Here is a 104,346-nt window from a genome sequence, read left to right as displayed (position 1 = left end):
CCCGCCGAGCGTGTAGTCGACGCGTCGAGCGAGTAGGCGCCGACTACACGCTCGACGTGTCGACTGCTCGCTCGGCGCCGCGGCGCACCGCGGCGGACGCCTGACACGACGACGGGCCCGCCGCGACGCGCGGTCGCGGCGGGCCCGTCCGAGCGTGGCCCTGCCGGGCGTCAGCCCTGGCGCAGCTCCAGGTACCGCGCGATGAGCGACCGGGTCGACGGGTCCTGACCCGCCAGCGCGTCCGCGTCGCCCTCGACCGCGGGCGCGATCTCGAGCGCGAGCTTCTTGCCGAGCTCGACGCCCCACTGGTCGAACGAGTCGATGCCCCACACGACGCCCTCGACGAACGTGATGTGCTCGTACAGCGCGATGAGCTGGCCCAGCACCGACGGGGTCAGCGACGGCGCGAGGATCGACGTCGTCGGGCGGTTCCCCGGGAACACGCGAGCCGGGACGATCTCCTCGGCGGTGCCCTCGGCGCGGACCTCGTCGGCGGTCTTGCCGAACGCGAGCGCCTTGGTCTGAGCGAAGAAGTTCGCCAGGAACAGGCCGTGCACGTCGGTCCCACCGTCCTTCAGCGGGTGCGCCGGGTTGGCGACCGCGATGAAGTCCGCCGGGATCAGCCGGGTGCCCTGGTGGATCAGCTGGTAGAACGCGTGCTGGCCGTTGGTGCCGGGCTCGCCCCAGAACACCTCGCCGGTCTCCGTCGTCACCGGCGTGCCGTCCCAGCGGACCGACTTGCCGTTCGACTCCATGGTGAGCTGCTGCAGGTACGCCGGGAACCGGTGCAGGTACTGCGCGTACGGCAGGACGGCGTGCGTGTGCGCGTCGAGGAAGTTGACGTACCAGACGTTGAGCAGGCCCATGAGGACCGGGACGTTCTGGTCGAACGGCGTGGTGCGGACGTGCTCGTCGACGGCGTGGAAGCCCTCCAGGAACTCGCCGAACGCGTCCGGGCCGATCGCGATCGCGAGCGAGGTGCCGATCGCCGAGTCGACCGAGTAGCGGCCGCCGACCCAGTCCCAGAACCCGAACGCGTTCTCCGGGTCGATGCCGAACGCCGCGACCTTGTCCAGGGCCGTCGACACCGCGACGAAGTGCTTCGCGACCGCGCCGGTGCGGGCGTCCTCGGTGTCCTCGATCGCGCCGGCGGCGACGAGCTCGCGCCACAGCCAGTCGCGGGCCAGGCGGGCGTTGGTCAGCGTCTCGAGCGTGCCGAAGGTCTTGGACGCGACGACGAACAGCGTCGTCGTCGGGTCGAGGTCCTTCGTCTTCTCGGCGATGTCGGTCGGGTCGATGTTCGACACGAACCGCACCTCGAGGCCGTCCTGGACGTACGGCTTGAGCGCCTCGTACGCCATGACCGGGCCGAGGTCCGAGCCGCCGATGCCGATGTTCACGACGGTCGCGACGCGCTCGCCGGTGACGCCGGTCCACTCGCCGGAGCGGACCTTGTCGGCGAACGCGGCGATCTTGGCGAGCACCTCCTGCACGTCGGCGTCCACGTCCTGGCCGTCGACCACGAGGGTGGGCTCCGCGTCGGCCGGGCGGCGCAGTGCGGTGTGCAGCACGGCGCGGTCCTCGGTGACGTTGATGTGCTCGCCGGCGAACATCGCGTCGAGCCGGGCCTTCAGGCCGACCTGGTCCGCCAGGGCGACGAGCAGGGACAGGGTCTCGTCGGTGACGAGGTTCTTCGACAGGTCGACCGTGAGGTCGGCCAGCTGCCGGGTCAGGCGCGTCGCGCGCTCGGGGTCGGCGTCGAACCAGCCCCGCAGGTCGGGGACGAACGCCTCCTCGTGGGCGGTCAGGGCGGTCCAGGCGCCGGTGGTGGTGGCGTCGACGGGTGCAGTCACGGCGAGTCCCTCTCGGAAGCAGATCGAACGGGGTCCACCGTATCGAGGCCGGGACGGTGGGCGAGCGGGACGTGCGGCCCGCCCGGGGTCACCAGGTGCGGTAGGGCTGCACGTGCGGCGAGTACTCGTGGTCAGGGGAGGTGACCTCCCACCCGTGAGCGCGCAGGACAGCGGCGGCCTCGTCCTGGAGGTCGCGAACGGCGGTGCGGAACTGGCGAAGGCGCCAGCGTTCCCGTTCCGCCTCCAGAACCTGTTGCCACCCTGGTGCTGCGTCGATCCCGCAGTCGCGGATCAGCATCTCGATCAGGTCCTCGAGGCAAGGCCGGAAGCGTTCGCCACCGACGGGCAGGTGGACCTTCGACAGGTCGTGCGGACTGGGTACTCGGCGCGCGTCCGCTGAGTTCGCGATCGACAGGAGGTGGGAGAAGGCACCTCGCTCTGCGTGGACCTGCCAGTGGCAGACGGGGTCTTCCCGCATGTCGCTGCGGTACTCGAGCCTGAGCAACGGCGTCCGGTCGAGCGTCGAGAAGACCCCGAAGTCCGTCCGGGTGGTCTTCAGGTGCTTCCGCGAGTGATCGAGCGTCTGGTAGAGCGCGAGCGACAAGTCGGCGAGGTGCTGGCCGTTCACACAGAGCGGGATCCGCTGTTGCGGCGCGGTGTCCCCGGCCGGCCGGATCGCGTACCGGTCACCAAGGCGCACCGAGACGACCTGGACGTCGACCCCGAGCGCGCCGCGGATCAGCTCGCCGACCTCGCAGGCGAATGCCTCGGAGCGAGCAGCCAGCTCAGAAGTCATCGGCGGAGTCGTCCAGCAGGAAGCTGATCTCCTCCAGCTCGGCGATCGCGTCCCACTCCTCTGCGGAAGGAGTTCCGCTCGACGCCCGAGACCGCAGCGCCTCGATCGTGGTGCCGAGGCGGCGCAAGATCTTGGCTCGACGAGCCAGCAGGTCGTCGCGCGTCACCTCGATCGTCACGGGCGTCATCGGGTCTCCTCCCGTCGCAAGCGGATGTGACGATCCTGCCGCATCGGTCTGACACCCACCACCACCCATGTCCGAGGCCGGGTCACGCGCCCACGGCCTCGCGCACCAGCGGCGCCACCCGGGTGCCCAGGAGCTCGATCGCCCGCAGGCTCTCCCGCTGCGGCACGCCGCTCAGGTCCATCTGGAAGATCTGCCGGTCGTGCCCGAGTACGGCGTGCAGCGCGACGATGCGGTCCGCCACCTCGTGCGGCGAGCCCACGAAGTACGCCCCGCCCTTCGCGGCCTGGGACTCGAACGCGATCCGGTTCGGGATGGCGAACCCGCGCTCGGCGGCGATCCGGCGCATCGTGCTGAGCCAGTACGGGAAGAAGAACTCCCGCGCCTGCTTCGCGTCGTCGGCGACGAACCCCATGCCGGCGACCTCGACGCGCTGGGTGGCGGGGTCGTGGCCGGCCTCGGTGTGCGCGGCCCGGTACAGCCGGACCAGCGGGGCGAAGTCCGCGGGCCGGCCGCCGATGATCGCGTAGGACACGGGGAGGCCGAGCCGGCCCGCGCGGTCCGAGGACGCCGGGTTGCCGCCGGTGGCGATCGCGATCCGCAGGTGCTCGCCGAGGCCCGGCTTGTCGAGCGGGCGCGGCAGGATCTCCGCGGCGTGCAGCGGCGGCCGGAACCGGCCGGACCAGGTGACCGGGTTGCCGCGGTCGATCCGGAGCAGCAGCCGGATCTTCTCGTCGAACAGCTCGTCGTAGTCGTCGAGCGAGGCGCCGAACAGCGGGTACGACTCGATGAACGACCCGCGGCCCGCGAGCAGCTCCACGCGGCCGCCGGACAGCAGGTCCATCGTCGCGAACTGCTGGTAGAGCCGGACCGGGTCCTCGGTGGACAGCACGGTCACGGCGCTGCCGACGCTGATCCGCTCGGTCTGCGCGAGGGCGGCGGCGATCACGGTCGCGGGGGAGGAGATCGCGTAGTCGGGGCGGTGGTGCTCGCCGATGCCGACGTGGTCGAGGCCGACCTGCTCGGCGAGGCGGATCCGCTCCAGGACGTCGCGCAGCCGCTGCGCGGGGGAGGTGCGCGCGCCGGTGACCGGGTCGGGGTGGACGTCGCCGAAGGTGTACAGGCCGAGCTCCATGCCCGGTGCAGCGCGGGGGAGGGGCGGGGCATTCCCGGTCTCGCCGCGGGCGCCCGAGCCGGATGTCGACCCCGTGAACGCCCGGTCACGAAGTGGTCACGGTCACACGAACTCCTTGACGGTCGATTAGTAAGGAAGGTCTACTAACAAACATGACGACGACGACGCCGTCCGCCACCTCGGGCCACCGGGGGGTCGGGCGCACGCTCCGCCCGACGGGCAAGGTGCTTCCCGAGCACGCCCGGGCGCACAACCGGTCGCTCGTCCTGCAGCACCTGTTCCACCAGGGCCCCTCGTCCCGCGCCGACCTTGCGCGCAGCACCGGCCTGACCCGGGTGACCGTCTCCGACCTGGTGTCGGTGCTCATCTCGGAGGGCCTGGTCGGGGAGCTCGGCGTCCGCCCCGAGGGGAAGGTCGGCAAGCCCGCGACCCTCGTCGGGATGCGGACCGAGGACTTCCAGGTCGTGGCGGTCGACCTCGCGGACGACGCCAGCCTCCGCGGGGCCGTCATGACGCTCACCGGCGCGGTGGTCGCGCGACGCACCGTGTCCCTCGACGGCCGCACCGGCGACGCCGCGGTGGCCGTGCTCGAGGACCTCTGCCGCGAGCTGCTGGCCGCCGCGGACCGCCCCGTGGTGGGCGTCGGCATCGGGTCGCCCGGCGTGATCGACGCCGCCGGGGTCGTGGTCGAGGCCCCCAACCGCGGCTGGTACGACGTGCCGCTGGCTGCGCTGCTCGCCGAGCGGCTGGGCGTCCCGGTCCAGGTGGCCAACGACGCGAACACCCACGCGCTGGGGGAGTACACCTACGGCGGCGCCAGCGGCGCCGGCCTGATGGTGGTCACCGTCGGCCAGGGCCTCGGCGCCGGGATCGTGCTGGACGGCGCCCTGGTGCGCGGCCGCGCCCACGCCGCCGGGGAGATCGGGCACGTGACGGTGGTCGACGACCGCGACGTGCGGGCCGGCGACCCCGAGCCCCGGCCGTGCGCGTGCGGGCGCGCCGGCTGCCTGGAGACGCTGCTCTCCCTGCCCGCGCTGCGCCGCGCCACCGCCGGCCGCAGCCCCGAGGAGTCCGACGCGGTCCTCGCGTCGGTCGGACGGAAGCTGGGCGTGGCCCTGGCTCCCGTCGTCAGTGCGCTCAACCTCGCCGAGGTCCTGCTCTCGGGTCCCCCGGAGCTGCTGGACGGAGCCCTCAGGGTCGAGGCGCTCGCCACGCTCCGGGCCCGGACCCTGCCCCTGCTGGGGCAGGACCTCGTGCTGCGGATGGGTTCGTTGGACGAGGACGGGGCGCTGTCCGGCGCCGCGGCCCTCGTGCTGTCCGGTCAGCTCGGGGTCACGTGACGACCCCGAGCCGACCGCTTGCAGTGCCGGTACCACCACCCCCGGCGGGGCTTGCAGGCCCCGCCACGCATCAGGGAGGAACACCAACGTGAAGATCGTACGGATGGCAGCCGTCGGTGTGGCGGCGGCGCTCGTGCTGACCGCCTGCTCGTCGGGCGACGACGGCGGCTCGACCGGGTCCGACGGGACCCCCGAGGCCGCGGAGATCACGCTCTGGCTCAACGGGGCGGACACGCCCGACGAGCTGCGCGACTACCTCAAGACGACCTTCGAGGAGGAGAACCCCGGGTCGACCCTCGTCATCGAGGAGCAGGACTGGAACGACGTCGTCACCAAGCTGACGACGGCGCTGCCGGACGAGGCGAACACGCCCGACGTGGTGGAGATCGGCAACACCCAGTCGCCGACGTTCACCACCATCGGCGCGTTCCGCGACCTCACCCCGCTCTACGACGAGCTCGGGGGCGACGACCTGCTGCCCTCGTTCGTCGAGGTCGGCAAGGCGGACGGCAAGAACTACGCGCTGCCGTACTACTTCGGCTCGCGCTACATGTTCTACCGGGCCGACCTGTGGTCCGCCGCGGGCCTGGAGAAGCCGACGACGCTCGACGAGTTCGCCCAGGACGTCGCGGCGCTGAAGACCGACAGCCAGTCGGGCTTCGCGATCGGCGGCCAGGACTGGCGCAACGGCATCTCCTGGGTGTTCGCGAACGGCGGCGAGCTCGCCACCGAGGACGGCGGGGAGTGGACCTCGACGCTGTCCGACCCGAACACCATCAAGGGCCTCGAGCAGTGGCAGGCCGTCTACCAGGGCTCGTCCAACGTGCCCGCCACCGAGCGCGACGTGGCGTACTGGGACTTCCTGAACGACGGTGCCGACGGCGCCGCCCCGGCCGCCGCGACGATCATGGCCCCGGGCTGGGCCCGCTGGTCGATCGGCGACCTCACCACGAACGACGACGGTGAGGAGGTCCGCGACGGCATGGTGGACGAGTCGAAGTTCGACATCTTCGCCCTGCCGGGCGTGGACGGCGGCATCGCGCCGGTGTTCGCGGGCGGCTCGAACATCGCCATCTCCGCGAAGTCCCAGCACCCGGAGCTGTCCGAGAACCTGCTGCGGATCATCTTCTCGCCCGAGTACCAGCAGATGCTGGGCGAGAACGGCCTCGGCCCGGCGAACGCGCAGTACGTCGACTCGCTCGGCGACGACAAGTTCGCGCAGACGATGATCGAGACGGCGTCCTCCTCCAAGCTCACCCCGGCCGCGCCGGGCTGGGCGGCCGTCGAGGCGGCGTTCGTCTACGAGGAGCTGTTCCAGGCGATCGCCGAGGGCGGTGACGTGACCGAGCTCGCCGCGCAGTACGACGAGAAGATCACGCCGATGCTCAACGGCCAGTGACGTCCTCCCGGCCGCGGGGCACGCGCCCCGCGGCCGGGACCGTCCGGCCACCGCTCGTCAGGAGAGGTGCCATGTCCACCACCGCGGCCCGCCCCGGGCCGGCCACCCCGCCCGCGCCGCCGGCGGCCCCCGCGCCCGCCGCGCACCGGCCCCGCCGCCGTCGACCCGGCCTCACCGCCTACGTCCTGCTGGTCCCCGCCGTCCTCGTCCTGCTCGCCGGCATGGGCTACCCGCTGTACTGGCAGGTCGTCACGTCGATGCAGGAGTTCGGCCTGGCGCAGCAGTTCGGCCAGCCGCCGACGTTCGTCGGGCTCGACAACTACGCCCGCATCTTCACCGACGACCGGCTGTGGGCCGTCGTCGCCCGCTCCATCGTGTTCTGCCTGGTCAACGCGTTCGCCACGGTGATCCTCGGCGTGCTGTTCGCGCTGCTGATGAAGGCCGTGCACCCGGTCGTCCGGATCGTGCTGCAGGTCGCCCTGCTGCTCGCCTGGGCCATGCCGATGGTCGCCGCCGTCACCGTGTGGAAGTGGCTGTTCGACTGGCGCACCGGCGTCGTGAACTGGCTGCTCGTCCAGGTGGGCTTCGACCAGTACAGCGGGCACGCATGGCTCGCCCAGCCGCTGTCGTTCTTCTTCGTCGCCACCGTGATCATCGTGTGGATGTCGGTGCCGTTCGTGGCGCTGTCCGTCTACGCCGCGCTCACCCAGGTGTCCGACGAGGTGCTCGAGGCCGCCCGCATCGACGGCGCCGGCCCGACCCGGATCCTCTGGCACATCACGATGCCGCTGATCCGCCCCGTGCTGTCGATCGTGCTGCTGCTGCAGATCATCTGGGACCTGCGGGTGTTCGCGCAGATCCGGTTGCTGCAGGACAGCGACGCGCCGGTCAGCGAGACCAACCTGCTGGGCAACTTCATCTTCGAGCTCGGCATCGGCCGGCAGGACTTCGCCGGCGCGGCCGCCGTGTCGATCTTCGTCCTCGCCCTGACCGTGCTGCTGAGCTGGCCCTACGTCCGGAACCTGCTGAAGGAGGACGCATGAGCGCCACCACGTCCCCCGCGGGACCCGCCGGGTCGGTGGACCCGGTCGCCGCCCCTCCGGCCCGTGCCGGGACCCCCGCCGTGCCGAGCGCCTCCGGGCCGGGACCGCGCCGGGGAGCCGCCGGGGGCCGGGTCGGCCGCCGGGTCCGCCGCGCGCTGCTCGGGCTGCTGGCCGTCGTCATCGCCGTCGTGTGGGCGTTCCCCGTCTACTGGATGGTGCTGTCCTCGGTGCTGCCGGGCTCCCGGCTGCGGTCCACGACGCCGACGTTCCTGCCGACCGGCGCCACCCTGGCGAACTTCCGGTCGGTGCTCGACGGGGCCGGGTTCGGCACCGCGCTGCGGATGAGCCTCGCGATCACCGCCGTCACCGTCGTCGCCGTGCTGGTGTTCGCGTTCCTCGCGGCGCTCGCGATCAGCCGGTTCCGGTTCCGCGGGCGGCTGACGTTCGTCATCGCGGTGCTGTTCGTGCAGATGCTGCCCGCCGAGGGCCTGTTCATCGCGCAGTACAAGATGCTGTCCTCGGTCAACCTGCTGAACAGCGTCATCGGCGTCTCGATCCTCTACACCGCCGCCGTCGTGCCGTTCACGATCTGGATGCTGCGCGGGTTCGTCGCCGGCGTCCCGATCGAGCTCGAGGAGGCCGCGATGGTCGACGGGCTCAGCCGGGTCAAGGCGTTCCTGCGGATCACCTTCCCGCTGCTGGCGCCCGGCCTGGTCGCCTCCGGGGTGTACGCGTTCCTGCAGGCCTGGAACGAGTTCACCGTCGCGCTGGTCGCCCTGCCGGCCGAGTCCGCCCGCACGCTGCCGCTGTGGCTGCGGTCGTTCCTCGCGTCGTCCGCGAACCGCGGAGTCGACTGGGGCGAGGTCATGGCCGCGTCGACCCTCATCGCCGTGCCCGTGATCGTGTTCTTCCTGCTGGTGCAGGGCAGGATGACGTCGGGGCTGGTGTCCGGAGCGGTGAAGGGCTGACGTGGACGAGCTGATGACCTGGCCGCGCGGCGCGTCCGCGGGGCCGGAGGAGTCCGGTGCGCCGGTTCCGGCGAGCGTGCCCGGTCCCGCCGCGGGCGCGGACGTCGCCCCGGGGTGGTCCGTCGGGCTCGACGTCGGGGGGACCAAGACGCTCGGCGTGCTGGTCGCGCCGGACGGCGCCGTCGGCCCGTCGGTGCGGCTCGCCGCCCGGCCCGGGGCCGCGGGCGTCGCCGGGACCGCCGCGGAGGCCGTGCACGCGCTGGTCGCGCAGGCCGGGCTGACCCCGGGCGCGCTGGCGGGGGTCGGCATCGGGCTGCCCGGCATCGTCGACCCGGCGACGGGGCGCGTCGAGCACGCGGTGAACCTCGCGATCGAGACCGCGGTGCCGCTGGCCGCCGACGTGTCCGCCGCGCTCGGCGGCGTCCCGGTCCGGCTGGAGAACGACCTGAACGTGGCGGCGCTGGGCGCCGCCCACCTGCTGCCCGACCCGGCGCCCGACCTGGCGTTCCTCGCGCTCGGCACCGGGCTCGCCGCCGGGCTCGTGCTCGACGGCCGGCTGCGGCGCGGCGCCTCGGGCGTCGCCGGCGAGATCGGCCACCTCGTGCACGTCCCCGGCGGGCTGCCGTGCCCGTGCGGCCAGCGGGGCTGCCTCGAGCAGTACGCGTCCGGCGGCGCGCTGTCCGCGGCCTGGCCCGGTCCCGGCGACCGGCCCGCGCCCGTGGCCCTGTTCGAAGCGGCCGACTCCGGGGATGCTGGTGCCGGGGCGGTGCGCGACCGGTTCGCCGGGGCCGTGGCCGCCGCGGTGCGCGTGCTCCTGCTCACCACCGACGTCGCGCACGTCGTCGTCGGTGGCGGGGTCAGCGAGCTCGGCGACCCGCTGCTGCGGGTGGTGCGCGCACGGCTGGACGACGAGGCCCGGGACTCCGCGTTCCTGGCCGCGATGCACATGGCGGAGCGGGTGACCCTCGCGCCGCGCGGAGTTCCGGTGGGTGCCGTCGGCGCCGCGCTGGTCGGACGGAAGGAGTCCTGATGGAGGTCGTCATCGCCACGGGCCCGCAGCTCGCGCGGCTGGCCGCCGACGCGATCGAGCGGGTGGTGCGCGCCCGCGCGGCGGAGGGCCGGCACGCGGTCCTCGGCATCGCCACCGGGTCCAGCCCGCTGGCCGTCTACGACGAGCTGGCCCGCCGGCACGCCGAGGAGGGCCTGTCGTTCGCCGGGGTGCGCGCCTTCATGCTCGACGAGTACGTCGGACTGCCCGCCGACCACCCCGAGCGGTACCGGAACGTCATCGAGAAGGAGTTCGCGTCCCGCGTCGACATCGACCCGGCCGACGTGCACGGGCCCGACGGGCTCGCCGACGACGTCCCCGCGGCCTGCGCGGCGTACGAGGCGGCGATCGCGGACGCCGGCGGCGTGGACGTGCAGATCCTGGGCGTCGGCACGGACGGGCACATCGCGTTCAACGAGCCCGGCTCGTCGCTCGCGTCCCGCACCCGGATCAAGACGCTGACCCGGCAGACCCGCGAGGACAACGCGCGGTTCTTCGGCGGCGACGTGTCGCAGGTGCCCACGCACTGCCTCACCCAGGGGCTCGCGACGATCATGTCCGCCCGGCACGTCGTCCTGCTGGCCAGCGGGAAGCACAAGGCCGAGGCCGTGCACCACCTCGCCGAGGGCGCCGTGAGCGCCATGTGGCCCGGCACGATCCTGCAGCACCACCCGCACGCGACCGTGCTCGTCGACGAGGCCGCGGCCGGCCGGCTGCAGCTCGCGTCGTACTACCGGGAGACGTTCGACGCGAAGCCCGCCTGGCAGGGGATCTGAGCGTGGCCGGGTCGGGCGGGACCGGGGGCGGCGGGGCCGAGGGGGCGGGCGGGCACCGGATCTTCGGGACGCCGTTCGCCGCGATCTACCCGCACTACGTCACGAAGGTCGAGCGCAAGGGCCGCGACGTCGCCGAGCTCGGCGAGGTCCTGGAGTGGCTGACCGGCTACGACGAGGCGGCGCTGGCGGCGGCTGTCGCGGACGAGCGCACCCTGGCGGAGTTCTTCGACCGCGCCCCGAGGATGAACCCCGACGCGGAGCTGATCCGGGGCGTGGTCTGCGGCGTCCGCGTGGAGGAGATCGAGGACCCGCTGATGCAGCAGATCCGCTGGATGGACAAGCTGGTCGACGAGCTGGCCCGCGGCAAGCGCATGCAGAGCATCCTCCGCTCCTCGTAGGGACGTCACCCGCCGAGGTCGAGCGTTTCCGTCGAGGTCGAGGGTTTCCCGCGGTGTTCTGCGGGCGAACCCTCGACCTCGGCGTGCGCTGTCCACAGGGGGCGCGGGGCGGGGTTTCGTCACGGAGGGCTGGTCGGGTTGGGTCGGCGGCATGGCGGATGTGGGGGCTGGGCTCGGGGAGGTGGTGCTCGCGCGTCGTCATGACGCCTCCGCGCTCGCCGCGCGGCTCCGGCGCGGCGAGGTCGAGCGCGTGCGGTGGGGCGCCTACCTCCCCACCGCCCCGACGCAGGGACCGGCCCGGGATGCCCGGCGCCGGATGCTCGCGAGGGTGGAGGCGGTCCACGCGCAGCTCGTGGTGCCGCACTGGTTCAGCCACGAGTCCGCCGCGGTGCTGTGGGGCTGCGACACCGTCCGGCTGCCGGAGGCCGTGCACCTGATCCAGGACGGCCGCCCGGCCCGACGCGGACGCGACGCCGTCATCCGGCACCACGGCGGCGTGCCCGGGCCCGAGCGGGCGGAGGTGCACGGGCTGCCGGTGACGAGCCCGGAGCGCACCGTGCTCGACTGCGCCTCGTCGCTCACACCCGACCGGGCGCTCGTCATCGCGGACTCGGCGCTGCGCCGCGGGGCCGACGCCGACGCGATCGACCGGATGCTCGGCGCGAGAGCGGGGCGCCGCGGGGTGGCCCGGGCGCGGGCGGTGCTCGCGCTCGCCGACGGCCGCGCCGAGTCGCCGGGGGAGTCGCTCGTGCGGCTGGCCGTGCACGACCACGGCTTGCCTGCCCCGGGCCTCCAGGTCCCGGTCCGCACGCGCCGCGGGCGGTTCCTGCTGGACCTCGGCTGGGTCGTGCCGCGGGTGGGAGTCGAGTTCGACGGGTTCGTGAAGTACACGGGTGCGTTCGGGAGCACGGCGGCGGAGGCGGTGTTCGCCGAGAAGCAGCGCCAGGACGCCCTGGAGGACGAGGGCTGGCGCATCCTCCGCGCCACGTGGGACGACCTGCCCACCCCGGTGACGCTCGCCACCCGGATCGCTCGCGCCCTGCGGCAGGCATCCGCCGAGGACGAGGGTTTTCGCCGAGGTCGAGCGGTTGAGAGCGGCCTTCGCCGGTGAACGCTCGACCTCGGCGAAGGCCCGGGGGCGTCGGAGGGGCCGCGTACAGTTGTCGGCATGAGTGAGCCCCTGCCGCCGAGCACCGAGCCGGACCGACTCTCGGACCCCAGCACCGGCGCCGGGACCGGGCTGCTCGAGCGGCCCGCCGAGCAGACCGCCGAGCCCGGGGACCACGAGCGCTTCGCGCACTACGTGCGCAAGGAGAAGATCATGGAGTCGGCGATGTCCGGCAAGCCCGTGGTCGCGCTCTGCGGGAAGGTGTGGGTGCCGGGCCGGGACCCGAACAAGTTCCCCGTGTGCCCGGTGTGCAAGGAGATCTACGAGGGTCTCCGCGAGCCGCAGGACGGCGGCGACGGGGACTCGGGCACGGGCTCGGGCGGCGGACGCCGCTGGGGCTTCGGCCGCGGCAAGGGGTCCGGCGACTCCTCCGGCGGACAGTGAGCGCCGCGGACCGCCCCGCCTCCGCACCCAGCACGCACGCCTCGCCGTCGGCAGCATCGCAGCTGCCCCCGGCGTTCCCTGCGCGTGCGCCCTGGGGGACGGCGGGCAAGCTGCGTGCCTGGCAGGCCGAGGCCCTCGAGCAGTACCTGACGACCGAGCCGCGGGACTTCCTCGCGGTCGCGACGCCGGGCGCGGGCAAGACGACCTTCGCGCTGCGCATCGCGACCGAGCTGCTGCAGGCCGGCATCGTGCGCCGCGTGACCGTCGTCGCGCCCACCGAGCACCTCAAGCACCAGTGGGCCGACGCCGCCGCGCGGGTCGGCATCAAGCTGGACCCGAACTTCAAGAACTCCCAGGGCCGGCACGGGCACGGCTTCGACGGCGTGGCGCTGACCTACGCCGGCGTCGCCTCGAAGCCCGCGCTGCACGCCGCCCGCACGACCGCGGCGCGGACCCTGGTGATCCTCGACGAGGTGCACCACGGCGGCGACGCGCTGTCCTGGGGCGACGCGGTGCACGAGGCGTTCGAGGGCGCGACCCGCCGGCTCTCCCTGACGGGCACCCCGTTCCGGTCCGACACCGCGCAGATCCCGTTCGTCGAGTACGAGCGCGGCGTCGACGGCATCCGCCGCAGCAAGGCCGACTACACCTACGGCTACTCCGAGGCGCTGCGGGACCACGTCGTCCGCCCCGTGCTCTTCCTCACGTACTCCGGGTCGATGCGGTGGCGCACCAAGGCCGGCGACGAGGTCAGCGCCCGCCTGGGCGAGCCGCTGACCAAGGACATGACCGCGCAGGCGTGGCGCACGGCGCTCAACCCGGACGGCGAGTGGATCCCGTCCGTGATCGCCGCGGCCGACCGCCGGCTGACCGAGGTCCGCCGCACCGTCCCGGACGCCGGCGCCATGATCATCGCGACCGACCAGACCGACGCCCGTGCCTATGCCGGGCACATCGCCCGGCTGACCGGGAAGTCGCCGACGGTGGTGCTGTCCGACGACGACGGCGCGAGCGCCCGCATCGACGAGTTCTCCGCCTCCGACGACCGCTGGCTGGTCGCGGTCCGCATGGTGTCCGAGGGCGTGGACGTCCCGCGGCTCGCGGTCGGCGTGTACGCCACCAGCACGTCGACGCCGCTGTTCTTCGCCCAGGCCATCGGCCGGTTCGTGCGCGCCCGCAAGCGTGGCGAGACCGCGTCGGTGTTCCTGCCGAGCGTGGCCCCGCTGCTCGCCCTGGCCAACTCGATGGAGGTCGAGCGCGACCACGCCCTGGACCGGCCGCTGACCGCGGAGGAGCAGGGCGAGGGCTACAACCCCGAGGACGCGCTGGTCGCGCAGGCGAACCGCGCCGAGAAGGGGTCGGACGCGCTGCAGGGCACGTTCGAGGCGCTGGAGGCGCAGGCGTCCTTCGACCGCGTGCTGTTCGACGGCGGCGAGTTCGGCACGGGCGCGGACGTGGGCTCCGACGAGGAGCTCGACTTCCTCGGGCTGCCCGGGTTGCTCGACCCCGATCAGGTGACGACGCTGCTGCGACAGCGCCAGGCGAGCCAGCAGAGCGCCAAGCGGTCGAAGGCCCAGCCCGCCGAGGACCGCGCGGAGATGGACCACCGCAAGCAGGCCGAGCTGCGCAAGGAGCTCGCCCAGCTGGTCGGGGCCTGGTCGCGCAAGAGCGGCCAGCCGCACGGCGCGGTGCACACGGAGCTGCGGCGCCGGTGCGGCGGGCCGGAGGTCGCCCTGGCGGACCCGAAGCAGCTCGAGGCGCGCGTCGCGATGCTGCGCGGCTGGTTCGTCGGCAAGCGCTGACCGACGTCACACCCGGCGCAGATCCCCAGGTCAGCGCGTCGGTCGTACCACCGGTCGCGCGTTCCGCAACCCGGGCGTTCGACGTGCCGAACCTCGGGATCGATGCCATCGTCATCCCCGTGAACAGCGCGTTCACCGGGAGAACCCGGTGGCGCGGTGACGCAGAACGAAAGGGAGCCGTCAGATGCCCACGTGGCTGATCCTCATCATCATCGGTGCAGTGCTGCTCATCATCGGCGTGGCCGTCGAGGCCGCCAAGATCCTCATCTGGATCGGTATCGCCGTGCTCGTCGTGAGCCTGATTCTCGGCCTGCTGCGCCGCGGGAAGGCTCGCGTGTAGCGACCCGCACCGCACGCACGACGAGGCCCGCGCACCCCCCTGGAGCGCGGGCCTCGTCGTGTCCGGACGGCCGGTCCGGCGCGCGGGGCTCGGGGCTCAGAGGGTGAGCGTCACCGTCGGGATCGCGGCCTCGTCGGCCGACAGCCGCCGGGCGCCGCGCGGCAGCTCGTCCCGGGACGCCGCGTGCCGGGCCGCGGCGGCGGCCACGCCCTCGGGGCCGGTCCAGCCGGGGCAGACCTCGCCGTCGGTCACGAGCGGCACCACCAGCGGGCGCAGGTCGGGCTCGGCCGGGACCCACGCCGCCACAGCCGCATCCGGTCCGTCGACCACGACCTCCTCGACCGCCCGCCCGTCGCCGTCGAGGCGACGGGCCGCCGACTTCCGGCCCCCGACCGACTCCTTGGCCTTCGACGCCTTCGCCACCGGCGCGAGCCGGCCGTCGGACCCCTCGCGCGCGACGAGCTTGTAGACCATCCCGCACGTCGGGGCCCCGGAGCCGGTGACCAGCGAGGTGCCGACGCCGTAGGAGTCGACCGGCGCCACCGCCAGCGCGGCGATCGCGTACTCGTCCAGGTCCGAGGTCACGACGATCTTGGTGTCGCGCGCGCCGAGGCCGTCGAGCTGGGCCCGGACCTCCTGCGCCAGCACGCCGAGGTCACCGGAGTCGAGCCGCACGGCGCCCAGGCCGGTGCCGGCCGCCTTCACCGCCCGCTCGACGCCGCGCTTCACGTCGTAGGTGTCGACCAGCAGCGTCGTGCCGGCGCCCGCGGAGGCGACCTGCGCGGCGAACGCGGCCTCCTCGTCGTCGTGCAGCAGCGTGAACGCGTGCGCCGCGGTGCCGATCGTGGGCAGGCCGTACCGGCGGCCGGCCTCCAGGTTCGACGTCCCGGCGAACCCGGCCACGGCGGCGGCCCGCGCGGCGGCGACCGCGGCCTGCTCGTGCGCCCGGCGCGCGCCCATCTCGAGGACCGGCCGGCCGATCGCGGCCGAGGTCATCCGGGACGCGGCGGACGCGATCGCCGAGTCGTAGTTGAGGACCGACAGCACCACGGTCTCCAGCAGCACGGCCTCGGCGAACGTGCCCTCGACGGTGAGCACGGGGGAGTGCGGGAAGAACATCTCGCCCTCGGCGTAGCCGCGCACCGAGCCGGTGAACCGGTAGTCCGCCAGGTACGCCAGGGTGGCGTCGTCCACGACCCGCTCCCGGGCCAGCCAGTCCAGCTCCTCGGGGCCGAACCGGAAGTCGGCGAGCGCCTCCAGCACCCGCCCGGTCCCGGCGAGCACGCCGTACCGGCGGCCGTGCGGCAGGCGCCGGGTGAACACCTCGAACACGCACCGGCGCCCGGCGGTGCCGTCCGCGAGGGCGGCCTGGAGCATGGTCAGCTCGTAGCGGTCGGTCAGCAGGGCCGTGCTCGGCGTGCTCGGTGCGGTCATGTGCCCACGGTAGGCGCCGACCTGCGGGTGCGCGCCGCCACGGCACCTAGAGTGGTCGGGTGTCCGTGGAGACCGCACCCGAGGAGACCGTCCGCGCGGACGGTGAGCTCGCCGACGCCTGGGTCACGATCGTCTGGAACGACCCCGTCAACCTGATGTCCTACGTGACCTACGTGTTCCGGTCGTACTTCGGCTACCCGCAGGCCAAGGCGGAGAAGCTGATGCTCGAGGTGCACGAGCAGGGCCGGTCGGCCGTGTCGACGGGCAACCGCGAGCAGATGGAGGTGGACGTGCAGGCCATGCACTCCTTCGGCCTGTGGGCCACCCTGCAGCGGAGCGACGCCTAGGTGCGGGCGTTCCGGCGGGAGGGCGACGAGCTGGTCGCGGAGGTCGACCCGGGCGAGCGCGAGGTGCTCGCGACCGTCGTCGCCGACGTGGCGGAGCTGCTGGGCGGCGGGCGGTTCGAGGACCGCGCGCGGGAGACCGGCAGCGCGCGTCCGGCCCGGGCGGGCGACGCGTCCGACGACCCCGCCGCGCTCGGGTTGCGGCTGCGGCTCGACCCGCTGCCCGCGCCCGACGACCCGGCCGTGCACCGGCTGCTCCCGGACGCGTCCCGGGACGACGACGCGGTGGCCGCGGAGTTCCGCCGGCTCACCGAGGACGACCTGCGGCAGCAGAAGATCGAGCGGCTGGCGGTGCTGTTCGACGCGCTGACGGTCGAGGCGCTGGGGCACGGGGCCGACGCGCCCGGCGGCGACGAGCCCCGCGGCCCGGGCGCCCCCGAAGAGGACCACCCGCACGGCCGGCGCCGCCGCCGGTCGCGGGGCCGGCACGAGGCCGTCGCGGTCGTGCGGGTCACGAAGGAGCGGGCCCCGGCGCTCGCGGCCACGCTCACCGACGTCCGCCTGGTGCTGGGCGAGCGGCTGGGCGTCGTCGACGAGGAGGCGAGCGAGCGCCTGGAGCACGAGGTGGTCCGCGGCCGGCCGGGCGACGCCGAGGGCCAGGCCCGGCAGTACCTCGGCTCGGTGTTCCTGGCGCTCGGCTGGTGGCAGGAGACGCTGATGGCGTGCCTGCTCGCCGACCTGCCGGACGCCCCCGGCCGCCGGGACTAGGATCGGTGCCGTGAACGACGCACCCATCGGGATCTTCGACTCGGGGGTGGGTGGGCTCACCAACGCGCGGGCGATCATCGACCAGCTCCCGCACGAGTCGGTGCTCTACATCGGCGACACCCTCAACACCCCGTACGGCACGAAGCCGCTGGCGGCGGTCCGCGCGCACGCGCTCGAGGTGATGGACGACCTGGTCGACGCCGGCGTGAAGATGCTGGTCATCGCCTGCAACACCGCGTCCTCCGCCGTGCTCCGGGACGCGCGCGAGCGGTACACCCTCCGCCGCGGCCTGCCGGTGGTCGAGGTGATCCTGCCGGCCGCGCGCCGGGCGGTCGCCGCGACCCGCACCGGCAAGATCGGCGTGATCGCCACCGAGTCGACGGTGAAGTCGAAGTCGTACGACGACGCGTTCGCCGTCGCCCCGGGCGTGCAGCTGACCACCCAGGCGTGCCCGCGGTTCGTGGAGTTCGTCGAGGCGGGCGTCACGTCCGGGCCGGAGCTGCTGAGCGTCGCGGAGGAGTACCTGCGCCCGGTCAAGGAGGCCGGCGTGGACACCCTGGTGCTCGGCTGCACCCACTACCCGCTGCTGACGGGCGTGATCTCGTACGTCATGGGCGAGGACGTCACGCTGGTGTCGTCCGCGGAGGAGACCGCGAAGGACGTGTACCGCCAGCTGGTGGCGCACGACCTGGAGCGCGACCCGGCCGCCGGCGCCCCGGAGCACCGGTTCCTCGCGACCGGCGACCCGGACTCGTTCGCGACGCTGGCCCGGCGGTTCCTCGGGCCCGAGGTCCGACACGTGGAGGCGCGCGGCGCGCTGCGCTGACGGCAGGGTGCGCCGCGCCGACGGCCCGGGGCCGCGCCGACGGCCCGGCGCGCTGCGCCGAGGGCGGCAGCCCCGCGGGGCGCCGTGACGAGCGACACGTCCCCGCCCGGACCGACCGCCGCCCGCGGCGTGGCGTCGCACGGCATCATGGCTCCCTGGGCCGCCGTCGGACGTCGGTGCGCCGACACGCAGCGGAAGGGGCCCGCGGATGAGGCTCGTGGTCGTCGGCAGCGCGGGCTCGTTCCCCGGCCCGGACTCGGCGGCGTCGTGCTACCTGGTGCAGGCCGAGGGCCCGGACGGCGCGGGCACCACCCGCACCTGGAACGTCCTGCTGGACCTCGGCAACGGCGCGCTCGGCCCCTTGCAGCGCCACCTCGCGCCGGCGGACCTTGACGCGGTCGCGATCAGCCACCTGCACGCCGACCACGTCGCCGACGTCGTGGTGCTCGGCGTGATGCTGCGCTACGACCCGCGGGGCGCCCGCCCGACGCCGCTGCCGCTGCACGGGCCGGAGGGCGTCCGCGAGCGGCTGGCGCAGCTGTCCGGGCACGACCCGGCGACCAGCACCGCCGACCACCTCGCGCTCGGCACCTGGCGCGCGGGGGAGCCGGTCCGGGTCGGCCCGCTGACGATCGAGCCGGTGCCGGTCCTGCACCCGGTGCCCGCCTTCGGCTTCCGGGTGACCGGCCCGGCGGAGGCGGACCCCTCCCGCACCGTGACGCTCGCCTACACCGGCGACACCGACGACTGCCCGGGCCTGGACGAGCTGGCGGCGGACGCGGACCTGCTGCTCGCCGAGGCCGCCTACCTCGAGTCGACCCCGCACGCCCCGCGCGGCGTGCACCTGACCGCCCGGCGCGCGGGCGAGGCGGCGCAGCGCAACGGGTCGCGCCGGCTGCTGCTCACGCACCTGGTGGCGTGGAACGACCCCGCGGAGAGCCTCGCCGAGGCGGCGGCGGCCTACGACGGGCCGCTCGACCTGGCCCGGCCGGGGACGGTCGTCGCGCTCTGAGGTCCGGCGCGGGTCGTTAGGCTCGGGGGATGACCTCCGACCCCACCGTCACCACCTCCGCCGCGCCCGCGGGCGGCCGCGCCGCCGCCCCGCGCGCCGACGGCCGCGCCGTCGACGAGCTCCGCCCGATCTCCATCACCCGCCGCTACCTGGACGCGGGCGAGGGCAGCGTGCTGGTCGAGTTCGGCGGCACCAAGGTGCTCTGCGTGGCGTCGTTCACCGCGGGCGTCCCGCGCTGGCGCAAGGGCTCCGGCGAGGGCTGGGTCACGGCCGAGTACGCGATGCTGCCCCGCGCCACGTCCTCCCGCTCGGACCGCGAGTCGGTGCGCGGCAAGGTCGGCGGCCGCACGCACGAGATCTCCCGGCTGATCGGCCGGTCGCTGCGCGCGATCATCGACGTCGCCGCGCTGGGCGAGAACACCATCGTGCTCGACTGCGACGTGCTGCAGGCCGACGGCGGCACCCGCACCGCGTCCGTGACCGGCGCGTACGTGGCGCTCGCGGACGCCGTCGCCTGGGGCATCGCCCAGGGCTCCGTGGACGCCCGCAAGGTCGTGCTGCGCGACTCGGTCTCGGCCGTGAGCGTCGGCGTCGTCGGCGGCCGGCCCGTGCTGGACCTCCCGTACGAGGAGGACGTGCGCGCGGACACCGACATGAACGTCGTCGTCACCGGCTCGGGCAGCTTCGTCGAGGTGCAGGGCACCGCCGAGCACGCGCCGTTCGACCGCGCCGAGCTGGACTCGCTGCTCGACCTGGCGCTGGTCGGGACGTCGGAGCTGGCGCGCGTGCAGCGCGAGGTGCTGGCGCTGCCCGCGGGGCAGACGGTCACGGTCCGCGGCGGGGCGCAGGCGGTGACCGCGTGACCGGTCCGGCCCGCCTCGTCCTCGCCACCCACAACGCCCACAAGCTCGGCGAGCTGCGCGCGATCCTCGTGCCGGCCCTGCCCGGGCTGGACCCGGACTCGGTGGTCGGCGCCCGCGACGTCGGCGCGCCCGAGCCGGTCGAGGACGGCGTGACGTTCGCGGAGAACGCGCTCATCAAGGCCCGCGCGCTCGCCGCGCACACCGGCCTGCCCGCCGTGGCGGACGACTCCGGCCTGTCCGTCGACGTCCTCGGCGGCGCGCCCGGCATCTTCTCCGCCCGCTGGTCCGGCCGGCACGGTGACGACCGCGCCAACCTCGACCTGCTGCTCGCGCAGCTGTCGGACATCGCGCCCGAGCACCGGGGCGCGCGGTTCACCTGCGCCGCCGCGCTGGTCACGCCGGACGGCGAGGAGCACGTCGAGCTCGGCCACCTGGTCGGCACGCTGGCGACCGCGCCGCGCGGGGAGCACGGGTTCGGGTACGACCCGATCCTGGTGCCCGCGGGCGGCGACCTCACCTGCGCGGAGCTCGCCCCGGAGGAGAAGAACCGCATCTCGCACCGCGGCCAGGCGTTCCGCGCGCTGGTGCCGGCCGTCGTCGCCGTGCTGGGCCGGGAGCCGCGTGGCTGACGTCCACCTGGTCGCGGACGGCCTGACCTTCGGGTACCCGGGGCGGCCGGTCCTCGACGGCGTCGGCCTGTCCGCGTCCGCGGGCGACCGGGTCGGCGTCGTCGGGGAGAACGGCGCGGGCAAGACGACGCTGCTCCGGCTGCTCGCCGGCGACCTCGCGCCCACCGCGGGCGAGGTCCGGCGGTCCGGGTCGGTGTCGGTGGTGCAGCAGGAGCTCGACGTCCCGCCCGGCGCGACCATCGGCGACCTGGTGCGCCGGACCGCGTCGCACGTGCGCGCGGCGGCGGCCCGGCTGGACGAGGTCGTCGCGGGCTTCGACCACGAGGGCGGCGACCTCGCCGCCCTGGCCGACGCGATCGCCGCGGTCGACCGGCTCGCGGCGTGGGACGTCGACCGGCGCGTCGACGAGGCGCTGACCCGGTTCGGCGCCCCGCGCGACCCCGCCCGGCGGCTGGACACGCTCAGCGTGGGGGAGGCCTACCGCGCGCGGCTGGCCTGCCACGTCGCCGAGCGCGCGGACGTGCTGCTGCTCGACGAGCCGACCAACCACCTGGACGTCGGCGGGATCGACTACCTGACCGCCCAGCTGCAGCAGTGGCCGGGCGTCGTGGTGATCGTCACCCACGACCGGCGGCTGCTGGACGACGTGATGACCGCGATCCTCGACCTGGACCCGTCGATGGACGGTCGGCCCGTCCTGTACGGGGCGACCCGGTACGCCACGTACCGGTTCGCCAAGGACCAGGCGCTGCGCCGGTGGCGCGCCCGGTACGCCCAGGAGCGCAAGCGCGCGGCGAAGCTGGCCCAGCGGCTCGACGAGTCCTACGAGGGGCTGTCCGACGAGTGGCGGCCGCCCAAGGGCTCGCAGAAGCACCGCCGCGGCACCCGCGCGCGCATCCACGTGAAGGCCGCCGACCGGCTGGTGCAGAAGCTCGAGGCCGAGGCGGTCGAGGTGCCGGTGCCGCCGCCCGCGCTGGCGTTCCCGGACCTGCCGAGCATCCCCGCCGACTACGCGGGCGGTCCGCTGCTGGAGCTGCGCGCGCCGCGCGTCGAGGGCCGGCTGGACCTGCCGGGCGTGCGGGTCGACCTGCCGCCGGCGGGCCGTCTGCTGGTGACGGGGGCGAACGGGGCGGGCAAGTCGACGCTGCTCGCCGCCCTCGCCGGGCGCGCCCCGCTGGACCGGGGGCACCGGTCGGTCGCGCCCGGGGTGCGGCTCGGCGTGCTGGTGCAGGACGACGACAGCCCCGCGCGGCTCGCGACGACGGGGTTCGAGGCGGCCGCGCGGCGCGCGCTGGACCTGCTGCGGTCCGGGGCGCTCGACCCCGCGCACGTGCTGCCGGTGGCCGCCCTCGGGCTGCTCGAGGAGGAGGACCTGGACCGGCCGCTCGGCGAGCTGTCGGTGGGGCAGCGGCGGCGGTTCGAGCTCGCGGCCGCCCTGGTGGCCGCCCCGCACGTGCTGCTGCTGGACGAGCCGACCAACCACCTCTCGATCGCGTTGGTGGACGAGCTGACCGAGGCCCTGCGCCTGACCTCCGCGGCGGTCGTCGTCGCGACCCACGACCGCGCGATGCGCTCCGACCTGGCCGACTGGCCGGCGATCGAGCTGTAGCCCGCCGAGCGCGTGCCCGCGCGCCGAGCGCGGTGCTTCGCGCCGAGCGCGGTCGTTCCTCCTACCGCGCTCGGCGCGATCGCCCGCGCTCGGCGCGCCGCACCAGCGCCCGGCACCCGCCGGCGCGCCGCGTCAGGGGGCGCGCGGGGTCGCCGGCAGGACGCGCTCCAGGAGGCGCACCAGGAGGGCGAGCACCAGGAACGCCACCGCGACCAGCGCCGTGTTGCGCGCGGCCGTCGCCAGGCCGAGCGCGCCCGCGTCGAGGAACGGGTACGGGTACCAGCCCGTCGCCGCCCCGCGGACGAACGTGTACGCGATCCAGGCCAGCGGGTAGACGACCGACCACGCGACGGTCGCCCCGGCGAACCGCGGGCGCGGGCCCACGACCAGCCACACCACCCAGGTGCCCACCGGCGTCACGGTGTGCAGCAGGAGGTTCGCCAGGGCGCCGGACGGGGTCAGGTCCACGCCGGCGTCGGCCAGGACCGCGTGGTAGACCACGCCGGTCACGGCGATGCACAGCAGCGCGTCCAGGTGCAGCACGGCCATGAGCCGGCCGGTGCGCGCGGGCCGGGCGGCGTGCAGCGCCGACGCGACGAGCACGAGCAGGTTCGACTGGATCGTGAAGTAGGAGAACAGCCGGACCAGCCGCTCGGTGGTGGTGCCGGCGTCGCCGGGGCCCTCGGCGAGCGCGCGGGACACCTCGAGGCCGATGCCGCCGGCGGCCGCCAGCGCGAGCAGCGCGTGCAGCACCCGGGCGACGGCGAGCCCCGCGGAGCCGGCCCGTGCGCCCGGCGCGCCCGGGGTCCGCGCCTCGGCGGTCACGCCCGCCGCCTCAGGGCATCCGGCCGACGTGCGCCATCGCCTGGCGCAGCAGCAGGCCCTGGCCGCCGTTCATCTCGACCTGCACCTGCTCGCTGCACGCCTCCTCGGGCGTGAGCCAGGCCAGGTCGAGCGCGTCCTGCTGCGGCCGGCAGTCGCCGGTGACGGGCACGACGTAGGCGAGCGACACCGCGTGCTGGCGCGGGTCGTGGTACGGCGTGACCCCCGGGGTGGGGAAGTACTCGGCGACCGTGAACGGCTGCGGCGTCGGCGGGACCTGCGGCAGCGCCACGGGGCCGAGGTCCTTCTCGATGTGCCGGAGCAGGGCGTCGCGCACCCGCTCGTGGTACATCACGCGGCCGGAGACCAGCGCGCGGGACATCACGCCCTCGGGCGTGACCCGCAGCAGCAGGCCGACGGCGACCACGTCGCCGGAGTCGTCGACCCGCACCGGGACGGCGTCCACGTAGAGGATGGGGAGCGAGTGGCGGGCCGCCGCGATGCCCTCGGGACTCAGCCACCCGGAGGGGCGCTCGGGCTCGCGGGGCAGGTCAGCCGTGTCGGTCACCCGGCAGTTGTACCCCGGTCCGGGGGCCGGGCGACAGCCCGACGCGCGGTGCGGCGCCTCCCCGCGCGCGGGCGCGTCCCCGCCCGGGAATACTCGAGGGGGTCCGGGTGCTCTACTGGCCACACCGACAACAGGAGGCGACTGATGGCAACGACCGAGCTGACGGCCGACACCATCCAGAAGACCATCACCGAGAACGACATCGTGCTGGTGGACTTCTGGGCGGACTGGTGCGGGCCGTGCAAGCGCTTCGGACCGATCTTCGAGCAGTCGTCGGAGACTCACACCGACGTCGTGCACGCGAAGGTGGACACCGAGGCCGAGCAGCAGCTGGCGGCCGAGCTGCAGATCACGTCGATCCCGACCCTGATGGCCTTCCGCGAGGGCATCCTGGTGTTCAACCAGGCGGGTGCCCTCCCGGCCCCGGCCCTGGAGCAGGTGGTCGACGCGGTCAAGGCGCTGGACATGGACGACGTCCGCGCGCAGATCGCCGCGGCCGGGGCGGCGCAGAGCTGACCCGAGCGCACGCGCACCGACGACGCCCCCGCACGCGAGCAGCGTGCGGGGGCGTCGTCGCGTCCGGGGCCGGGCCCGCGCGGGGTGTCAGTGCCGGAACTGCGCCACGCGGGTCCGCAGGTCGTCGGCCATCCGCGCGAGCTCGGCGATCGACTCGCCCATCCGCCCCAGCTCCTCGGTGCTGCCGGCGGAGGCGTCCGCGACGCCGGTGATGGTGGCGGCGATCTCGCTGGAGCCCGCCGCGGCGTCGCCGACCGACCGGCTCATCTCCGTGGTGGTGGCGGTCTGCTCCTCGACGGCGGACGCGATCGTGGTCTGGTAGTCGTCGATCCGGGCGATGATCGTGCCGATCTCGCCGATGGCCGCGACGGCGCCCTCGGTGTCGGCCTGGATCGTCTCGACGCGGCGGGCGATGTCCTCGGTGGCCTTCGCGGTCTCCTGGGCGAGCTCCTTGACCTCCCCGGCGACGACGGCGAAGCCCTTGCCCGCCTCGCCGGCGCGGGCGGCCTCGATGGTCGCGTTCAGCGCCAGGAGGTTCGTCTGCTCGGCGATCGACGTGATGACCTTCACCACGTTGCCGATCTCCTGCGAGGACGTGCCCAGCCGGGTGACCTGCTCGTTGGTCCGCGCGGCGGCCTCGGTGGCCCGGCCGGCGACGGCGGCGGCCTCGGCGGCGTTCCGGGCGATCTCCCGGATGCTGGCGCCCATCTGCTCGGCGCCCGCCGCGACGGTGTGCACGTCCCGGTTCACCTGCTCGGCCGCGCCGGCGACCACGACCGCCTGCTCGGAGGTGCGGTCGGCGCCCGACACCACCTGTCCGGCCGAGCGCTCCAGCCGGCCCGCGGCGTCGGCCACGGTGCGGGCGGTCCCGTCGATGCCCGCCACCGTGTCCCGCAGCGCCGCGGTGGCGCGGTCCAGCGCGGCGGCGGTCCGGCCGATCTCGTCGGCGCCGGTGACGCCGCTGCTGACGGTGAGGTCGCCGCCGGCGAGGGCCTGCGCGGCGTCCGCCACCCGGTCCAGGCGCCGGCTCAGCCGCCGGGCCACGACGACGCCGGCCACGGCGGGCACCACCGCCGCGATGCCGAGGGCCACGAACTCCAGGCGCACGGCGCGGTCCCCGGCGACGGTCGCCTCGCGGGAAGCCGTGGCCGCGGCGGCGGTCTGCGCCTGGATCAGCGCGTCGACGCGGGTGGCGGCGCCGCGGGCGGCGGTGTCCGCGCCCTCGCTGGAGCCCACCAGGTTCTGGTAGGTGGTGAGCGCCGTGCGGACCTCGCCGGCCGCGTCGGCCAGCTCGTCGGACAGCGCCGGGATCGCGGCGTACTCGTCGAGCGCGCTGAGCGCGGCGCCGACCGCCGCCCCGCGGTCCGACATCAGCGCGTCGGCGCGGAACGGGTCGCCCCCGTCGCGTGCGGCGCGCATGTCGGTGCCGATCGACTGCGCCTCGTTGAGGTGGGAGGCCACCTGGCTGGCGAGCGCCAGCCCGGTGACGTGGTCCGAGTACATCCGCTCGGTGCGGGCCGTGCTCTGCCACAGCGTCAGGACCGAGATCCAGCCGAGGAGGCCGGTCATCGCCACCGCGGCCGAGACCGTCAGCAGGATCTTGCCGGTGAACCCGAGCCCCCGGCGGCGCGGCGCGGCCGCCGTCGCCCTGTCGTCCCGACCCGTCGCACCCCTGGTCCCGGTCATCCGTCGGCCTCCCGTCACGCACGCCGCGGGCGTCGCGCCCGCGCGGGACGCCGCCTCGGGTCCCGTCTTCCCGTCGAGCGGGTGAAGCGGGAGGTGAGCGGTCCGGCGGGCGGTCACCCGGACGGGGTCGCGGGCGGGCACGCATCCGGGTGGCCGGCGCGCGGGCGGGTGAACGGGACCCGGCCCCGGGCGCAGGGGGTGTGCGGTGCGGGAGACGGGATTCGAACCCGCACGCCCTCTCGGGCACCAGGACCTAAACCTGGCGTGGCTGCCGTTTCACCACTCCCGCGTGCCCCGGCCGGGCCGGGGCCGTGCGTCAGCCGTCGATGCCGAGGTCGCGACGCAGCTTGGCCACGTGGCCGGTGGCCTTGACGTTGTACTGCGCGAGCCGGACCGCGCCCTCGGGGTCGAGGACCACGGTGGACCGGATCACGCCGGTGACGGTCTTGCCGTACAGGGACTTCTCGCCCCAGGCGCCCCAGGCCTCGAGCACCTGCTTGTCCGGGTCGGACACCAGGGGGAAGGTCAGCGACTCCTCCTCGGCGAACCGGGCGAGCTTCTCCGGGGTGTCGGGGGAGACGCCGACGACCGCGTACCCGTGCGCCTGCAGCGACGCGAGGGAGTCGCGGAAGTCGCACGCCTGCTTGGTGCAGCCCGGCGTGCCGGCCGCCGGGTAGAAGTACACGACGACGCCCTGGCCGCGCAGGTCCGACAGGGTCAGCGAGCCGCCGTCGGCGGTCGGCAGCGTGAAGTCCGGGGCGGTGTCGCCGACGGCGAGGCGGGGCATGGCGGTCTCCTGGCTGGTGGGTGCGGTGCCCGCGCGCGGCGGGCGCCGTCAGCGTACGACGGCCGGGCGGTAGCGTCTGCCCCGTGAGTGCACAGCGCCCCGAGAGCCAGACCCGCCCCGAGCTGCCCATCCGGATGCTGAACGACCGGCTGCTCGTCCAGCTGGACGCCGACGCCTCGGAGCGCCGGTCGACCGCGGGCATCGTGATCCCGGCGACGGCGGCGGTGGGCAAGCGGCTCACCTGGGGCGCGGTCGTCGCCGCCGGGCAGCACGTCCGGCAGGTGGCGGTCGGCGACCGGGTGCTGTTCGACCCGGACGAGCGGGCCGAGGTCGAGCTCGAGGCGCAGACCTACCTGCTGCTCCGCGAGAAGGACGTGCACGCGGTGGCGGAGCCGCGCGACGGCGGCCAGGGCACCGGCCTGTATCTCTAGGAACCGTTTTCCCTGCCGCCGCGGCAGGGTTGTTCGCCCTCGGCGTCACGTGTTGCGCGTGCCCTTCGCACGGTGTTCCCATGTGCGCAGGAACGACCCCGGGGGTGGCCGTGATGGGCGATGACGAGCAGGCGGCCGTGCAGGACGAGCGCGGCGCTCAGGGCGACGCGACCGGCGTCGTGATGGATCTCCTGGCGGAGCACGTGCCGCTGACGCTGCTGGCGGACCTGGCCGTGGCGGAGCCGCGGTCGGAGGCGATCCTGGCGGCCGAGGGGCTGCCGGAGGAGGCCTGGTGGGAGGGCGAGGACGAGGCCGGCGGGACCGGTGCGGCCTCGCCCGTGGCGGCCGCGCGCCCCGAGGACGACGTGCCGGCGGACCCGGACGCGGCCGCCGACCCGCACCCGGCGTGACGTCCGCCACGTCGGGCCGCTGAGCGGGGGATCCGATTAGCGTCCGGCGCCACGGGGCTGCTAACGTCTCTCCTCGTTGCGCCATTAGCTCAATTGGCAGAGCAGCTGACTCTTAATCAGCGGGTTCGGGGTTCGAGTCCCTGATGGCGCACTCCGGGAGGCCCCCGACCAGCGGACACGCGGGTCGGGGGCCTTCGTCGTCCCCGCGGCGTCCGGCCGGCCCGCGCCCGCGGGCAGAAAGCACCGGGCCCGGTGCGCCTCCGGGCGCCGGCCGCCGCGCCGGGGTCCCCTTCCCCCGCGGGGCGTCGGCGGCACGCATACTGGACGGGTGCCTCAGACCGCTGCCGCCGGCCCGACCCCGCCGCTCCCCGAGCGAGGACACGTCTGGGTCGACGAGGCGGAACCCGCCCTGCTGCGGATGCGCGGGGAGGTCGACGTGGCCGTCGTCGAGGAGCTGCGGGACCGCCTGGGCGCCGAGAGCGCGCGCGGCACGGACCTCGCCGCGGTGCTCCCGCAGGTGCGGGTGGTCGACATGGCGGCGGTGACGTTCGCGGACTCGTCGGCCGTCGGTCTGCTGGCGGGGCTGGTCATGGCGCTGCAGCCCGCCGGGAACACCCTCACCGTGCGGGGGATCGGCCCGGCGGTGGAGACGCTGCTCGAGGTGACCGGCCTGCTGCCGCACCTCGCCGTCGAGGGCTGAGCCAAAGGTCCTACCTTTCACCCGTCGCCGGGCTCACGCGCGGCGGGCGCCGTCCGATCGGGTCGGCGGGCCCCGGTCGGGGTCCGCACCCCCACCGACGGACGGAGACCTCCCGCATGCCCGCAACCGCCGCCCCCACCGGCCCCCGCGCCCGCCGGCTCGTCGCCGACGCCCCCGTGGGGGCCCGCATCGGCGCGGTGCTCGGCCTGCTCGCCGTCGCGGTGGCCGTGGTCGCCGGACTGGGCATCGCCCGGCTGGGCGGCCTGGAGCAGTCGATCGACCGCCTCGGCCGCGACGCCATCGAGCCGCAGACGTACCTGGTGAACACGCAGCGCTGGTTCCAGGCGAGTCGGGCCCGGGTGCTGGAGTACGGGATGGTGGCGCCCGCCGACCGGGCCGGGATCACCGCGGACCGCGAGGGCTTCGACGCGGACGCGCTGGAGAACGTCGCCGCGTACGAGCCGTACGTGCTCGACGAGGACGCCTACGCGGCGCTCCAGGACGCCTACGCGCGCTACCAGGCCGCCGCCGACGCGATCGAGCCTCTGGCGGACGAGGGCGGGACCGCGTACCACGCCGCCTACGCCGACCAGGTGCGCGGCGTGACGACGGAGCTCGGCGACGCCCTCCAGGCGCTGACCGACTCGGTGTCCGCGCACGCCGAGCAGGGGGTGGCGGACGCCGCGTCCGACGCGCGCGCGGCGACGGTGCAGATGATCACCGTCGGCGCGGTCGGGGTGCTGCTCGCGGCGGCGCTCGGCGTGCTGCTGGTCCGCCGGATCGTCCGCGACCTGGCGACGGTGCAGCGCACCGTCCAGAGCATCGGCGACGGCGACCTCACGGTGTCCGTGCCGCTCGACTCCCGCGACGAGCTCGGCCGGATGGCGGGCTCGCTGAACGAGGCGCAGGACTCGCTGCGCGCGCTGATGAGCGGCGTCGTGCACACGGCGCAGACGGTCGCGGCGGCGGCCGAGGAGCTGTCCGCTGCCTCGCAGCAGGTGGTGGCGGGGTCGGACGAGACCTCGGCCCAGGCCGGCGTCGTGGCGGCGGCCGCGGAGCAGGTGTCGCGGAACGTGCAGACGGTGGCCGCGGGCGCGGAGCAGATGGGGGCCTCGATCCGGGAGATCGCGCAGAACGCCTCGCAGGCGGCGAAGGTCGCGGGTCAGGCCACGGACGCGGCGGCGGTGACGAACGAGCAGGTCGCGCGCCTGGGGACGTCGTCCCAGGAGATCGGGAACGTCGTCAAGGTCATCACGAGCATCGCGGAGCAGACGAACCTGCTGGCGCTGAACGCGACGATCGAGGCGGCCCGCGCGGGTGAGGCGGGCAAGGGGTTCGCGGTGGTCGCCGGTGAGGTCAAGGAGCTGGCGCAGGAGACCGCGAAGGCGACCGAGGACATCGCGCGGCGGGTGGAGGCGATCCAGGCGGACACCAGTGGTGCGGTGGGCGCGATCGGGGAGATCAGCCACATCATCGCGTCGATCAACGACTACCAGCTGACGATCGCGAGCGCGGTGGAGGAGCAGACCGCCACGACCACGGAGATGTCCCGGTCGGTGGCCGAGGCCGCGACGGGGTCGGGGGAGATCGCCACCAACATCACCGGAGTGGCCTCGGCCGCGACCCAGTCCTCCCAGACCCTGAACCAGATGGGCTCCGCGGTGGCCGAGCTCGCCCGCATGTCCGAGGACCTGCGCGGCCAGGTGTCGCGGTTCCGGTACTGACGCACCGACCCCGGACGTGGTGACCCCCGCGCACGCGTGCGGCGTGCGCGGGGGTCGCGGTGCGTGCGGGGCGCGGGTCAGTCGGCCTGCGCCTTGCGCCGCGCGGCGGCACGCGCGCGGACCACGTCGGCGATCTGCTGCGCCTGCCCGCTCACCAGGCGGCGGAGGTCGTCGTAGCGGCGGTCCACCTCGGCGTCCGTCGCGTCGCTGTCGCGCGCGGCGATCCAGGCGCGCTTGGCGGCGCGGATGTCGGCGTCCGTGATCTCGACGCGCCAGGGGTCCTCGTTCATGAGGACAAGGTCCCACCAGGCGGGGGCGATCGGCGGCTTCTGCCCCGGTTTCACCCGGCGACACGCGGGTGTGCGGGCCGGATTCACCTGATAGCCGCTCGATGATGCCCAACCTTCGAGCGCCGCTGGAGTGAGGCGACCCCGCGGCGCCTGCGTGCCGGAACCGCGCCGCCGGGCGACGATGGGGGCACCGCGGACCGCGGCACCCGGAGGAACGGAGCGACGACATGACCGAGCGCACCCTGCAGACGGACGGGGAGCAGGCGCCGCACGACACCGTGACGTACGACGTCGTGGTGCTGGGCGCGGGCGCGGTGGGGGAGAACGCCGCCGACCGGGCCGGCCGGCTCGGGCTGTCGGTGCTGGTGGTCGAGCACGAGCTGGTGGGCGGCGAGTGCTCCTACTGGGCCTGCATGCCCTCGAAGGCGCTGCTGCGGCCCGGGGCCGTGCTCGCGGCCGCGCGGGCCGTGCCCGGTGCCGCCGAGCTGGTGCAGGGCGAGCTGGACCCCACCGCCGTGCTCGCCCGGCGGGACGAGTTCACCTCGCACTGGGACGACCACGGCCAGGTGGAGTGGCTGGACTCCGCGGGGATCGCGCTGCTCCGCGGCACCGCCCGGTTCACCGGCCCGAAGGAGCTGCTGGTCGAGTCGGACGAGGGCGACACCCGGGTGATCGCCCGGCACGCCGTGATCGTCGCCACCGGCAGCGAGCCGACCGTCCCGGGGATCCCCGGCCTGGCGGAGGCGCAGCCGTGGACCTCGCGCGAGGCGACGGCCGTCAAGGAGGTGCCGGGCAGCCTGGTGGTCCTCGGCGGCGGCGTGGTCGGCGTGGAGATGGCCGTCGCGTACCGCGACCTGGGCGCCGCCGTGACGCTGCTGGTGCGGGGCGACCGCCTGCTCGACAAGGCGGAGCCGTTCGCCGCCGAGGAGGTCGCGGCCGGCCTGCGCGACCTCGGCGTCGATCTGCGGTTCGGCACGAGCGCGACGCGCGTCGACCGCGACGAGCGCGGCGTGCACCTCGCGGTCACCGGGCCGCAGGGCGCCGGCGAGCTGCACGCCGACGAGGTGCTGGTCGCCACCGGCCGCCGGCCGCGGACGGCGGACCTCGGCCTCGAGGCGGTCGGCCTGGAGCCGGGCGCGCCGATCGCGGTGGACGACGCGCTGCAGGCGACCGGGGCGGACGGCGGCTGGCTGTTCGCGGTCGGCGACGTCACCGGCCGGACCGCCACCACGCACCAGGGCAAGTACGACGCCCGGGTGGTGGGCGACGTGGTCGCCGCCCGGTTCTCGGCGGCGGTGGCCGAGCCGGGGGAGGGCGCCGCCGAGGCGCAGGCCGCCGAGCGCGACGCGGCCCCGTTCACCCGCTACCGCGCGTCCGCCGACCGCGTGGCGGTGCCGCAGGTGGTGTTCACCCGGCCCGAGGTCGCGTGGGTCGGCCGCACCGAGGACCAGGCGCGCGACGCCGGGCTGCGGGTGCGTGCCGTGTCCTACCCGATCGGGTCCGTGGCGGGCGCCTCGGTGGCGGCCGACGGGTACTCCGGCACCGCCCAGGTCGTCCTCGACGAGGACCGGGGGGTGATCGTGGGCGCGACGTTCACCGGCCCGGACGCCGCCGAGCTGCTGCAGGCCGCGACGATCGCCGTGACGGGGGAGGTGCCGCTGGACCGGCTGTGGCACGCGGTGCCGGCGTACCCGACGGTGAGCGAGGTGTGGCTGCGCCTGCTGGAGACCGCTGGGCTCTGACCGGAGCCCGGCGGGGCGCACGACAGCGGGGCGGGACCGGTGACCGGTCCCGCCCCGCTGTCGTCCCGGGTGGTCAGCTGGCGAGCGAGCCGTCGCTCGACAGCACCAGGCCGATCGAGGCCTCGCCCTGGCGCACCGCGTCGCCGATCAGGCCGAAGTCGTAGCTCGTGAACTCGCTGACCGTGATGCCGTAGGTGTCCTCGAGGCCGATCTGGCAGAACGGCCGCTCCGGGCACTCGGCCGGGCCGGCGAGCACGACGCCGCCGGCGCACGCCTCGGCCAGGTCGGACAGCGTGGTCACGCCGTGCTCGTCGGCGAACTCCGACGTCACCGCGAACGCGTTCTGGTCCTGGGCCTCGGACACCGCGCCGAAGGTCAGGCCGGCGGCCGTGCCGAGCTCGGTGAGCGCCGCCACCGTCTCGTCCGGGTCGCCGCTCGCGACCGGCTCGGCGTCGGCGCCGTTGGCGGACGTGTTGAGGAACTCCGCCAGCGTCGCGGCGTACTCCGGGGTGAGCGTGATCTGGCCGCTCTGCAGCGCGGGGAGGTACGTCTCCCGGTTCCCGATGGTCTGCACCTCGGCGGAGTAACCCGCGGACCGCAGCACGTCGGCGTAGATCTCGGACAGCGTGGCGCTCTCCGAGAAGTTCGCCGCGCCGATGACCACGCTCTTGCCGCTGCCGGCCGCCGCGTCGCTCGCCGCGAGGCCCTCGTCCTCGACGAACTGCTGGGCCGCCTCGGTCGAGGTCTGGCGGTCGATGTCGACCGCCTTGTTCAGCTGGATCAGCTTGTCCGTGTCGAGCGCCGCGGAGACGGTGTCGAGCAGCGGGATCAGGTTCGGGTCCGCCTGGGCGGCCGCCGCGTTCACCGCGGGGATGACGTTGTCGGCGTTCTGCAGACCCTGGTCGTCCTCGAGGACGACCAGCTGGTCGCCGGCGACGGGCTCGCAGACCGTGCCGCCCGAGCCGCTCGCCGAGGTCTCGGCGGTGCCGCCGCCGGAGCCGGGGTCGCCGCAGGCCGCCAGCAGGAGCAGCAGGCCGGCCGCGGCGGCGGGGAGTGTGGTGCGACGTGCGTTCATGTGCGGGTCCTCTGGTCTCGGGTGGGCACACGGAGCTCGGTGCGGCTGGGGCACCGGACGGGTGGGTCGGTGGGCGTCGAGGGGCCGTCGATCATTCGACCGAGGCCGCCCGGGTGCGGCAACCGCTGCGGGCGGTCGTCGCGGTCACGATCGGGTCACGGTCTGCTGGTCGGGGGCGGCGGGCTCGGCCGCGGTCCGGGGCGTGGTGCCGGGGTCGGCGTCGGTCCGCGGCGCGGAGCCGGCGCGGGAGCCGGGCGTGCGGCGGCGTCGGCGCCGGGCGGTGGCGCGCATCGGTGCCGGCGTGAGCGCGTGCTGCACCGCGGCGAGCACGCCCTCGACGACCAGGCACAGCCCGGCCACGAGCAGCGCCCCCGCGACCACCTGCCCGTACCGCTGCAGCGCCATGCCCTGCACGATGATCGAGCCGAGGCTGCTGCCGCCGACGAGGGCCGCGAGCGGCACGGTGGCCAGCACCTGGGTCGTGGCGGTGCGCAGGCCCGCCCCGACGAGCGGCAGCGCGAGGGGCAGCTCCACCAGGGCGAGCGAGCGCGCCCCCGACATGCCGACGCCGCGCGCGGCGTCCCGGACGTCGGCGTCCACCTCCATCAGGCCGGTGAACGTGTTGCTCAGGATCGGCGGCACGGCGAACACGGCCACCGCCAGGACGGTGGCCGTCGCCCCGAACAGGCCGGTCGAGGCGAAGATCGTCAGGAGCGCGAACGTCGGCAGCGCGCGCGAGGTGTTCGCGGCGACGACCGTGACCACGCCGCCACGGCGGCGGTGCCCGAGCCAGACGCCGAGCGGCAGGGCGACGAGCGCGGCGAGCAGCACGGCGAGCGCGCTGATCCGCAGGTGGTCGGCGCCCAGCGCGAGCACGCCGTCGCGGCCGGTCCAGTTCAGCGGGTCGTTCAACCAGGTGAAGGCGTCCTGCAGCACGTCCACGGGTCAGGCCTCCCGTCCGCGCCGGGCCCACGGCGTCACCGCGCGCCCGAGCAGCCAGATGAGCAGGTCCAGGACGAGCGCCAGCGCCAGGCAGAGCAGCGTCGCCGTGAGGATCTCCGCGTGGTACTTGTTGTTGCGGAAGCCCCGGAACATCAGCTGGCCCAGGCCGCCGTAGCCGACGACCACGCCGACGGTGACCAGCGCGACGGTGGTCACGGTGGCCAGCCGGACGCCGGCCACGATCGCGGGCAGGGCGTTGGGCAGCTCGACGGTCAGCAGCAGGCGCAGCCGGCCGTAGCCGAGCCCGCGCGCCGCGTCCCGCACGCTCTCGTCCACGCCGCCGAGCCCGACCAGCACGTTGCGCACGAGGACCAGCAGCGCGTAGACGACCAGGCCGATCAGCACGGGCGTGCGGCCGATGCCGGTCCACGGAACCAGCACCGTGAACAGGGCGAGCGACGGGATCGTGTACAGCACGCTGCTGGTGCCGACGATCGGCGCGGCGAGGCGGGGGCGCAGGTGCGCGAGCATCCCGAGCGGGACGGCGATCGCGCACGCGATGAGCACCGCCTGCACCGTGAGGCCCGCGTGCTGCTCCAGCGCGCGGGAGATGTCGCCCCAGTTGCGCTGGACGTAGTCCCAGGACAGCCAGGGGTTGGCCGCGGGGTCGCCCGCGACCGCCGCGACGTGCGCGGCGGTCCCCGGGTTCTCGAGGCTGATCACCGGCCCGACGCTACCGGGCGCCTCCGACACCCGCCCCGTGGACCAGGGGCGCGCGGGTGTCGGCGGGCGCGGGTACGGTCGTCGGCATGGCCACCGCGATCGCGTTCGACCACGTCCGCAAGGCGTACGCCGACGGCACCGTCGCGGTCGGCGACCTGTCGCTCGAGGTGCGGGAGCACGAGCTGCTCGCGCTCGTCGGGCCGTCCGGCTGCGGCAAGTCGACCACGCTGCGGATGGCCAACCGCCTCGTCGAGCCCACCTCGGGCCGGATCCTGCTCGACGGCGAGGACGTGACCGACGTGGACGCCGTCGCCCTCCGCCGCCGGATCGGCTACGTGATCCAGAACGTCGGCCTGTTCCCGCACCGCACCGTCGAGCAGAACGTCGGCACCGTGCCGCGGCTGCTCGGCTGGGACAAGCGGCGCACCCGCGCCCGCACCGGGGAGCTGCTGGAGCTGGTCGGCCTGGCGCCGGACCGGTACGCGCGCCGCTACCCGCACGAGCTGTCCGGCGGCGAGCGGCAGCGCGTCGGCGTCGCCCGGGCCCTCGCGACCGACCCGCCCGTGCTGCTGATGGACGAGCCGTTCGGTGCCGTGGACCCGGTCGGCCGCCGCCGGCTGCAGACCGAGTTCCGCCGCATCCAGGCCGAGCTCGGCACCACCGTGATGCTCGTCACCCACGACGTGGACGAGGCCGTGCGGCTCGCCGACCGCGTGGCGGTCCTGAGCCGCGGCGGGCACCTCGAGCAGCTCTCGGACCCGGTGCGGCTCCTCGCCGCCCCGGCGAGCCCGGCGGTCGCCGACCTGGTCGGCACCGGGGCGGCGGTCCGGCTGCTCGCCCTGGGCCGCGTCGAGCGGCGCGACCTGCTGCCCGTCGGGGGAGCGGGCCCCGCCTCGGCGAACGGCCGGGCGCGGGCCGCGGCGCTGCGGGTGGGCGACCCGCTGGACGAGGCGTTCGCCGCGCTGGCCGCCGAGCCGACCGGCCGGGTCCCGGTGCACGAGGGGGACCAGGTCGTCGGGGAGCTGGACGCGCCGCGCGTCGTCGCCGCCCTGCACCGGCTGGTCGACGGGGCGCAGGACGCGGTCCCGGGCGCCCCGGCGCAGGAGCACGAGCCGTCCGCCGGAGCGCGTGGGTAGTCTGCCCAGGGTGACCACTCGCATCGCCCTCGCCACCTGCGCCGCCCTCCCGGACCTCGACCCCGACGACGCGCCGCTCGTGACGGCGCTGCGGGACCGCGGCCTGGAGGTCGAGTCGCCCGTCTGGAACGCCGCCGACGTCGACTGGTCGTCGTACGACGCCGTCGTGGTCCGCTCCACCTGGGACTACACCGAGCGCCCGCGCGACTTCCGCTGGTGGACGCAGCGCGTCGCTCAGGCGTCGCGCCTGATCAACCCCGCGCAGGTGCTGACCTGGAACATCGACAAGATCTACCAGCGGGCGATGGAGGCCGCGGGCCTGCCGATCGTGCCGACCATCTGGATGGACCCGGCCCGGAACTTCAACGCCCGCGCGATCCACACCCGGTTCCCCGCCTTCGGCGACTTCGTCATCAAGCCGACCGTGAGCGCCGGCTCCCGCGACACGGGGCGGTACGCGGCGGACGAGACCCCGTCCCGCGCGCTCGCGATCCAGCACGTGAAGCGCCTGCTCGACGACGGCCGGCACGTCATGGTGCAGCGCTACCTCAAGCAGGTCGACACCGTCGGCGAGACCGCGCTGGTGTACTTCGACGGGAAGCTGTCGCACGCCGTGCGCAAGGCCCCGCTGCTCGAGGGCCCGTACCGCGAGGGCGAGACCGACGGCGTGCTCTACAAGGAGGAGGTCATGACCCCGCGCGAGGCCTCCGAGGCGGAGCTCGCGCTGGGGCAGCGGGTCGTCGACGCCCTCCCGGACCTCATCCAGGGCGTCGAGCAGCCGCTCGCGTACACCCGCGTCGACCTGATCCCGGACGACCAGGGCAACCCCGTCGTCCTGGAGCTCGAGCTCATCGAGCCGAGCTTCTTCTTCGCGCAGGCCCCGGAGGCGGTCGACCGCTTCGCGGACGCGATCACCCGCCGGCTCTGACGCCGGCGCGCGCTCGGCGCGCCGCGCACGACGAAGGGCGCCGCTCCCGGGGGAGCGGCGCCCTTCGTGCTGGGGTGGCTAACGGGACTTGAACCCGCGACCTCCTGGACCACAACCAGGCGCTCTACCACCTGAGCTATAGCCACCATGCCCGGAGGAGACCTCCGGGGCCGTCGACAAGCATACCGGGTCCCGAGGGGTCCTCAGGACGTGGCGGTGGTGCCGCGGTGCGCGGCGGCCACCGAGGTCGCCTCGATCTGCGTCGCGATCGCCTTCGCCGCCTTGGAGTCGGGGCCCGGCTGCGGGACGAGCAGCGCCGCACGGTAGTACCGCAGCTCGTCGATGCTCTCCAGGATGTCGGCGAGCGCGCGGTGCCCGCCCTGCTTCTTCGGGGAGGAGAAGTACACCCGCGGGTACCAGCGGCGCGCGAGCTCCTTGATGGAGGAGACGTCGATGATCCGGTAGTGCAGGTGGCCGACGAGCTCGGGCATGTCCCGGTCGAGGAACACCTTGTCGGTCCCGACCGAGTTGCCGGCGAGCGGGGCCTTGCCGGGCTCGGGCACGTGCTCGCGGACGTACGCGAGCACCTGGGCCTGCGCGTCCTCGAGCGTGGTGCCGGCCGCGAGCGCGTCGAGCAGGCCGGAGCTCGTGTGCATGTCGCGGACGAAGTCGCCCATCTGCGCCAGGGACTCGGCGGGCGGGGCGATGATCACGTCGACGCCCTCGCCGAGGACGTTGAGCTCGGAGTCGGTGACGACGGCCGCGACCTCGACGAGCGCGTCCTGGACGGAGTCCAGGCCGGTCATCTCGCAGTCGATCCAGACGATCCGGTCGGCCTTGCCGTTGCCGTTGTTCAGGGTGCTCACCCGCTCAGGGTACGGGTGAGCCCGCCGGACGGGTGCGTCCGGCGGGCCCACCGGTGTGGTGCGGGCGGCGGTGCGCCGCCGGGGTCGGCACTCCGGCCGGCCCGGTCAGCGGATCGCGGCGACGGTGGTCGTCGCCGGCAGCAGGGCCCGCAGGCGCAGCTGCCGGAGGCGTTCCGGCGGTCGACCGCGGGTCTCGCCGTCGGGTCTGACCGCGGCGCGCCGGGCGGCGTGCCGGGACAGGAGGCGGGCGGTCTCGATGCGCTCGCGGTGGTCGGCCTGGATCAGGTCGAACGTGCCGGTGGGGTGCATGGTGGGTGGGTCCTTCGAACGTTCCGGGAGGGGCCTGGCCGGGCCCCGGGACTCACCGCGCGGTGAGCAGAACGCTCCCACCCCCACCCCCCGCGGGTCACGCGTTTATCGGACGTCGAGGTCGAGGGGTCGCCCGCCCGGAGCCGCCCGGAACCCTCGACCTCGGCGGGGAACCCTCGACCTCGGCGTCAGTCCACCGGCAGGGTGCGGGAGAGGAACGCCGCGACGTCCGCCAGGACGCGGGCGTCGATGCCGTGGGCCAGGCCGGGGTACTCGTGGTGCTCCAGCGCCGCGTGCGACGCCAGCCACGCGGCCGTCCGCGTCGTGGCGTCCGGCGGGATCACCGGGTCCGCGTCGCCGTGGCCGAGCAGCACCGGCACCCGCGGGTCGCGCGCGGCCAGCGCCGTGTCGCCCGGCTCCTCGGCGTCCAGCGCGAACCCCGACAGCACGACCGCCGCCGCGAACCGGTCCGGCCGCGCGCGGAGCAGCTGCGTCGCCATGAGCCCGCCCTGGGAGAACCCGAGCACCGCGACCGGCCGGTCCCCGACGCGGGCGTCGCCGTCCAGCCACGCCAGCAGCGCGTCGGCGCCCGCTCGGACGCGCGCCGGGTCCGGGCGCCCCGGGGTCGCCAGCGGCGCCCACGCGAACCCCGGCCCGCCGAGCAGCGGCCCCCGCGGCGCGGCCAGGGCCAGGCCACCGGGCAGGTGCGGGGCGAGCCCGAGCAGGTCGCCCTCGTGCGAGCCGTAGCCGTGCAGCAGCACGAGCAGCGGCGCGTCCGGCCCCGGGCGCCCGGCACCGGGCGTCGCCGCCCACCGGGCCGCCGCGGGGTCGACCGCGAGCGTGTGAGCGGTCACGCTCAGCGCTCCAGGGCGAAGCCGGACGTCCAGGAGGTCTGCTCCGCGGCGGCCAGCGTCATCTGCAGGAAGCCGAGCGCCTCGAGCTCGTGCGCCCGCTTCAGCGAGCCCGCGTCGACGGCGCGCAGGCCGCCGCCCTCGACGACGCCGGCCACCGCGGCCTTGGCGTCCGCGTCGTCGCCCGCGATCAGCACCGTCGTCGGCAGGGCGCCGACCGTGCCGGAGGCCAGCGTCGCGGCGAAGTTGGTGCTGAACGCCTTCAGCACCCGGGCCTCGGGCAGCAGCGCGGCGAGCTCCGCCGTCGCCGACGAGCCGGCGGGCACGACCAGGGAGTCGAAGGTCGCGAAGTCGACGGGGTTGGTGGTCTCGACGACCACGCGGCCGGCGAAGCCGTCGGGGTACTGCGCCGCCACCTCGGCGAGCGCCGGGTAGGGGAGGGCGAGCACGACGACGTCGCCGGTCACGGCGTCGCCCACGGTGCCGGCGGTCACGGCCGGGTCCACGGCGGCGGCCTTCGCCGCGTCGCGGGCGAGCACCTGCACGTCGGCGCCGGCCTTGAGCGCCAGACGCGCCACCGCGCCGCCGATGGTGCCCGCCCCGATGATGGTCACGCTGGTCATGTCTGCTCCTCGATGGGTCGCTCCGCGGCAACCGACATGTTGTCGCTTCAACCAACGTACGACACCGAGGTTGAAGCGTCAACCATTCGCTAGGATGTCCGGCATGACCGACGACACCCGCTGGCTGAGCGCACGCGAGTTGCAGGCCTGGATGCGCCTCGAGGCCGTCGCGGAGCTGCTGCCCGCCGCGCTCGACCACCAGCTGCAGCGCGACGCCGACCTGTCGCACTACGACTACCTGGTGCTCGCCAAGCTGTCCGAGGCGCCCGACCGCACGCTGCGGATGAGCGGGCTCGCGGCCAGCACCAACGCCACGCTGCCCCGGCTGTCGCACGTCGCGGCCCGGCTCGAGGCCCGCGGGTTCCTCACCCGCACCCGCGACGAGGGGGACCGGCGCGCGACGCTCGCCACGCTCACCGAGGAGGGCTGGCGGAAGGTCGTGGCCACGGCGCCGTCGCACGTGGGAGAGGTGCGCCGGCTGGTCGTGGACCGGCTGACGGCGGAGCAGGTCGAGCAGCTCGACGCGATCGCGCTCGCGGTGCTCGGCGCCCTGGACCCCGAGAACCGGCTGCAGGCGCAGAACCCGGTCGTCGACCCGGCGGACGCCTGCGGCAACGAGGCGGGCTGATCCCCACCCGGTCGTCGCGCCGCCCCCTGATCGACCGGGTGGCCGCGGGACGATCGGGTGGGGACCGTGGGCGCGCGCCCCTGGTCAGGCCGCGGAGGACCCGCGGCGCGCGGCCGCCCGCCGGGCCCGGCGCTCGCGGAACGCGTGCCAGGTCCGCAGCACCAGCGCCTTGAGCCGGTGGTTGAACCGCTGGATCACGGCGAACTCGGTGCCCAAAATGCCGAGCCCGAGGAAGATCGCGAGCCAGCCCGGCCCGGGCAGCACGAGCATCGCGATGCCCGCGAGCACCACGGTCACGCCGACGACGGTCACGACGACCTTGTAGGTCAGCCGCAGCCACGGCCGGCTGTCGAGCCGCTCGCGCAGCCGGGCCAGCGCACGGTGCGCGCCGGAGTCGGTGCGCTCGCCCGCGGCGATCTCGGCGGCGAGGCCCTCGGTCGGCGAGGGGCCCGCGGGGCCGGCGCCGGCGGGGGTCGGTGTCGTCATGCCAGCAACGACGAGCGGGCCGCCCGCTTTGTTCCCGGCGGCTCGGGTGCGGCCGGGTGCGTCACGCCCCGGCGGTCCCGGCGCCGGCGGCGGCCCCGCCACCCGACCCCGTGCCAGTGCCCGACCCTGCCGCGCCGCCCGACCCCGCCCCGCCCAGCAGCGACGGCCGCGGGTCCAGCACCGCCGACACCAGCGCCTCGATCGCGAACGCGCTCGCCTCCGCGAGCTCCACGTCGTCCCGCGCCAGCAGCCACTGCACCTGCAGCCCGTCCATCACGGCGAGGATCGACGCGGCGGCGCGGTCGACCGTCTCGGGCACGGTGATCCCGCGCTCGGCGCAGACGTCCTCGAACGCGTCGCGGAGGTCCTGGCGCAGGGTGCGGTACCGCTCCTCGAAGTACGCCCGCCCGGGGTGGTCCTCGGTCACCGACTCCGCGGACAGCACCGCGTAGGCCTGGACGATGCCGTGGCGGCTCTCGTTGGCGAACGCGGTGCGCACCAGGTGCCGGAACCGGTCCAGCCCGTCCGGCATCCGCTGGTCCTGCAGGCCCTCGACGTCGGTGCGGTCGCGGTACTTGAGGACCTCCACGAGGAGCTGGTCCTTGGACCCGAAGTGGTGCAGGATCCCCGCGTGCGTCATGCCGACCTGGTCGGCGATCTCCGTGAGCGGGCCCCGGTTGTACCCCTTGGCCCCGAAGGTGGCGGTGGCGGCACGGAGGATCTCGGTGCGCTTGGCCAGGGTCTCCGGCCGGGCCCGCGGGGCGCGCCTCGTCGTGCTCATCCGTTCCTCACATCCTCGTGTGGCGCCTCTCGGCGCGCGGCCAACCCTAGTGGCGCCGACCGCGCCGCCGACCCCCCGGGTCACGACTTGGTCACGGCTCCGCCGGAGGGCTGGAAAGAACTTACTGACAGTGTAGTAACGTTCCGGCCAGCGCGATCGCGACGACGCGGCGCGACCTCACAGACGCCCGGCCGGGCGTCTCGTTTCGAAGGAGAAACCATGAGGGTGAAGTTCCCGGCGATCGCGCTCGGCCTGGCCGCCGCGCTGGCGCTGACGGCCTGCTCCGGAGAGTCGGGGGGCGGGGAGAGCAGCTCGACCGGCGGCTCCGGTGCCGCGCTGACCATCGCCAAGCCCGACGGCGCCATCACCACCGAGTCGAACAACCCGTTCCTCGGGGACAGCTCGGCCAGCATGTACGGCTACCGCTACGCCATGTTCGAGACCATGGCCCTGGTCAACACCGCGGACCCGACCGTCGTCACCCCGCGGCTCGCGTCCAGCGTGGAGTGGAACGCCGACTACACCGAGCTCACCGTCACGGCCCGCGAGGGGGTGACGTGGCACGACGGCGAGCCGTTCACGATCGACGACATCGTCGGCACGTTCGACATGTACCTCGACGGCCGGCTCACCGACACCGCCGCGCTGGACTACCTGGGCGCCGACGTCGACGGGGACTCCGCGACGCTGAAGTTCGGCAACTCCAAGTTCGTCAAGCGGGGCACGGTGCTGCACGTCCCGATCGTCCCGAAGCACATCTGGGACACCCTCGACGACCCCTCGACCGCGGCCCTGACGGGCGAGGGCGAGGCCATCGGGACCGGCCCCTACGTGCTGTCGAACTGGTCGACGGAGTCCGTGACGCTCACGGCCAACCCGGACTACTGGGACGGCGAGCTGGCGGTCCCCGAGCTGCACTACGTCTCCTACGGCGACAACTCCGCGCTGGCCACGGCCCTCAGCACCGGCGAGGCGGACTGGGCGCAGGCGTTCCTCCCGCAGGTCCAGGAGACCTTCCTCGACAAGGACCCGGCCAACCGCTACCTGGTCACCCCGACCGCCGGCGCGGGGACGCTGTTCCTCAACCTGACCCGCAAGCCCTTCGACGACGTCGCGCTGCGCCAGGCGCTGGCGTGGACCGTCGACCGCGAGGCCTACGTCGAGATCGCCCGGGAGGGCGCCTCGGCCGTCGTCGACTCGGTGACCGGCCTCGGCCCGTCGCTGGAGCAGGACGTCGTCGACGAGTTCGCGGGCGAGACCTACGAGGTCGACCTCGACAAGGCGCAGTCCATCCTGGAGGACGCCGGCTACACGGGTGTCGGGGACAAGCTGGTGGACCCCGACGGCGAGCCGGTCACGTTCTCGATCTCGGTCCCGGCCGGGTGGACCGACTGGAACACCGAGCAGGCGCTGCTCTCCGAGCAGATGAAGGAGCTCGGCATCGAGGTCACGATCGACCAGCCCGACTGGGGCGGCTGGGACGAGGCCCGCAAGACGGGCAACTTCGACGCGATCATCCACTGGCTCGACGGCGAGGGCGCCTGGGGCGTCTACGACTCGATCATGGGCACCCGCTGGATCACGACCGACGACGCCGGCGTCGAGAACGCCGACTTCAACTTCGGGCGGTACAGCGACCCCGAGGTCGACGCGGCGCTGAACACCTACGCGAGCACCGACAACGACGCCGACCGTGCCGCCGCGATGACCACGCTGCAGCAGGCGTTCGTCCGGGACGTCCCGGCGATCCCGCTGGGCTCGCACCCGCTGCTGGGCCTGTTCAACGAGCGCAGCTACACCGGCTGGCCGTCCGAGGAGGACATGTACGCCTCGGCCGACCCGACCCAGCCCGAGGTCGCCCTCGTCCTGAGCACCCTCGAGCCCGCCGAGTGATCCCGGTGCCAGGGGCGGCGGCACCGCCGCCCCTGGCACCCCCACGCAAGGAGACCCCCCAGATGAGCGACCCCCTCCTGTCGGTCCGGGACTTCTCGGTCCGGTACGAGACCGCCGCACCCGTGGACGCGGTCCGGGACGTGTCCCTCACCGTCCACCGGGGCGAGGTCCTCGGGCTCGCCGGCGAGTCCGGCTGCGGCAAGACCACCCTCGCCTACGGCGTCCAGCGCCTGCTCAAGCCCCCGGCCGTGATCCCCGGCGGGTCCGTCACCTGGCACGACGCCGACGGCACCGACACCGACCTCCTCGCGCTGGACGCCGCCGCGCTGCGGGCGTTCCGGTGGGACAAGATCTCGATGGTGTTCCAGGGCGCGATGAGCGCGCTGAACCCGGTGGCGACGGTCGGTGCCCAGCTCGCCGACGTCTTCGAGGTGCACCGGCCCGCGATGTCCCGGTCCGAGCGCACCGCCGCCGTCGCCGAGCTGCTCGAGATCGTCAAGGTCGGCGCGGCCCGGATCAAGAGCTACCCGCACGAGCTGTCCGGCGGGATGCGCCAGCGCATCATGATCGCCATGGCGCTCGCGCTGCGCCCGCAGCTCGTCGTCATGGACGAGCCGACGACGGCGCTGGACGTGCTGGTGCAGCGGGAGATCCTGCGGGAGATCACGAGCCTGCGCGAGGCCTTCGGGTTCTCGGTCGTCTTCATCACGCACGACCTGCCGCTGCTGCTCGAGATCTCCGACCGCATCGCGATCATGCGGGCCGGGCAGATCGTCGAGCTCGACACCGCGGCGAACATCTGGTTCCGGCCGCAGCACGACTACACGAAGACCCTGCTGTCGTCGTTCCCCCGGCTGACGGCCGAGCGGGCGGTGAACCGATGACCTCGATCGACGTCCAGGGCGTCTCCAAGACCTACCGCGTCCGCGGCGCGGGATCCATCGACGCGCTGTCCGACGTGTCGTTCACGCTCTCCAGCGGGCAGACCATCGGCATGGTGGGTCAGTCCGGCTCCGGCAAGTCGACCGTCGCCAAGATCCTCACCCAGATGGAGCGGCCCACCAGCGGGCAGGTGCTCCTCGACGGCGAGCCGATCCCGACCCGGGGCGCGGCGCTGCGCGCTTACCGCCAGCAGCTGCGCATGGTCTTCCAGGACCCGTTCGCGTCGCTGAACCCCTACCACTCGATCCGGCACCACGTGGCGCGCCCGCTCGCGCTCTCCGGGGTCGTGCCGCCCGACCAGGTCGACGCCGAGGTGCACCGCCTGCTGGACAAGGTCCAGCTCGACGCCGGGGTCGTCGACCGCCGGCCGCACGAGCTGTCCGGCGGCCAGCGCCAGCGGGTCGCCATCGCCCGGGCCCTGGCACCGCGCCCGGCCCTGCTCGTCGCGGACGAGCCGGTCTCGATGCTCGACGTGTCGCTGCGGATGGGGGTGCTGTCCCTGCTGTCCGACATCCAGGCCGAGGACGGGCTCGGGGTGCTCTACATCACCCACGACCTCGCCACGGCCCGGTACTTCTCGGACGAGATCATCGTGCTCAACCAGGGGCGGGTCGTCGAGCACGGCTCGGCCGACGACGTCATCCTGCGCCCGCAGCACCCGTACACCCGGGAGCTCCGCGAGGCGTCCCCGGACCCGGAGTCCTTCTTCGCCGACCACGTGGGAGGTGTGCGATGACCACCATCAGCAGCCCGGAGACCGACGTGGTCGCCGACGGCACGACCGCGACCCGGGCCACGAGGACCAGGGCACGGGTTCCCTGGCGGTTCATCGGCCGGCGCGTCGCGTTCTACCTGTTCACCCTGTGGGCCGCGATCACCATCAACTTCTTCGTGCCCCGCCTGATGAAGGGCGACGCGGTCGACAACTACCTCGCCCGCAACCGCGGGATGTCCCCGGAGGCGGCCGACGCGCTGCGCGCCCTGCTGGGCCTGGACTCCGACCGGACGCTGTGGCAGCAGTACGTCGACTACCTGGGGATGCTCGCCCGCGGCGACCTCGGCATCGCCATCACGCACGGCCTGCAGCCGGTCGGCCAGGTCATCGCGAACGCGCTGCCGTGGACGGTGGGCCTGATCGGGCTGGCGACCGTGCTCTCGTTCCTGATCGGCACCGTCGGGGGAGCGGTCGTCGGCTGGCGCCGCGGGTCGCGCCTGGACGCCCTCATCCCGGTCACGACGTTCCTGTCGACCGTCCCGTACTTCTGGATCGGGCTGATGGCGATCTCGGTCTTCGCCGTCACGCTCGGCTGGTTCCCCATCGGCAAGGCCTACGGGATCGGCACCACGCCCGGCCTGTCGTGGGAGTTCCTCGGGGAGGTCGTCAAGCACGGGACCCTGCCGCTGGCCACGATCGTCGTCGCCTCGCTCGGCGGCTGGATGCTCGGGATGCGCAACATGATGCTCACGGTCCTCGACGAGGACTACGTCACCGTCGCGCAGGCCAAGGGCATGCCGAACCGGCGCGTCCTGTGGCGCTACGCCGCGCGCAACGCCGTCCTGCCGCAGATCCAGTCGTTCGCCCTGTCGATCGGCTTCATCGTCGGCGGCGCGATCATCGTCGAGCAGGTCTTCTCCTACCCGGGCGTCGGCAAGATGCTCCTCGACGCCACGAACGCCAAGGACTACGCGCTCATGCAGGGCGGCTTCCTGGTGATCGTGCTGGCCGTCCTGGTCGCCAACATCCTGGCGGACGTCGCCTACGCCGTCCTCGATCCCCGTACCCGCCAGTCGGAGGCCTGAGAGATGTCGATCACCCCCCTCACCCTCCGGGGCCGCGGCGCCCGGCTCGGCGCGTCGTTCGCGATGTTCCGCAACGCCAAGTCGGTCACCGGCCTGTCGATCCTCGCGGTGTTCGTGGTCGTCGCCGTCTTCGCCGACCAGCTCGCCCCGTTCTCCCCGACGCAGATCGACGCGACCGCCCGGCTGCAGCCGCCGAGCGGCACGCACTGGTTCGGCACCACCCACCTCGGCGAGGACGTCCTCAGCCAGGTGATCTACGGCACCCGCGGCGTGGTCGTCGTCGGCGCCCTGACGTCGCTCATCTCGATGGCGATCGCCCTCGTGATCGGGGTCCTCGCCGGCTACCTGCCGGGGTGGCGGTCCGAGGCGCTGTCCGCCCTGGCGAACGTCTTCCTCGTCATCCCGGGCATCCCGATCCTCATCATCATCGCCTCGCGGTTCACCAACCCGCCGCTGTGGGTGGTCGCCGCGATCCTCGGGATCCTCGGCTGGGGGTGGGGCGCGCGCGTGCTGCGGGCCCAGACGATGTCGCTGCGCAACCGCGACTTCGTGCAGGCCGCGAAGCTCAACGGCGAACCGCTGCGCCGCATCATCGGGGTCGAGATGCTGCCCAACCTCACCGCCCTGATCGCGTCGTCGTTCGTCGGCTCGGTCACCGCGGCGATCCTCGGCCTGACCACCCTGTCCTACATCGGCGTCATCCCGGTCAACGCGTACAACTGGGGCACCATCCTGAACTGGGCCTCGGCCCAGGGCGCCTTCACCCAGAACCAGTGGTGGTGGTTCCTGCCGCCCGGGCTCTGCATCGCCGCGATCGGTGTCGCCCTGGCACTGTTGAACTTCGGCATCGACGAGTACATCAACCCACGCCTGCGCTCCGCCGGAGAGCTCGCCCGCGCCATGCGGCGCAAGGGCCTCGACACCACCGACGGCGTCACCGCCGTCACCCCGCACACGACGCAAGGATCGACCACCAGATGAACGCCACGTCCCTCGACGCCCGCTACCTCGACGCCGGCCTCCCCGTCGCCGACCGCGTGCAGGACCTGCTCGCCCGGATGACCGTCGAGGAGAAGGTCGGGCAGATGCTCCAGCTCGACGCCCGGGGCGACTACGCGGACGACATCCTGCACAAGCACGTGGGGTCGATCCTGCACGCGTCGCCCGAGCGGCTGGCGCACGCCCACGACCTGACGGCCGAGACCCGGCTGCGCATCCCGCTGCTGGTCGGCGAGGACTGCATCCACGGGCACTCGTTCTTCGTGGGGTCGACGATCTTCCCGACCCAGCTCGGCATGGCGGCGTCCTGGGACGTCGACCTCGTCGAGCAGGTCGCCCGGGTCACGGCCCGCGAGGTCGCCACCACCGGCGTGCACTGGACGTTCAGCCCGGTGCTCTGCATCGCCCGCGACCTGCGCTGGGGCCGCGTGGACGAGACGTTCGGCGAGGACCCGTTCCTCATCGGCGAGCTCGCCTCCGCGATGGTCCGCGGCTACCAGGGCACCGGCCTGGACGACCCCACGGCGATCCTCGCGACCGCCAAGCACTTCGCGGGGTACTCCGAGACCCAGGGCGGGCGTGACGCGTCCGAGGCGGACATCTCGCGGCGCAAGCTCCGGTCCTGGTTCCTGCCGCCGTTCGAGCGGGTCGCCCGCGAGGGCTGCGCCACGTTCATGCTGGGCTACCAGACGATGGACGGCGTGCCGATCACGGTCAACGACTGGCTGCTGAACGACGTGCTCCGCGGCGAGTGGGGCTACACCGGCACCCTCATCACCGACTGGGACAACGTCGGCCGCATGGTCTGGGAGCAGAAGGTCCAGCCCGACTACGCGCACGCCGCCGCGGCCGCGGTCAAGGCGGGCAACGACATGGTCATGACGACGCCGGGCTTCTTCGCCGGGGCGCTCGAGGCCATCGAGTCCGGGCTGCTCGCGGAGGCCGAGCTGGACGCCGCCGTGAGCCGCATCCTCACGCTGAAGTTCCGGCTGGGGCTGTTCGAGGACCCGCGCCGGCCGTCCGCCTCGGCGCAGGCGACCGTCGTGGGGGCGGCGGAGCACGCGGACCTCAACCTCGACGTCGCGCGGCGCTCGCTGGTGCTGCTGCGGAACTCCGGTGTGCTGCCCCTGGCGGGCGGGTTCGCGGGGGTGCCGGGGGCCGCCGCGCGGGCGGCCGACGGCGGCGGGGTCCCGGCGCCCGGGGCGCTGCGGGCCTCGGGGGGCGACGACACCCCGCGCCGCGTGGCGGTCGTGGGCCCGCTCGCGGATGACCACGAGGCGCACCTCGGCGACTGGGCCGGCAACTCCGGCCAGGCCGACTGGCTGCCCGACGGGCACCCGCGGGACATGATCGTCACGATCCTCGACGGCCTGCGGGCCGCGGCGCCCGTCGGCTGGGCCGTGTCGCACAGCCGGGGCGCCGACATCCTCGACCTGGTGCCGGACCCGGCGGGAGAGCTCTACCCGGACGGCCAGCCGCGGCCGAAGATCGGCGTTCCGTGCCCGCCCGACGCGGCGCTCGTCGCCGACGCCGTGGCCGCCGCCGAGGACGCGGACTACGTGGTGGCCGTCGTGGGCGACCAGATCCAGCTCGTGGGCGAGGGCCGGTCGACGGCGACGCTCGAGCTGGTCGGCGGGCAGGTCGCGCTGCTCGACGCGCTCGCCGCCACCGGCAAGCCGCTGGTCGTGGTGCTGTTGGCGTCCAAGCCGCTGGTGCTGCCGCCGTCGGTCGCGTCGGCCGACGCGGTGCTCTGGGTCGCGAACCCGGGCATGCAGGGCGGGCAGGCGGTCGCCGAGGTGCTGCTCGGGCTCACCGAGCCGTCCGGGCGGCTGCCGATCTCGTTCGCCCGGCACGCCGGGCAGCAGCCGACGTACTACAACCAGATCCGCGGCCAGCACGGCGACCGGTACGCCGACCTCACCCAGGAGCCGGCGTTCGTGTTCGGCGAGGGGCTGTCGTACACCACCGTCGAGTACGCGGACCTGCGGCTCGACCGGTCGGTGGCGGCGGTGGGGGACACCGTGCGGGCGACCGTGACGCTGACCAACACCGGGACGCGGCCGGCGCGGGAGACCGTGCAGCTCTACGTCTCGGACGCGGTGACCTCGGTGTCCTGGGCGGACAAGGAGCTCAAGGCGTACGCGCAGGCGGACGTCGCGCCCGGGTCGTCGGTCGAGGTGACCGTGGACCTGGCCGTGGCGGACTGCACGATCGTCGACGCCGCCGGGCGGCGGGTCGTGGAGCCGGGGCGGTTCGACGTGCTGGTCGGCCGCTCCTCGCGGGACGCGGACCTGCTGCGGGCGGCGTTCGAGGTGCGCTGAGGTAGTTCGGTGGAGCGTTCTGCCCGACACGCCGGGGCGTGTCGGGCAGAACGATCCAGTGAACCCCGGTCGCGGGGGTCAGGACGATCGGCGGCGCGCGGACGGCAGATGGAGGACGTTCGTCCCTTCCGAGCCGGTCTGCGCGGGGCAGTTCTCGCCGGCGACGACAGGACAGCCGGTCGATCGGCCGTTCCGTCGGTCACCCGGCTGCGAGTGTGGGTGGCATGCCCGATGACGTCGCACGCGAGGATGCCCGCGCGCGTCCCCGGGCCCGGGTCCCCGGCCTCGTGCTCAGGTCGCCGTACCGGCCCGTGCTGGGGGTGCGCTTCCTGCGCCGGGTGCTCGCGGGCATCGGTCTGTCCAGCATCGGTGACGGGCTGAGCGCGGTCGCGATCGGCTGGCTGGCGCTGGAGATCGCGCCCGTCGAGCAGGGTGCCACCTGGGTGGCGGTCGCCACCGCTGCCTACACGCTGCCCGGCGCGATCGGTGCCTTCGCCTTCGCGCGCTGGCTCACGGGACGTGCTGGTGCGCAGCTCGCGGTCTGGGACGCCACGCTGCGCGCGGCATTCCTGCTCGCCGTCCCGGTGCTCGCGGCGACCGGCGGGCTCAGCATCGAGGTGCTCGTCGCCCTCCTCGCGGGTTCCTCGCTGCTCAACGCCTGGGGCAAGTCCGGCCGGTACGTCCTCCTCGCGGACGCGGTTCCGCAGGAGCACCACCTGGCAGGCAACGCCCTCATCAACATCGTGCTCGAGCTCGCGTACGTCGCGGGGCCCCCGCTCGCGGCGCTGCTGCTGACGCTGGCCGACCCGAGCATCGTCATCGGGATCGACGCGTTGACGTTCGCGGTGCTGGCCCTGGTGTTCCGGTTCCTCGTCCCCGCTCGCCTCCGTGCTCGTCCTGCGGGACGCGTCCCGTCCCGGGGCACCGGGTTCGGAGCGATCGGCTCGGACCGGTCGCTGAGCGCGTTGGTCGCCGTCTCGTTCGCGTTCTTCCTGTGCTTCGGCCCGGTCGCCGTCGCGCTGACCGTGTACGTGCGCCAGGACCTCGGCGCCGACGCCGGCACGCTCGCGGGGTACCTGACGGGCTTCGGCATCGGAGGGTTCCTCGGCGCAGCGGCCGCCGGGTACCTGCGACGCTGGCCGTTGTTGCCCACCAGCCTGCTGAGCGTGCTCGGCGTCGGGGTGTTCCTGCTCCCCCTCGGGGCGGGGGTCGCGCCGGTGTGGGGCTGGGTGTCGTTCGCGGTCGCGGGCGTGTTCTGGGGCCCGTTCCCCTCGACGACGACCGCCTACTTCCAGCGGACGGCGCCGCACGGCGACCTCGCCGCCGTGCTCGCGGCACGCACAGCCCTGCAGACGTTCGCCCAGCCGGCGGGCGCGCTGCTCGCCGCCCCGCTCATCGCCGGCCTCGGGGCTCGGCTGACGCTCCTCGTCTGCGCCGGGGCGATCGTCGCGATCGCCTCGGTGGGAGCTCTGGCCGTCGGGACGCGGCCCTCCAGGACAACGCCCGCACGACGCCAAGGAATCACCAGCACCGACGAAGGAGCGACGTGAAGATCATCATCGGCAACAGCCGGACCGTGGAGATGGTGGGCGACCTGTCCCGACTCTCCGAGAGAGCGCGAAAGGGTGGCGCCTGGGGCGCCCAGCGCATGCTGTGGTTCGCGCAGGACTCGGATGTCGTCGTGCTCCCGTGGCGACCCCCGTCGTACCTGCTCGAGTACGTCACCTCGATGACCGGCACCGACCCGCGAAGCCTGACGATCCTCGTCCCGCCAGCGGGGGCGTTGGGTACGGATCTGCTGACGCCCGACCGGCTGGCTGATCCCGTGCTCATCTCCGAGCTGCGGGCCGCCATCGTCGGCGAAGACGTCGAGCGGGTCGTGACGTGCTTCGACGACCAGGCCGTGGTGGAGCTCTGCGAGACGCTCGGCGTCCAGGAAGCGCTGGCCGGGTACGCGTTCAGTGCGCAGGGGGGCGTCGCGCTGGTGAACAGCAAGGCCGTGTTCCGCGCGGTTGCCACCGGCATCGGACTGACGATCGCGCCGGGCGTCGTCACCGCGGACCCGGCGCGGGCGCTGTCGACACTGCGTCGCATCCTCGGGCAGGGGCATCCCGCGATGATCAAGCAGGAGTACGCCGGTGGCGGCTTCGGCAACACGATCGTGGCTCCGCACGACGGCGTGCGTCCTTCGGGTGCCGCTGAGGTCACGGTCCTCCCCGATTCCGAGGCCGTCGCCGAGTACCTGGGCTCGACCTGGGACTGGATGACCGCGGGTGGCGAGAGCCGGGTGGTCATCGAGCGGTTCTTCACCGACTGCACGACCGTCTACGCCGAGTTCGAGGTCACCGACGCCGCGTCGGAGCTGTCGGGTACCGGCGAGATCCTCATGGAACCCGTTGCTGCCGGCGAAGTGGTCCCGCCCCCGTCGCTCCGCAGCGAGCTGCACGACGAGCTCGTCCGCGAGGGGCGCCGGATCTGCGACACGTTCCGCGCCCTGGGCTACCGCGGGCGTGTCAGCGCCGACGCGATCGCGACGCCCGACGGCGAGCTGCTGTTCACCGAGACCAACGGTCGCGTCACAGGGTCGACCCATCTGCACACCGTGCTCCGGGACCGGATGCTCGGCCCGCAGCGCAGCGACGCGCGCACGCTCTTGGAGCGTGACTCCTGGCCCGTGCGCTCTTTCCCGGCCGCCGTCGCGGCTCTCGAGCGCAGCGGGCTCGCCTTCGACCGAGCCACGGGCGAGGGAGTCGTGCTGACGGCGAACTACGTCGACGTCACCGGGGCGGTCATGTACTGCGCCGTCGCTGCGACCTCTGCCGCCGCACGCGCGCTGGAGTCGCGTGTGCTCGCCCTGGCAGTCGAGGACTGACGCGGTGGCGGACATCCCTGCCACGCACCACACCACGTCGGCGCCAGGGTCGGACCCCGCCTGGCGGGCGGTGTCGCGGGTCCCGATCGGCAGCTGGGACGAGTTCACCCGTCTGCGTGAGGTCGTGGTCGGCACGGCGACCGGGGCGACGATCCCCTCAGCGGCCGACTCGTCCGCCTGGCTCAACCTGTACCCGGAGCTACCTCGGGCCCGGGCAGCCGGTGCTCCGGCCGGACCGGTGTCCTCGCGCGTGATCGGTGAGACCGAGGAAGACCTCGGTGAGCTGGTTCGGGTGCTCGAGGGCCTCGACGTGACGGTGCATCGCGCGCAAGGGGGCGCCGACGCCGCGCCGTTCGGCGCACCGGGATGGCAGAGCACAGGGATGTACGCGTACTGCCCCCGCGATGTGGCGCTCGTGCTGGGTCCCACCGTCGTCGAGACCGCGAGCCCGACGCGAGCGCGGTATTTCGAGTCGTTCGCGCTGCGCCACCTCGTGGACGGTGTGCTGACGGCCGGGGGGCAGTGGCTGGCGATGCCGCAGCCTCGGCTGGAGGAGTCGACGTACCTCGAGGACGGGCGCGGTCGGGTCCGCCTGGCGGACCACGAACCGCTGTTCGAAGCCGCGAACGTCCTGCGCCTCGGTCGGGACCTGCTCTACCAGGTCTCCGGGAGCGGCAACGAGCGCGGTCTGCGGTGGCTCCGGTCTCTCCTGGGGCTCCTCGGCGAGGGAATCCGGGTGCATCCGCTGAGAAATATGTACGCGGGGACCCACATCGACAGCACGATCGCGTTGCTGCGCCCGGGGCTGGTCCTTCTCAACCCGCGACGCGTCACGCCGGAGACGGTGCCCCGCTGTTTCGACGGCTGGGAGGTCGTCTGGTGCCCGGAACCCGCGCCGGGTTCGGTGAACCCGTTCGACCTGAGCTCACCGTGGATCAGCATGAACCTGCTCATGGTCGACACCGACCTCGCGGTGGTGGACGCGACCCATCCGGCGCTGGTGCGCGCTCTCGAGCGCCACGGCATCGACGTGATCCCGTTGCGGCTCCGGCACGCCCGGACCCTGGGTGGCGGGTTCCACTGCGTCACGCTCGACCTCACCCGCGACGGCGGGCCGCAGGACTACACGCGGTAGACGGACGCGGCCCTCGGTCCGGACCGAGGGCCGCGCCGCCGCGCTCGAGGAACGAGCGAACGGCAGCGTCCGGGTGCCCCCAGCAGGACTCGAACCTGCAACCGACGGATTAGAAGGCCGTTGCTCTATCCATTGAGCTATGGAGGCGTCGCCGGGCGCCGCACGGGGCCGCGCGACCGGCGCACCCAGGGTACGCGCCACCGGTGACCCGGCCCCGCGCCCCGCGTGCCGAAGTCGTCGCAGGTCACACGGCGCGGACGTTTGGCCGCCTCCCCGTTCACACGAGAGGATGACGGTGTGAACGTGCAGGCGGAGAGCTCGGCGGCGCGGGATGTCCTCGACCGGCCGCTCGCCGCGACGTCCCTGCTCGACGCCCTGACCGACCTCCTGCGCGACGTGCGGGCGACCGAGTTCCCGCTCGAGGTGCCCGGCGTGGGCGCCGCGCGGGCGTCCCGGACCCGGCTGGTCGACCAGCTCGCCGACCACCTGGTGCCGCGGCTGCGGCAGCTGTCCGCGCCGGCGATCGTCGTGGTCGCGGGGTCGACCGGGGCGGGCAAGTCGACGCTGGTGAACTCGCTGGTGGGCACCGAGGTGACCACCGCCGGCGTGCTGCGGCCGACGACGCGCCGCCCGGTGCTGGTGCACCACCCCGACGACGCGGAGCTGGTGCGCGAGCACCCCGTGACCGACGCCGTGGAGATCGTGGCGTCGGAGCGGGTGCCGCGCGGCATCGCGCTGATGGACGCGCCCGACGTCGACTCCGTGGAGGAGGCGAACCGGCGTTCGGCGCACCGGCTGCTGGAGGCGGCCGACCTGTGGCTGTTCGTCACGACTGCCGCCCGGTACGGCGATGCGCTGCCCTGGCGGGTGCTCACCGGCGCGACCGAGCGCGGCGCGTCCGTGGCGATGGTGCTCAACCGCGTCGACCCGGCGTCGCTGCCGACGGTCCGCGGGGACCTGCTGGACCGGCTCCGCTCGCACGGGATGCAGGGCTCGCCGCTGTTCGTGGTGCCGGACCTCGGGCCGCACGAGGGGCTGATGGACGCGGGGCTGGTCGCGCCGATCACCCGCTGGCTGACCATGCTCGCCGGTGCCGACCGGGCGCGGACCGTCGTCGCCCGGACGCTGCGCGGGTCGTTCGCCGCGTTGCGGCCGTGGGTGGACGAGCTCGTCGACGCGGTGGACCGGCAGGCCGAGGCCGCGGCCGCGGTGCGCACGGCCCTCGACGACGCCGTGCGCGCACCGGCGGAGGACGCGCGCCGCACGATCACGCGCGGCGCCGTCGCGCAGGGCGCGGTGCAGGCGCGCTGGACCGAGCTGACCGCGCCGGGCGCGGCGCTCGCGGACGTGCTGAAGGGCGGCGGGCGGGTCGACCGGTCGCGCCGGGCCGGCCGGGACCGCGCGGCGGCGGTCATGCCGCTGGTGCAGGACCTGGTGTCGTCGGCGACCTCGACGCTGTCGGCCGTCGGCGCCGCGACCGAGACCGCGCTGCGCGACGCCCTGGCCGCCGGCCCGGCGGGCGCGACGACCCTCGCGGGCGACTGGTCGGCCGCCGACCGGGCCGCGGACCGGCCGCGCGAGGTCGAGCGCGCCGCCCGGGACTGGGTCGGCGGGGCGGTCGAGGTGCTGACCGCCGACCCGGCGACCCCCGCCCCGGCGGGCGACGACCGCACCGCGAAGCGCGTCGCCGCCAAGGCCGCCAAGCGGGCCGCCGCCGCGCAGCGCGCCCTCGGCGACGAGGGGCTGGCCGCGCTGGCGCTGGCGTCGGCCGCCGGGCTGGAGGCGGCCGACCGGATGCTGGTCGACCTGCTCGGCGAGCGCGGCACCGCCGTGGCGGGGACGCTGCGCGACCGGCTCGCGCAGCACGCCGCCGACCAGGCGGGTCGCGAGCGGGACGCGGCCGCCGCCGTGCTGGACCGCCCGGCGCTCGCACCGGACGCCGCGTCGACGCTGCGGCTGCGGCTGGCCGTGATCAAGGGGCTGACATGACCGACTCCCGCGGCGACACCGCCGCGCTCACCAAGCGCCTGGCGCGGCTGGACGAGGCGCTGGCGGTCGGCGGCGACCGCCTCGACCCGGCCGTGGCGACGCGCGTGCGGGGGATCGGCGACCAGGTGCGGACCCGGCTCGCGCTGGGGGTGGACCACACGGTCGTCGCCCTGCTCGGCGGCACCGGCTCCGGCAAGTCGAGCCTGTTCAACGAGATCTGCGGGCTCGAGTTCGCCGAGGTCGGCGTGAAGCGCCCCACCACCTCCCAGCCGACCGCCTGCGTGTGGGGCGGAGGCGGGGAGAAGCTGCTCGACTGGCTCGACGTCGCCGACGACCGCCGGATCGAGCGGGAGAGCGCCCTCGACGGCGACACCGAGGCACCGCTGCGCGGCCTCGTGCTGCTCGACCTGCCGGACCACGACTCGATCGAGGACGCGCACCGCGAGGCCGTCGACCGGCTGCTGCCGATGGCCGACCTGCTGATCTGGGTCGTCGACCCGCAGAAGTACGCCGACGACTCGCTGCACTCCGGCTACCTCCAGGGCCTGGTGGGGCACGAGGGGGCGATGCTCGTCGTGCTCAACCAGGTGGACACCGTGCCGGCCGAGCAGCGGGAGGCGCTGGTCGCCGACGTCGCGCGGCTGCTGGCCGCCGACGGGCTCACCGGCGTCGAGGTGCGCAGCACGTCCGCCCGCACCGGCGAGGGGGTCGCCGAGATGCGGGACACGCTCGCCGAGGTCGTCGGGCGGCAGAGCCTCGCGGCGCGGCGCGCGTCCGCCGAGATCGCCGACGCCGCGCGGCTCGTGCAGGGCGAGGTCGGCGACGCGGAGCCGCCGTCCGAGGCGCTGGACGTGACGCCCGTCGCGGTGACGCTCGCGCACGCGGCGGGGCTGCCCGCGCTGGCGGACGCGGTCGCGGCGGTGGTGCGGGGGAGCGCGACGACGGTCCCGGAGCTGGTGTCGGTGCAGGAGGGCGCGGTCGCGCTGGCGCGCGGCCAGTGGACCGACGCGGTCACCGCGCGGCTGCCGCGCCGGTGGGTCGAGGCGGTGCGCGGCGCCCTCGCCGGCACCGAGGAGATCCGCTCGGCGGCCGACGAGGCGCTGTCCCGGGTGGCCGTCGTCACCCGCCGGTCGCGGCTCGCCGTCACGCTGCTGGTGCTGGCGGTCGTGCTCGGCGTCGGCGCGCTGGCCGCTGGTGGCGCGGGCGCGTGGCGCACCTGGGGGTCGGGCACCGGCCCGGAGGACCTGCTCGGGCTGGGCTGGCCGGCGGCGGCCGTGCTGGCCGTGCTCGCTGTGCTGTGCGCGTGGCTCGCGGTGCGGGCCCGGCGCGCGGCGGCGGGTCGCCGGGCCGAGCGGGTGCGCCGGGACGGGCGGGAGGCGCTCGAGGGCGTGGCGCGCCGGTGCCTGGCGGAGCCGACGGCGGCGGTGCTGGCCGAGCACCGGCGGGTGCGGGAGCTGGCCGCGGGGGCGCGGGAGGGCTGAGGCCGGGCGACCGGCCGGGCGGGGTGCCGCTGCGCGCCCGTGCCCCGCGATCACGGGGCGCCGAGTCCTCCACAGGCCCGGCGCGGTGCGTCGTCCCCAGGTGCGCGGGCTGCGCCGGGAGCCGCCGAGGTCGCGGCGGGCAGCGTGGTGCCCACGGCCGGCCCGCACGGGCGCCGGCCCCGGGCACCAGGAGGACGCATGGCGGTCAACGAGCTCACGGTCACGGTGGTCGGCTGGGTCGGCAGCGACCCGGTCCGGTACACCGGCGACGACGGGCAGGTCCCGTTCACCAAGTTCCGGGTGGCCAGCACCCCCCGGGTGTACGACCGGGACCAGGACGGGTACGTGGACGCCGACACCAGCTGGTTCACCGTGAAGACGTTCCGGCACCTCGCGCTCAACGTCGCCGAGTCGGTGCGCCGGGGCGAGCCGGTGGTCGTGCACGGCCGGCTCCGGCTGGTCGACTGGGTGGCGCCCGACGGGCGGCCGCGGACCACCGCCGAGCTGACCGCCGACGCCGTGGGGCACGACCTGTCCCGCGGGACCACGCGGTTCATGCGGACGGTGCACGCGCCCGGGCGCGCGGCGGCCGCCGACGCGGACGGGCGGGCCGTGCCACCGGAGACCGAGGACGGGGCGGACGACGGCGGCGCCGGCGTCGGCGGGCGGGGCGCGGAGGTGGTGGACGTGAGCCGGGCGTTCGAGCTGGCGGACGACGACCCGCTGCCCGGGGACGTCCCGACCGGGACGGTGCAGGCGCTGCCGGCCTGAGCGGGCGCCGGAGCCGGCGGGCGGCCGCGCGGTCCCGACGGCGGGGATCGCCTAGGCTGGGGGACTGCGCGCCGCCCGGCACCCGCGTGGTCGCCCGGCGCGCGACACCGGAACCGACGACCCCGAGGCGGACGAGAAGCCAGTGGCTGAGTTCATCTACAGCATGTACAAGGCGCGGAAGGCGCACGGCGACAAGGTCATCCTCGACGACGTCTCGCTGAACTTCCTGCCCGGCGCCAAGATCGGCGTCGTCGGGCCGAACGGCGCGGGCAAGTCGACCATCCTCAAGATCATGGCCGGGCTGGACCAGCCGTCCAACGGCGAGGCGCGCCTCAGCCCCGGCTACACGGTCGGCATCCTGCAGCAGGAGCCCCCGCTGAACGAGGAGAAGACCGTCCTGGGCAACGTCCAGGAGGGCGTCGCCGAGATCAAGGGCAAGATCGACCGGTTCAACGAGATCTCCGCCCTCATGGCCGAGCCCGACGCGGACTTCGACGCGCTGCTCGCCGAGATGGGCCAGCTGCAGGAGGCCATCGACGCCGCCGACGCCTGGGACCTCGACGCCCAGCTCGAGCAGGCGATGGACGCCCTGCGCTGCCCGCCGCCGGACGCCGACGTGTCGGTGCTGTCCGGTGGTGAGCGCCGCCGCGTCGCGCTCTGCAAGCTCCTGCTCGAGAAGCCCGACCTGCTGCTGCTCGACGAGCCCACCAACCACCTCGACGCCGAGAGCGTGCTCTGGCTCGAGCAGCACCTCGCCACCTACCCCGGCGCCGTCCTCGCGGTCACCCACGACCGGTACTTCCTGGACCACGTCGCGGAGTGGATCTGCGAGGTCGACCGCGGCCGGCTGTACCCGTACGAGGGCAACTACTCCACCTACCTGGAGAAGAAGGCCGCCCGCATGGAGGTGCAGGGCAAGAAGGACGCCAAGCTCGCCAAGCGCCTGAAGGACGAGCTCGAGTGGGTGCGCTCCTCGGCGAAGGGCCGCCAGGCCAAGTCGAAGGCGCGTCTGGCCCGCTACGAGGAGATGGCGGCGGAGGCCGACCGGACCCGCAAGCTCGACTTCGAGGAGATCCAGATCCCGCCGGGCCCGCGTCTGGGCAGCGTCGTGCTGGAGGCCGAGAACCTCGAGAAGGGCTTCGGCGACCGCGTCCTCATCGACGGCCTGAGCTTCACGCTGCCGCGCAACGGCATCGTCGGCGTCATCGGCCCGAACGGCGTGGGCAAGACCACGCTGTTCAAGACGATCGTGGGCCTGGAGCCTCTCGACGGCGGCTCGCTCAAGGTCGGCGAGACGGTGTCGGTGTCCTACGTCGACCAGTCGCGCGGCGGCATCGACCCCAAGAAGACGCTGTTCGAGGTCGTCTCCGACGGGCTCGACTTCATCAAGGTCGGCAACGTCGAGATGCCCTCCCGGGCCTACGTCGCCTCGTTCGGCTTCAAGGGTCCGGACCAGCAGAAGCCCGCGGGCGTCCTGTCCGGTGGTGAGCGCAACCGGCTGAACCTCGCGCTCACCCTCAAGCAGGGCGGCAACCTGCTGCTGCTCGACGAGCCGACCAACGACCTCGACGTCGAGACCCTCGGCTCGCTGGAGAACGCCCTGCTGGAGTTCCCCGGCTGCGCCGTCGTGGTGTCCCACGACCGGTGGTTCCTCGACCGGGTGGCGACGCACATCCTGGCCTACGAGGGCACCGAGGAGAACCCGGCGAACTGGTACTGGTTCGAGGGCAACTTCGCCTCGTACGAGGAGAACAAGGTCTCGCGGCTCGGCGCCGACGCCGCCCGCCCGCACCGCGTCACCTACCGCAAGCTGACCCGCGACTGACGCACCCCGCGCACCGCACGCGCCGGCCGCCGCCCCCTACCCGGGGGCGGCGGCCGGCTCGTCTCCCGGGGCGGGGGACCGCGCCGGGCGGCAGGATGGGCGGATGGCCGACGACACGCCCCCGACGAGCGCCGGCGCGGTGACCGGCGCGGACGCCGCGCTCGGCGACGCCCTGGAGCGGTTGCGCGCCCGGCTCCGCGACCTCGCGCTGCCGCTCGACGCCCCGGGGTCGGCCCAGGCCCGCACCGACCGCCGGGCCGCGCTCGACCAGCTCGACGACTACCTGCTGCCGCGGCTCCGTTCCGTCGGCGCGCCGCTGCTCGTCGTCGTCGGCGGCTCCACCGGGGCGGGGAAGTCGACCCTGGTGAACTCGTTGCTCGGCGAGCGGGTCAGCGATCCCGGCGTGCTGCGCCCCACGACGCGGTCGCCGGTGCTGGTGCACCACCCGCTCGACGGCGGCTGGTTCGCCGGCGACCGGGTGCTGCCGGGGCTCGCGCGCCTGGCGGGGGACCGGGGGCTCGGCGACGGCAGCGCCGCCGAGCCCGGTGCCGCTGCCGTGCGCCTGGTCCCGAGCGGCGCCCTGCCCCGCGGCCTCGCCCTGCTCGACGCACCCGACGTGGACTCGGTCGAGGAGGCCAACCGCCGGCTCGCGGCCCAGCTGCTCGCCGCCGCCGATCTGTGGCTGTTCGTCACGACGGCCGCCCGGTACGCCGACGCGGTGCCGTGGGACCTGCTGCACACCGCCGCCGAGCGGCACGCGCAGGTCGCGCTGGTCGTCGACCGGGTGGACCCCGGCTCCGAGGCGGCGGTCGAGGACCTGCGCCGGATGCTCGACGCGAACGGTCTCGCCGGCGCGCCGCTGTTCCCGGTGCCCGAGGGCACGGGACCGGACGGCCTGCTCCCGGAGGAGGCGGTCGGCGCGGTCGCCGCCTGGCTGTCGGACCTCGGCGGCGACGCGGCCGCCCGGCGCGCGGTGGCGGTGGCGACCCGGGACGGCGTGGTGGACGACCTGGCGCGCCGCGGGCTGTCGCTCGCGCAGGCGGCCGACGGCCAGGTCGTCGCCGACGCGCGGCTGCGGGACGCGGTGGCGCGCGCCTACGCGGAGGCGGCCACGCAGGTCGCGGCGGCGACGTCCGACGGAGCGATGCTCCGCGGCGAGGTGCTGGCCCGCTGGCAGGAGCTCGTCGGCACCGGCGACCTGCTGCGGTCCGTCGAGCGCGGGGTCGGCCGGGTGCGGGACGCCGTGGTCGGGTTCGTCCGCGGCCGGCCCGCGGCGACCCCGCCGGTCGAGCAGGCGATCGCGCACGGGCTGGCGGCCGTCGTCCTGGACGCGGCCGACGCCGCGGCCGAGCGCACGCACGCGGCGTGGCGAGGCGACCCGTCCGGGGCCGCGCTGCTGCCGGACCTCGGGCTGTCGCGGTCGTCGACGACGCTGCGGGCCGAGGTGGACGCCGAGATCCGGGCCTGGCAGTCCGACGTCCTGGCGCTGGTCGGCGAGCAGGGCGCGCAGCGGCGCGGCACGGCCCGCGCGCTGTCCTTCGGCGTCAACGCGCTCGGCGTCAGCCTGATGGTGCTGGCCTTCGCCTCGACCGGCGGGCTGACCGGGATCGAGGTCGGCATCGCGGGCGGCACCGCGGTGGTCGCCCAGAAGCTGCTCGAGGCCGTGTTCGGCGACGACGCGGTGCGCCGGCTGACCGCGGAGGCGCGCGAGCGGCTCGACGCCCGGGTGCGCGGGGTCCTCGCCGGCGAGGCCGCGCGGTACACCTCGCAGCTCGACGCACTGGTGGTGACGGGCGGCGAGGCGCTGCGAGCCGCGGCCCTGGCGGTGGAGGACGCGGCACGCGGCGAGCGGGCGGAGCGCGCGGCGGCGGGGGCCGCGGCTGGTGACGGGACGGCGGCGGGTGCGCCCGTGCCGGGAGCGCCGGGCCGGGTGGCGACGGCGGGCGGGCCGGGGCTCGGGTCGCCGGGCGGCCTGCCGACCAGCCTGCGCGGCGCCGACCGGTGGCGGGCGCGCGCGGGTGCCGCGGGCCCCGGGCGGACGCCGGGCGTGGGCGGCGGGGGGACGTGGCCGGGTGCGGAGGGCCTGGCCGGTGGGGCTCCGGCGGGCGCTGCGCCGGGCGGCTCCCCGGGCGCAGGCGGAGCCACCGACCCCGACCACCCGCGCGGCGGGTTCTGGCGCCGGCTGCTCGGCCGGGAGGACCGCGGATGAGCGTCCCGCTGCACGACCGCGTCGCCGCGCTCACCGCGGCGCTCGACGCGGGGGAGGGCCGGCTGCCCGCCGTCACCGTCGCCGACGGCCGGGCGGTGCTGGCGCGGGTCGGCGAGCGCGCGGCGCTGTCGGCGGAGCACACCGTCGTGGCGCTGGCCGGCGCCACCGGGTCGGGGAAGTCGTCGCTGGTGAACGCCCTCGTCGGCGAGGAGGTCGCGGTCCCGGGCGTGCAGCGGCCGACCACGGGGGAGGCGCTCGCGGCGGTCCGCGGCCCGGGCGCCGAGCCGCTGCTCGACTGGCTGGGGGTGCGCCGCCGGCACGGGCTGCCGGTCGGTCCCGGTGCCGCGGGGTCGCGGCTGGTGCTCCTCGACCTGCCGGACCACGACTCGGTGGTCGAGGCCCACCGGCTGCGCGCCGAGCACCTGATCGAGCGGGTCGACCTGCTGGTCTGGGTCGTCGACCCGCAGAAGTACGCCGACGCGGCGCTGCACGAGCGCTACCTGCGCCCGCTCGCCCGGCACGCGGACGTCGTCGTGCTGGTGCTCAACCAGGCCGACCGGCTCGCGCCCGCGGAGGTCGACGCCGTGCTGGCCGACCTGCGGCGGCTCGCGGCCGACGACGGCCTGCCGGGCGTGCGGACGCTCGCCGTCTCCGCGCGCACGGGGCAGGGGGTGTCGGCGCTGCGCGACCTGCTGGACGACGCCGCCGAGCGCCGCCGGGTGGCCGTCGCCCGGATGACGGCCGACGTCGAGGTGGCGGCCCGCCGAGTGCTCGACGCGTGCGGCGCGGCGCCCGCGCGGCGCCGGGGCCGGGACGACGCCGGGCTGCCGGCGCTCGCGGACGCACTCGCCGAGGCCGCGGGCGTCCCGGTCGTGGTCGAGGCGGTGCGGCGTGCGGCGGTGCAGCGGGCGTCCGCGCGGGCCGGGTGGCCTCCGGTGCGCTGGCTCGCCCGGCTGCGGCCCGACCCGCTGCGCCGGCTGCACCTCGCGACCGGTGCCGCGTCCGGGCGCCGCCGTGGCCGGGCCGGCGCCGTCGACCCGGCCGAGCCGGGGGCCGTCGAGCGCACGTCGCTGCCGCCCGCCGGTCCCGCCGCCCGCGCGGCCGCGTCCTCCGCCGTGCGCCGGTACGTGGACGGCGCCACCGCCGACGCCCCCGACGCCTGGGCGCTCGCCGTGCGGGACGCCGTCGGCGCGGCGGACCTGGCCGACGACCTGGACCGCGCCGTCGGCGGCACCGCGCTGCTGCCGGACCGCCCGGGGGCGTGGGTCCGGGTCGCCGGGTGGCTGCAGTGGCTGCTGCTCGCCGCGGCCGTGGCGGGGGCGGCGTGGCTCGGGGCGCTCGCCGGGCTGGCGTACCTGCAGCTGCCGGTGCCGCGTACGCCGGAGTGGGGCCCGTTCCCGGTGCCGACCGCGCTGCTCGCCGGCGGCCTGCTCGCGGGGGCCCTGCTGGCGCTGCTCGCGTCGGTGCTCGCGCGGGTGCTCGCCCGGGGCCGGGCGCGGACGGCGCGGGCGCGGCTGCTCACGGCGGTCACCCGGGTGGCGCGGGAGCGGGTCGCCAACCCCGCGGCCGCGGTGCTGGGCGACCTGGCGACGTGCCGGGAGCAGGCGCACCGCGCGGCGGGTGACCGCGGGCGCTGACCCCACGCCGGTCGGGACCGGGCCGGGCGGCGTGGGCCCGGGCCGGGTGTGGGGCCGGGCCGGTTGTGGGGTCGGGCGGCGCCGGGCCGGGCCGGGCGGGGCGTGGGGCCGGCTGGCCCCTGCCGGGCGGCGTCGGGTCGGTGCCGCTGGAGCGGTGCGGTCCGCCCCGGCCCGCCGGACGACGACGTCCCGTGCGCGCCGGTGCGGCCGACGCCACACGCGCGCCGCGCCCGCGACCGCCGGCGCGAGGGGCAGGATGCTGGGGGCGCGCCGCACGGCGCCGCACCGAGGGACGGAGGACGGATGGCCAGGCTCCGGGTGCCGGTCCAGCTGCGCTGGTCCGACATGGACGCGTACGGGCACGTGAACAACGTCGAGCTGCTGCGGCTGCTCGAGGAGGCCCGCATCGAGGCCTTCTGGGCGCACCCCGCGCCCGCCGACCCCCTCGGGGAGGGCGCGGCGCCGCGCGTCCCCGACCGCGAGACGTGGCCGACGGCTGTGCTCGACGCCGGCCCGGGCGCGCGGACCGCGACGCTCGTCGCCCGCCAGGAGGTCGAGTACCTGCGTCCCCTCGGCTACCGCCGCACGCCGGTCGTGGTCGACATGTGGATCGGCCACCTCGGCGGCGCGAGCATCGACGTCTGCTACGAGGTGCACGACGCGTCCCCCGACGACGTCGCGGCCGACGGCGCCGGGCCCTACGCCCGCGCGGTCACGACCCTCGTCCTGGTCGACGCCGCCAGCGGCTCGCCGCGCCGCATCGGCGAGACCGAACGGGCGGCCTGGCTGCCCTACGTCGAGACCCCGCCGACGTTCCGCCGCCGCGGCCGCTGACCGCCGGGCCGACCCGCCGCCCTCCGGCGGCGCCCCACTCGCCGAGATAGGGCCGTCGCGCCGACGTAGGACCGTCCTGGGTCCTATCTCGGCGCGGGGGTCCTATCTCGCGGCGCGAGCGCGGCGCGAGCGCGGCGCGAGCGCGCCGGGTGCGCGGCGGCCGGCCGGCCGTGCGCGGCGTCGCGTCGGGCGTTCGGCGCCGGCGGCGCCCGGTCAGCGGGGGAGGTCGCGGCGGGAGCGCTCCGCGGTCTCCGCGGCGCGGGCGATGTTGCGCTGCATCCCGCCGAACACCACGCCGTGGAACGGGTACACCGCCCACCAGTACAGCTGCCCGAGCAGCCCGTGCGGGTGGAACACGGCACGCTGCGCGAACCGGGTCGGCGGGGTGGTCCAGCGCTCGGGGGAGACGTCGGCCGGGCGGGCGGAGTCGTGGTCGCCCTGCTCCACGGGGGTGTCGCCGTCGGGCTCGACGCGCAGCTCCAGCCACGCCAGCCCCGGCAGCCGCATCTCGGCGCGCAGCCGCAGCAGCCGGCCGGGCTGCACCTCCTCGACGCGCCAGAAGTCCACCGCGTCGTCGACGACGAGCCGCCGGGGGTCCCGCCGACCCCGCCGCAGACCCGGTCCGCCGACGACCCGGTCCATCAGCCCGCGGACGCGCCAGGCCAGCGACCACGAGTACCAGCCGCGCTCGCCGCCGACGGACTCCAGCACCCGCCACAGCGCCGCGGGCGACGCGTCGACGTCGACGCTCCGGGCGTCCTCGTAGAGCGAGCCGCCGGCCCAGTCGGGGTCGGACGGCAGCGGCTCGGACGGCGCCCCGGGGACGCCGGCCGACGACCAGCGCGTCGTCACGTCCGCCTCGCGGATCCGGGCGAGCGCGAGCTCCAGCGCGCGGGAGAACGAGATCAGCCCTTCCGGCGGGTCGGGCACGTACTGGGCGATGTCGTGCTCGTCGCAGACGACCTCGTGGATCAGCGACTCGACCAGCGGCCGGGCGATGCCGGACGGCACGGGTGTGACCAGGCCGACCCAGTGGCTCGACAGCCGCGGGGTGAGGACCGGGACCTTGACGATCAGCCGCCGCGGCAGCCCGGCGGCCTTCGCGTAGCCCTGCATCATGTCGCGGTAGGTCAGGACGTCGGGCCCGCCGATGTCGAACTCGCGGCTGACCTCCGGCGGCATCGACGCCGAGCCGACCAGGTAGCGCAGCACGTCCCGGACGGCGATCGGCTGGATGCGGTTGTCGAGCCACTTGGGCACCGTCATGGCGGGCAGCCGCTCGGTGAGGTACCGCATCATCTCGAATGACGCGGAGCCGGAGCCGAGGATGATCGCCGCGCGCAGCACGGTCGTCGGGACGCCGGAGGCGAGCAGGATCTCGCCGACCTCCGTGCGCGACGCGAGGTGCGGGGACAGGTCCTCGGTGTCCGGCGTCAGCCCGCCGAGGTAGACGATCCGGCCGACGCCCGCCTCGCGCGCGGCCGCGCCGAACACCAGCGCCGTGTGGCGGTCGCGCTGCTCGAACCGGCGGCCGGAGCCGAGCGAGTGGATCAGGTAGTACGCGACGTCGGCGCCGTCGAGCGCCGCGCGGATCTCGTCGGGCTCGGCGGCGTCCGCCTGGGCGATCTCCACCGCGTCGTACCAGGGCCGGCCGCGCAGCCGCTCGGGCCGGCGGGCGATCGCGCGCACCCGGTAGCCGGCGGCCAGCAGCTCCGGGACCAGGCGGCCCCCGACGTAGCCGGTCACGCCGGTCACGGCCACCAGCGGGGCGTCCGGGCGCGGGCGGCCGTCGGGGCCGACGCCGGGGACGATCCCGGTGAGGGAGCGGGCGACGGGCTCGGGGAGCAGGTCGTCGGCGATGGGCGCGTCCGCGCTCGGGCCGGTCACGGCGGGGTCCTGGGGCACGTCCGCAGTCTCCGACGCTCCGGCGCGGCCCGCATCCGGTGGCACCGCCCGGGGAGGTCGGAGCCGGGCCCGCCGACGGGAGGTCCGGACCGTCCACCCCGCGGCCGGGTGCATGATCGGATCATGGGCGAGCACGGGTCGGGGGAGCAGGGCTGGGCCGCGGTCGACGCGTACCTGGTCGAGCAGCTGGTGCCGGAGAGCGCCGCGCTGGTCGCGGCGCGGGACGCCGGGCGGGCGGCCGGGCTGCCGGCTATCGAGGTCGCGCCGACGGAGGGCCGGCTGCTGTGGTTGCTGTGCCGGATCGCGGGCGCGCGGCGGGTGCTGGAGTTCGGCACGCTGGCCGGGTACAGCACGCTGTGGCTCGCCGACGCCGTCGGGCCCGAGGGCCACGTGACGACGCTGGAGATCGACCCGGCGCACGCCGCGGTCGCCCGGGACACCTTCGTGCGGGCCGGCGTCGCGGACCGCGTGCGGCTGGTCGAGGGGCCCGCGGGCGAGTCGGTCGAGGGCCTGCTCGCGCGGGGCGAGGAGGCGTTCGACCTCGTCTTCATCGACGCCGACAAGCCGAGCAACGCGCGCTACCTCGACCTCGCGGTGCGGCTGTCCCACCCGGGGACGGTGATCGTCGTCGACAACGTGGTGCGCCGGGGCGAGGTGGCCGACGCGGCGTCCGAGGACCCCCGCGTGGTCGGTTCCCGGGAGGTGCTGCGCGCGCTCGGCAGGCACCCGCGGCTGGACGCGACCGCGCTGCAGACGGTCGGCGCGAAGGGCTGGGACGGCTTCGCCCTGGCCCGCGTCCGGGACTGACGCCCTCAGGACAGCAGCGCCAGCGTCTCCTTCTCCGCGACCGCCTGGGATCGCGTGGGCCGGATGGTGCTGCCGTGCGACCACAGCTCGACGACCCGCGGGTCGATGTACGACGCCCGGCACACCGCGGGGGTGTTGCCGAGCTCGTGGGACACCGCCTTGACGACCGTGGCCACGACCCGCCGCCGCCCCCGCTCGGACTTCGGCGCCTCGCCGGACGCCGCCAGCCCGCGCGCCGCGAGCACCGTCGCGTGCCAGGTGCGGAAGTCCTTCGGGCTGGCGTCGTCGCCGAGCCGGTGCTTGACGTCCGCGCCGACCTCGGCGCTGGTGATGTCGTGCCAGCCGTCGTCGTCGCGCCACGCCAGCAGCTCGGGCCCGCCGCCGCGCCGGCGCAGCAGCGTGCCGACGAGCTCCGCGACCTGCGCGTCCTCGACGACGACGTCCCGGATCTGCCCCGACTTGGCGGGGTAGTGGAACCGCACGGCGGTCTCGGCGCCGTCGTCGTCGGCCAGGACCTGGACGTGTTCGCGGCGCAGCGTCGCCAGGCCGTAGGAGCCGTTGCGCTGCGCGTAACCCTCGCCGCCGGCCCGGAAGTACGCGAGGTCGAGCAGCCGGAACGCCAGGGCGAGGGCCTTCGCCCGCGGGAACCCCGGCAGGGCGAGGTCACGGCGCACCGACCGGCGCGCGGCAGGCAGCCGGCGCGCGACGTCGAGCACGTGGTCGTGCTTGAGCCGGTCTCGGCGCCGCCGCCACTGCTCGTGGTAGAGGTACTGGCGCCGCTGCGCGTCGTCCAGCCCGGCCGCCTGGATGTGGCCGTTGGCCCACGGACTGATCCAGACGTCCTGCCAGGCCGGCGGGATGGCCAGCGCGGTGATCCGGTCCAGGTGCTCGACGTCGGTGATCCGCGTGACGCGGTCGACGTCGAGGTAGGAGAAGCCCTTCCCCGCACGTCGCCGGGTCCACCCCGGGGAGTCGATCCTGACCCGTCGCAGCCTCACCACCGGGACACTGTGCACCGGGGTGCGGGGCCCCGCCAGCGGAGCGCCTGAGCCGTCAGGGAGGCGGCCGGGGCACCGGCCGCGCCGCGCGTCAGGCGGCCGGGACCCGGACCATGCCCTCCTGGGCGATGGTCGCCAGCAGCGCGCCGGAGCGGTCGAACACCCGGGTGCTGCCGAGCCCGCGCCCGCCCTGCGCCGACGGGCTGTCCTGGTCGAACAGCAGCCAGTCGTCGACCCGCACGTCCCGGTGCCACCACATGGCGTGGTCCAGGCTCGCCACCGACAGCCCCGGCGTGAGCCAGGACAGCCCGGCGCGGCGCAGCACCGGCTCGAGCATGATCTGGTCGCAGGCGAACGCGAGCAGCGCGCGGTGCAGCAGCTGGTCGTCGGGCAGGGCGCCCTTGGCGCGCATCCACACCCGCTGCCGGCCCTCCGGCGTCGGGGCCGGGCCCAGGTAGAGCGAGCCGCCGACGTGCCGGACGTCGAACGCGCTCTCGTGCGTCCAGAACCGGGCGACGGGGTGGTCGAGGTGGCCCATCCGGTCCATCGCCGACTCCACGTCCTCGGGTGCGGGGACGTCCGGTGCGGGCTCGGTGTGCTCGACGCCGGGCTGGTCCTCCTGGAACGAGGCGATCATCGACAGGATCGGGTCGCCGTCCTGCGCCGCGTGCGTGCGCCGCGCGGAGAACGACCGGCCGTCGCGCAACCGCTCGACCCCCAGCTCGATCGGGGTGCCGACCTCGCCCGCGCGCAGGAAGTACCCGTGCAGCGAGTGCGGCAGCCGGCCCTCCGGGACGGTACGCCCCGCCGCGACGAGCGCCTGCGCGATGACCTGGCCGCCGAACACCCGGCCGCCGGGCTTCGGCAGGTTCGTGGCGGTGAAGGCGTCCGGGCCGGCGCCGGGGGCGACGTCGAGGACGCCGAGCAGCGCGGTGATCGGGTCGGGGGCGGAGGCGGGAGCGGTCGAGGGTGCGGCGTCGGTCACGCGGGCCAGCGTCTCACGACGGCCCGCCCGGCCGGTGCGCCGTCGGTGCCGACTCGGTGCTCCCGTCGAGCCGGGTCAGCGTCCCGCGGAGTTGACCAGCGAGTGCGCGGCCCGCTCCAGGTAGTCCCACAGCGTCGCCTCGTGCAGCGGAGCCAGCCCGAGGGTGTCGACCGCCGCGCGCATGTGCCGCAGCCACCGGTCGCGCGCGTCGGGGTCGACGGTGAACGGCATGTGCCGCATCCGCAGCCGGGGGTGGCCGCGCTCCTCGGAGTAGGCGGTCGGCCCGCCCCAGTACTGCTCGAGGAACATCGTCAGCCGGCGCTTCGCGGGGCCGAGGTCCTCCTCGGGGTACATCGGCTTCAGCACCGGGTCGCCGGCGACGCCGTCGTAGAACGCGTCGACCAGCCGGGTGAACGTCACGTGGCCGCCGACGGCCTCGTAGAACGACTCGCGGCGGCGGGCCTCGGCGCTGCCCTCGGGCGCCGGGGCGACGGGGGACGCCGCGGGTGCCGCGGCGCTCAGCGGGAGGGTCGGGCCGGCCGGGCGGGGCGCGGGTGGCGGCGGCTGGTCGGTCATGGCGACAGTCTCGCACCGCGCGGGGCGGGGTCCGGGCGTCGCACCCGGTCGCGGGCCACCGCGCGGACTAGGCTGGAGCCCAGGCGACCGCCCGCGCGGGTGGCCGCGGGGGCATTCCGCAGAACAGCACCACGGGGGTTCCATTGAGCAAGGCAGAGCAGATCCTGGTGGCCCTGGGCGGCGGCGGCAACGTCGTCGACCTCGAGCCCTGCATCACGCGCCTGCGGGTCGAGGTCACCGACCCGCAGCGCGTCGACGAGGACGCCCTCAAGGCGACCGGCGCGTTCGGCGTCGTGCGCTCCGGGCGCATCGTCCAGGTCATCGTCGGCCCCGAGGCCGACAACCTGGCCGCGGAGCTCGACGGCCTGCGCTGACGCAGGTCCCGCACGGCGACGGCCCCGGCCGCACCGACCCCGAGGGGGACCGGCGCGACCGGGGCCGTCGCGCGTCCGGCGGCGGCCGTCCACCCGGCGGACCCGGCCCGGGTCGACGGCGGCGCGTCAGTCCGTCGCGGGGTCGTCCGTCGCCGACACGCGCTCGCGGTGCGCCTCCAGCGCCTCGCGCTGACCGGCGAGCGGGATGTCCGCGGCCTCCAGCGCCTCGCGGACCGCGGTGCGCAGGGCGCGGGCGACCGCCCACTGCCGCGCGGGGGCGGTGCGCTGCACGAGCTTGACCGTCACCGCGTCGAACGACAGGTCCTCGGCGGTCGTCACGGTGGCGGAGCCCTCCATCGACGGGCCGAGTGCCGGGTCCTCGGCCAGCCGCGCAGCGGCGCCGACCAGCACGTCGCCGACCCGGTCGAGGTCCGCGAAGTAGTCGACCTTCACCTCGACCACGGCGTTGGCCCAGCCCTGGGTCTTGTTGCCGACCCGGAGCATCGAGCCGTTGGGGACGTACCAGAGGGTGCCGTCGGCGTCGCGGATCTTGGTCACGCGCAGCCCGACCGACTCGACCGTGCCCTGCGCGGGGCCGACGTCGACCACGTCGCCGACGCCGTACTGGTCCTCCAGCAGCATGAACATCCCGGACAGGAAGTCCTTCACCAGGCTCTGCGCGCCGAAGCCGAGCGCGACGCCGACGATCCCGGCCGAGGCGATGAACGGGGCGATGTTCACCCCGACCTGGTCGAGCACGGACAGCACGACGACGGTGCCGATGACGATGCCGGCGGTCGAGCGCAGCACCGAGCCGATGGTCCGGGCGCGCTGGGTGCGCCGGGCGTTCGCGATCGGGTTGACCTTGCGCAGGGCCGAGGCGACCTCGGTCCCGCCGAGCGGCTTGGCGATGCCGCGCTGCAGCAGCGACGTGCCGTCGGCGATGTGCTCGGTGACGACCTTGATCAGGCGCCGGACGATCAGCAGCGCGACGGCGCCGATCACGATGATCAGCGCGATGCGCAGGCCGGGGCCGAGCAGCCAGTCGACGAGGGCGTCGGCGTTGTCGGCGAGGGCGGCGGCCGGGTCGTCGGACGCGGCCGGCAGGACGGAGGGGAGGGACGCGGCGATCACCGGTCCACGCTAGCGGCCACCCCGGCGGGGTCGCGCGGCCCGCACGCGGCCCCCACGGGACCCGCACACGCTCCCGCGCCGCACGGGCCCCGCGTCCCCGCGCGGGCGGGCGTCAGCGGCGGGCCAGGCCGGTGCGGTCCGCGACGAACTGCAGCTGCTCGACGGTCAGGGCCACGGTGCGGGACAGCGCGCGGCCGCCGTGCCCGACGCCCTTCTCCCGGCGGACCAGGACCGGCGCGTCGTCGAGCGGGGCGGAGGTCGCGGCCTGCAGCGCCGCCCCGAGCTTGCGCGCGTGCAGCGGGTCGACCCGGGTGTCGCCGTCGAAGATCGTGAACAGCGTCGCCGGGTACGCGGTGCCGTCGACCACCCGGTGGTACGGCGAGTAGGACAGCAGCCAGTCCAGCTCCCGCGGGGTGCCGGCGTCGCCGTACTCGTCGGTCCACGTCGTCCCGAGCCCGAAGTGCTGGTACCGCACCATGTCGAGCAGCGGGGCCGAGCAGACCACCGCCGCGAACGTCTCCGGGTGCTGGGTCAGCGCGGCGCCGACCAGCAGGCCGCCGTTCGACCCGCCCCAGCACGCCAGCCGGTCCGTGGTGGTCCAGCCGTCGTCGACCAGCAGCCGCGCCACGGCGTGGAAGTCGTCGAAGACGTGCTGCTTGTGCCCGCGGCGTCCGGCGCGGTGCCAGTCCTCGCCCTCCTCGCCGCCGCCGCGCAGGTTGGCGACGACGTAGACGCCGCCGGCCTCGACCCAGGCCAGCGTGGTGGCGGAGTACGCCGGGTCGAGCGAGATCTGGAAGCCGCCGTAGCCGTAGAGGATCGTCGGTGCGGGGGCGAGCGGGCGGCCGTCGGCGTCCAGCGCGTCGGCCCGCGCCACGACGAACGCCCGCACCTCGGTGCCGTCGGCGCTGGTGGCGACGACGCGCTGCACCCGCACGTCGGGCAGGTCGGCGACCACCCCGGGCGGGGCCGCCCACAGGGAGGTCGTCCCGGTCTGCGCGTCGTACCGGTGCACCTCGGCGACCGTCGTGTGGTCGGTGTACGAGAACCAGACGTCCGGGCCGCCGTCGGGGCGCGTGACCAGCCCGCCGGTGGAGCCGAGCCCGGGCAGGTCGACGGTGCCGGCGTCGCCGGGCAGCCGCTCGCCGGTCGCCGGATCGTGCACGGTGATCTCGCTGACCGCGTGCCGGCGCCAGGCCGCGACGAGCCGCCGCGGGGTCGTGTCGTCCCCGCCGCCGTCGGTGAACGCGACGTCCTCCAGCACCGCCTCGGGGTCCTCGGGCAGCAGGGTGCGCCAGTGCGGGACGCCGGGCTCCTCGGGGTCGGCGACGGCCAGCCGCCCGCGGTCGGCGCCGAGCGTGGTGTGCAGGTACAGCCGCCCGTCGCGCCCGACCCAGGCGCCGATCTCGGCGTCCTCGCCGACGGCGACCTCGCGGAAGGCGGGGACGGCGCCCGGCTCGGTCGCGGCCAGGTCGGCGATCCACACGTCGGTGCGCGGTGCGGTGCCGGCCGACGCCGAGACGATCAGCCAGCGGCCGTCGCGGGACACCGAGACGCCGTAGTAGTTGGTCATGTCGAGGCCGTCGCCGAACACCTCGAGGTCCTGCGCCGCGTCGGTGCCGACCACGTGCCGCCACACCCGGCGGTGGTACTGCTTCTCGCCCTCGGGCAGCAGGTCGGGCGCCAGGCGCCGCACGTAGAAGAACGACCGGCCGCCCGGCTCCCACGCGACGGGGGAGTACCGGGCGCGGTCGACCGGGCCCTCCACGAGCGCGCCGGTCGCGACGTCGAGCACGTGCAGCACGCTCTCCTCGGTGCCGCCGTGCGACACCTGGTACGCCAGCAGGTCGCCCTCCTTGCTCGGCTGCCACGCGTCGAGCGTGGTGGTGCCCGCGGGGTCGAGCGCCACGGGGTCGACGAGCACCCGCTCGCGCTCGCCGCCCGGGGACGCGGGGTCCGGCTCCGCCACGACGACCACCGCGTGCTCCTGGTCGCCGGTGCGCCGGGAGAAGAACCGGCGGTCGCCGCGCCAGGCGGGCACGCCCACGAAGCCGGCGCCGAGCAGCGCGCGCAGGCGCTCGGTCAGCGGGCCGGTCGCGAGCGGGCCGTCCGCGAGGTCGCCGGCCGTGACCCGCGCGCGGTACGCGGAGTACAGGTCGTCCTGCGCGGTGGACCAGGCCTCCGTCTCCGGGTCCTCGGGGTCCTCCAGCCAGCGGTACGGGTCGGCGACGGCGCGGCCGTGCAGGTCCTCGACCAGGTCGAGGCGGCGGGCGGCGGGGTAGCCGGTCGCGGTCGGCGTCGCGGCGGCGGCGACGTCGGCGGGCTCGGTGGCGGCGGGCTCGGCGGTCATGCGCGCCACCCTACGGCCCCGGCCGCGGGGGCCCGGTGCCGCGGCGGCGCGGGTCCCGCACCCGCACCCACCAGCGCGGCTGCCCGGCGTGACCCGCGCCCCTCTGGCAGGATCGGCGTGTGGCCGAGCACACACCCTCCCCGTCCCTGCTGGACCTGGCGCGGGCGCACGGCGTCGCCACCGAGTTCCAGGAGTTCAACGGCGGGATGCGCGACGTCGCCCCCGCCACCCTGGTCGCCGTGCTGGGGGCGCTCGGCGTGGACGCCTCGACGCCCGAGCGGGTCGAGGTCGCGCTGCGGCACGCCGAGGACGCCCCGTGGCGCCGGGTGCTGCCGCCGGTCGTCGTGGTCCGGCAGTCCGACGCCGTGCAGGTCCCGGTGCACGTCACGCACGGCGACCAGGTGCGGGCGTGGGTCGAGGTCGACGGCGCCGAGGGGCGCGGCCGGCGCGCCGCGGGCGCGGTGACCGAGCGGGTCGAGCTGGAGCAGGCCGACGTCCTGGTGGAGCCGCGCACGGTCGACGGCCGGCAGGTCGGGCGCGCGACGTTCACCGTGCCGGCCGGGCTGCCGCTCGGCTGGCACCTGCTGCGCACGTCCGGCCCGTCCGGGGAGGCGGCGAGCCCGCTGGCCGTGACGCCCGACCGGCTGGCGCTGCCGGCCGCGCTCGACGAGAAGCGCGCCTGGGGCCTGATGGTGCAGCTGTACTCGGTGCGCTCGCGGGCGTCCTGGGGCGCGGGCGACCTGCGGGACCTGGCCGACCTGGCGTGGCTCTCGGGGCACGAGGCGGGTGCGCAGTTCCTGCTCATCAACCCGCTGCACGCCGCCGAGCCGGTGCCGCCGCTGACGCCGTCGCCGTACCTGCCCACCACGCGCCGGTTCGTGAACCCGCTGTACCTGCGCGTCGAGGACGTCCCCGAGACGGCGTACCTGTCGTCCGCCGACCGGGCGCTCGTCGAGTGGTCGGCCGAGCAGGCGCTGGCCCTCGACACCGACGACGGGCCCATCGACCGGGACGTGGTCTGGGCCGCCAAGAAGGCCGCGCTGGAGGTGGTGTTCGCCGCGCCGCGGTCCGCCGCCCGGCAGTCGGCGTTCGACGACTTCCGCCGACGCGAGGGGCGGGGGCTGGAGGACTTCGCGCTGTGGTGCGCCCTGGCCGAGCGGCACGGCCCGCCGCCGTGGCCCGCCGACCTGCGCGACCCCGCCGCGCCCGGCGCCCTGCGCGCCCGCACCGAGCTCGCCGAGCGCGTGCAGTTCTACTGCTGGCTCCAGTGGCTGTGCGACGAGCAGCTCGCCACCGCCCAGCGCACCGCCCACGAGGCCGGCATGTCGATCGGCGTCATGCACGACCTCGCCGTCGGCGTGCACCCGGACGGCTCGGACGCGTGGGCGCTCGGGTCGGTGCTGGCGCGCGGCGCGTCGGTCGGGGCGCCGCCGGACATGTACAACCAGCAGGGCCAGGACTGGTCGCAGCCGCCGTGGCACCCCGCCGAGCTCGAGCGGGTCGCGTACCGGCCGTACCGGGACATGCTGCGCACCGTGCTGCGGCACGCGGGCGCCGTCCGGATCGACCACATCATCGGGCTGTTCCGGCTGTGGTGGATCCCGCAGGGCAACAGCCCCGCCGAGGCCACCTACGTCCGGTACGACCACGACGCGATGATCGGCATCCTCGCGCTCGAGGCGCACCGCGCGGGTGCGGTCGTCATCGGCGAGGACCTCGGGAACGTCGAGCCGTGGGTGCGCGAGTACCTGCTGGACCGCGGCGTGCTGGGCACCTCCATCCTGTGGTTCGAGAAGGACGGCGAGGGCCGCCCGCTGCCGCCCGAGGACTACCGCCGGCTCGCGCTGTCCTCGGTGACGACGCACGACCTGCCGCCGACGGCCGGCTACCTCGCCGAGGAGCACGTCGCCCTGCGCGAGCGGCTGGGGCTGCTGACCGAGCCGGTCGAGCAGGTGCGGCGGGCCGCCCGGGCCGAGCGCGAGGCGATGCTGGCGGTGCTGCGCGAGCGCGGCCTGCTCGGCGACGACCCCACCGAGCGGGAGGTCGTGGAGGCGCTGCACCGGTACGTGCTCCGCACGCCGAGCGTGCTGGTCGGGGTCTCGCTGGCCGACGCCGTGGGGGAGCGCCGCGCGCAGAACCAGCCCGGGACCGACCAGGAGTACCCGAACTGGCGCGTGCCGCTGGCGGACGGCGCCGGGCGGCTGGTCCTGCTGGACGACCTGTTCACCAACGCGCGGCTGCGGTCGCTCGCGTCGGTGCTCGCCGAGGGCTGACGCCGCGCGGGTGGTCGGGCCGCGGGGACGGCAGGGGGCGCCGGGGCGTCGTCGGGCGCGTCGTTAGGCTGCCCCGATGACGACCTGGCCCCCGCGGCGCGTGCGCGTCGTCGGCAACTCCGGCGCGGGCAAGACGACGTTCGCCCGCGCGCTCGCGCGGCGCCTCGGCGTCCCGCACCGCGAGCTCGACGAGGTGTTCTGGGGGCCGGGCTGGGTGAAGAAGGACCCCGAGGTCGCGCGCGGGATCCTGCGGGAGTTCCTCGACGGGGCACCCGGCGGGTGGGTGGTCGACGGCAACTGGAACGACGTCCGGCAGGGGCTGGCCGACGACGTGGACGCCGTCGTGTGGCTCGACTACCCGCGGCCGCTGGTCATGGCGCGGGTCGTCCGCCGGACGCTCGCGCGGGCGGTGCTGCGCCGGCCGATCTACCACGGCAACACCGAGTCGCTGGCGTCGCTGGTGCGCACCGACCCGGAGGAGAACATCGTGCTCTGGTCGTGGACGGAGCACGCCGCCTACCGGGAGCGCTACCGGCGCCTCGCGGCGACGGGGACGGTCCCGGTGGTGCGCCTGCGCACCCCGCGCGCGGCGCGCCGCTGGCTGGCGGCCCTCCCGCAGGCGGCGCCGGCACCCGCCGAGCGCGCCGCGCCCGCCGCGCCCGCCGCGCCCGCCGCGCCCGCCGGGCGTTCGCCGAGATAGGACCGCTGCGGCGAGATAGGGCCGAGGACGGTCCTATCTCGCCGCGGGGGCCCTATCTCGGCGATCGACCCCCTGGGTCGCGGCAGGACGACCGATCTCGACGCTGACGCCGGCGTCGCCCGGGACGGCGACGCGCCCGGTGCCCGGCCCCCGCGAGCGAGGGTCGGGCGCCGGGCGCGTCGTGCCGGGCCGGGGTGCGGGTCAGGCCTCGTGGTAGTGGCGGTCGGCCGCCTGGGCCGCGAGCAGCCGGCGCACGCCGTCGCGGGCCTCGACCACCAGCCGGCGCAGCGCCGGGGCCGCGTCCGGGTGCGCGGCCAGCCACGCGTCGGTCGCCCCGGCCACGTCGACCGCGCCGTCGCCGGCGTCGTCCGCCAGCTCGGTCGGGTACAGGCCGGTCACGATGTTCTGCGCCATCTCGTTGGTCTTCTCCGACCACACGCGCTCGAGCCCGTCGAAGTACGGCGCCACGAACGGGCGGAGCAGCGTGCGGTCGTGCACGCGGCCGAACCCGCCGATGGTCGCGGCCTGCAGGGCGTTCGGCAGCGCGTCGGAGTCGACGACCGCGGCCCAGGCGGCGGCCTTGGCGTCGGCGGTCGGCAGCGCCGCGCGGGCCGCCGCCGCGGCGCGCTGGCCGGTCGCGGTCGGGTCCGCCGCGAGCTGCGCGTCGATCTCCGCCTCGCCCGCGCGGTCGCCGGCGACCAGCGAGGTCAGCAGCTCCCAGCGCAGGTCGGTGTCGATCGACAGGCCGTCCAGCCGGGTGCCGCCGTCCAGCAGCGCCGCGACGGCGTCGAGCTGCTCGGGGGTCGAGGCGCGGGCCGCGAACGCCTTGACGAGCTGCAGCTGGGTGTCGCTGCCGCCCTCGGCGTCGGTCGCGAGCGTCCACAGCGTGTCCGCGGCGGCGACCTCGGTGGCCGACCGGTGCTCGGCCGCCACGTACAGGTCGAGCGCGGTGTGCAGCTGGCGGAGCAGCACCAGGACGACCGAGGAGTCCGTCTCGTGCGCGATGCTGCCGAGCAGCAGGTCGACGTAGTCGCGCGCGGGGGTCTCGCCGTCGCGGGTCGCGTCCCAGACCGCCGCCCAGACCAGCGTGCGCGGGAGCGACTCGGTGAAGTGGCCGAGGTGCGCGATCGCGGTGGCGAGCGAGCGCTCGTCCAGCCGGACCTTGGCGTAGGCCAGGTCCTCGTCGTTGAGCAGCAGCAGGTCGGGCCGCTTCGTGCCGACGAGCTCGGGCACCTCGGTGCGCTCGCCGTCGACGTCCAGCTCGACGCGCACGACGCGCTCCAGGCGGGTCTCGCCGGAGGCGTCCGCGACGACGTCGTAGCCGCCGACCACGAGGCGGTGCGGGCGCTGCACTGGGTGGGTGGCGGGCACCTCCTGGCGCACGGCCAGCGCGGTGATCCGCTCGACGCCGTCCTCGCCGACCTCGGAGGTGATCTCCGGGCGCAGCAGCGTCACGCCGGACTGCTCCAGCCACAGCGCCGACCACGCCGACAGATCGCGGCCGGAGGTGGCCTCGAGCTCGGTGAGCAGGTCGCGCAGCTCGGTGTTGCCCCAGGCGTGCTTCGCGAAGTACTGCCGGACGCCCGCGAAGAACTGCTCCTGGCCGACCCACGCGACGAGCTGCTTGAGCACGCTCGCGCCCTTGGCGTAGGTGATGCCGTCGAAGTTGACCTCGACGTCCTCCAGGTCGCGGATGTCCGCGGCGATCGGGTGCGTCGACGGCAGCTGGTCCTGGCGGTAGGCCCAGCCCTTCTCCAGCGAGGAGAACGTGGTCCAGGCGGTGGTCCAGCGGGTCGCCTCGGCCGTCGCCAGCGTGGAGGCGTACTCGGCGAACGACTCGTTCAGCCACAGGTCGTCCCACCAGCGCATGGTGACCAGGTCGCCGAACCACATGTGGGCGAGCTCGTGCAGGATCGTCACCGCGCGGCGCTCGACCGTGGCCTCCGGCACCTTGGACCGGAACACGTAGGACTCGAGGAACGTGACCGCGCCGGCGTTCTCCATCGCGCCCGCGTTGAACTCCGGCACGAACAGCTGGTCGTACTTGGCGAACGGGTACGGGAAGTCGAACTGCTCCTCGTAGAACGCGAAGCCGGCCCGCGTGATGTCGAGGATGTTGTCCGTGTCCAGGTGCTGCGCGAGCGAGCCGCGGCAGTAGACGCCGAGCGGGATGGTGCGGCCGTCGCGCGACGTGAGCTCGCCGTGCTCGTGGTGGTACGGGCCCGCGACCACCGCGGTGATGTACGAGGACACCCGCGGCGTCGGCTCGAACGTCCAGGTCGCGGTGCCCTCGTCGCGGCCGCCGTTGCGGTTGCTGCCGCCCTCGACGGGGACGGGGTCGCCGACGGCGGGGGAGTTCGACACGACCACCCAGTGCGCGGGCGCGGTCACCGTGAACGCGAAGGTGGCCTTGAGGTCGGGCTGCTCGAACACGGCGAACACGCGCCGGGAGTCGGCCACCTCGAACTGGGAGTACAGGTACACCTCGTCGTCGACCGGGTCGACGAACCGGTGCAGGCCCTCGCCGGTGTTCATGTAGGCCGCGTCGGCGACGACGACGACCTCGTTCTGCTCGGCGAGGCCGTCGAGGCGGATGCGCGAGTCGGCGACGACCTCGGCCGGGTCGAGCTCGGTCCCGTTCAGCACCACGCGGTGCACGGTCGGCGCGACGAGGTCGAGGAACGTGCCGGCGCCGGCCTCCCGGGCGGTGAACCGGACGGTCGTCGTCGAGGTGAACGTCACCGGCCCCGTCGTCAGGTCGAGCGCCACGTCGTAGGACTGGACGTCGACCAGGGCGGCCCGGGTCCGGGCCTCGTCGCGGGTCAGGTTCTCTGCGGGCACGCGGGGTCTCCTCGTGGAACGTCGGTCGCAGGTCTGCGGGGGACAGCCTCGCTGAGGCGTCGCCGCATCATTCCACCACCCGGCGGGTGCGTGCGTCCGCCGGGCTCCCGCCCCCGCGTGACACGGCCCCCCGGTTCCGGGGCATGATGGCGGGCGGCGCGGTCGACCGGACGGCGCCCGCGTCCGCGCGCACGCACCCGACGTCGACAGCCCGAGGAGCCCTCCCAGTGACCGAGACGACCGCGCCCGACCGCGACACCGCCGACTTCTGGTTCGACCCCGCGTGCCCCTGGGCGTGGATGACGTCGCGCTGGATGACCGAGGTGCAGCGGGTCCGCGACGTCGACGTCCGCTGGCACGTGATGAGCCTGTCCGTGCTCAACGAGGGCCGCGACCTCCCCGACGAGTACCGCGCGCTGATGGACGACTCCTGGGCGGCCGTGCGCGTGCTGACCGCCGCCAAGGAGCTGTACGGCGCCGAGCACCTCAAGCCGCTGTACGACGCGCTGGGCACGCGCCGGCACCCGGGCGGCCGCTCGGACACCTGGGCGATCATCCGGGAGTCCCTGGACGAGGTCGGGCTGCCGCAGTCGCTCGTCGCGTACGGCGACACCGACGAGTTCGACGAGCAGCTGCGGGCCTCGCACGCCGAGGCGATCGCGCTGGTCGGCGACGAGGTCGGCACCCCGGTCGTCGCCGTCAACGGCACCGCCTTCTTCGGCCCCGTGATGACGCCGGCCCCGAAGGGTGAGGAGGCCGGCCGCTTCTGGGACGGCTTCGTCCTGATCACCGGCGTGCCCGGGTTCTACGAGCTCAAGCGCACCCGCACCAAGGGCCCCGTCTTCGACTGAGCGCCGGCCGCGCGCCCGCCCCCCGGGTGCGCGCCGCCCCCGCCCCACCCCCGGAGGTAGCAGATGGCAGCCCTCGCGAACCTGAGCCGCGGCGTGAAGATCTTCCTCGCCGTGGACGTCGTGCTGGTCCTCGGCCTGGTCGTCGCGGCGATCGTCGTGCTCGGCGGCGGATCCGACGGCGGGACGACCGCGGACCCGTCGGCGCCCGCCTCGCAGGCCGCGTCCGGCGCCGCGACCGACGGCGCCACGTCCGGCGCGACCAGCGACGTCGCGACGTCGTTCGCGTCCCCGACCGGCAACATCGCGTGCACCATGTCGCCCGACGGCGTGACCTGCACGATCGCGAACATCCAGTACTCGGTGCCCGCGTCCGAGGGCTGCACCGGCACCACCGGGCACACCGTGGTGCTCAACGAGTCCGACGGCGTCACGACGCCCTGCGTCGAGGGGCCGGCGCCCGCGCCCGCCTCGGCGGACACCCCGGTGCTGGAGTACGGGCAGACGCAGACGGTCGGGCCGTACACCTGCACCAGCGGGTCGAACGGCATGTCCTGCGTGGTGGACGAGACCGGGGCCGGGTTCCGGGTGGCGACGGCGGCGCTGACGACGCTGCCGTGACGGGCGGCCCGCTCGCGCAGGCCTGACGACGCGCCGCGGCGCCCGCCCCCCGGCCGGGGACGGGCGCCGCGGTCGTCCGTCACCAGATGCGCACGCGCTCCTCGGGCGCGAGGTACAGCCCGTCGCCGGGCTGCACGTCGAACGCCGTGTAGAACTCGTCCACGTTCCGCACCACCGCGTTGCAGCGGACCTCGTCCGGGGAGTGCGGGTCGACCGCGAGCCGGCGGATGATCTCCTCGTCGCGGCCCTTGGCCCGCCAGACCTGCGCCCAGCCGAGCAGCACCCGCTGGACGCCGGTGAGGCCGTCGACCTCGGGCGCCTCGTCCAGCGGCCGGCCGAGCGCGATGCGGTAGGCCTTCAGCGCGATGGACAGGCCGCCCAGGTCGCCGATGTTCTCGCCGATGGTGAGCGCGCCGTTCACGTGGTGCGACCCGTTCAGCTGGGCGGGCGAGAACGCGTTGTACTGCTCGATGAGCGCCGACGTGCGCTTCTCGAACTCCGCGCGGTCCTGCTCGGTCCACCAGTCCTCGAGCCGGCCCTGGCCGTCGTACTTCGAGCCCTGGTCGTCGAAGCCGTGGCCGATCTCGTGCCCGATGACCGCGCCGATGCCGCCGTAGTTCACGGCGTCGTCCGCGTCGGCGTCGAAGAACGGCGGCTGCAGGATCGCGGCGGGGAACACGATCTCGTTCATGCCGGGGTTGTAGTAGGCGTTGACCGTCTGCGGGGTCATGAACCACTCGTCGCGGTCGATCGGCCTGCCGATCTTGTGCAGCTCGTAGTCCTGCTCGAACGCGGACGCGCGGCGGACGTTGCCCACCAGGTCGTCGGCGCGCAGGTCGAGGCCCGAGTAGTCGCGCCACTTGACCGGGTAGCCGATCTTCGGGGTGAACGCGTCGAGCTTGGCGAGGGCCTTGGCCCTGGTGTCCTCGCCCATCCAGTCGAGCGCGGTGATGGACTCGCGGTACGCCTCGACCAGGTGACCGACGAGCACCTCCATCCGCTCCTTGTGCGCCGGCGGGAAGTGCCGGGCGACGTAGACCTCGCCGACGGCCTCGCCGAGGACGCCCTGCACGAGCGAGACGCCGCGCTTCCACCGGTCCCGCAGCTCCTGGGCGCCGGTCAGCGTGCGGCCGTGGAAGTCGAAGTTCGCCTCGACCAGCTCGGAGGACAGGTACGGGGCCCGCGCGCTGATCGCGTGGTACGCCAGCCAGGCCTGCCAGTCCTCGACGGGCTCCGACGCCCAGAGGCCGGCGAACGCGGTCGCGAACGACGGCTCGCGGACCACCAGCTCGTCGAGCGAGCCCTGCGGGGCGCCGAGCGCGCGGGACCACGCCTCCCAGTCGAAGCCCGGCGCCGTCGTCGCGAGGGCGGCGAGCGTCGTCGGGTTGTAGGTGAGGTCGGCGTCGCGGTCCTTGACGACGTCCCAGTGGCCCGCGGCGATCATCGTCTCGAGCGCGACGACCCGGCCCGCTGCCTCGTCCGCGGCCGCCTCGTCCGCGGACCAGCCGCCCAGGCGCAGCATCCGCGCGACGTGCGGGCGGTAGGCCGCGAGCACCGACGCGTACTGCTCGTCGCGGTAGTACGACTCGTCGGGCAGGCCGAGGCCCGACTGGTACAGGTAGACGACGTACCGCTCGGGGTCCTTGGCGTCGTTGTCCACCCAGAACCCGGTGCCGGCGGCGGCGCCGGTGCGCTGCAGGGTGCCGAGGACGTCCGTGAGGTCCTGGCGGGTGGTCGCGGCGGCGATCGCCGACAGGTCGGGTCGCAGTGGCTCGGTGCCGGAGGCCTCGACGGCGTCGGTGTCCATGAACGACGCGTAGAGCGCGCCGATCTGGGCCTGCACCCCGGTGGCCTCCGCGGCCTCGCCCGCCTCGACGATGATGTCCCGGACCTGCTCCTCGGCCTGGTCGTGCAGCGCGCGGAACGAGCCGTCCATCGCCCGGTCGGCGGGGATCACGTGCTCGGCCACCCACCGGCCGTTGACGTGCGCGTACAGGTCGTCCTGGGGCCGGACGGCCGGGTCGAGGGCCGAGGTGTCGATGCCGCTGCGGGTCATGGTCGAGGGGGGTCCCTTCCGGTCGGGCAGGCGCGCGGCCGCGCACCGGGAGCCAGCCTAGGTCGCGGGGGTGACGGAGCGCTGCCCCGGGTGGCGGCGGCCGGGACGCGGACGGTCGCGACGCCGCGGCCGGGCGTGCGGCAGGATGGCCCCATGCGTATCCATGTCGCCGCTGACCACGCCGGGTTCGAGCTGAAGGTCGCGCTGGTCGAGCACCTGCGCGCCGCGGGGCACGACGTCGTCGACCACGGCGCCGCCGAGTACGACCCGCAGGACGACTACCCGGCCGTGTGCTTCGCCGCGGGGGAGGCCGTCGTGGCCGACCCGGGCAGCCTGGGCGTCGTCATCGGCGGGTCCGGCAACGGCGAGCAGATCGCCGCGAACAAGGTCGCCGGCGTGCGCGCCGCCCTGGCGTGGAACACCGACACCGCGCGGCTGGGCCGGCAGCACAACGACGCGAACGTCGTCGCGATCGGCGCCCGGCAGCACTCGGTCGACGAGGCGCTGGAGCTGGTCGACGTCTTCGTGAACGAGCCGTTCTCCCAGGACCCGCGCCACCAGCGCCGGATCGACCAGCTCGCGGCGTACGAGGCCGCGCGCGCCTGACGCGCTCCTCGCCCGCGCCGCGCGCGCCTGACGCGCTCCTCGCCCGCGCCGCGCGCGCCTGACGCGCCCGCCGAGTCTCCACCGCGTGCCTGTCCCCGACGACCGGGGCGCAGGCGAGAAGTGGAGACTCGGCGAGGCGACGCTCAGAAGACCCAGGGGCACACCGGGGCGACCGGCCAGCCGAAGGCGGTCGCCGCGCGGTGCAGCGCGTCCGGGCGCGCGGCCGTGACCTGGCCGGCCGCCGCCAGGGCCGCGAGGCTGCGACCGCCCAGGTAGGCGGCGCCGAGCTCGCGCACGTCGAGCTCCAGGTCCGGCGCGACCGCACCGGCCGGCTCGACGCGCGCGCCGTGGGTGCCGTCCGCCCCGGCCTCGCCCGTGACCAGCCGCCACGCGCCGTCGTTGGCGGGCAGCAGGCCGTCCCGGACCCGGAGCACCACGTCGAGCGGCGCCGCGTACCGGCGGCCCGCCAGCGCGGCGGGCACGTCGAGCAGCCGCACCCACAGGTTGTCGCTGACCCGGGGGACCGGGCGCCGGGTGTCGACCAGCAGGGCGAGCAGCGGGTCGTCGACCGGCAGCATCCCGGTGGTGACCTTCGCCGTCAGGTCCAGGTCGAGCAGCACCGACCACAGCCGGTGCGCCGCCGCGGCGTCGACCGCTGCGGACAGCCGCACCTGCACGGGGTACTCCGCGCCGCCGTCGCCCCAGGTCTGCGTGCGGCGCAGGATCGCGAAGGCGCGGGGGCTGCCGTCGGGGGCGTGCACGGTGAGGAGCCGCGCCTGCTCGCCGCCGCTGCGCCACGCCGCCGGGTCCGCCACGGCGATCCGGCGCAGGGCGTCCGACCCGCGGCGGATCCAGCCCGGCCGACCCCGCCCCGCGGCGGCGTACACGTCCTCGACCACGCCCTCGTGCGCGGTCGGGTCGAGCGTCGCGAACCGGACGGTGAGGTCGGCGGACCCGGGGACGTCCCGCAGCGCGGCGCCCCGCGGCATCGTCAGGCGGAGGTGGTCCGAGGCGGAGCCGTAGCCGAACCGGCCGTAGATCCCGGGCTCGGCGGCGAACAGCGCCGACACGTGCTCGCCGCGGGCCAGCGACCGGTCGAGGTGCGCCCGCATCATCGTGGACAGCAGACCGCGGCGGCGGTGGTCCGGCCGCACGCCGACCCAGGTGAGCCCGGCGCACGGCACCGACCCGCCGGGGGTGGGCAGCGCGAACGCGTAGGACCCGTGCACGGCGACGATCTCGCCGTCCTCGGTCTCGACCGCGACCGCCCGGTCCAGGGGGACCGCGAACGGCACCTCGGCGTCGAGCCCCGGGTCGCGGGCCGGCTCGGCGAAGGCCATGCCGTCGACGGCCCGGTAGTCCTCGACGCGGTCGGCGGTGATCTCGAACAGGCGGTACCCGGTGGTGGTGGCGGCGCTCATGGTCGCCATCCTGCTGGTCGCCGTCGCGGCGGGTCACGCGTTTTCCCCCACCGACCCTCCCGTCGCGGCACCTGGTCGCGCCCTCAGCGTGCTGGGTACTCTCGCCGCGTGACGACCCTGCGCCGGCCGACCCCGCCGCCGGTGCCGCGCGGGCTCCCGCCCGCGCGCCGGCGCCGTGCCGCGAGCGCGCTGGACCGGGTCCGGGCGTGCCTGGGGCGGTACGGCGTCGGCTCGCAGCGGGCGCTGACCACGCTGCTCGTCGGGCTCACGCTCCTGGCGTCCGCGGGCATCGTGTGGGCCCGGCCCTGGGTGCCGCCGTCGACGTTCATCCTCATCGAGCTGCTCGGCGCGTTCCTGCTCCGGATGCGCGGCATGGTCGTGCTGTGCGCGGCGATCGTGGTGCAGTTCGTCGCGATCCCGCTCGCGGGCCTGGGGGAGTTCACGCCCGGCACGTTCGTCCTGCAGGGCATCGCGATCGGGGCGCTGCTGGCATTCGCGGCGCACCGGGAGCGGCTCGGCCTCCAGGGGGCGCCGGGGGAGCTGATGCTCGTCGACCTGCGGGACCGGCTCGCCGCCCACGGCGTCGTGCCGACGCTGCCCGAGGGCTGGCGCGTCCAGACCGCGCTGCACTCGGCGCACCGCGAGGCGTTCTCGGGCGACTTCCTGGTCACGGCGCTGCGCGAGCAGGGCACGGTGCTGGAGATCGCCCTGGTCGACGTGTCCGGCAAGGGCCAGGGCGCCGGGGTGCGCTCGCTGCAGCTCTCCGGCGCGCTCGCCGGGCTGATCGGGCAGCTGCCCGCCCCGTCGTTCCTGCCGGCGGCGAACGCCTACCTGCTCGGGCAGGACTGGGAGGAGGGCTTCGCGACGGCGGTGCACGTGAGCCTGGTCCTCGCGACCGGCGAGTACACCGTGGCGTCCGCGGGTCACCCGCCGCCGGTGCACCTGCACGCCGGCTCCGGGGCGGTCGAGCTGGTCGAGGTCCGGGGCGGGCCCGCGCTCGGGGTCCTCGCGGGCGCGGCGTTCCCCGCGGTGCGGGGCCGGATCGACCCCGGCGACACGCTGCTGCTGTACACGGACGGCCTGGTCGAGACGCCCGGCGGCGACCTGGACCTGGGGATCGACCGGCTCCGCGGGGCCGCCGAGGGCGTGCTGGCCACGGGGCGGGGCGGGGCGGACGACGTGCTGGTGCAGATCGGCGCGGGCGAGGGCGACGACCGGGCGCTCGTGCTGGTGCGGAGGGGCTGAGTGGACGAGGCGTACCTGGAGGCGGTGCTCGACGTCGTCGACGCCATCCCGGCCGGCCGGGCGATGACCTACGGGACGATCGCCGAGGTGGTGGCCGACCGGTTCGTCGCCGAGGGGCTGGCGGCGCGCGGCGGCCCCCGGCAGGTCGGGCAGATCATGTCCCGCGGCGGTTCGGGGGTGCCGTGGTGGCGGGTGGTGAACGCCTCCGGGGCCCCGCCCGCGCACCACGCGCGGGCGGCGCTGGAGCACCTGCGCGCGGAGGGCACGCCGCTGTCGGCGGACGGCACCCGCGTGGCGCTCCGCCGCGCGATCTGGTTCCCGGACGACTGACCGCCCCGCGCCGCGCCGCGCCGTCCGCCTCGCCGCCCTCCCGGCCTCTGTCCGGGCGGCCGCCCGCCCGCCGACCCGTGGCGCCGAGATAGGACCTCCCGCCCGAGGTAGGACCGTCGGGGGTCCTACCTCGGCGCGCAGGTCCTATCTCGGCGAGCGGGGGGCGGGCCGGGTCGGGCGGAGCGGGGCGGGCCGGGCGGGTCGGGCGAGCGGACGGGCCGGGCTCAGTGCGCGGGGACCGCGGCCGGGTTGGCCGGGGCCTCCGCCTGCGCGCCGGCGGCCGCCGGGGCCGCCGCCGCGCGGGCCGCCCGGTCGGAGCGGGTGCGGAACACCAGGGCCGCCATGACGGCGCCGCCGGCGAAGATCGCCGCCGACCACGCGTAGGCGGTGTCGAAGCTGTGCAGCGCGGCCTGGGCCGCCACCTCGGGGGTCACCGGGGCGTGGTCCGCGAGGTACGCGGTCGCGGCGGTCGCGGCGAGCGTGTTCAGCAGCGCCGTGCCGATCGCGCCGCCGACCTGCTGGCTCGTCGACACCAGGGCCGACGCGGCGCCGGCGAGCCGCGGGGCGACGCCGAGCGTGGCCAGCTGGAACGACGCGGGCATGATCGACGCCATCCCCATGCCCATGAGGATCAGCCCGGGCAGCACGTGCGCGGCGTAGGTGCTGTCCACCTCGAGGCGGGTGAAGGTCAGCATGGCGGTCGCGGCGAGCAGCATGCCGATCGGCACGAGCACCTTGGGCCCGAACCGGGGGATGAGCAGGTTCGACTGGATCTGCGCGGTGACGATGATCGACAGCACCATCGGCAGGAACGCGACGCCGGTCCGCATCGGCGTGTACCCGAGCGTCGACTGCAGGTAGTACGTGAGGAACAGGAACACGCCGAACATGCCCGACCCCGCGACCAGGATCGCGAGGAACGAGGCGCCGCGGTCCCGGTCCAGCACGACGTCCAGCGGCAGCACCGCGTTGGCGGCGGTGCGCTGCCGGATGACGAACGCGACGAGCAGCACGACGCTCGCGGCGAGGGGGCCCCAGGTCAGCGGCGAGTCCCAGCCCTGCGGCTCGGCCTGCGAGAAGCCGAACACGAGGGCGAACAGCCCCGCGGAGCCCTGCAGGACGCCCGGGACGTCGAGCCGGTGCCCGGCCGCCCCGCCGGCGCGGGGGAGCAGGACGGCGCCCGCGACCAGGGCGACCGCCGCGATCACGACGTTGACGTAGAGGTTCCAGCGCCAGTTGAAGTTCTCGGTGAGGTAGCCGCCGAGCAGCAGGCCGATGGCGCCGCCCATGCCGGCGATGGCGCCGAAGATGCCGAACGCGCGGGCGCGCTCCTTCGGCACGGTGAACGTGGTGGTCAGCACGGACAGCGCCGCGGGGGCGAGCACGGCGCCGAAGACACCCTGCAGGGCGCGGGCCGCGACCAGCAGCTCGAACGTGCCGGCGGCGCCGCCGAGGGCCGAGGACACGGCGAAGCCGACCAGGCCGATGAGGAACATGCGCCGACGGCCGAACATGTCGGACAGCCGGCCGCCGAGCAGCAGCAGGCTGCCGAACGCGAGGGCGTAGGCGGTGACGATCCACTGCCGGTCGTTGTCGCTGAAGCCGAGCTCCGCCTGGGCGGAGGGCATGGCGATGTTCACGATGGTGGCGTCGAGGACGACCATCAGCTGCGCCAGCGCGACGGTGGCGAGGACGAGCCAGCGGCGCCCGGGGGGCGGCGTGGGTGCGGAGGACGAGGACATACGGGTGCTCCGGTCAGGACGACGGTGTGGGGGGATGGCACGACCGTAAACCAGGACCGGGCAGTTTCGAAACCCCCGAGTCTCGATTTGTTTCCGCGGCGCGGGGCGGGCATGATGGCGACGTCGAGAGGAGCCCGGATGGCCGCGCGCGAGGACGTCGCGGTCGTGGGCGCGCCCGCGGGCGGGACCGCCGCCGCCCGCCGACCCGGCCGACGGCGTGACGAGTCCAAGGACGAGGTCATCCTCGCCGCGGCCCGCGAGCTGCTGATCGAGCGCGGCTACGACGGCATGACCATGGACGCGGTCGCCGAGCGCGCCGGGGCGGGCAAGTCGACCGTCTACCGCCGGTGGCCCTCCAAGGTGCAGCTCACGGTCGACTGCCTGCTGTGCGCGAAGCAGATGACGATCGACGAGGTCCCCGACACCGGGTCGATCCGCGACGATCTGCTGAGCATCTTCGTGCGGGCGACCCGGATGAAGAGCGACGACCTGATGACCGGCCTGCTCACGGCGGTCCGCGAGGAGCCCGAGGTGCGCGCGGTGTTCCACGAGCAGTTCGTGGCTGGCCGGGTCCGGCTCGCGCGCGAGGTCCTCGAGCGCGCGCGGCTGCGCGGGGAGACCGCGCCGGGCGTCGACCTCGACATGGTCGCGGCGGTCGCTCCGGCGATGGTGCACTACCGCAAGGTGGTGGCGCACCGGCCGATGGACGCCGAGTTCGCCGAGCGCCTCATCGACACGATCATCCTGCCCCTGGCCACGGGCCGCCCGGCCGACGCCGCGGTGGGCGAGCAGGCCCTCCTCGCCGACGCGCGCTGACGCCGCGCTGACGCGCCGCGCCGCCGCCCGCCCGCGCCCACCTCACGCCGGCACGACGCCGAGATGGCAACTCTCGGCTGCGGCGGGCCGCCCGCGCACAGCCGAGAGTTGCCATCTCGGCGGAGGGGTTCTACGCGAGGGCGCGCTTGCTGCTGATCACGCCCGTGTCGAAGCCCGCGAGGTGGAGGCCGCCGTGGAAGCGGGCGTGCTCGATCTTGACGCAGCGGTCCATCACGACCGTCAGGCCGGCGGCCTCGCCGCGCGCCGCGACCTCCTCGTGCCACGAGCCGAGCTGCAGCCACAGGGCCTTCGCGCCGACCGCGAGCGTCTCGTCGAGCACCGTGGGCAGGTCGTCGTGCCGGCGGAACACGTCCACCAGGTCCGGGACGACCGGCAGCGCGTCGAGCGACGGGTACACCGGCTGCCCGAGGATCGACGTCTCGCGGGGGTTCACCAGGTAGACGTCGTACGGCGTGCTGGACAGCAGGTACGTCGTGACGAAGTACGACGCGCGCGCCGGGTTGTTGGACGCGCCGACGATCGCGATCGACCGGGTGCGGCGGAGCAGCGCCAGGCGGTCGGGGGCGCTCGGGCCCTGCCACGTGCGCTCGGGGGTCGTGGTCATCAGTTCGCCTCCGGGACAGAGCAGGACGCGCCGCCGGCGATGCCGCCGACGCCGGTGACCGCGGCGCCGACCGCGGTGGCGGCCGGGACGGCGGGCCGGGCGGCTGCGTCAGCGGCCCCGTCGGTCCCGCCGTCCGACGCCTCGAGGGGCGCCGTCGCCGCGGCGAGCGCCTGGTCCAGGTCCCAGAGGATGTCCTCGGGGTCCTCGAGCCCGACGCTGATCCGCACCAGGTCCTCCGGCACGCCCGCCGTGGCGAGCTGCTCCGCGGACAGCTGCTGGTGCGTGGTCGACGCGGGGTGGATGACGAGCGTGCGCGCGTCGCCGACGTTGGCCAGGTGGCTCGCGAGCTGCAGGTTCTCGATGAACCGGCGCCCGACCTCGCGGCCGTCGCGGTCCGCGGTGGCGGCGAGCCGGAACGCGAACACCGACCCGGGGCCGAGCGGCAGGTAGCGCCGCGCGCGCTCGTGGTGCGGGTGCGACGGCAGCCCGGCCCACTGCACCGACGTGACCCGCGGGTCCGCCTCCAGCCACTCGGCGACGGCCCGGGCGTTGGCGAGGTGCGCGTCGAGCCGCTGGGGGAGCGTCTCCACGCCCTGCAGCAGCTGGAACGCCGACTGCGCGGACAACGACGGGCCGATGTCCCGCAGCTGCTCGGAGCGGAGCTTGGTGAGGAACCCGTACTCGCCGAAGTTCTCCCACCACTTCACGTCGTTGTACGACGGCACGGGCTCCGTCATCTGCGGGAACTTGCCGTTGCCCCAGTTGAACCGGCCCGACTCGACGACCACGCCGCCCAGCGTGGTGCCGTGCCCGCCGAGGAACTTGGTGGCCGAGTGGATGACGATGTCGGCGCCGTGCTCGATCGGCCGCACCAGGTACGGGGTCGAGAGCGTGGCGTCGACGACCAGCGGGACGCCCGCGGCGTGCGCGACCTCGGCCAGCCCCGCCAGGTCGGCGACCTCGCCCGACGGGTTGGCGACGACCTCGGTGTAGACGGCCTTCGTCTCGGGGCGGATCGCCGCGGCGTAGTCGGCCGGGTCGGTGCCCGCGACGAACGTGGTCTCGACGCCGAACCGGCGCAGGGTCACGTCGAGCTGGGTCACGGTGCCGCCGTACAGCTGCGCGGAGGCGACGATGTGGTCCCCGGCCCCGACCAGCGCGGCGAACGTGATGAACTCCGCCGCCATGCCGGACGCGGTGGCGACGGCGCCGATGCCGCCCTCGAGCGACGCGATCCGCTCCTCGAACGCGGCGACCGTCGGGTTGCCGAGCCGGGAGTAGATGTTGCCGTACTTCTGCAGCGCGAACAGGTTCGCGGCGTCGGTGGTGTCGGTGAACACGAACGACGTCGTCTGGTAGATCGGCACGGCACGGGCGCCGGTCGCGGCGTCGGGGATCGCCCCGGCGTGCAGGGCGCGGGTGCGGAAGCCGAAGCGGTGCTCGGAGCTCATCGGGCGGTGGCCTCCTCGGCCTCGGGGATCGGGGCGAGGCTAGCGCCGTCGCGCAGCAGCGCGGCGACCTGGTCCACGGCCCAGGGGTTCTGCAGGGAGGTGACGTCGCCCAGCGGCCGGCCGTCGTGCAGCTCGGCCAGCAGCCGCCGCATGATCTTGCCGGACCGGGTCTTGGGGACCTCCGGGACGAGCACCACGTGCTTCGGCTTGGCGACCGGGCCGATCTCGCGCTGCACCTGCGCGCGCAGGTCCTCACGCAGCGCCGCGGCGGCCGCGCGCCACGCCCGGAGGTCGTCGACGGGGCCGGGCGGGACCGCGGGCACGACGAACGCGGCGACGGCCTGACCGCCCACCGCGTCCGTGACGCCCGCGACGCCGGCCTCGCCGACCGCCGGGTGCGCCACGAGCGCCGACTCGATCTCGATCGTCGACAGCCGGTGCCCCGCCACGTTCACGACGTCGTCGACCCGGCCGAGCAGCCACACGTCGCCGTCGGCGTCCCAGGACGCGCCGTCGCCGGCCAGGAAGTAGCCGTGCGCGGCGAACGGCCGCCAGTAGGAGTCGCGGAACCGCGCCGGGTCGCCCCAGACGGTCCGGGCCATGCCCGGCCAGGTGCGGTCGAGCACCAGGTAGCCGCCGGACCCGCGCGGCACCTCGGCGCCCGCGTCGTCGACGACCTTCGCCGAGAACCCGGGCAGTGCGCGGGTGGCCGAGCCGGGCTTGAGCGTCGTGACGCCGGGCAGCGGGGCGATGACCGCCGCGCCCGTCTCGGACTGCCACCAGGTGTCGACCACGGGCGCGCGGCCGGCGCCGAACTGCTCGCGGAACCACACCCACGCCTCGGGGTTGATGGCCTCGCCGACCGTGCCGAGCAGCCGGACCGTCGACAGGTCGTACCCGTCGGGCAGGCCCTCGGGGAACCAGGTCATGAACGTGCGGATCAGGGTCGGCGCCGTGTAGTAGACGGTGACCCCGTACCGCTCGATGACCTCCAGGTGGCGCTCGCGGTGCGGGGTGTCCGGCGTGCCCTCGTAGATCACCTGGGTCAGCCCGTTGCTGAGCGGCCCGTAGATCTCGTAGGTGTGCGCGGTGACCCAGGCCAGGTCCGCGGTGCACCAGTGCACGTCGTCCGGCTTGGCGTCGAACACCGCCCAGTGCGTCCACGACGCGTGCGTCAGGTAGCCGCCGGTGGTGTGCACCAGGCCCTTCGGCTTCCCGGTGGTGCCGGACGTGTAGATGATGAACAGCGGGTGCTCGGCGTCGAAGGCCTGCGCCTCGTGCTCGTCCGAGGCGGTGTCCACGACGTCGTGCCACCAGACGTCGCGACCGTCCGTCCAGGCGACGTCCTGCCCGGTGCGGCGGACGACCAGCACGTGCTCGACGTGGTCCAGGCCCTCGACCGCGGCGTCGGCGGCGGACTTCACCTCGACGGCCTGCCCGCGGCGGAACTGGCCGTCGGACGTGACGAGCAGCTTCGCGCCGGTGTCCTGCACCCGGAACCGCACGGCCTCGGCGGAGAACCCGCCGAACACCAGCGAGTGCACCGCGCCGATCCGCGCGATGGCCAGCGTGACGACGATCGTCTCGGCGATCACCGGCAGGTAGACGACCACCCGGTCGCCGGGGCCGATGCCGAGGTCGGTCAGCGCGTTCGCCGCCCGGGACACCTCGCGCTGCAGGTCGGCGTACGTGATCGACCGGCGGTCGCCGCGCTCGCCCTCGGCGTGGATCGCGACCTTGTCGCCGCGGCCGGCGGCCACGTGCCGGTCGACGCAGTTCACCGCGGCGTTCAGCCTGCCGCCGACGAACCACTGCGCCTCGGGCACGGTGAGGTCGCCCTCCGGGCCCTCGACCGCGGGGGACCAGGTGTGCGCGGTGTGCCACGGCTCGGCCCACTCGAGGCGGCGCGCGGCGTCCTCCCAGAAGCCCACGTGGTCGGCGTCGGCGCGGGCCCGCAGCCGGGCCGCCTCCTCCGGTCCCACGTTCCAGTCGCCGGCCGGGGCCGGGTACGCGCGGGTCTCGGTCTGCAGCGCGGCGATGGTCGCGCTCGTCGTGCTCGTCATGCCCACCTTCTCAGCAGCGACTTCTCGGCCAGGCCGATCAGCGCGTCGGTCAGCTTGCCCAGCAGCGCCAGCAGGACGATCGCGAGGATCATCCGGTCGACGCGGCCGTTGTTGCCGGAGTCCATGAGGAGGAAGCCGAGGCCCATCGACGACGCGATGAGCTCGGCGGCCACCAGGAACAGCCAGGACTGCGCGAGGGCGAGCCGCAGGCCCGCCACCACGGAGGGGACGGCCGCGGGCAGCTGCACCGCGCCCAGCAGCCGCGCGCCGCGCAGCCCGTACGCGCGCCCGGCCTCGACCAGGTGCGCGTCGACGTGCCGCAGCGCGGCGACGACGGTCGTGTAGACGGGGAAGAACGCCCCGATCGCGATGAGGGTCAGCTTGGACTCCTCGCCGATCTTCATCCACAGGATCAGCAGCGGCACCCACGCGAGCGACGGCACCGCGCGGATCGCGCCGAGCACCGGCTCCAGCAGGGCGCCCGCCAGCCGGGACAGGCCGACGACGGACCCGACCGCGAGGCCGAGCGCCGCGCCGATCAGGAACCCGAGGACGACGCGCTGCGTCGAGATCGCCACGTACTGGCCGAGCAGGCCGCGCTCCGCGAGGTCGACCGCGGCCGTCCACACCGAGGCCGGGCTCGGCAGCTGGTACGGCGCGACCAGGCCGGACGTCGTGACGACCTGCCAGGTGACGAGCAGGATCGCGGGGACGACCAGGCCGAGCGCGATGCGGACGGGCCGCCGCGCGAGCGGGCCGGCGCCGGGCCGGGCGGGGAGGCCGAGGCTGAACGGGTTCAGCCCGGGCAGCGCGCGGCCGCGGGCGTCCGTCACCGGCGCGCTGGTGCCGGCGACGGTCACCACGGGGGCGTTGGTCATGGCGGGCTCTTCCGTCGGGGGTGGTCGGTGGTGCCGTGGCCCGGGCCGGCGTCGCGCGGACGCCGGCCCGGCACGGGGTCAGCCGGCGATGCTGCTCGGGTCGGCGTTCTCCGCGTAGGTCGGCTCGAACAGCTCGTCCAGGGCGGCGTCCACCAGGTCCTGGCTCGACACGTCGCCGGACTCGACGAAGATCGGGCCGACCACCCCGAGCACGTCGCGCTGCGCCTGGCCGGGGACCGGGTCGATGTCGAGCGTGGTGCGCTCGGTGATGACGGTCTCGGCGACGGCCGGGTCGATGCCGGCGACCTCGGCGAGGATGTTCACGACCTCGTCCGGGTTCTCCTGCGCCCAGGCGCGCGCCTTCTCGTAGGCGTCCACGACGACCTGCGCCAGGTCCGGGCTCGCGTCCAGGAAGTCCTGCGTCGCGTTGAGGAACCCGTAGGTGTTGAAGTCGACGTTCCGGTACAGCAGCGTCGAGCCGGCCTCGGCCTCGCTGGCGGCCATCAGCGGGTCCAGGCCCGACCACGCGTCGACCGAGCCGTTCTCCAGCGCCGCCTTGCCGTCGGCGTGCTGCAGGTTCTGCACCTCGACGTCCGCCGGGTCGACGCCCGCCTCCTCCAGGGACTGCAGCAGGAAGAAGTACGGGTCGGTGCCCTTGGTCGCGGCGACCGAGCGGCCGGCCAGGTCGGCGACCTCGGTGATGTCCGACCCCGCCGGGACGACGAGCGCCGCCCACTCCGGCTGGCCGTAGATGTCGATGGTCCGGATCGGCGAGCCGTTGGACCGGGCGAGCAGCGCCGCCGAGCCCGCCGTGGAGCCGACGTCGATCGCGCCGGCGCGCAGCGCCTCGTTGGCCTTGTTCGACCCCGCGGACTGCACCCACTCGACGTCGACGTCGTCGCCGAGCGTCTCCTCCAGCCAGCCCTGGTCCTTGATGACGAGGCTCAGCGGGTTGTAGGTGGCGAAGTCGATCGTCAGGGTGTCGGCGCTCCAGCCCTCGGCGGCGGTGGCGCCGTCGTCCGGGGCGTCCGCCTGGGCGGTCTCGCCCTCGCCGGCCACGCAGCCGGCGAGCAGCAGGGTCGCGGCGACGGCGCCGGCGCCGAGGGCGATCGGGCCGCGCAGCCGGCGACGGAGGGCGGTGGTGAGGGCGGTCATGGGGTGCTCCAGGTGGGGTGTCGGGGGTGTCGGGGCGGTGCGGGTCAGATCGAGTGGTGCGCGTCGGGGTCGTGCGCCGGGTGGTGCGAGGGCACGCCGAGGCCGTCCAGCAGCTCGGCGCGCAGCTCCGCGAGCCGGGCGTCCGCGCGGTCGCGGGGCCGGTCGCCGGGGACCGTGATGACGGAGCGGACCGAGGCGGCGTCCGGCGCGGCGGGGGCGAGGGCGCCGAGCAGGACGACGCGGTCCGCCAGGTAGAGCGCCTCCTCGACGTCGTGCGTCACGAGCAGCACGGTCGTCGGCCGGCTGGCGTGCACCTCGAGCAGCAGGTCCTGCATCCGCAGCCGGGTCAGGGCGTCGAGCGCGCCGAACGGCTCGTCGAGGAGCAGCACCCCGGGCCGGCGGGCGAGCGCCCGGGCCAGGGACGCGCGCTGCGCCATGCCGCCGGACACCTGCCGCGGGCGCAGGCCCGCCGAGCCGGCGAGCCCGACCAGGTCCAGCAGCCGGGCGACCTGCTCGCGGGACTCGGCGCGCGGGGTGCCGCGGGGGACGCCGAGCGCGACGTTGTGCGCGATCGTGCGCCACGGCAGCAGGCGCGGCTCCTGGAACGCGACCGCCGTGCGGGCGTCGTACGGCGCGACCGGGTCGTCGCCGATCAGGATCTGCCCGGCGTCGGGGGCGTCGAGGCCCGCGACCTGGCGCAGCAGCGTCGACTTGCCGCAGCCGGACGGGCCGATGACGGCGACGATCTCGCCCGGGGCCACTTCCAGGTCGAGGCCGGCGAGCACCGGGCGCGGGCCGGACGGGGTCGCGAAGGTGCGGGCGACTCCGCGGAGCGCGACGGGGCGGGCGGTCGCGGGGCCGGTCGCGGCGCCGGCGGTGGCGCCGGCGCGGGCCGTGGTGGCGCTGGGGGCGGAGGTCATGGGGGTTCCCGGGTCGTGGGGCCGCGTGGACGCGGCGCGGGGCGGCGGGCCCGGCCCCGGTCGGCGACCGGCGGCGGGGCGCGGGTCGGACGGGTCGCGGGCGGGCGGGGTGCTGCCGGGGCGCGGCCGGTGGGCGTCGGGGGACGCGGGTCAGGCGGCGCGGGAGGTGCGCGGACAGCTCGCCGAGGGGCGACAGCAGCGCGCCGAGGCGGACATCGGCAGGCCCGGGCGCTGGGTCGTACGCGGGTGCATCGACCGGGCCACGGGCCGCCTCCTTCGCATTGTCTCGCCCGATGAGACGCATATGTTCACGTCTCGGGATCACCGCCGACAGTAGCGCCCGACGTGCGGCGCGACAACCCCGACCCCGCGGGCCCACCTCTCGCCGAGATGGCAACTCTCGGCTGTCGTCGGTCGCCCGAGCGCAGCCGAGAGTTGCCATCTCGGCGGAGGGGAGGGCGCGCGTCAGCGGCGGGCGGCGCGCAGGGTGAGGTGGACGGCGATGCCCGCCAGCAGGCCCCAGAACGCCGCCGAGACGCCGCCGACGCTCACGCCCGAGACCGTCACCAGGAAGGTCACCGCCGCGGCCTCACGGTGCTCCGCGGGGCCGAACGCCCCGCCCAGCGACGCGGCCAGCGTCCCGACCAGCGCCAGACCGGCCGCCGCGGCGATCAGCCCGGCGGGCGCCGCCAGCGCCACGGCGGCCACCGCTGCCGAGGCCACCGCCAGCACCACGTACCCGCAGCCCGCCACGACGGCCGCGCGCCACCGCCGCCGCGGGTCCGGCCCGCCCTCGGGGCCGGCGGCGAGCGCCGCGCTGATCGCCGCGAGGTTGATCGCGTGCCCGCCGAACGGGGCCGCGAGCACGGTCCCCGCGCCGGTCACGAGCATGACCCGGCGCAGGGGAGCGGCGTACCCGAACCCGGCCAGCACCGCGACGCCGGGGATGTTCTGCGACGCCATGGTCACGACGAACAGCGGCACCGCGACCGACACCACGGCCGACCAGGACGGCTGCGGCGTGGTCCAGGTCAGCGACGGCACCAGGTCCGCGGCGTCGAGCGCGCGCACGCCGGGGGAGGCGACCGCGATCGCCACCGCGAGCCCGATCGCCGCGGGCGTGGCCCACCGCGGCGCCAGCCGCAGCAGCACCAGCCACACGACCACCACCGGTCCGACCAGCAGCGGCCGCTCCGCGACGGCGAGCACCGGCTGCAGGCACAGGTCGACCAGGACGCCCGCGAGCATCGCGTTCGCCAGCGGCACCGGGATCAGCCGCACCCAGCGCTCGAGCCGCCGCCACAGCCCGACCGCCGCGAGCAGCACCCCGCACAGGACGAACCCCGCGACCGCCTCGGGCCACCCGCCCGCCGCGGTCCCGGTGGTCGCGAGCAGGGCGGCGCCGGGGGTCGACCAGGCGACCGTGATCGGCAGCCGGGTGCGCCACGCCAGCAGGATCGTCGCCGCACCCATCGCCAGCGTGACGGCCAGCAGCCCGGACGCGGCCTGCGCGGGGGTGGCGCCGACCGCGCGCAGGCCGCCGAGCACGACGGCGAACGCGCTGGTAAACCCGACGAGCGCCGTGACGACGCCGGCGGCGACGTGCGTCCCGCCGTCCCGCGCCGGGAGGTCGGCGGTCGCGGTCACGGCGGGGGAGTCGTCGGGCCGGGTCACGCGCCGCACGGTAGCGCCGCGGTGTGTCCGCCGCGTTGCGCCGTCCGCGCCCGAGGTCGTCGGTTCCGTCCACCCGAGGGGGTGCGGAACCGGCGACCTCGGGCGGAACCGACGACCTCGCCCCCTTGCGGTCAGCCCAGCAGGCCGGCGATCTGCTCCAGCTGGTCCGGCGCCGCCTGGACCAGCAGCGTCGTCACCGCCGTGTCCCGCCACGCCGCCGCCTGCTCGCGCACGTCGTCCGGCGTGCCCACCAGCGCCACGTCCCGCACCAGCTCGGTCGGCACGGCCGCCGCCGCCCGCGCGCGGTCGCCCGCGAGGTAGTGCGCCTGGATCTCCGCGCAGGCGTCCGCGTAGCCGAGCCGGGCCAGGGCGTTCGCGTGGAAGTTCGCCCCCTTCGCGCCCATCCCTCCGGCGTACAGCGCGACGAACGGGCGGACCGCGTCGGCGGCGGACTCGACGTCGGCGCCCAGCACGACGGGCACCGTCGCCGTGACCTCGAACTCCTCGACGGGCCGGGTGCCGGCGAGCCGGCGGTCGAAGCCCTCGGCGAGCAGGCCGCGGAACTCGTCGTCCAGCCGCGGCGCGTAGAACAGCGGGAGCCAGCCGTCGGCGATCTCGGCAGCGAGCGCGATGTTCTTCGGTCCCTCCGCGGCGAGGTGGATCGGCAGGTCGGCGCGCAGCGGGTGCACGGTCGAGCGCAGCGCCTTGCCGAGCCCCGACCCCTCGTCCTCGGGCAGCGGCAGCCGGTAGAACGGCCCGGCCGCGCGGACCGGCCCCTCGCGGCGCAGCACGTCCCGGACGATCGCGACGAACTCCCGGGTGCGGGCCAGCGGCCGCGGGTACGGCTGCCCGTACCAGCCCTCGACGACCTGCGGCCCGGACACCCCGAGGCCGAGCGTGAACCGACCGCCGGACAGGTGGTCGAGGGTGAGCGCGGCCATCGCGGTGGCGGTCGGCGTCCGGGCCGCGACCTGGGCCACGGCCGTCCCGAGCCGGACACGCGAGGTCGCGGCCCCCCACCAGGCCAGCGGGGTGAAGGCGTCCGAGCCGTACGCCTCGGCGGTCCACACGGAGTCGAGCCCGAGCCGGTCTGCCGCCAGCACCGCCTCCGCCGCCCCGGGCGGGGGCCCCGCCGACCAGTAGCCGGTGTGGTAGCCGAGCCGCATGCCGCCTCCTCGTCGTCCCGCGCTCGCCGGTGAGCGCGGTCGCGGCCCATGCTGCCGTGCCACCGGCCGCGGCGCGAGGACACCGCGCCGCCGCGTCGCCGCCGGTCAGCCGAGCGACGGGTCCCCGGTCAACCAGGTCAGGTGCGGCGCGAGGGCGGGGAAGCCCCAGCCGAACAGACCGACGAGCACCGCGGCCAGCAGCACGAGCGCGAGCAGCACCCGCACCGGCAGCGGGCCGGGGAGGTGCCGGAACAGCCACGCGTACATCAGACGCCTCCCGTCGCGAGGACCGCCTCGGGCGTGCCGTCGGCGCGGTCCAGCCAGCCGGCGAAGGTCGCGTACGTGATCCACCGCTGGTCGTTGCCGTACTCGCCGAGGGTGCGCGAGTGGCAGGTCGTGAGGGTGAGCAGCCGCTCGGTCGGGGCGACGCCGGGCTGCCGGGGGACGGGAGCCAGCACGGACGACTCGGACGGCTCGACGATCTCGTGGGAGGTGACCTCGTAGACGTACCAGGTGCTGGCGGTCTCGATCACGACGGGGTCGCCGGGGAGGAGCTTGTCGACGTGCCGGAACGAGTCGCCCCAGGTGCGCCGGTGCCCCGCGAGCGCGACGTTGCCCACCTCGCCGACCTGCTGGGTCCCGGCGTACCGGCCCGCCATCGCGCGGTCGAGCAGGTCCGGCGTGGTGCCCTCGACGACCGGCATGGCGTTGCGGGTGAGCCCGTCCCAGCGCGGGACGGTGAGCACGCCGACGACCTCGCCGTGCCCGACGGGCGCGGGGATCGGCGGGTCGTCGGTGCGGAGCTCCGCGGTCGTGGCCGCGGCGGGGGGCAGCGCGGCGCGCACCTCGGCGAGCACGGCGTCGGCGTCCTGCCGGGCGGTGACGGTCGTCCACCACAGCTGCCAGACCAGGAACAGCGCGAGCAGCACGCCGAGGGTGATCAGCAGCTCCCCGGCGACGCCGACGGCGGACACGGCGGGATCCCGGCGGGCGCGGGCCCGGGAGCGCGCGGCGGCGTGCGCCGGGGCGGGGGCGGGCGGCGGGGTCACGGCAGCGACGCTAGGTGCCGCGCGCACCACTCATCGGGCGGCTGAGTGGTGCACGAGGGGCGCCTGGGTGGGTGGCGGCCCGCGACGGGTGGGCCGGTCGGTACCCCGCGGTCCGCGCACAGGGCGCACGCACCGCACCGACATCCCCGGGCTCTAGGGTGTGGCCCGGGCGCTCCGCCGTCGTCGCTGCCCGCCCACCGATGCACCGCTCCACGGAAGGACCCCGCCCATGCCCGGCGCCGCCCACCACATCGCCCTGGTCGCCCACGACAACAAGAAGGTCGAGCTGCTCCGCTGGGCGGAGTTCAACCGCGGCACCCTGTCCCGGCACCACCTGTACGCGACCGGCACGACGGGCACGATGCTGGAGTTCGAGCTCGGGCTGCCCGTGACGCGGCTGCTGTCCGGCCCGGTCGGCGGGGACCAGCAGATCGGCGCCAAGATCGCCGAGGGCACGATCGACATGCTGGTGTTCTTCTGGGACCCGCTGGAGCCGCAGCCCCACGACCCCGACGTCAAGGCGCTGCTGCGGATCGCCGCGGTGTGGAACGTCCCGATGGCCGCGAACGTCGCGACCGCGGACATGCTGATCTCCTCGCCGATGCTGGGCGAGGAGTGGACCAGCCGCCCCGAGATCACGCCCCGCGCCTGGGACGGCAGCTCCCCGGTCGCCTGACCTCGGGTTCGTCGCACCTCGCACGCCCGCCCTACGGTTTCCGGCCCCGCACCCTGCGATCGCAGGAGGCGGGGCCGGACACCGTAGGCCGCGCGGACGCCGCGCCGGTCAGATGTAGATCGCGGGGTCGTCGATCTCCGGCTCCGGGGGAGCGGAGGTCGGCTTCTGGCGGATCTTCGCCGGGACGCCGACCGCCACCGCGCCCGCGGGGACGTCCTTGAGGACCACCGCGTTCGCGCCGATCTGCGCGCCGTCGCCGATCCACACCGGACCGAGCACCTTCGCGCCCGCGCCGACCACGACGTCGTTCCCGACCGTCGGGTGCCGCTTGCCGCGCCGCATCGTCTTGCCGCCGAGGGTCGCGCCGTGGAACAGCACCACGTCGTCGCCGACCACGGCGGTCTCGCCGACCACCACCCCCATGCCGTGGTCGATGAACAGCCGGCGGCCGATCGTCGCGCCGGGGTGGATCTCCACCCCGGTGGCGGCGCGGGAGGCCTGGGACAGCAGCCGGGCGGGCAGCCGCAGGGCCGGCTCGCGCCACATCCGGTGCGCCACCCGGTGCACCCACACCGCGTGCAGGCCGGGGTACGCCAGGGCGACCTCGACCCGCGACCGAGCGGCCGGGTCCCGGCGCTGCGCGGCCTCCAGGTCCTCGCGCAGCGTGCGGGCGAGCCGGCGCAGGCTGCGCCAGTGCTCGCCGGCGCCGGTGGACCCGGTCGCCGCGCGCTCGGCCGAGGTCGCGCGCGCCGGGGTCGGCACCCCCCGGCCGGCGGGCCGGGAGGTGCCGCCCGTGAGCGGCGGTCGCGTGGTCGAGGTCATGGCGATCAGTCCAGGAGGTCGGCGTACAGGATGGAGGAGAGGTACCGCTCGCCGAACGACGGGATGATCACGACGATCAGCTTCCCGGCGTTCTCGGGCCGCTTGCCGAGCTCGATCGCGGCGTGCAGGGCGGCGCCGGAGGAGATGCCGACGAGCAGGCCCTCCTCCTTCGCGGCCCGGCGCGCGACGGCGACGGCGGTGTCCGCGTCCACGTCGATGATCTCGTCGTAGATCTCCGTGTCCAGGATCTCGGGGACGAAGTTCGCCCCGATGCCCTGGATCTTGTGCGGGCCGGGCGCGCCGCCGTTGAGGATCGGCGACTCGGCAGGCTCGACGCCCACGATCTGCACGCCGGGCTTGCGCTCCTTGAGCACCTGGCCGACGCCCGTGATCGTGCCGCCGGTGCCGATGCCGGCGACCAGGATGTCGACCTCGCCGTCGGTGTCCGCCCAGATCTCCTCGGCTGTGGTGCGGCGGTGGATCTCCGGGTTGGCCTCGTTGGCGAACTGCCGGGCGAGGATCGCGCCCGGGCGCTCCGCCACGATCTCGTTCGCGCGGTTGACGGCGCCCTTCATGCCCTCGGACGCGGGGGTGAGGATGAGCTCGGCGCCGTACGCGCGGAGCAGCGCGCGCCGCTCCTTCGACATCGACTCCGGCATGGTCAGCACGACGTCGTAGCCGCGGGCCGCGCCGACGAACGCGAGCGCGATGCCCGTGTTGCCCGAGGTCGCCTCGACGATCGTGCCGCCCGGCTGCAGCTCGCCCGAGCGCTCCGCCGCGTCGACGATCGCGACGCCGATCCGGTCCTTGACCGAGCTGGCGGGGTTGTAGAACTCGAGCTTGCCGACGACCGTCGCGCCGACGCCCTCGGTCAGCTTGTTGATCCGCACCAGCGGGGTGTTGCCGATGAGCTTCGTCGCGTCGTCGTAGATGCGTGCCATGTCAGTCCGTCCTTGGGAGTGTCGGCGGTGCAGGGGGGAGCGGCGCGGGGCGCGCCCGGCCGCGGGTCGAGGGCGAGCGCTGGCCCGGGGCGGGCCCGGGGCGGGCCGGGGGCCGGCGTGCGGCGGTGCGGCCAGCGCTCTACAGACAGCGACAGCGGGTCGCCGCGGGCACGGCGTGCGCGCGCACGGGGGCGGGGCGCGACGGGAGGAGCGCGGTGCTCGGCGCGAGGCGCATGCCCGGTCCCCTCTCCCTGGTGGTCGGCACCCGACACGGCCGACAGTAGCGCCAACGCACGCGGCCCCACAAAGATGCCCGGGCGCCCCGATCGGGTGGTCCCCGGACCCCGGCGCGGGCCCGGTCGACGGCCGGCTTCCACCCCTCCACCGTGCGGCACCGGTCAGGTCGCCGCCACCGGGAGCAGCGGTGACGCGGCCGCCGGCCGCGGCGGGGGTCGGGCGCGAGGGCCTCCCGGGGGGCGGGCGGGGGTGGCAGGATCGCCGGCATGCGGGTGGACGACGCGGTTCAGGACGTGCTCGGCGGCGACTGGGTGCAGCGGACGCTGCACCTGCGCCCGGACGCCCAGGGCGACGCCGTCGCGACCCTGGTGCACCGGCGCGACGCCGGAGGCGACCGGGCACGGCCGGCCGTCCTCTACGTGCACGGGTTCGTCGACTACTTCTTCCAGACGCACGTGGCCGACGCGCTCGCGGACCGCGGCTACGACCTGTACGCCCTGGACCTGCGCGACTACGGCCGGTCCATCCGCGCCGGCCGGGAGCCGAACGACACCCGGTCGCTGGCGGTCTACGCCGAGGAGGTCGACGCCGCGGTGCGCCTGGTCCGGGAGCGGCACGACCGCGTGGTGCTGCTGGGCCACTCCACCGGCGGCCTGATCGCGGCGCTCTGGGCCCAGCACCGGCGGGGGCGGGGCCTGGTCGACGCCGTGGTGCTCAACTCGCCGTGGTTGGACGTCCGCGGGTCGTTCGTCGAGCGGACCGTCCTCGCCTGGACGATCGACCACGTCGTCGGCCGGGTCGCCCCGCGCCTGGTGGTGTCGCACGTCGGTGAGCACTACGGCCGCGCGCTGCACGCGGACGGCGGCGGCGAGTGGTCGTACGACCTGGCCTGGAAGCCGTACGCGGGGTTCCCGGTGCGGGCGGGGTTCGTCCGCGCGATCAAGCGCGGGCAGGCCGAGGTCGCCCGCGGGCTCGACATCGACGTGCCGGTGCTGGTGCTCGCCTCGGACGCCTCGGGCCCGGACGACCGCTGGCACGACGGGCTGCTCACGACCGACTCGGTGCTCGACCCGGCGGACATGCGCCGGCTCGCGCCGCGGCTGGGGCGGGACGTCACGTACGAGGAGATCACCGGCGGTGCGCACGACCTGGCGCTGTCCCCGCTCCCGGCACGGACCCGGTACCTCGACGAGGTCGTCGGCTGGCTGGACGTGACGCTGGCCCGCGGCTGACCGGCGCCCCCCCGCCGCGAGCAGTACCCACGCAGCGGTGGCGGGCGCACCACCCACCGCGCCGCGGGCCGTGTACTGGTCCGACCATGAGCGACACCGACGTGCGGATCCCGGGGACCGCGAACTTCCGCGAGGTCCGCGTGACCGTGGGCGGCGGGTACCGGCTGCGCCCGGGGTACCTGTTCCGCTCCGACGCGCTGTCGCGGCTCGGGCGGCAGGGGCGCGCCGCGCTGACGGCGCTCGGGGTCCGGCGGGTCGTGGACCTGCGGTCGGACCGGGACCGTCGGCTCGGCGGCCGGGACCGGCTCGGCGGGGGCGTCGAGGTGGTGCGCGTCCCGATGCTCGGCGGCTCCGCGGCGAGCTTCCTGGGCCGGTGGGAGCTGCGCGACGTCTACCGGGAGATCCTGGTCGGGCACGGTCCCGAGGTGCGGGCGGCGGTGCGTGCCGTCGCGGGGTCGCCCGGGCCGGTGGTCGTGCACTGCACCGCCGGCAAGGACCGCACCGGGGTCGTGGTCGCCCTGGTGCTGCTCGTCCTCGGGGCCGACCGGGACGAGGTGGTCGCGGACTACGCCGCGAGCGAGGGGAACCTGGCCGGGCAGTGGACCGACCGGATGCTCCGGCGGCTGCGCCTGCTGGGCGTCCGGCCCGACGCGCGGCTGCGGGCGATGATCGGCAGCAGCCCGGCGGCCGTGCTCCGGGACGAGCTGGCGTGGCTGGACCGCGAGCGGGGCGGGGTCGCGGGCTACCTCGCGTCCGTGGGGGTCGGCGCGGACGACGTGGACCGGCTGCGCGCGACGCTGCTCGTGCCGGCCTGACCGCGCCTGCCGGCCCGCCCGGCACGACCGGCGGCCGGGGACGGCGGCGCGGGCGTCAGAACAGCGGCCACGGCACCGCGGGCATCTCGCCCTCCGGCCCCGGGAACCGGGGCGCGGCCAGCAGGCGGTCGCACCGCGCGGCGAGCGCGTCCACCTCGGCCGGCGC

General features: G+C 75.4%; 98 protein-coding genes and 4 tRNA genes (1 of these 102 only partly in view). 57 read left to right on the top strand and 45 right to left on the bottom strand.

All coding sequences use genetic code 11. The annotated features are described in order from the left end of the window. Nucleotides 1-170: 170 nt before the first annotated feature. The 4 genes from pgi to FS882_RS14620 form a co-directional block, all read right to left on the bottom strand. Nucleotides 171-1,853 (bottom strand): glucose-6-phosphate isomerase, encoded by a 1,683-nt coding sequence (pgi, locus tag FS882_RS14635; protein WP_158373947.1) that lies wholly within the window; start codon nucleotides 1,851-1,853, stop codon nucleotides 171-173. Nucleotides 1,854-1,941: 88 nt separating this feature from the next. Next, a complete protein-coding gene (locus FS882_RS14630; RefSeq protein WP_158373945.1) occupies nucleotides 1,942-2,649 on the bottom strand; it encodes a hypothetical protein in 708 nt (235 codons plus the stop codon). After that, entirely contained in the window at nucleotides 2,639-2,836 is a 198-nt protein-coding gene (locus FS882_RS14625; RefSeq protein ID WP_158373941.1) for a hypothetical protein, read from the bottom strand. Before FS882_RS14625 ends, FS882_RS14630 begins: the two co-directional genes overlap by 11 nt. Nucleotides 2,837-2,918: 82 nt before the next feature. Further along, the gene (locus FS882_RS14620) at nucleotides 2,919-3,968 is read right to left on the bottom strand and encodes an LLM class flavin-dependent oxidoreductase (protein ID WP_158373938.1); all 1,050 of its coding nucleotides are present in this window, start codon (nucleotides 3,966-3,968) and stop codon (nucleotides 2,919-2,921) included. A gap of 152 nt (nucleotides 3,969-4,120) precedes the next feature. On the opposite strand from FS882_RS14620, the gene FS882_RS14615 reads away from it, so the two are divergent. The 11 genes from FS882_RS14615 to FS882_RS21045 all read left to right on the top strand — a co-directional run bounded on the left by FS882_RS14615 (nucleotide 4,121) and on the right by FS882_RS21045 (nucleotide 14,634). Then, nucleotides 4,121-5,308, top strand: coding sequence for an ROK family transcriptional regulator (locus FS882_RS14615; RefSeq protein WP_158373935.1), 1,188 nt, complete (start codon nucleotides 4,121-4,123; stop codon nucleotides 5,306-5,308). 103 nt (nucleotides 5,309-5,411) lie between these two features. After that, the gene (locus tag FS882_RS14610) at nucleotides 5,412-6,707 is read left to right on the top strand and encodes an extracellular solute-binding protein (RefSeq protein WP_158374008.1); all 1,296 of its coding nucleotides are present in this window, start codon (nucleotides 5,412-5,414) and stop codon (nucleotides 6,705-6,707) included. 71 nt (nucleotides 6,708-6,778) lie between these two features. After that, entirely contained in the window at nucleotides 6,779-7,750 is a 972-nt protein-coding gene (locus FS882_RS14605) for a carbohydrate ABC transporter permease (protein ID WP_158373932.1), read from the top strand. Then, on the top strand, nucleotides 7,747-8,718 hold the full coding sequence (locus FS882_RS14600; RefSeq protein WP_158373930.1) for a carbohydrate ABC transporter permease: 972 nt from the start codon (nucleotides 7,747-7,749) through the stop codon (nucleotides 8,716-8,718). The genes FS882_RS14605 and FS882_RS14600 overlap by 4 nt, the downstream gene beginning before the upstream one ends. Before the next feature lies 1 nt (nucleotide 8,719). Beyond that, entirely contained in the window at nucleotides 8,720-9,748 is a 1,029-nt protein-coding gene (locus FS882_RS14595) for an ROK family protein (RefSeq protein WP_262348312.1), read from the top strand. Beyond that, nucleotides 9,748-10,542: a glucosamine-6-phosphate deaminase gene (gene nagB / locus FS882_RS14590; protein WP_158373927.1), complete on the top strand. Its 795-nt coding sequence runs from the start codon at nucleotides 9,748-9,750 to the stop codon at nucleotides 10,540-10,542. Before FS882_RS14595 ends, nagB begins: the two co-directional genes overlap by 1 nt. Before the next feature lie 2 nt (nucleotides 10,543-10,544). Continuing rightward, the gene (locus tag FS882_RS14585) at nucleotides 10,545-10,940 is read left to right on the top strand and encodes a DUF2200 domain-containing protein (RefSeq protein WP_158373924.1); all 396 of its coding nucleotides are present in this window, start codon (nucleotides 10,545-10,547) and stop codon (nucleotides 10,938-10,940) included. A 151-nt stretch (nucleotides 10,941-11,091) separates the two neighbouring features. Further along, entirely contained in the window at nucleotides 11,092-12,051 is a 960-nt protein-coding gene (locus FS882_RS14580) for a hypothetical protein (RefSeq protein ID WP_158373922.1), read from the top strand. Between the two features lie 57 nt (nucleotides 12,052-12,108). Then, nucleotides 12,109-12,492 (top strand): DUF3039 domain-containing protein, encoded by a 384-nt coding sequence (locus FS882_RS14575; protein ID WP_187365310.1) that lies wholly within the window; start codon nucleotides 12,109-12,111, stop codon nucleotides 12,490-12,492. Continuing rightward, nucleotides 12,489-14,294, top strand: coding sequence for a DEAD/DEAH box helicase (locus FS882_RS14570; protein WP_158373920.1), 1,806 nt, complete (start codon nucleotides 12,489-12,491; stop codon nucleotides 14,292-14,294). The genes FS882_RS14575 and FS882_RS14570 overlap by 4 nt, the downstream gene beginning before the upstream one ends. A gap of 184 nt (nucleotides 14,295-14,478) precedes the next feature. After that, nucleotides 14,479-14,634 (top strand): hypothetical protein, encoded by a 156-nt coding sequence (locus tag FS882_RS21045; protein WP_166941598.1) that lies wholly within the window; start codon nucleotides 14,479-14,481, stop codon nucleotides 14,632-14,634. Nucleotides 14,635-14,730: 96 nt separating this feature from the next. Here the strand turns inward: FS882_RS21045 and FS882_RS14565 are convergent, their stop codons facing one another. Beyond that, the gene (locus tag FS882_RS14565) at nucleotides 14,731-16,068 is read right to left on the bottom strand and encodes a nicotinate phosphoribosyltransferase (RefSeq protein WP_158373918.1); all 1,338 of its coding nucleotides are present in this window, start codon (nucleotides 16,066-16,068) and stop codon (nucleotides 14,731-14,733) included. Nucleotides 16,069-16,127: 59 nt separating this feature from the next. Between FS882_RS14565 and clpS the strand changes: the two genes are divergently transcribed. The 7 genes from clpS to FS882_RS14530 all read left to right on the top strand — a co-directional run bounded on the left by clpS (nucleotide 16,128) and on the right by FS882_RS14530 (nucleotide 22,119). Further along, nucleotides 16,128-16,415 carry an ATP-dependent Clp protease adapter ClpS gene (gene clpS, locus FS882_RS14560; RefSeq protein ID WP_158373916.1) on the top strand — a complete coding sequence of 96 codons (288 nt, stop codon included), beginning with the start codon at nucleotides 16,128-16,130 and terminating at the stop codon, nucleotides 16,413-16,415. Next, nucleotides 16,416-17,180, top strand: a complete 765-nt coding sequence (locus FS882_RS14555; RefSeq protein WP_158373914.1) for a DUF2017 family protein — start codon at nucleotides 16,416-16,418, stop codon at nucleotides 17,178-17,180. A 10-nt stretch (nucleotides 17,181-17,190) separates the two neighbouring features. Then, complete coding sequence (gene murI, locus FS882_RS14550; protein ID WP_158373912.1) at nucleotides 17,191-18,006, top strand: glutamate racemase; 816 nt, start codon at nucleotides 17,191-17,193, stop codon at nucleotides 18,004-18,006. Between the two features lie 208 nt (nucleotides 18,007-18,214). Further along, nucleotides 18,215-19,018 carry an MBL fold metallo-hydrolase gene (locus FS882_RS14545; RefSeq protein ID WP_158373910.1) on the top strand — a complete coding sequence of 268 codons (804 nt, stop codon included), beginning with the start codon at nucleotides 18,215-18,217 and terminating at the stop codon, nucleotides 19,016-19,018. A 29-nt stretch (nucleotides 19,019-19,047) separates the two neighbouring features. Then, nucleotides 19,048-19,881 carry a ribonuclease PH gene (gene rph / locus FS882_RS14540; RefSeq protein ID WP_158373908.1) on the top strand — a complete coding sequence of 278 codons (834 nt, stop codon included), beginning with the start codon at nucleotides 19,048-19,050 and terminating at the stop codon, nucleotides 19,879-19,881. Continuing rightward, a complete protein-coding gene (rdgB, locus tag FS882_RS14535; protein WP_158373906.1) occupies nucleotides 19,878-20,510 on the top strand; it encodes an RdgB/HAM1 family non-canonical purine NTP pyrophosphatase in 633 nt (210 codons plus the stop codon). The genes rph and rdgB overlap by 4 nt, the downstream gene beginning before the upstream one ends. Continuing rightward, nucleotides 20,503-22,119 (top strand): ABC-F family ATP-binding cassette domain-containing protein, encoded by a 1,617-nt coding sequence (locus FS882_RS14530; protein WP_158373904.1) that lies wholly within the window; start codon nucleotides 20,503-20,505, stop codon nucleotides 22,117-22,119. Before rdgB ends, FS882_RS14530 begins: the two co-directional genes overlap by 8 nt. 132 nt (nucleotides 22,120-22,251) lie before the next feature. Here the strand turns inward: FS882_RS14530 and FS882_RS14525 are convergent, their stop codons facing one another. Continuing rightward, a complete protein-coding gene (locus FS882_RS14525) occupies nucleotides 22,252-22,944 on the bottom strand; it encodes a Pr6Pr family membrane protein (protein ID WP_158373902.1) in 693 nt (230 codons plus the stop codon). Nucleotides 22,945-22,954: 10 nt separating this feature from the next. Then, nucleotides 22,955-23,509, bottom strand: coding sequence for an NUDIX hydrolase family protein (locus FS882_RS14520; protein WP_158373900.1), 555 nt, complete (start codon nucleotides 23,507-23,509; stop codon nucleotides 22,955-22,957). A 144-nt stretch (nucleotides 23,510-23,653) separates the two neighbouring features. Here FS882_RS14520 and trxA point away from each other — a divergent pair, with 144 nt between their 5' ends. Then, nucleotides 23,654-24,025: a thioredoxin gene (gene trxA, locus FS882_RS14515; RefSeq protein ID WP_158373898.1), complete on the top strand. Its 372-nt coding sequence runs from the start codon at nucleotides 23,654-23,656 to the stop codon at nucleotides 24,023-24,025. 87 nt (nucleotides 24,026-24,112) lie between these two features. Here the strand turns inward: trxA and FS882_RS14510 are convergent, their stop codons facing one another. The 3 genes from FS882_RS14510 to bcp all read right to left on the bottom strand — a co-directional run bounded on the left by FS882_RS14510 (nucleotide 24,113) and on the right by bcp (nucleotide 26,498). Continuing rightward, entirely contained in the window at nucleotides 24,113-25,711 is a 1,599-nt protein-coding gene (locus FS882_RS14510; RefSeq protein ID WP_262348311.1) for a methyl-accepting chemotaxis protein, read from the bottom strand. A 206-nt stretch (nucleotides 25,712-25,917) separates the two neighbouring features. Continuing rightward, a tRNA-Leu gene (locus FS882_RS14505) sits at nucleotides 25,918-26,000 on the bottom strand. 27 nt (nucleotides 26,001-26,027) lie between these two features. Then, nucleotides 26,028-26,498 carry a thioredoxin-dependent thiol peroxidase gene (gene bcp / locus FS882_RS14500; RefSeq protein WP_158373896.1) on the bottom strand — a complete coding sequence of 157 codons (471 nt, stop codon included), beginning with the start codon at nucleotides 26,496-26,498 and terminating at the stop codon, nucleotides 26,028-26,030. Nucleotides 26,499-26,632: 134 nt separating this feature from the next. Here bcp and FS882_RS14495 point away from each other — a divergent pair, with 134 nt between their 5' ends. The 5 genes from FS882_RS14495 to FS882_RS14475 all read left to right on the top strand — a co-directional run bounded on the left by FS882_RS14495 (nucleotide 26,633) and on the right by FS882_RS14475 (nucleotide 29,763). Further along, a complete protein-coding gene (locus tag FS882_RS14495) occupies nucleotides 26,633-26,929 on the top strand; it encodes a GroES family chaperonin (RefSeq protein ID WP_154727945.1) in 297 nt (98 codons plus the stop codon). Between the two features lie 80 nt (nucleotides 26,930-27,009). Beyond that, nucleotides 27,010-27,339, top strand: a complete 330-nt coding sequence (locus tag FS882_RS14490) for a hypothetical protein (protein ID WP_158373894.1) — start codon at nucleotides 27,010-27,012, stop codon at nucleotides 27,337-27,339. 78 nt (nucleotides 27,340-27,417) lie between these two features. Beyond that, nucleotides 27,418-27,490 (top strand) — tRNA-Lys (locus FS882_RS14485). 177 nt (nucleotides 27,491-27,667) lie between these two features. Further along, entirely contained in the window at nucleotides 27,668-28,039 is a 372-nt protein-coding gene (locus FS882_RS14480) for an STAS domain-containing protein (RefSeq protein WP_158373892.1), read from the top strand. A gap of 116 nt (nucleotides 28,040-28,155) precedes the next feature. After that, nucleotides 28,156-29,763 (top strand): methyl-accepting chemotaxis protein, encoded by a 1,608-nt coding sequence (locus FS882_RS14475; protein WP_158373890.1) that lies wholly within the window; start codon nucleotides 28,156-28,158, stop codon nucleotides 29,761-29,763. 77 nt (nucleotides 29,764-29,840) lie between these two features. Here FS882_RS14475 and FS882_RS14470 read toward each other — a convergent pair whose 3' ends face one another. Then, nucleotides 29,841-30,053 (bottom strand): hypothetical protein, encoded by a 213-nt coding sequence (locus tag FS882_RS14470; protein ID WP_158373888.1) that lies wholly within the window; start codon nucleotides 30,051-30,053, stop codon nucleotides 29,841-29,843. Nucleotides 30,054-30,280: 227 nt separating this feature from the next. Here FS882_RS14470 and FS882_RS14465 point away from each other — a divergent pair, with 227 nt between their 5' ends. Then, nucleotides 30,281-31,795 (top strand): dihydrolipoyl dehydrogenase family protein, encoded by a 1,515-nt coding sequence (locus FS882_RS14465; protein WP_158373886.1) that lies wholly within the window; start codon nucleotides 30,281-30,283, stop codon nucleotides 31,793-31,795. Nucleotides 31,796-31,868: 73 nt separating this feature from the next. On the opposite strand, the gene FS882_RS14460 is transcribed toward FS882_RS14465, so the two are convergent. The 3 genes from FS882_RS14460 to FS882_RS14450 all read right to left on the bottom strand — a co-directional run bounded on the left by FS882_RS14460 (nucleotide 31,869) and on the right by FS882_RS14450 (nucleotide 34,535). Beyond that, nucleotides 31,869-32,870: a glycine betaine ABC transporter substrate-binding protein gene (locus tag FS882_RS14460; protein ID WP_158373884.1), complete on the bottom strand. Its 1,002-nt coding sequence runs from the start codon at nucleotides 32,868-32,870 to the stop codon at nucleotides 31,869-31,871. Between the two features lie 144 nt (nucleotides 32,871-33,014). Continuing rightward, nucleotides 33,015-33,812, bottom strand: a complete 798-nt coding sequence (locus FS882_RS14455) for an ABC transporter permease (RefSeq protein ID WP_158373882.1) — start codon at nucleotides 33,810-33,812, stop codon at nucleotides 33,015-33,017. A gap of 3 nt (nucleotides 33,813-33,815) precedes the next feature. Continuing rightward, the gene (locus tag FS882_RS14450) at nucleotides 33,816-34,535 is read right to left on the bottom strand and encodes an ABC transporter permease (protein WP_410053286.1); all 720 of its coding nucleotides are present in this window, start codon (nucleotides 34,533-34,535) and stop codon (nucleotides 33,816-33,818) included. Nucleotides 34,536-34,621: 86 nt separating this feature from the next. Here FS882_RS14450 and FS882_RS14445 point away from each other — a divergent pair, with 86 nt between their 5' ends. Both FS882_RS14445 and FS882_RS14440 read left to right on the top strand, forming a co-directional pair. Further along, on the top strand, nucleotides 34,622-35,671 hold the full coding sequence (locus FS882_RS14445; RefSeq protein ID WP_158373880.1) for an ABC transporter ATP-binding protein: 1,050 nt from the start codon (nucleotides 34,622-34,624) through the stop codon (nucleotides 35,669-35,671). A 10-nt stretch (nucleotides 35,672-35,681) separates the two neighbouring features. Continuing rightward, a complete protein-coding gene (locus tag FS882_RS14440; protein WP_316043646.1) occupies nucleotides 35,682-36,599 on the top strand; it encodes a hypothetical protein in 918 nt (305 codons plus the stop codon). A gap of 70 nt (nucleotides 36,600-36,669) precedes the next feature. Here the strand turns inward: FS882_RS14440 and FS882_RS14435 are convergent. The 5 genes from FS882_RS14435 to FS882_RS14415 form a co-directional block, all read right to left on the bottom strand. Beyond that, nucleotides 36,670-36,745 (bottom strand) — tRNA-His (locus FS882_RS14435). Nucleotides 36,746-36,802: 57 nt separating this feature from the next. Then, nucleotides 36,803-37,465 (bottom strand): oligoribonuclease, encoded by a 663-nt coding sequence (orn, locus tag FS882_RS14430; RefSeq protein WP_262348310.1) that lies wholly within the window; start codon nucleotides 37,463-37,465, stop codon nucleotides 36,803-36,805. 105 nt (nucleotides 37,466-37,570) lie between these two features. After that, nucleotides 37,571-37,774 carry a hypothetical protein gene (locus FS882_RS14425; protein ID WP_154727928.1) on the bottom strand — a complete coding sequence of 68 codons (204 nt, stop codon included), beginning with the start codon at nucleotides 37,772-37,774 and terminating at the stop codon, nucleotides 37,571-37,573. A gap of 188 nt (nucleotides 37,775-37,962) precedes the next feature. Beyond that, the gene (locus FS882_RS14420) at nucleotides 37,963-38,628 is read right to left on the bottom strand and encodes an alpha/beta hydrolase (protein WP_158373878.1); all 666 of its coding nucleotides are present in this window, start codon (nucleotides 38,626-38,628) and stop codon (nucleotides 37,963-37,965) included. 2 nt (nucleotides 38,629-38,630) lie between these two features. Then, nucleotides 38,631-39,248 (bottom strand): NADPH-dependent F420 reductase, encoded by a 618-nt coding sequence (locus FS882_RS14415; protein WP_158373876.1) that lies wholly within the window; start codon nucleotides 39,246-39,248, stop codon nucleotides 38,631-38,633. Nucleotides 39,249-39,351: 103 nt separating this feature from the next. Between FS882_RS14415 and FS882_RS14410 the strand changes: the two genes are divergently transcribed. Beyond that, complete coding sequence (locus FS882_RS14410; protein WP_158373874.1) at nucleotides 39,352-39,876, top strand: MarR family winged helix-turn-helix transcriptional regulator; 525 nt, start codon at nucleotides 39,352-39,354, stop codon at nucleotides 39,874-39,876. 84 nt (nucleotides 39,877-39,960) lie between these two features. Here the strand turns inward: FS882_RS14410 and FS882_RS14405 are convergent, their stop codons facing one another. Both FS882_RS14405 and FS882_RS14400 read right to left on the bottom strand, forming a co-directional pair. Beyond that, the gene (locus tag FS882_RS14405; protein WP_158373872.1) at nucleotides 39,961-40,362 is read right to left on the bottom strand and encodes a PGPGW domain-containing protein; all 402 of its coding nucleotides are present in this window, start codon (nucleotides 40,360-40,362) and stop codon (nucleotides 39,961-39,963) included. Nucleotides 40,363-40,423: 61 nt separating this feature from the next. Then, nucleotides 40,424-41,143, bottom strand: coding sequence for a TetR/AcrR family transcriptional regulator (locus tag FS882_RS14400; RefSeq protein WP_158373870.1), 720 nt, complete (start codon nucleotides 41,141-41,143; stop codon nucleotides 40,424-40,426). A 219-nt stretch (nucleotides 41,144-41,362) separates the two neighbouring features. On the opposite strand from FS882_RS14400, the gene FS882_RS14395 reads away from it, so the two are divergent. From FS882_RS14395 to FS882_RS14355, 9 genes are all read left to right on the top strand, one after another. Next, the gene (locus FS882_RS14395; protein ID WP_158373868.1) at nucleotides 41,363-43,036 is read left to right on the top strand and encodes an ABC transporter substrate-binding protein; all 1,674 of its coding nucleotides are present in this window, start codon (nucleotides 41,363-41,365) and stop codon (nucleotides 43,034-43,036) included. A 62-nt stretch (nucleotides 43,037-43,098) separates the two neighbouring features. Then, nucleotides 43,099-43,920, top strand: a complete 822-nt coding sequence (locus FS882_RS14390) for an ABC transporter ATP-binding protein (RefSeq protein WP_158373866.1) — start codon at nucleotides 43,099-43,101, stop codon at nucleotides 43,918-43,920. Beyond that, nucleotides 43,917-44,714 (top strand): ABC transporter ATP-binding protein, encoded by a 798-nt coding sequence (locus FS882_RS14385; protein ID WP_158373864.1) that lies wholly within the window; start codon nucleotides 43,917-43,919, stop codon nucleotides 44,712-44,714. The genes FS882_RS14390 and FS882_RS14385 overlap by 4 nt, the downstream gene beginning before the upstream one ends. Continuing rightward, complete coding sequence (locus FS882_RS14380) at nucleotides 44,711-45,778, top strand: ABC transporter permease (protein ID WP_158373862.1); 1,068 nt, start codon at nucleotides 44,711-44,713, stop codon at nucleotides 45,776-45,778. Before FS882_RS14385 ends, FS882_RS14380 begins: the two co-directional genes overlap by 4 nt. A gap of 3 nt (nucleotides 45,779-45,781) precedes the next feature. Then, nucleotides 45,782-46,759 (top strand): ABC transporter permease, encoded by a 978-nt coding sequence (locus FS882_RS14375; RefSeq protein ID WP_158373860.1) that lies wholly within the window; start codon nucleotides 45,782-45,784, stop codon nucleotides 46,757-46,759. Continuing rightward, entirely contained in the window at nucleotides 46,756-49,098 is a 2,343-nt protein-coding gene (locus FS882_RS14370; protein ID WP_158373858.1) for a glycoside hydrolase family 3 N-terminal domain-containing protein, read from the top strand. Before FS882_RS14375 ends, FS882_RS14370 begins: the two co-directional genes overlap by 4 nt. 224 nt (nucleotides 49,099-49,322) lie before the next feature. After that, on the top strand, nucleotides 49,323-50,648 hold the full coding sequence (locus FS882_RS14365) for an MFS transporter (protein ID WP_158373856.1): 1,326 nt from the start codon (nucleotides 49,323-49,325) through the stop codon (nucleotides 50,646-50,648). Next, the gene (locus FS882_RS14360; RefSeq protein WP_222848229.1) at nucleotides 50,645-51,970 is read left to right on the top strand and encodes a peptide ligase PGM1-related protein; all 1,326 of its coding nucleotides are present in this window, start codon (nucleotides 50,645-50,647) and stop codon (nucleotides 51,968-51,970) included. Before FS882_RS14365 ends, FS882_RS14360 begins: the two co-directional genes overlap by 4 nt. A 250-nt stretch (nucleotides 51,971-52,220) precedes the next feature. Next, a complete protein-coding gene (locus FS882_RS14355) occupies nucleotides 52,221-53,105 on the top strand; it encodes a scyllo-inosamine-4-phosphate amidinotransferase (protein ID WP_187365309.1) in 885 nt (294 codons plus the stop codon). A 74-nt stretch (nucleotides 53,106-53,179) separates the two neighbouring features. On the opposite strand, the gene FS882_RS14350 is transcribed toward FS882_RS14355, so the two are convergent. Beyond that, nucleotides 53,180-53,252, bottom strand: a tRNA-Arg gene (locus FS882_RS14350). A gap of 150 nt (nucleotides 53,253-53,402) precedes the next feature. Here FS882_RS14350 and FS882_RS14345 point away from each other — a divergent pair. From FS882_RS14345 to FS882_RS14315, 7 genes are all read left to right on the top strand, one after another. Beyond that, nucleotides 53,403-55,094, top strand: coding sequence for a dynamin family protein (locus FS882_RS14345; protein ID WP_262348309.1), 1,692 nt, complete (start codon nucleotides 53,403-53,405; stop codon nucleotides 55,092-55,094). Then, nucleotides 55,091-56,575, top strand: coding sequence for a GTPase (locus tag FS882_RS14340; RefSeq protein WP_158373850.1), 1,485 nt, complete (start codon nucleotides 55,091-55,093; stop codon nucleotides 56,573-56,575). The genes FS882_RS14345 and FS882_RS14340 overlap by 4 nt, the downstream gene beginning before the upstream one ends. A 198-nt stretch (nucleotides 56,576-56,773) precedes the next feature. Continuing rightward, nucleotides 56,774-57,346, top strand: coding sequence for a single-stranded DNA-binding protein (locus FS882_RS14335; protein ID WP_158373847.1), 573 nt, complete (start codon nucleotides 56,774-56,776; stop codon nucleotides 57,344-57,346). A 142-nt stretch (nucleotides 57,347-57,488) separates the two neighbouring features. Continuing rightward, nucleotides 57,489-59,171, top strand: coding sequence for an energy-dependent translational throttle protein EttA (ettA, locus tag FS882_RS14330; RefSeq protein WP_158373844.1), 1,683 nt, complete (start codon nucleotides 57,489-57,491; stop codon nucleotides 59,169-59,171). A gap of 103 nt (nucleotides 59,172-59,274) precedes the next feature. Next, nucleotides 59,275-61,380 (top strand): GTPase domain-containing protein, encoded by a 2,106-nt coding sequence (locus FS882_RS14325; protein WP_158373841.1) that lies wholly within the window; start codon nucleotides 59,275-59,277, stop codon nucleotides 61,378-61,380. After that, a complete protein-coding gene (locus FS882_RS14320; RefSeq protein ID WP_158373839.1) occupies nucleotides 61,377-63,017 on the top strand; it encodes a GTPase family protein in 1,641 nt (546 codons plus the stop codon). Before FS882_RS14325 ends, FS882_RS14320 begins: the two co-directional genes overlap by 4 nt. Before the next feature lie 303 nt (nucleotides 63,018-63,320). Continuing rightward, nucleotides 63,321-63,851 (top strand): acyl-CoA thioesterase, encoded by a 531-nt coding sequence (locus tag FS882_RS14315; RefSeq protein WP_158373836.1) that lies wholly within the window; start codon nucleotides 63,321-63,323, stop codon nucleotides 63,849-63,851. A 213-nt stretch (nucleotides 63,852-64,064) separates the two neighbouring features. On the opposite strand, the gene FS882_RS14310 is transcribed toward FS882_RS14315, so the two are convergent. Next, on the bottom strand, nucleotides 64,065-65,756 hold the full coding sequence (locus FS882_RS14310; RefSeq protein WP_262348308.1) for an SDR family oxidoreductase: 1,692 nt from the start codon (nucleotides 65,754-65,756) through the stop codon (nucleotides 64,065-64,067). A gap of 123 nt (nucleotides 65,757-65,879) precedes the next feature. Between FS882_RS14310 and FS882_RS14305 the strand changes: the two genes are divergently transcribed. Next, entirely contained in the window at nucleotides 65,880-66,563 is a 684-nt protein-coding gene (locus FS882_RS14305) for an O-methyltransferase (RefSeq protein WP_158373834.1), read from the top strand. A 5-nt stretch (nucleotides 66,564-66,568) separates the two neighbouring features. Here the strand turns inward: FS882_RS14305 and FS882_RS14300 are convergent, their stop codons facing one another. The 3 genes from FS882_RS14300 to FS882_RS14290 all read right to left on the bottom strand — a co-directional run bounded on the left by FS882_RS14300 (nucleotide 66,569) and on the right by FS882_RS14290 (nucleotide 69,068). After that, a complete protein-coding gene (locus FS882_RS14300) occupies nucleotides 66,569-67,564 on the bottom strand; it encodes a DNA topoisomerase IB (protein ID WP_158373832.1) in 996 nt (331 codons plus the stop codon). An 88-nt stretch (nucleotides 67,565-67,652) separates the two neighbouring features. Next, nucleotides 67,653-68,546 (bottom strand): acyl-CoA thioesterase, encoded by an 894-nt coding sequence (locus FS882_RS14295; RefSeq protein ID WP_158373830.1) that lies wholly within the window; start codon nucleotides 68,544-68,546, stop codon nucleotides 67,653-67,655. A gap of 75 nt (nucleotides 68,547-68,621) precedes the next feature. Next, nucleotides 68,622-69,068 (bottom strand): globin, encoded by a 447-nt coding sequence (locus FS882_RS14290; RefSeq protein WP_410053287.1) that lies wholly within the window; start codon nucleotides 69,066-69,068, stop codon nucleotides 68,622-68,624. Between the two features lie 197 nt (nucleotides 69,069-69,265). On the opposite strand from FS882_RS14290, the gene FS882_RS14285 reads away from it, so the two are divergent. Continuing rightward, the gene (locus FS882_RS14285; protein ID WP_158373826.1) at nucleotides 69,266-69,496 is read left to right on the top strand and encodes a glucose PTS transporter subunit EIIB; all 231 of its coding nucleotides are present in this window, start codon (nucleotides 69,266-69,268) and stop codon (nucleotides 69,494-69,496) included. A gap of 126 nt (nucleotides 69,497-69,622) precedes the next feature. Here the strand turns inward: FS882_RS14285 and FS882_RS14280 are convergent, their stop codons facing one another. Both FS882_RS14280 and FS882_RS14275 read right to left on the bottom strand, forming a co-directional pair. Beyond that, complete coding sequence (locus tag FS882_RS14280; protein ID WP_239197884.1) at nucleotides 69,623-70,630, bottom strand: mechanosensitive ion channel family protein; 1,008 nt, start codon at nucleotides 70,628-70,630, stop codon at nucleotides 69,623-69,625. Between the two features lie 112 nt (nucleotides 70,631-70,742). Then, nucleotides 70,743-72,977 carry a prolyl oligopeptidase family serine peptidase gene (locus FS882_RS14275; RefSeq protein WP_158373824.1) on the bottom strand — a complete coding sequence of 745 codons (2,235 nt, stop codon included), beginning with the start codon at nucleotides 72,975-72,977 and terminating at the stop codon, nucleotides 70,743-70,745. Nucleotides 72,978-73,096: 119 nt separating this feature from the next. On the opposite strand from FS882_RS14275, the gene malQ reads away from it, so the two are divergent. Then, nucleotides 73,097-75,250 carry a 4-alpha-glucanotransferase gene (gene malQ / locus FS882_RS14270; protein WP_262348307.1) on the top strand — a complete coding sequence of 718 codons (2,154 nt, stop codon included), beginning with the start codon at nucleotides 73,097-73,099 and terminating at the stop codon, nucleotides 75,248-75,250. Between the two features lie 76 nt (nucleotides 75,251-75,326). Then, nucleotides 75,327-75,950, top strand: coding sequence for a toxin (locus tag FS882_RS14265; protein ID WP_158373822.1), 624 nt, complete (start codon nucleotides 75,327-75,329; stop codon nucleotides 75,948-75,950). Nucleotides 75,951-76,151: 201 nt separating this feature from the next. Here the strand turns inward: FS882_RS14265 and pepN are convergent, their stop codons facing one another. After that, on the bottom strand, nucleotides 76,152-78,791 hold the full coding sequence (gene pepN / locus FS882_RS14260; RefSeq protein ID WP_158373820.1) for an aminopeptidase N: 2,640 nt from the start codon (nucleotides 78,789-78,791) through the stop codon (nucleotides 76,152-76,154). Nucleotides 78,792-79,018: 227 nt separating this feature from the next. Between pepN and FS882_RS14255 the strand changes: the two genes are divergently transcribed. Together FS882_RS14255 and FS882_RS14250 are read left to right on the top strand one after the other, a co-directional pair. After that, complete coding sequence (locus FS882_RS14255) at nucleotides 79,019-79,642, top strand: DsbA family protein (RefSeq protein WP_262348306.1); 624 nt, start codon at nucleotides 79,019-79,021, stop codon at nucleotides 79,640-79,642. A gap of 63 nt (nucleotides 79,643-79,705) precedes the next feature. Then, nucleotides 79,706-80,260, top strand: a complete 555-nt coding sequence (locus FS882_RS14250) for a hypothetical protein (RefSeq protein WP_158373817.1) — start codon at nucleotides 79,706-79,708, stop codon at nucleotides 80,258-80,260. A gap of 79 nt (nucleotides 80,261-80,339) precedes the next feature. Here the strand turns inward: FS882_RS14250 and FS882_RS14245 are convergent, their stop codons facing one another. Beyond that, the gene (locus FS882_RS14245) at nucleotides 80,340-82,316 is read right to left on the bottom strand and encodes a M13 family metallopeptidase (protein ID WP_158373815.1); all 1,977 of its coding nucleotides are present in this window, start codon (nucleotides 82,314-82,316) and stop codon (nucleotides 80,340-80,342) included. Nucleotides 82,317-82,469: 153 nt separating this feature from the next. Here FS882_RS14245 and FS882_RS14240 point away from each other — a divergent pair, with 153 nt between their 5' ends. Next, complete coding sequence (locus FS882_RS14240) at nucleotides 82,470-82,922, top strand: ribose-5-phosphate isomerase (RefSeq protein ID WP_158373813.1); 453 nt, start codon at nucleotides 82,470-82,472, stop codon at nucleotides 82,920-82,922. Between the two features lie 143 nt (nucleotides 82,923-83,065). Here the strand turns inward: FS882_RS14240 and FS882_RS14235 are convergent, their stop codons facing one another. After that, complete coding sequence (locus FS882_RS14235) at nucleotides 83,066-84,343, bottom strand: GNAT family N-acetyltransferase (protein ID WP_262348305.1); 1,278 nt, start codon at nucleotides 84,341-84,343, stop codon at nucleotides 83,066-83,068. Between the two features lie 108 nt (nucleotides 84,344-84,451). Here FS882_RS14235 and FS882_RS14230 point away from each other — a divergent pair, with 108 nt between their 5' ends. Further along, complete coding sequence (locus tag FS882_RS14230) at nucleotides 84,452-85,588, top strand: PP2C family protein-serine/threonine phosphatase (protein ID WP_239199754.1); 1,137 nt, start codon at nucleotides 84,452-84,454, stop codon at nucleotides 85,586-85,588. Next, entirely contained in the window at nucleotides 85,589-85,918 is a 330-nt protein-coding gene (locus tag FS882_RS14225) for an MGMT family protein (RefSeq protein ID WP_158373809.1), read from the top strand. Between the two features lie 224 nt (nucleotides 85,919-86,142). Here FS882_RS14225 and FS882_RS14220 read toward each other — a convergent pair whose 3' ends face one another. Beyond that, a complete protein-coding gene (locus tag FS882_RS14220) occupies nucleotides 86,143-87,660 on the bottom strand; it encodes an MFS transporter (protein ID WP_158373807.1) in 1,518 nt (505 codons plus the stop codon). 138 nt (nucleotides 87,661-87,798) lie between these two features. On the opposite strand from FS882_RS14220, the gene FS882_RS14215 reads away from it, so the two are divergent. Beyond that, complete coding sequence (locus FS882_RS14215) at nucleotides 87,799-88,476, top strand: TetR/AcrR family transcriptional regulator (RefSeq protein ID WP_187365308.1); 678 nt, start codon at nucleotides 87,799-87,801, stop codon at nucleotides 88,474-88,476. A gap of 130 nt (nucleotides 88,477-88,606) precedes the next feature. Here the strand turns inward: FS882_RS14215 and FS882_RS14210 are convergent, their stop codons facing one another. The 10 genes from FS882_RS14210 to FS882_RS14170 all read right to left on the bottom strand — a co-directional run bounded on the left by FS882_RS14210 (nucleotide 88,607) and on the right by FS882_RS14170 (nucleotide 99,457). Beyond that, a complete protein-coding gene (locus tag FS882_RS14210) occupies nucleotides 88,607-89,101 on the bottom strand; it encodes a CoA-binding protein (protein ID WP_158373803.1) in 495 nt (164 codons plus the stop codon). Then, a complete protein-coding gene (locus FS882_RS14205) occupies nucleotides 89,101-90,552 on the bottom strand; it encodes an O-acetylhomoserine aminocarboxypropyltransferase/cysteine synthase family protein (RefSeq protein WP_158373801.1) in 1,452 nt (483 codons plus the stop codon). The genes FS882_RS14210 and FS882_RS14205 overlap by 1 nt, the downstream gene beginning before the upstream one ends. Next, the gene (gene acs, locus FS882_RS14200; protein WP_158373799.1) at nucleotides 90,549-92,615 is read right to left on the bottom strand and encodes an acetate--CoA ligase; all 2,067 of its coding nucleotides are present in this window, start codon (nucleotides 92,613-92,615) and stop codon (nucleotides 90,549-90,551) included. Before acs ends, FS882_RS14205 begins: the two co-directional genes overlap by 4 nt. Further along, nucleotides 92,612-93,493: an ABC transporter permease gene (locus tag FS882_RS14195; protein WP_158373797.1), complete on the bottom strand. Its 882-nt coding sequence runs from the start codon at nucleotides 93,491-93,493 to the stop codon at nucleotides 92,612-92,614. Before FS882_RS14195 ends, acs begins: the two co-directional genes overlap by 4 nt. A 78-nt stretch (nucleotides 93,494-93,571) precedes the next feature. Then, nucleotides 93,572-94,648 (bottom strand): aliphatic sulfonate ABC transporter substrate-binding protein, encoded by a 1,077-nt coding sequence (locus FS882_RS14190; RefSeq protein ID WP_158373795.1) that lies wholly within the window; start codon nucleotides 94,646-94,648, stop codon nucleotides 93,572-93,574. Nucleotides 94,649-94,692: 44 nt separating this feature from the next. After that, complete coding sequence (locus tag FS882_RS14185) at nucleotides 94,693-95,568, bottom strand: ABC transporter ATP-binding protein (protein WP_158373794.1); 876 nt, start codon at nucleotides 95,566-95,568, stop codon at nucleotides 94,693-94,695. A 465-nt stretch (nucleotides 95,569-96,033) separates the two neighbouring features. Further along, nucleotides 96,034-97,242 carry a benzoate/H(+) symporter BenE family transporter gene (locus FS882_RS14180; RefSeq protein WP_222848227.1) on the bottom strand — a complete coding sequence of 403 codons (1,209 nt, stop codon included), beginning with the start codon at nucleotides 97,240-97,242 and terminating at the stop codon, nucleotides 96,034-96,036. A gap of 131 nt (nucleotides 97,243-97,373) precedes the next feature. After that, nucleotides 97,374-98,408, bottom strand: a complete 1,035-nt coding sequence (locus FS882_RS14175) for an LLM class F420-dependent oxidoreductase (RefSeq protein ID WP_158373792.1) — start codon at nucleotides 98,406-98,408, stop codon at nucleotides 97,374-97,376. A 105-nt stretch (nucleotides 98,409-98,513) separates the two neighbouring features. After that, nucleotides 98,514-98,675 carry a hypothetical protein gene (locus FS882_RS21040; protein ID WP_187365307.1) on the bottom strand — a complete coding sequence of 54 codons (162 nt, stop codon included), beginning with the start codon at nucleotides 98,673-98,675 and terminating at the stop codon, nucleotides 98,514-98,516. Beyond that, the gene (locus tag FS882_RS14170) at nucleotides 98,675-99,457 is read right to left on the bottom strand and encodes a class E sortase (RefSeq protein WP_262348304.1); all 783 of its coding nucleotides are present in this window, start codon (nucleotides 99,455-99,457) and stop codon (nucleotides 98,675-98,677) included. The genes FS882_RS21040 and FS882_RS14170 overlap by 1 nt, the downstream gene beginning before the upstream one ends. Nucleotides 99,458-99,686: 229 nt before the next feature. On the opposite strand from FS882_RS14170, the gene FS882_RS14165 reads away from it, so the two are divergent. Then, nucleotides 99,687-100,133 (top strand): methylglyoxal synthase, encoded by a 447-nt coding sequence (locus tag FS882_RS14165; protein WP_147796187.1) that lies wholly within the window; start codon nucleotides 99,687-99,689, stop codon nucleotides 100,131-100,133. 108 nt (nucleotides 100,134-100,241) lie between these two features. Here FS882_RS14165 and epsC read toward each other — a convergent pair whose 3' ends face one another. Then, entirely contained in the window at nucleotides 100,242-100,955 is a 714-nt protein-coding gene (gene epsC, locus FS882_RS14160) for a serine O-acetyltransferase EpsC (protein WP_158373790.1), read from the bottom strand. Between the two features lie 5 nt (nucleotides 100,956-100,960). Further along, on the bottom strand, nucleotides 100,961-101,896 hold the full coding sequence (cysK, locus tag FS882_RS14155; protein ID WP_158373788.1) for a cysteine synthase A: 936 nt from the start codon (nucleotides 101,894-101,896) through the stop codon (nucleotides 100,961-100,963). Nucleotides 101,897-102,399: 503 nt separating this feature from the next. Here cysK and FS882_RS14150 point away from each other — a divergent pair. Then, a complete protein-coding gene (locus tag FS882_RS14150; RefSeq protein ID WP_158373786.1) occupies nucleotides 102,400-103,365 on the top strand; it encodes an alpha/beta hydrolase in 966 nt (321 codons plus the stop codon). Nucleotides 103,366-103,451: 86 nt separating this feature from the next. Then, complete coding sequence (locus FS882_RS14145; RefSeq protein ID WP_158373784.1) at nucleotides 103,452-104,180, top strand: tyrosine-protein phosphatase; 729 nt, start codon at nucleotides 103,452-103,454, stop codon at nucleotides 104,178-104,180. Between the two features lie 55 nt (nucleotides 104,181-104,235). Here FS882_RS14145 and FS882_RS14140 read toward each other — a convergent pair whose 3' ends face one another. After that, nucleotides 104,236-104,346 carry the 3' portion of an SCO1664 family protein gene (locus FS882_RS14140; RefSeq protein WP_158373782.1) on the bottom strand. Its footprint extends 663 nt past the window's final position, so the window shows 111 of its 774 coding nt (coding positions 664-774); its start codon lies beyond the right edge, outside the window; it ends in the stop codon at nucleotides 104,236-104,238.

This window comes from Cellulosimicrobium cellulans, from assembly GCF_007679345.1.
Classification (GTDB): domain Bacteria; phylum Actinomycetota; class Actinomycetes; order Actinomycetales; family Cellulomonadaceae; genus Cellulomonas; species Cellulomonas cellulans_A.
Note: the sequence above shows the minus strand (reverse complement) of the source record. Positions and strands in the feature narration are given on the sequence as shown.

Excerpts from the sequence above, each read along its gene's own strand:
- FS882_RS14630 (WP_158373945.1), bottom strand. The coding sequence starts at position 2,649 with ATGACTTCTGAGCTGGCTGCTCGCTCCGAGGCATTCGCCTGCGAGGTC.
- FS882_RS14625 (WP_158373941.1), bottom strand. The coding sequence starts at position 2,836 with ATGACGCCCGTGACGATCGAGGTGACGCGCGACGACCTGCTGGCTCGT.
- FS882_RS14620 (WP_158373938.1), bottom strand. The coding sequence starts at position 3,968 with ATGGAGCTCGGCCTGTACACCTTCGGCGACGTCCACCCCGACCCGGTC.
- FS882_RS14615 (WP_158373935.1), top strand. The coding sequence starts at position 4,121 with ATGACGACGACGACGCCGTCCGCCACCTCGGGCCACCGGGGGGTCGGG.
- FS882_RS14610 (WP_158374008.1), top strand. The coding sequence starts at position 5,412 with ATGGCAGCCGTCGGTGTGGCGGCGGCGCTCGTGCTGACCGCCTGCTCG.
- FS882_RS14605 (WP_158373932.1), top strand. The coding sequence starts at position 6,779 with ATGTCCACCACCGCGGCCCGCCCCGGGCCGGCCACCCCGCCCGCGCCG.
- FS882_RS14600 (WP_158373930.1), top strand. The coding sequence starts at position 7,747 with ATGAGCGCCACCACGTCCCCCGCGGGACCCGCCGGGTCGGTGGACCCG.
- nagB (WP_158373927.1), top strand. The coding sequence starts at position 9,748 with ATGGAGGTCGTCATCGCCACGGGCCCGCAGCTCGCGCGGCTGGCCGCC.
- FS882_RS14580 (WP_158373922.1), top strand. The coding sequence starts at position 11,092 with ATGGCGGATGTGGGGGCTGGGCTCGGGGAGGTGGTGCTCGCGCGTCGT.
- FS882_RS14575 (WP_187365310.1), top strand. The coding sequence starts at position 12,109 with ATGAGTGAGCCCCTGCCGCCGAGCACCGAGCCGGACCGACTCTCGGAC.
- FS882_RS21045 (WP_166941598.1), top strand. The coding sequence starts at position 14,479 with ATGCCCACGTGGCTGATCCTCATCATCATCGGTGCAGTGCTGCTCATC.
- FS882_RS14565 (WP_158373918.1), bottom strand. The coding sequence starts at position 16,068 with ATGACCGCACCGAGCACGCCGAGCACGGCCCTGCTGACCGACCGCTAC.
- FS882_RS14545 (WP_158373910.1), top strand. The coding sequence starts at position 18,215 with ATGAGGCTCGTGGTCGTCGGCAGCGCGGGCTCGTTCCCCGGCCCGGAC.
- rph (WP_158373908.1), top strand. The coding sequence starts at position 19,048 with ATGACCTCCGACCCCACCGTCACCACCTCCGCCGCGCCCGCGGGCGGC.
- trxA (WP_158373898.1), top strand. The coding sequence starts at position 23,654 with ATGGCAACGACCGAGCTGACGGCCGACACCATCCAGAAGACCATCACC.
- FS882_RS14510 (WP_262348311.1), bottom strand. The coding sequence starts at position 25,711 with ATGACCGGGACCAGGGGTGCGACGGGTCGGGACGACAGGGCGACGGCG.
- bcp (WP_158373896.1), bottom strand. The coding sequence starts at position 26,498 with ATGCCCCGCCTCGCCGTCGGCGACACCGCCCCGGACTTCACGCTGCCG.
- FS882_RS14495 (WP_154727945.1), top strand. The coding sequence starts at position 26,633 with ATGCTGAACGACCGGCTGCTCGTCCAGCTGGACGCCGACGCCTCGGAG.
- FS882_RS14490 (WP_158373894.1), top strand. The coding sequence starts at position 27,010 with ATGTGCGCAGGAACGACCCCGGGGGTGGCCGTGATGGGCGATGACGAG.
- FS882_RS14475 (WP_158373890.1), top strand. The coding sequence starts at position 28,156 with ATGCCCGCAACCGCCGCCCCCACCGGCCCCCGCGCCCGCCGGCTCGTC.
- FS882_RS14470 (WP_158373888.1), bottom strand. The coding sequence starts at position 30,053 with ATGAACGAGGACCCCTGGCGCGTCGAGATCACGGACGCCGACATCCGC.
- FS882_RS14465 (WP_158373886.1), top strand. The coding sequence starts at position 30,281 with ATGACCGAGCGCACCCTGCAGACGGACGGGGAGCAGGCGCCGCACGAC.
- FS882_RS14460 (WP_158373884.1), bottom strand. The coding sequence starts at position 32,870 with ATGAACGCACGTCGCACCACACTCCCCGCCGCCGCGGCCGGCCTGCTG.
- FS882_RS14445 (WP_158373880.1), top strand. The coding sequence starts at position 34,622 with ATGGCCACCGCGATCGCGTTCGACCACGTCCGCAAGGCGTACGCCGAC.
- FS882_RS14425 (WP_154727928.1), bottom strand. The coding sequence starts at position 37,774 with ATGCACCCCACCGGCACGTTCGACCTGATCCAGGCCGACCACCGCGAG.
- FS882_RS14415 (WP_158373876.1), bottom strand. The coding sequence starts at position 39,248 with ATGACCAGCGTGACCATCATCGGGGCGGGCACCATCGGCGGCGCGGTG.
- FS882_RS14410 (WP_158373874.1), top strand. The coding sequence starts at position 39,352 with ATGACCGACGACACCCGCTGGCTGAGCGCACGCGAGTTGCAGGCCTGG.
- FS882_RS14405 (WP_158373872.1), bottom strand. The coding sequence starts at position 40,362 with ATGACGACACCGACCCCCGCCGGCGCCGGCCCCGCGGGCCCCTCGCCG.
- FS882_RS14400 (WP_158373870.1), bottom strand. The coding sequence starts at position 41,143 with ATGAGCACGACGAGGCGCGCCCCGCGGGCCCGGCCGGAGACCCTGGCC.
- FS882_RS14395 (WP_158373868.1), top strand. The coding sequence starts at position 41,363 with ATGAGGGTGAAGTTCCCGGCGATCGCGCTCGGCCTGGCCGCCGCGCTG.
- FS882_RS14390 (WP_158373866.1), top strand. The coding sequence starts at position 43,099 with ATGAGCGACCCCCTCCTGTCGGTCCGGGACTTCTCGGTCCGGTACGAG.
- FS882_RS14385 (WP_158373864.1), top strand. The coding sequence starts at position 43,917 with ATGACCTCGATCGACGTCCAGGGCGTCTCCAAGACCTACCGCGTCCGC.
- FS882_RS14380 (WP_158373862.1), top strand. The coding sequence starts at position 44,711 with ATGACCACCATCAGCAGCCCGGAGACCGACGTGGTCGCCGACGGCACG.
- FS882_RS14375 (WP_158373860.1), top strand. The coding sequence starts at position 45,782 with ATGTCGATCACCCCCCTCACCCTCCGGGGCCGCGGCGCCCGGCTCGGC.
- FS882_RS14370 (WP_158373858.1), top strand. The coding sequence starts at position 46,756 with ATGAACGCCACGTCCCTCGACGCCCGCTACCTCGACGCCGGCCTCCCC.
- FS882_RS14365 (WP_158373856.1), top strand. The coding sequence starts at position 49,323 with ATGCCCGATGACGTCGCACGCGAGGATGCCCGCGCGCGTCCCCGGGCC.
- FS882_RS14340 (WP_158373850.1), top strand. The coding sequence starts at position 55,091 with ATGACCGACTCCCGCGGCGACACCGCCGCGCTCACCAAGCGCCTGGCG.
- FS882_RS14335 (WP_158373847.1), top strand. The coding sequence starts at position 56,774 with ATGGCGGTCAACGAGCTCACGGTCACGGTGGTCGGCTGGGTCGGCAGC.
- FS882_RS14325 (WP_158373841.1), top strand. The coding sequence starts at position 59,275 with ATGGCCGACGACACGCCCCCGACGAGCGCCGGCGCGGTGACCGGCGCG.
- FS882_RS14320 (WP_158373839.1), top strand. The coding sequence starts at position 61,377 with ATGAGCGTCCCGCTGCACGACCGCGTCGCCGCGCTCACCGCGGCGCTC.
- FS882_RS14315 (WP_158373836.1), top strand. The coding sequence starts at position 63,321 with ATGGCCAGGCTCCGGGTGCCGGTCCAGCTGCGCTGGTCCGACATGGAC.
- FS882_RS14305 (WP_158373834.1), top strand. The coding sequence starts at position 65,880 with ATGGGCGAGCACGGGTCGGGGGAGCAGGGCTGGGCCGCGGTCGACGCG.
- FS882_RS14275 (WP_158373824.1), bottom strand. The coding sequence starts at position 72,977 with ATGACCGCCGAGCCCGCCGCCACCGAGCCCGCCGACGTCGCCGCCGCC.
- FS882_RS14265 (WP_158373822.1), top strand. The coding sequence starts at position 75,327 with ATGACGACCTGGCCCCCGCGGCGCGTGCGCGTCGTCGGCAACTCCGGC.
- FS882_RS14250 (WP_158373817.1), top strand. The coding sequence starts at position 79,706 with ATGGCAGCCCTCGCGAACCTGAGCCGCGGCGTGAAGATCTTCCTCGCC.
- FS882_RS14245 (WP_158373815.1), bottom strand. The coding sequence starts at position 82,316 with ATGACCCGCAGCGGCATCGACACCTCGGCCCTCGACCCGGCCGTCCGG.
- FS882_RS14240 (WP_158373813.1), top strand. The coding sequence starts at position 82,470 with ATGCGTATCCATGTCGCCGCTGACCACGCCGGGTTCGAGCTGAAGGTC.
- FS882_RS14235 (WP_262348305.1), bottom strand. The coding sequence starts at position 84,343 with ATGAGCGCCGCCACCACCACCGGGTACCGCCTGTTCGAGATCACCGCC.
- FS882_RS14220 (WP_158373807.1), bottom strand. The coding sequence starts at position 87,660 with ATGTCCTCGTCCTCCGCACCCACGCCGCCCCCCGGGCGCCGCTGGCTC.
- FS882_RS14215 (WP_187365308.1), top strand. The coding sequence starts at position 87,799 with ATGGCCGCGCGCGAGGACGTCGCGGTCGTGGGCGCGCCCGCGGGCGGG.
- FS882_RS14210 (WP_158373803.1), bottom strand. The coding sequence starts at position 89,101 with ATGACCACGACCCCCGAGCGCACGTGGCAGGGCCCGAGCGCCCCCGAC.
- FS882_RS14205 (WP_158373801.1), bottom strand. The coding sequence starts at position 90,552 with ATGAGCTCCGAGCACCGCTTCGGCTTCCGCACCCGCGCCCTGCACGCC.
- acs (WP_158373799.1), bottom strand. The coding sequence starts at position 92,615 with ATGACGAGCACGACGAGCGCGACCATCGCCGCGCTGCAGACCGAGACC.
- FS882_RS14195 (WP_158373797.1), bottom strand. The coding sequence starts at position 93,493 with ATGACCAACGCCCCCGTGGTGACCGTCGCCGGCACCAGCGCGCCGGTG.
- FS882_RS14190 (WP_158373795.1), bottom strand. The coding sequence starts at position 94,648 with ATGACCGCCCTCACCACCGCCCTCCGTCGCCGGCTGCGCGGCCCGATC.
- FS882_RS14185 (WP_158373794.1), bottom strand. The coding sequence starts at position 95,568 with ATGACCTCCGCCCCCAGCGCCACCACGGCCCGCGCCGGCGCCACCGCC.
- FS882_RS14175 (WP_158373792.1), bottom strand. The coding sequence starts at position 98,408 with ATGCGGCTCGGCTACCACACCGGCTACTGGTCGGCGGGGCCCCCGCCC.
- FS882_RS21040 (WP_187365307.1), bottom strand. The coding sequence starts at position 98,675 with ATGTACGCGTGGCTGTTCCGGCACCTCCCCGGCCCGCTGCCGGTGCGG.
- FS882_RS14165 (WP_147796187.1), top strand. The coding sequence starts at position 99,687 with ATGCCCGGCGCCGCCCACCACATCGCCCTGGTCGCCCACGACAACAAG.
- epsC (WP_158373790.1), bottom strand. The coding sequence starts at position 100,955 with ATGACCTCGACCACGCGACCGCCGCTCACGGGCGGCACCTCCCGGCCC.
- cysK (WP_158373788.1), bottom strand. The coding sequence starts at position 101,896 with ATGGCACGCATCTACGACGACGCGACGAAGCTCATCGGCAACACCCCG.
- FS882_RS14150 (WP_158373786.1), top strand. The coding sequence starts at position 102,400 with ATGCGGGTGGACGACGCGGTTCAGGACGTGCTCGGCGGCGACTGGGTG.
- FS882_RS14145 (WP_158373784.1), top strand. The coding sequence starts at position 103,452 with ATGAGCGACACCGACGTGCGGATCCCGGGGACCGCGAACTTCCGCGAG.